Source organism: Providencia rettgeri (genome assembly GCF_001874625.1).
Classification (GTDB): Bacteria; Pseudomonadota; Gammaproteobacteria; order Enterobacterales; family Enterobacteriaceae; genus Providencia; species Providencia huashanensis.
The window spans coordinates 2,939,866-3,055,208 of sequence record NZ_CP017671.1 but is presented as its reverse complement, the minus strand read 5'-3'; the positions used below and the strand labels follow the sequence as shown (position 1 = coordinate 3,055,208).

At 40.1% G+C, this 115,343-nt stretch carries 98 protein-coding genes, 9 tRNA genes and 1 pseudogene (1 of these 108 running past the window's edge); 73 read left to right on the top strand and 35 right to left on the bottom strand.

What is annotated here, in order from left to right; all coding sequences use genetic code 11:
* Nucleotides 1-18 precede the first annotated feature (18 nt).
* The 4 genes from qseG to glnB all read left to right on the top strand — a co-directional run bounded on the left by qseG (nt 19) and on the right by glnB (nt 4,163).
* Entirely contained in the window at nt 19-774 is a 756-nt protein-coding gene (gene qseG / locus RB151_RS14030) for a two-component system QseEF-associated lipoprotein QseG (protein ID WP_071548855.1), read from the top strand.
* A complete protein-coding gene (gene glrR, locus RB151_RS14025) occupies nt 761-2,101 on the top strand; it encodes a two-component system response regulator GlrR (RefSeq protein WP_042844663.1) in 1,341 nt (446 codons plus the stop codon). The genes qseG and glrR overlap by 14 nt, the downstream gene beginning before the upstream one ends.
* Nucleotides 2,102-2,189: 88 nt before the next feature.
* Nucleotides 2,190-3,812 carry an NAD+ synthase gene (locus tag RB151_RS14020; protein ID WP_071548212.1) on the top strand — a complete coding sequence of 541 codons (1,623 nt, stop codon included), beginning with the start codon at nt 2,190-2,192 and terminating at the stop codon, nt 3,810-3,812.
* Between the two features lie 12 nt (nt 3,813-3,824).
* Nucleotides 3,825-4,163, top strand: coding sequence for a nitrogen regulatory protein P-II (gene glnB, locus RB151_RS14015; RefSeq protein ID WP_004912721.1), 339 nt, complete (start codon nt 3,825-3,827; stop codon nt 4,161-4,163).
* A 194-nt stretch (nt 4,164-4,357) separates the two neighbouring features.
* On the opposite strand, the gene hmpA is transcribed toward glnB, so the two are convergent.
* Nucleotides 4,358-5,557, bottom strand: coding sequence for an NO-inducible flavohemoprotein (hmpA, locus tag RB151_RS14010; RefSeq protein ID WP_071548211.1), 1,200 nt, complete (start codon nt 5,555-5,557; stop codon nt 4,358-4,360).
* 463 nt (nt 5,558-6,020) lie between these two features.
* On the opposite strand from hmpA, the pseudogene glyA reads away from it, so the two are divergent.
* Together glyA and RB151_RS14000 are read left to right on the top strand one after the other, a co-directional pair.
* Nucleotides 6,021-7,273, top strand: a pseudogene (gene glyA, locus RB151_RS14005) (serine hydroxymethyltransferase).
* A gap of 81 nt (nt 7,274-7,354) precedes the next feature.
* Entirely contained in the window at nt 7,355-8,506 is a 1,152-nt protein-coding gene (locus tag RB151_RS14000) for a 3-phenylpropionate MFS transporter (protein WP_071548210.1), read from the top strand.
* Nucleotides 8,507-8,659: 153 nt separating this feature from the next.
* Here the strand turns inward: RB151_RS14000 and RB151_RS13995 are convergent, their stop codons facing one another.
* The 6 genes from RB151_RS13995 to RB151_RS13975 form a co-directional block, all read right to left on the bottom strand.
* Nucleotides 8,660-9,718: a TRAP transporter large permease gene (locus RB151_RS13995; protein WP_423810737.1), complete on the bottom strand. Its 1,059-nt coding sequence runs from the start codon at nt 9,716-9,718 to the stop codon at nt 8,660-8,662.
* Nucleotides 9,719-9,741: 23 nt separating this feature from the next.
* Nucleotides 9,742-9,936, bottom strand: coding sequence for a hypothetical protein (locus RB151_RS24625; protein WP_423810730.1), 195 nt, complete (start codon nt 9,934-9,936; stop codon nt 9,742-9,744).
* Nucleotides 9,927-10,406, bottom strand: coding sequence for a TRAP transporter small permease (locus tag RB151_RS13990; protein WP_048607855.1), 480 nt, complete (start codon nt 10,404-10,406; stop codon nt 9,927-9,929). The genes RB151_RS24625 and RB151_RS13990 overlap by 10 nt, the downstream gene beginning before the upstream one ends.
* 76 nt (nt 10,407-10,482) lie before the next feature.
* Complete coding sequence (locus RB151_RS13985) at nt 10,483-11,487, bottom strand: C4-dicarboxylate TRAP transporter substrate-binding protein (RefSeq protein WP_071548209.1); 1,005 nt, start codon at nt 11,485-11,487, stop codon at nt 10,483-10,485.
* Between the two features lie 31 nt (nt 11,488-11,518).
* Nucleotides 11,519-12,973, bottom strand: coding sequence for a tagaturonate reductase (locus RB151_RS13980; protein ID WP_048607853.1), 1,455 nt, complete (start codon nt 12,971-12,973; stop codon nt 11,519-11,521).
* Between the two features lie 368 nt (nt 12,974-13,341).
* Complete coding sequence (locus RB151_RS13975; RefSeq protein WP_042844651.1) at nt 13,342-14,247, bottom strand: GntR family transcriptional regulator; 906 nt, start codon at nt 14,245-14,247, stop codon at nt 13,342-13,344.
* Between the two features lie 143 nt (nt 14,248-14,390).
* On the opposite strand from RB151_RS13975, the gene RB151_RS13970 reads away from it, so the two are divergent.
* A complete protein-coding gene (locus RB151_RS13970; protein ID WP_048607851.1) occupies nt 14,391-15,407 on the top strand; it encodes a zinc-binding alcohol dehydrogenase family protein in 1,017 nt (338 codons plus the stop codon).
* A gap of 90 nt (nt 15,408-15,497) precedes the next feature.
* Here RB151_RS13970 and suhB read toward each other — a convergent pair whose 3' ends face one another.
* Nucleotides 15,498-16,301: an inositol-1-monophosphatase gene (gene suhB, locus RB151_RS13965; RefSeq protein WP_042844648.1), complete on the bottom strand. Its 804-nt coding sequence runs from the start codon at nt 16,299-16,301 to the stop codon at nt 15,498-15,500.
* 123 nt (nt 16,302-16,424) lie between these two features.
* On the opposite strand from suhB, the gene trmJ reads away from it, so the two are divergent.
* The 22 genes from trmJ to rluF all read left to right on the top strand — a co-directional run bounded on the left by trmJ (nt 16,425) and on the right by rluF (nt 43,568).
* Nucleotides 16,425-17,156 (top strand): tRNA (cytosine(32)/uridine(32)-2'-O)-methyltransferase TrmJ, encoded by a 732-nt coding sequence (trmJ, locus tag RB151_RS13960; protein WP_042844647.1) that lies wholly within the window; start codon nt 16,425-16,427, stop codon nt 17,154-17,156.
* Between the two features lie 119 nt (nt 17,157-17,275).
* Nucleotides 17,276-17,773, top strand: a complete 498-nt coding sequence (gene iscR, locus RB151_RS13955; RefSeq protein ID WP_004264917.1) for a Fe-S cluster assembly transcriptional regulator IscR — start codon at nt 17,276-17,278, stop codon at nt 17,771-17,773.
* Between the two features lie 122 nt (nt 17,774-17,895).
* Complete coding sequence (locus RB151_RS13950) at nt 17,896-19,110, top strand: IscS subfamily cysteine desulfurase (RefSeq protein WP_042844645.1); 1,215 nt, start codon at nt 17,896-17,898, stop codon at nt 19,108-19,110.
* A gap of 25 nt (nt 19,111-19,135) precedes the next feature.
* Nucleotides 19,136-19,522, top strand: a complete 387-nt coding sequence (gene iscU / locus RB151_RS13945; RefSeq protein ID WP_004264914.1) for a Fe-S cluster assembly scaffold IscU — start codon at nt 19,136-19,138, stop codon at nt 19,520-19,522.
* Nucleotides 19,523-19,733: 211 nt separating this feature from the next.
* Entirely contained in the window at nt 19,734-20,057 is a 324-nt protein-coding gene (gene iscA, locus RB151_RS13940) for an iron-sulfur cluster assembly protein IscA (RefSeq protein ID WP_004264913.1), read from the top strand.
* A gap of 80 nt (nt 20,058-20,137) precedes the next feature.
* On the top strand, nt 20,138-20,659 hold the full coding sequence (gene hscB / locus RB151_RS13935; protein WP_071548208.1) for a co-chaperone HscB: 522 nt from the start codon (nt 20,138-20,140) through the stop codon (nt 20,657-20,659).
* 12 nt (nt 20,660-20,671) lie between these two features.
* On the top strand, nt 20,672-22,522 hold the full coding sequence (gene hscA, locus RB151_RS13930) for a Fe-S protein assembly chaperone HscA (RefSeq protein ID WP_042844638.1): 1,851 nt from the start codon (nt 20,672-20,674) through the stop codon (nt 22,520-22,522).
* A 2-nt stretch (nt 22,523-22,524) separates the two neighbouring features.
* Nucleotides 22,525-22,860 carry an ISC system 2Fe-2S type ferredoxin gene (gene fdx / locus RB151_RS13925; RefSeq protein ID WP_042844637.1) on the top strand — a complete coding sequence of 112 codons (336 nt, stop codon included), beginning with the start codon at nt 22,525-22,527 and terminating at the stop codon, nt 22,858-22,860.
* A 251-nt stretch (nt 22,861-23,111) separates the two neighbouring features.
* Complete coding sequence (gene iscX, locus RB151_RS13920; protein WP_004912658.1) at nt 23,112-23,312, top strand: Fe-S cluster assembly protein IscX; 201 nt, start codon at nt 23,112-23,114, stop codon at nt 23,310-23,312.
* Nucleotides 23,313-23,485: 173 nt separating this feature from the next.
* The gene (gene pepB / locus RB151_RS13915; RefSeq protein WP_042844635.1) at nt 23,486-24,781 is read left to right on the top strand and encodes an aminopeptidase PepB; all 1,296 of its coding nucleotides are present in this window, start codon (nt 23,486-23,488) and stop codon (nt 24,779-24,781) included.
* Nucleotides 24,782-24,905: 124 nt separating this feature from the next.
* Nucleotides 24,906-25,358, top strand: coding sequence for an enhanced serine sensitivity protein SseB C-terminal domain-containing protein (locus RB151_RS13910; protein WP_042844633.1), 453 nt, complete (start codon nt 24,906-24,908; stop codon nt 25,356-25,358).
* A 310-nt stretch (nt 25,359-25,668) separates the two neighbouring features.
* Nucleotides 25,669-30,708, top strand: coding sequence for an alpha-2-macroglobulin family protein (locus RB151_RS13905; RefSeq protein WP_071548207.1), 5,040 nt, complete (start codon nt 25,669-25,671; stop codon nt 30,706-30,708).
* A gap of 74 nt (nt 30,709-30,782) precedes the next feature.
* A complete protein-coding gene (gene pbpC / locus RB151_RS13900) occupies nt 30,783-33,104 on the top strand; it encodes a peptidoglycan glycosyltransferase PbpC (RefSeq protein WP_071548206.1) in 2,322 nt (773 codons plus the stop codon).
* A gap of 279 nt (nt 33,105-33,383) precedes the next feature.
* Nucleotides 33,384-33,809 carry a nucleoside-diphosphate kinase gene (ndk, locus tag RB151_RS13895; protein ID WP_042844627.1) on the top strand — a complete coding sequence of 142 codons (426 nt, stop codon included), beginning with the start codon at nt 33,384-33,386 and terminating at the stop codon, nt 33,807-33,809.
* 159 nt (nt 33,810-33,968) lie between these two features.
* Nucleotides 33,969-35,150, top strand: a complete 1,182-nt coding sequence (locus RB151_RS13890; protein ID WP_042844625.1) for a bifunctional tRNA (adenosine(37)-C2)-methyltransferase TrmG/ribosomal RNA large subunit methyltransferase RlmN — start codon at nt 33,969-33,971, stop codon at nt 35,148-35,150.
* Nucleotides 35,151-35,351: 201 nt separating this feature from the next.
* Nucleotides 35,352-36,308: a cytoskeleton protein RodZ gene (rodZ, locus tag RB151_RS13885; RefSeq protein ID WP_042844624.1), complete on the top strand. Its 957-nt coding sequence runs from the start codon at nt 35,352-35,354 to the stop codon at nt 36,306-36,308.
* 157 nt (nt 36,309-36,465) lie between these two features.
* Complete coding sequence (gene ispG / locus RB151_RS13880) at nt 36,466-37,584, top strand: flavodoxin-dependent (E)-4-hydroxy-3-methylbut-2-enyl-diphosphate synthase (RefSeq protein ID WP_042844622.1); 1,119 nt, start codon at nt 36,466-36,468, stop codon at nt 37,582-37,584.
* A gap of 216 nt (nt 37,585-37,800) precedes the next feature.
* Nucleotides 37,801-39,078, top strand: a complete 1,278-nt coding sequence (gene hisS / locus RB151_RS13875) for a histidine--tRNA ligase (protein WP_042844621.1) — start codon at nt 37,801-37,803, stop codon at nt 39,076-39,078.
* A 10-nt stretch (nt 39,079-39,088) separates the two neighbouring features.
* Nucleotides 39,089-39,712: a YfgM family protein gene (locus RB151_RS13870; RefSeq protein WP_042844619.1), complete on the top strand. Its 624-nt coding sequence runs from the start codon at nt 39,089-39,091 to the stop codon at nt 39,710-39,712.
* A 20-nt stretch (nt 39,713-39,732) separates the two neighbouring features.
* On the top strand, nt 39,733-40,905 hold the full coding sequence (bamB, locus tag RB151_RS13865) for an outer membrane protein assembly factor BamB (RefSeq protein WP_042844617.1): 1,173 nt from the start codon (nt 39,733-39,735) through the stop codon (nt 40,903-40,905).
* A gap of 128 nt (nt 40,906-41,033) precedes the next feature.
* Nucleotides 41,034-42,512, top strand: coding sequence for a ribosome biogenesis GTPase Der (gene der, locus RB151_RS13860; protein WP_042844616.1), 1,479 nt, complete (start codon nt 41,034-41,036; stop codon nt 42,510-42,512).
* A 180-nt stretch (nt 42,513-42,692) separates the two neighbouring features.
* Nucleotides 42,693-43,568, top strand: a complete 876-nt coding sequence (gene rluF, locus RB151_RS13855) for a 23S rRNA pseudouridine(2604) synthase RluF (RefSeq protein WP_048607837.1) — start codon at nt 42,693-42,695, stop codon at nt 43,566-43,568.
* Nucleotides 43,569-43,711: 143 nt separating this feature from the next.
* Here rluF and RB151_RS13850 read toward each other — a convergent pair whose 3' ends face one another.
* On the bottom strand, nt 43,712-44,848 hold the full coding sequence (locus tag RB151_RS13850; RefSeq protein WP_071548205.1) for a M4 family metallopeptidase: 1,137 nt from the start codon (nt 44,846-44,848) through the stop codon (nt 43,712-43,714).
* A gap of 158 nt (nt 44,849-45,006) precedes the next feature.
* Complete coding sequence (gene hemF / locus RB151_RS13845; RefSeq protein ID WP_042844613.1) at nt 45,007-45,924, bottom strand: oxygen-dependent coproporphyrinogen oxidase; 918 nt, start codon at nt 45,922-45,924, stop codon at nt 45,007-45,009.
* A gap of 136 nt (nt 45,925-46,060) precedes the next feature.
* Here hemF and RB151_RS13840 point away from each other — a divergent pair, with 136 nt between their 5' ends.
* From RB151_RS13840 to cysM, 8 genes are all read left to right on the top strand, one after another.
* Nucleotides 46,061-46,492, top strand: a complete 432-nt coding sequence (locus RB151_RS13840) for a GNAT family acetyltransferase (protein WP_042844611.1) — start codon at nt 46,061-46,063, stop codon at nt 46,490-46,492.
* A 91-nt stretch (nt 46,493-46,583) separates the two neighbouring features.
* On the top strand, nt 46,584-47,189 hold the full coding sequence (locus RB151_RS13835; RefSeq protein ID WP_042844609.1) for an RpoE-regulated lipoprotein: 606 nt from the start codon (nt 46,584-46,586) through the stop codon (nt 47,187-47,189).
* 240 nt (nt 47,190-47,429) lie between these two features.
* A complete protein-coding gene (locus RB151_RS13830; protein WP_042844608.1) occupies nt 47,430-48,329 on the top strand; it encodes a Dyp-type peroxidase in 900 nt (299 codons plus the stop codon).
* Nucleotides 48,330-48,663: 334 nt separating this feature from the next.
* On the top strand, nt 48,664-49,686 hold the full coding sequence (locus tag RB151_RS13825) for a sulfate ABC transporter substrate-binding protein (RefSeq protein WP_042844607.1): 1,023 nt from the start codon (nt 48,664-48,666) through the stop codon (nt 49,684-49,686).
* Entirely contained in the window at nt 49,686-50,516 is an 831-nt protein-coding gene (gene cysT, locus RB151_RS13820) for a sulfate/thiosulfate ABC transporter permease CysT (protein ID WP_042844606.1), read from the top strand. The genes RB151_RS13825 and cysT overlap by 1 nt, the downstream gene beginning before the upstream one ends.
* Nucleotides 50,516-51,376: a sulfate/thiosulfate ABC transporter permease CysW gene (gene cysW / locus RB151_RS13815; protein ID WP_042844605.1), complete on the top strand. Its 861-nt coding sequence runs from the start codon at nt 50,516-50,518 to the stop codon at nt 51,374-51,376. Before cysT ends, cysW begins: the two co-directional genes overlap by 1 nt.
* A 2-nt stretch (nt 51,377-51,378) precedes the next feature.
* On the top strand, nt 51,379-52,467 hold the full coding sequence (gene cysA, locus RB151_RS13810) for a sulfate/thiosulfate ABC transporter ATP-binding protein CysA (RefSeq protein ID WP_071548204.1): 1,089 nt from the start codon (nt 51,379-51,381) through the stop codon (nt 52,465-52,467).
* 375 nt (nt 52,468-52,842) lie between these two features.
* Nucleotides 52,843-53,727, top strand: coding sequence for a cysteine synthase CysM (gene cysM, locus RB151_RS13805; RefSeq protein WP_042844602.1), 885 nt, complete (start codon nt 52,843-52,845; stop codon nt 53,725-53,727).
* Nucleotides 53,728-53,808: 81 nt separating this feature from the next.
* Here cysM and crr read toward each other — a convergent pair whose 3' ends face one another.
* From crr to cysZ, 5 genes are all read right to left on the bottom strand, one after another.
* Nucleotides 53,809-54,318 (bottom strand): PTS glucose transporter subunit IIA, encoded by a 510-nt coding sequence (crr, locus tag RB151_RS13800; protein ID WP_004264878.1) that lies wholly within the window; start codon nt 54,316-54,318, stop codon nt 53,809-53,811.
* 48 nt (nt 54,319-54,366) lie between these two features.
* Complete coding sequence (gene ptsI, locus RB151_RS13795; RefSeq protein ID WP_042844601.1) at nt 54,367-56,094, bottom strand: phosphoenolpyruvate-protein phosphotransferase PtsI; 1,728 nt, start codon at nt 56,092-56,094, stop codon at nt 54,367-54,369.
* Between the two features lie 142 nt (nt 56,095-56,236).
* The gene (ptsH, locus tag RB151_RS13790; protein WP_004264876.1) at nt 56,237-56,494 is read right to left on the bottom strand and encodes a phosphocarrier protein Hpr; all 258 of its coding nucleotides are present in this window, start codon (nt 56,492-56,494) and stop codon (nt 56,237-56,239) included.
* Nucleotides 56,495-56,847: 353 nt separating this feature from the next.
* A complete protein-coding gene (gene cysK, locus RB151_RS13785; protein WP_048607831.1) occupies nt 56,848-57,801 on the bottom strand; it encodes a cysteine synthase A in 954 nt (317 codons plus the stop codon).
* Between the two features lie 244 nt (nt 57,802-58,045).
* Nucleotides 58,046-58,810 carry a sulfate transporter CysZ gene (cysZ, locus tag RB151_RS13780; RefSeq protein ID WP_042844599.1) on the bottom strand — a complete coding sequence of 255 codons (765 nt, stop codon included), beginning with the start codon at nt 58,808-58,810 and terminating at the stop codon, nt 58,046-58,048.
* Between the two features lie 218 nt (nt 58,811-59,028).
* Here cysZ and zipA point away from each other — a divergent pair, with 218 nt between their 5' ends.
* From zipA to RB151_RS13760, 4 genes are all read left to right on the top strand, one after another.
* Nucleotides 59,029-60,024 (top strand): cell division protein ZipA, encoded by a 996-nt coding sequence (gene zipA, locus RB151_RS13775; protein WP_042844598.1) that lies wholly within the window; start codon nt 59,029-59,031, stop codon nt 60,022-60,024.
* 59 nt (nt 60,025-60,083) lie between these two features.
* Nucleotides 60,084-62,099, top strand: coding sequence for an NAD-dependent DNA ligase LigA (gene ligA / locus RB151_RS13770; protein WP_048607826.1), 2,016 nt, complete (start codon nt 60,084-60,086; stop codon nt 62,097-62,099).
* A gap of 278 nt (nt 62,100-62,377) precedes the next feature.
* Nucleotides 62,378-63,562: a NupC/NupG family nucleoside CNT transporter gene (locus RB151_RS13765; protein ID WP_042844596.1), complete on the top strand. Its 1,185-nt coding sequence runs from the start codon at nt 62,378-62,380 to the stop codon at nt 63,560-63,562.
* Nucleotides 63,563-63,695: 133 nt separating this feature from the next.
* Nucleotides 63,696-63,911 (top strand): DUF3820 family protein, encoded by a 216-nt coding sequence (locus tag RB151_RS13760; protein WP_042844595.1) that lies wholly within the window; start codon nt 63,696-63,698, stop codon nt 63,909-63,911.
* A 10-nt stretch (nt 63,912-63,921) separates the two neighbouring features.
* Here the strand turns inward: RB151_RS13760 and RB151_RS13755 are convergent, their stop codons facing one another.
* Nucleotides 63,922-64,338: a MarR family winged helix-turn-helix transcriptional regulator gene (locus tag RB151_RS13755; RefSeq protein ID WP_042844593.1), complete on the bottom strand. Its 417-nt coding sequence runs from the start codon at nt 64,336-64,338 to the stop codon at nt 63,922-63,924.
* A gap of 123 nt (nt 64,339-64,461) precedes the next feature.
* On the opposite strand from RB151_RS13755, the gene RB151_RS13750 reads away from it, so the two are divergent.
* The gene (locus RB151_RS13750) at nt 64,462-65,214 is read left to right on the top strand and encodes an SDR family NAD(P)-dependent oxidoreductase (protein ID WP_071548203.1); all 753 of its coding nucleotides are present in this window, start codon (nt 64,462-64,464) and stop codon (nt 65,212-65,214) included.
* A gap of 119 nt (nt 65,215-65,333) precedes the next feature.
* On the opposite strand, the gene RB151_RS13745 is transcribed toward RB151_RS13750, so the two are convergent.
* The 3 genes from RB151_RS13745 to gltX all read right to left on the bottom strand — a co-directional run bounded on the left by RB151_RS13745 (nt 65,334) and on the right by gltX (nt 67,320).
* Nucleotides 65,334-65,409: transfer RNA gene (locus RB151_RS13745), tRNA-Ala, on the bottom strand.
* 49 nt (nt 65,410-65,458) lie between these two features.
* Nucleotides 65,459-65,534, bottom strand: a tRNA-Ala gene (locus RB151_RS13740).
* 364 nt (nt 65,535-65,898) lie between these two features.
* Nucleotides 65,899-67,320, bottom strand: a complete 1,422-nt coding sequence (gene gltX / locus RB151_RS13735; protein ID WP_042844589.1) for a glutamate--tRNA ligase — start codon at nt 67,318-67,320, stop codon at nt 65,899-65,901.
* Nucleotides 67,321-67,748: 428 nt separating this feature from the next.
* Between gltX and RB151_RS13730 the strand changes: the two genes are divergently transcribed.
* From RB151_RS13730 to RB151_RS13700, 7 genes are all read left to right on the top strand, one after another.
* Nucleotides 67,749-67,824, top strand: a tRNA-Val gene (locus RB151_RS13730).
* 25 nt (nt 67,825-67,849) lie between these two features.
* Nucleotides 67,850-67,925: transfer RNA gene (locus tag RB151_RS13725), tRNA-Val, on the top strand.
* 34 nt (nt 67,926-67,959) lie between these two features.
* Nucleotides 67,960-68,035 (top strand) — tRNA-Val (locus RB151_RS13720).
* Between the two features lie 38 nt (nt 68,036-68,073).
* Nucleotides 68,074-68,149 (top strand) — tRNA-Lys (locus RB151_RS13715).
* A 34-nt stretch (nt 68,150-68,183) separates the two neighbouring features.
* Nucleotides 68,184-68,259: transfer RNA gene (locus tag RB151_RS13710), tRNA-Lys, on the top strand.
* Nucleotides 68,260-68,292: 33 nt separating this feature from the next.
* Nucleotides 68,293-68,368: transfer RNA gene (locus RB151_RS13705), tRNA-Lys, on the top strand.
* A gap of 1,944 nt (nt 68,369-70,312) precedes the next feature.
* Nucleotides 70,313-70,606, top strand: a complete 294-nt coding sequence (locus RB151_RS13700) for a helix-turn-helix domain-containing protein (RefSeq protein WP_042844586.1) — start codon at nt 70,313-70,315, stop codon at nt 70,604-70,606.
* Nucleotides 70,607-70,930: 324 nt separating this feature from the next.
* Here RB151_RS13700 and RB151_RS13695 read toward each other — a convergent pair whose 3' ends face one another.
* Genes RB151_RS13695 through RB151_RS13680 form a run of 4 tightly spaced genes read right to left on the bottom strand, consistent with a single transcriptional unit; the run spans nt 70,931 to nt 75,202 of the window.
* The gene (locus tag RB151_RS13695) at nt 70,931-71,599 is read right to left on the bottom strand and encodes a methionine ABC transporter permease (protein WP_042844584.1); all 669 of its coding nucleotides are present in this window, start codon (nt 71,597-71,599) and stop codon (nt 70,931-70,933) included.
* The gene (locus RB151_RS13690) at nt 71,596-72,609 is read right to left on the bottom strand and encodes a methionine ABC transporter ATP-binding protein (protein WP_048607576.1); all 1,014 of its coding nucleotides are present in this window, start codon (nt 72,607-72,609) and stop codon (nt 71,596-71,598) included. The genes RB151_RS13695 and RB151_RS13690 overlap by 4 nt, the downstream gene beginning before the upstream one ends.
* 3 nt (nt 72,610-72,612) lie before the next feature.
* The gene (locus tag RB151_RS13685) at nt 72,613-74,073 is read right to left on the bottom strand and encodes an FAD/NAD(P)-binding protein (RefSeq protein WP_071548202.1); all 1,461 of its coding nucleotides are present in this window, start codon (nt 74,071-74,073) and stop codon (nt 72,613-72,615) included.
* A 4-nt stretch (nt 74,074-74,077) separates the two neighbouring features.
* Complete coding sequence (locus RB151_RS13680) at nt 74,078-75,202, bottom strand: alkylhydroperoxidase domain protein (RefSeq protein ID WP_048607573.1); 1,125 nt, start codon at nt 75,200-75,202, stop codon at nt 74,078-74,080.
* A gap of 214 nt (nt 75,203-75,416) precedes the next feature.
* Between RB151_RS13680 and RB151_RS13675 the strand changes: the two genes are divergently transcribed.
* Nucleotides 75,417-76,259, top strand: coding sequence for a MetQ/NlpA family ABC transporter substrate-binding protein (locus RB151_RS13675; protein ID WP_048607571.1), 843 nt, complete (start codon nt 75,417-75,419; stop codon nt 76,257-76,259).
* Between the two features lie 208 nt (nt 76,260-76,467).
* Nucleotides 76,468-77,205 carry a cyclase family protein gene (locus tag RB151_RS13670; protein ID WP_042844570.1) on the top strand — a complete coding sequence of 246 codons (738 nt, stop codon included), beginning with the start codon at nt 76,468-76,470 and terminating at the stop codon, nt 77,203-77,205.
* 453 nt (nt 77,206-77,658) lie between these two features.
* Here RB151_RS13670 and RB151_RS13665 read toward each other — a convergent pair whose 3' ends face one another.
* The 8 genes from RB151_RS13665 to RB151_RS13630 all read right to left on the bottom strand — a co-directional run bounded on the left by RB151_RS13665 (nt 77,659) and on the right by RB151_RS13630 (nt 84,309).
* Complete coding sequence (locus RB151_RS13665; protein WP_042844568.1) at nt 77,659-78,195, bottom strand: carbapenem self-resistance protein CarG family protein; 537 nt, start codon at nt 78,193-78,195, stop codon at nt 77,659-77,661.
* Entirely contained in the window at nt 78,192-79,034 is an 843-nt protein-coding gene (locus tag RB151_RS13660) for a formylglycine-generating enzyme family protein (protein ID WP_071548201.1), read from the bottom strand. Before RB151_RS13660 ends, RB151_RS13665 begins: the two co-directional genes overlap by 4 nt.
* A gap of 122 nt (nt 79,035-79,156) precedes the next feature.
* Nucleotides 79,157-79,705 carry a hypothetical protein gene (locus tag RB151_RS13655; protein ID WP_042844565.1) on the bottom strand — a complete coding sequence of 183 codons (549 nt, stop codon included), beginning with the start codon at nt 79,703-79,705 and terminating at the stop codon, nt 79,157-79,159.
* A gap of 53 nt (nt 79,706-79,758) precedes the next feature.
* Nucleotides 79,759-80,019, bottom strand: a complete 261-nt coding sequence (locus tag RB151_RS13650) for a 2Fe-2S iron-sulfur cluster-binding protein (RefSeq protein ID WP_042844563.1) — start codon at nt 80,017-80,019, stop codon at nt 79,759-79,761.
* On the bottom strand, nt 80,012-81,169 hold the full coding sequence (locus tag RB151_RS13645; protein WP_052219293.1) for a proline dehydrogenase family protein: 1,158 nt from the start codon (nt 81,167-81,169) through the stop codon (nt 80,012-80,014). The genes RB151_RS13650 and RB151_RS13645 overlap by 8 nt, the downstream gene beginning before the upstream one ends.
* A gap of 42 nt (nt 81,170-81,211) precedes the next feature.
* Nucleotides 81,212-82,033 (bottom strand): TauD/TfdA dioxygenase family protein, encoded by an 822-nt coding sequence (locus RB151_RS13640; protein ID WP_048607560.1) that lies wholly within the window; start codon nt 82,031-82,033, stop codon nt 81,212-81,214.
* 15 nt (nt 82,034-82,048) lie between these two features.
* Complete coding sequence (locus tag RB151_RS13635; RefSeq protein WP_042844560.1) at nt 82,049-82,801, bottom strand: enoyl-CoA hydratase/isomerase family protein; 753 nt, start codon at nt 82,799-82,801, stop codon at nt 82,049-82,051.
* 2 nt (nt 82,802-82,803) lie between these two features.
* Nucleotides 82,804-84,309, bottom strand: coding sequence for an asparagine synthase family protein (locus tag RB151_RS13630; protein ID WP_071548200.1), 1,506 nt, complete (start codon nt 84,307-84,309; stop codon nt 82,804-82,806).
* A 757-nt stretch (nt 84,310-85,066) separates the two neighbouring features.
* Between RB151_RS13630 and RB151_RS13625 the strand changes: the two genes are divergently transcribed.
* From RB151_RS13625 to RB151_RS13610, 4 genes are all read left to right on the top strand, one after another.
* Nucleotides 85,067-87,016, top strand: a complete 1,950-nt coding sequence (locus RB151_RS13625) for a PTS mannitol transporter subunit IICBA (protein WP_048607555.1) — start codon at nt 85,067-85,069, stop codon at nt 87,014-87,016.
* 12 nt (nt 87,017-87,028) lie between these two features.
* Complete coding sequence (locus RB151_RS13620) at nt 87,029-88,189, top strand: mannitol-1-phosphate 5-dehydrogenase (protein WP_042844555.1); 1,161 nt, start codon at nt 87,029-87,031, stop codon at nt 88,187-88,189.
* Nucleotides 88,190-88,284: 95 nt separating this feature from the next.
* The gene (locus RB151_RS13615) at nt 88,285-88,818 is read left to right on the top strand and encodes an MltR family transcriptional regulator (protein ID WP_042844554.1); all 534 of its coding nucleotides are present in this window, start codon (nt 88,285-88,287) and stop codon (nt 88,816-88,818) included.
* A 117-nt stretch (nt 88,819-88,935) separates the two neighbouring features.
* Nucleotides 88,936-89,361 carry a GNAT family N-acetyltransferase gene (locus RB151_RS13610; RefSeq protein WP_042844552.1) on the top strand — a complete coding sequence of 142 codons (426 nt, stop codon included), beginning with the start codon at nt 88,936-88,938 and terminating at the stop codon, nt 89,359-89,361.
* 131 nt (nt 89,362-89,492) lie between these two features.
* On the opposite strand, the gene RB151_RS13605 is transcribed toward RB151_RS13610, so the two are convergent.
* A tRNA-Arg gene (locus tag RB151_RS13605) sits at nt 89,493-89,567 on the bottom strand.
* A 777-nt stretch (nt 89,568-90,344) separates the two neighbouring features.
* Here RB151_RS13605 and mlaA point away from each other — a divergent pair.
* On the top strand, nt 90,345-91,097 hold the full coding sequence (gene mlaA / locus RB151_RS13600) for a phospholipid-binding lipoprotein MlaA (protein WP_042844550.1): 753 nt from the start codon (nt 90,345-90,347) through the stop codon (nt 91,095-91,097).
* Between the two features lie 565 nt (nt 91,098-91,662).
* Here the strand turns inward: mlaA and fadL are convergent.
* Nucleotides 91,663-92,982 carry a long-chain fatty acid transporter FadL gene (fadL, locus tag RB151_RS13595; RefSeq protein ID WP_071548199.1) on the bottom strand — a complete coding sequence of 440 codons (1,320 nt, stop codon included), beginning with the start codon at nt 92,980-92,982 and terminating at the stop codon, nt 91,663-91,665.
* A gap of 352 nt (nt 92,983-93,334) precedes the next feature.
* On the opposite strand from fadL, the gene RB151_RS13590 reads away from it, so the two are divergent.
* The 4 genes from RB151_RS13590 (at nt 93,335) to sixA (ending at nt 98,359) form a co-directional block, all read left to right on the top strand.
* Nucleotides 93,335-93,631 carry a YfcZ/YiiS family protein gene (locus tag RB151_RS13590; RefSeq protein WP_080750863.1) on the top strand — a complete coding sequence of 99 codons (297 nt, stop codon included), beginning with the start codon at nt 93,335-93,337 and terminating at the stop codon, nt 93,629-93,631.
* A 267-nt stretch (nt 93,632-93,898) separates the two neighbouring features.
* A complete protein-coding gene (gene fadI / locus RB151_RS13585; RefSeq protein ID WP_042844547.1) occupies nt 93,899-95,218 on the top strand; it encodes an acetyl-CoA C-acyltransferase FadI in 1,320 nt (439 codons plus the stop codon).
* On the top strand, nt 95,218-97,407 hold the full coding sequence (gene fadJ / locus RB151_RS13580; RefSeq protein ID WP_071548198.1) for a fatty acid oxidation complex subunit alpha FadJ: 2,190 nt from the start codon (nt 95,218-95,220) through the stop codon (nt 97,405-97,407). Before fadI ends, fadJ begins: the two co-directional genes overlap by 1 nt.
* Nucleotides 97,408-97,876: 469 nt before the next feature.
* A complete protein-coding gene (gene sixA, locus RB151_RS13575) occupies nt 97,877-98,359 on the top strand; it encodes a phosphohistidine phosphatase SixA (protein WP_071548197.1) in 483 nt (160 codons plus the stop codon).
* Nucleotides 98,360-98,375: 16 nt separating this feature from the next.
* Here the strand turns inward: sixA and smrB are convergent, their stop codons facing one another.
* The gene (gene smrB, locus RB151_RS13570) at nt 98,376-98,918 is read right to left on the bottom strand and encodes an endonuclease SmrB (protein WP_048607547.1); all 543 of its coding nucleotides are present in this window, start codon (nt 98,916-98,918) and stop codon (nt 98,376-98,378) included.
* Between the two features lie 224 nt (nt 98,919-99,142).
* On the opposite strand from smrB, the gene hutI reads away from it, so the two are divergent.
* From hutI to RB151_RS13515, 11 genes are all read left to right on the top strand, one after another.
* The gene (hutI, locus tag RB151_RS13565; RefSeq protein ID WP_042844541.1) at nt 99,143-100,381 is read left to right on the top strand and encodes an imidazolonepropionase; all 1,239 of its coding nucleotides are present in this window, start codon (nt 99,143-99,145) and stop codon (nt 100,379-100,381) included.
* 303 nt (nt 100,382-100,684) lie between these two features.
* The gene (gene hutC, locus RB151_RS13560; RefSeq protein WP_370661201.1) at nt 100,685-101,416 is read left to right on the top strand and encodes a histidine utilization repressor; all 732 of its coding nucleotides are present in this window, start codon (nt 100,685-100,687) and stop codon (nt 101,414-101,416) included.
* Between the two features lie 325 nt (nt 101,417-101,741).
* Nucleotides 101,742-103,421, top strand: coding sequence for a urocanate hydratase (gene hutU, locus RB151_RS13555; protein ID WP_042844536.1), 1,680 nt, complete (start codon nt 101,742-101,744; stop codon nt 103,419-103,421).
* A gap of 12 nt (nt 103,422-103,433) precedes the next feature.
* Nucleotides 103,434-104,966, top strand: a complete 1,533-nt coding sequence (gene hutH, locus RB151_RS13550; RefSeq protein WP_042844535.1) for a histidine ammonia-lyase — start codon at nt 103,434-103,436, stop codon at nt 104,964-104,966.
* 98 nt (nt 104,967-105,064) lie between these two features.
* Nucleotides 105,065-106,456 (top strand): amino acid permease, encoded by a 1,392-nt coding sequence (locus RB151_RS13545; RefSeq protein WP_042844533.1) that lies wholly within the window; start codon nt 105,065-105,067, stop codon nt 106,454-106,456.
* Nucleotides 106,457-106,667: 211 nt separating this feature from the next.
* Complete coding sequence (gene prmB / locus RB151_RS13540; protein ID WP_042844532.1) at nt 106,668-107,600, top strand: 50S ribosomal protein L3 N(5)-glutamine methyltransferase; 933 nt, start codon at nt 106,668-106,670, stop codon at nt 107,598-107,600.
* A gap of 113 nt (nt 107,601-107,713) precedes the next feature.
* Nucleotides 107,714-108,802 carry a chorismate synthase gene (gene aroC / locus RB151_RS13535; protein ID WP_042844529.1) on the top strand — a complete coding sequence of 363 codons (1,089 nt, stop codon included), beginning with the start codon at nt 107,714-107,716 and terminating at the stop codon, nt 108,800-108,802.
* Nucleotides 108,803-108,953: 151 nt separating this feature from the next.
* On the top strand, nt 108,954-109,757 hold the full coding sequence (locus RB151_RS13530; RefSeq protein ID WP_042844527.1) for a TSUP family transporter: 804 nt from the start codon (nt 108,954-108,956) through the stop codon (nt 109,755-109,757).
* Nucleotides 109,758-109,774: 17 nt separating this feature from the next.
* On the top strand, nt 109,775-110,323 hold the full coding sequence (locus RB151_RS13525; RefSeq protein ID WP_042844526.1) for an elongation factor P hydroxylase: 549 nt from the start codon (nt 109,775-109,777) through the stop codon (nt 110,321-110,323).
* A gap of 28 nt (nt 110,324-110,351) precedes the next feature.
* The gene (locus RB151_RS13520) at nt 110,352-110,624 is read left to right on the top strand and encodes a YfcL family protein (protein WP_042844523.1); all 273 of its coding nucleotides are present in this window, start codon (nt 110,352-110,354) and stop codon (nt 110,622-110,624) included.
* Between the two features lie 84 nt (nt 110,625-110,708).
* Nucleotides 110,709-111,233: a GNAT family N-acetyltransferase gene (locus RB151_RS13515; protein WP_225832957.1), complete on the top strand. Its 525-nt coding sequence runs from the start codon at nt 110,709-110,711 to the stop codon at nt 111,231-111,233.
* A gap of 27 nt (nt 111,234-111,260) precedes the next feature.
* Here the strand turns inward: RB151_RS13515 and mnmC are convergent, their stop codons facing one another.
* The gene (gene mnmC / locus RB151_RS13510) at nt 111,261-113,297 is read right to left on the bottom strand and encodes a bifunctional tRNA (5-methylaminomethyl-2-thiouridine)(34)-methyltransferase MnmD/FAD-dependent 5-carboxymethylaminomethyl-2-thiouridine(34) oxidoreductase MnmC (protein WP_071548196.1); all 2,037 of its coding nucleotides are present in this window, start codon (nt 113,295-113,297) and stop codon (nt 111,261-111,263) included.
* A 203-nt stretch (nt 113,298-113,500) separates the two neighbouring features.
* On the opposite strand from mnmC, the gene fabB reads away from it, so the two are divergent.
* Both fabB and RB151_RS13500 read left to right on the top strand, forming a co-directional pair.
* The gene (gene fabB, locus RB151_RS13505) at nt 113,501-114,715 is read left to right on the top strand and encodes a beta-ketoacyl-ACP synthase I (RefSeq protein ID WP_042844516.1); all 1,215 of its coding nucleotides are present in this window, start codon (nt 113,501-113,503) and stop codon (nt 114,713-114,715) included.
* 165 nt (nt 114,716-114,880) lie between these two features.
* On the top strand, nt 114,881-115,343 hold the 5' portion of the coding sequence (locus tag RB151_RS13500) for a hypothetical protein (RefSeq protein ID WP_071548195.1). It continues 338 nt past the right edge of the window; the window shows 463 of its 801 coding nt (coding positions 1-463); the start codon lies at nt 114,881-114,883; its stop codon lies off the right edge, out of view.

The window sequence follows — 115,343 nt, the reverse complement described above, 5'->3', positions numbered from 1 at the left end:
CAGGTGGTTAGTTACGTGATGAGACGTACAACTACACATATTGGGGTGGTTTTATTTGGCCTTTTTTTAACAGGTTGTGTTACGAAAGATGGGCAATCCCCCCTTGAAACACTGTCACAAGTTGTTGTACCTGAAGTTAAAGTGACTGACTATCGCTATGCATCTTGTGAAACTATTTGGGATAATGACCAGCTAGCAGCTCGTGAAAACGCCTTGTTTTGGTTACGTATGATGGATTGTGCTGATAGGGTTGATATGACTCAGGCTCGAACTGATGCTAATCAAATAACGGTGACGGATTGGTCGACGGCATTTCAACAAAATATCTTATTAAATTCAGCAGACCCCAGCATTGCTGAAAGGCGAAAAATGCTTGATAGCATTAATACCTATAGTTTGAGTTTTCCAACAGGGGTACGCCCCTTATTGCAGCTATGGCGTGAACAACAAGTGCAAATTATTAACCTTTCTGATGCAGGTTCGCGTTATAAGCGTTTGCAGCAAGAAATGGACAGTAAACTCGACCGCCTAAAGGAAGACAATGCCAAGCTGGCTTTTGAATTGAACACGACTGCGCGAAAATTAGAAAACTTAACGGATATTGAACGCCAACTTTCTTCACGCAAAAAAAGTACTAATGAAACAGAAAAAGAAGTCGAGAATGCAGTAGAAGGGGAAAAACCTACATCTTCAGAGAGCCAGCAGCCAAGTAACACATCGGGCTCATCTGTAGAACAGCCTTCATCGGAGAATGAACCTAATGACAAACCGTAAATCGGCAAATTTACTGTTAGTGGATGACGACCCAAGTCTACTTAAACTACTCGGAATGCGTTTAAGTAGTGAAGGTTTTAAAGTCATTACGGCAGAAAGCGGGCCTGAAGCACTAAAAATATTACAAAAAGAAAAATTAGATTTAGTGATCAGCGATTTACGAATGGATGAAATGGATGGCATGGCGTTATTTGATGAAATTCAAAAAGCCCATCCGAATATGCCCGTTATTATATTAACGGCACACGGCTCTATTCCTGATGCTGTTGCGGCTACACAACGAGGGGTATTTAGTTTCTTAACTAAACCTGTTGATAAAGATGCACTATATAAAGCCATCGACGAAGCTCTTGCGCTTTCATCAACCCCAATAAGTGATGAGGAATGGAGCTCTGGTATTGTGACTCGCAGCCCTTTAATGATCCGTTTACTAGAGCAAGCCCATATGGTTGCTCAGTCAGATGTAAGCGTATTAATTAATGGGCAAAGTGGTACAGGTAAAGAAGTATTGGCTCAAGCAATCCATAAAGCAAGCCCTCGTGCTCGTAAGCCATTTATTGCGATTAACTGTGGCGCATTACCTGAGCAATTATTAGAGTCTGAACTTTTTGGCCATGCTAAAGGTGCATTTACAGGCGCGGTGAGTAATCGTGAGGGGTTATTTTTCGCTGCTAGTGGTGGGACCTTATTTTTGGATGAAATTGGTGATATGCCAATGCCATTGCAAGTCAAATTATTGCGAGTGTTGCAAGAGCGCAAAGTACGCCCCTTAGGAAGTAACCGTGATTTAGATATTGATGTACGAATTTTATCTGCCACTCATCGTGACTTACCGAAAGCGATGGAAAAAAATGAGTTTAGAGAAGACCTTTATTACCGCTTGAATGTAGTTAATCTACGTATTCCTGCATTGAATGAACGCTCTGAAGATATCCCATTATTAGCTAATCATTTATTACGTGAGTCAGCATCTCGCCATAAACCGTTTGTACGCAGTTTTTCCAGTGATGCGATGAAATGCCTTATTACCGCGAGTTGGCCAGGAAATGTGCGTCAGCTAGTCAACGTCATTGAACAATGTGTTGCACTCACCACGTCTCCTGTTATTAGTGAAGCGCTTGTCAGTCAGGCTCTGCAAGGGGAAAATACGGCCCTCCCGACTTTTGTTGAAGCGCGTAATCAGTTTGAACTAAATTACTTGCGTAAGTTATTACAAATGACGAAGGGGAATGTGACTCAAGCTGCTAGAATGGCAGGGAGAAATCGTACAGAATTTTATAAATTACTTGGTCGTCATGATTTAGAAGCCAATGATTTTAAAGAATAAATGAAAATTATTGACCGCATGAATTTTATCGAACAAATTATGTGCAATAGAGCAATCCATATTCATGCTTCGGGAGAAAAAACACCTTATGAGCCGTAAGCTTAACATTTCGCTAGCACAACTTAACTGGCTAGTCGGTGATATTGAAGGCAATTGTGAACGCATGCTGCAAGTTGTAAAAGAACAAGCAGGTCACACTGATATCGTTATGTTTTCAGAGTTATCACTGACTGGGTATCCTCCGGAGGATTTGATTTTCCGTGGTGATTTTGAAGACCGTTGCCTCGTACAACTTGAACGCCTACAAAAAGCCAGTTCTGCTACAGCAATTATCGTCGGTCACCCATGGTATGAAAACGATGAAATCTATAATGCGTTATCATTTTTTTACCAAGGCAAATTACACGCACGTTATTTTAAACAAGAACTGCCAAATTATGGTGTATTTGATGAGCCTCGTTATTTCACGGCTGATGAAAAAACCTGCGTAGTCGAATTTAAAGGTTATCGCATTGGGTTATTGATTTGTGAAGATATTTGGTATGACGAGCCAGTGGATGCCGTTAAAGGCGCCGGTGCTGAGTTATTACTCACGATAAATGCTTCACCTTATGATATTCACAAAGAACATATTCGTAGTGACTTGCTGGTCGATCATTGCCAACGTACTAATATGCCTATCGTCTATCTCAACCAAGTCGGTGGTCAAGATGAACTAGTATTCGATGGCGGTTCTAAGGTATTGGCGAATAAAGGTAAACAAGTATACCAGTTGGCTGAGTTTGAAGAACAAGTAGCGACAGTCCATTTTGAAGATTTGGTATTGGTGACTGATGGTGGGGCTCAAGAAGAAACGAACTCAGTGGCTCAAGTTTACCAAGCGTTGGTATTGGCAACACGTGATTACATCACTAAAAATGGCTTCAACGGTGCCATTTTAGGGTTGTCTGGAGGAATAGACTCAGGGCTGACTGTTGCTATTGCCGTAGATGCAATAGGTAAAGAGCATGTACAGGCAGTGATGATGCCTTTCCGCTATACTTCTGAAATGAGCATCCATGATGCCAAAGAACAAGCTGAGCTGCTCGGAGTTGAATTTGATATTGTTTCTATTGAGCCAATGTTTGATGCATTCATGGCACAATTAGCACCTATGTTTGAAGGTACAGCAGCTGATACAACAGAAGAAAACCTACAAGCACGTTGCCGAGCTGTTATTCTAATGGCAATGTCTAATAAACGCCGTCGTTTAGTGTTGACCACAAGTAACAAAAGTGAATCGGCCGTGGGCTATTCAACATTATATGGCGATATGGCTGGGGGATTTGATGTATTAAAAGATGTGCCTAAAACCCTCGTCTTTGAGTTAGCTAAATATCGTAATACAATATCGCCAGCTATCCCTCAACGTGTCATTGATAGGCCTCCTTCTGCGGAACTTGCTCCAGGCCAGTTAGACCAAGACAGCCTACCGCCTTATGACGTTTTGGATGCGATACTTGAAGGTTATGTCGAAAAAGATCTCTCCGTTAATGATTTAATTAAGTTAGGTTTTGATAAAGACATGGTGCGTAAAGTTGTACGCCTTGTTGATATTAACGAATATAAACGCCGTCAAGCTCCTATTGGGCCGCGTATTACCATGCGTAATTTTGGGAAAGATCGCCGTTATCCGATCACCTCAGGTTTTGGCCGTAAAAACTGGTCATAACAGGGACTATTTATGAAAAAAATTGATGCAATTATAAAGCCATTTAAACTTGATGATGTTCGTGAAGCTCTGGCTGAAGTAGGAATAACTGGGATGACTGTTACTGAAGTGAAAGGCTTTGGTCGCCAAAAAGGGCATACCGAGCTGTATCGCGGTGCAGAATATATGGTCGATTTCCTCCCTAAAGTAAAAATTGAAATTGTAGTTCCGGACGATATAGTCGAAAACTGCGTCGAAACCATTATGCAAACCGCGCAAACCGGTAAAATTGGTGATGGTAAAATCTTTGTTTATGACGTTGCCCGGGTGATCCGCATCCGTACGGGTGAACAGGACGAAGAAGCGATTTAAACATAGAAGGAAAAAGCGGTAACGGAAAATACACAGGAATGGGATTAAAACAGTGTATTTGTTAGATGAACCCGTTACCGCTAAATTGCGAGAAAACTAAGCCGCTTGAGCTTTAAAACGTGATTAAAGCAATTTTAATGCGTTAATGCATCTCAAGAAATGCTCTTCTCACGAGAAGAGCATTTTTTTATCAATTAGTTGAGTGGCAGAACCTTATGTGGGCCAAAACATTCATAGTGAATAGCATTGGCATCAATCCCCATTGAAACCAACTGTTTACCAACATGTTGCATAAAACCGACTGGGCCGCAGAAGTAAAACTGCATGTTTGGTTGCTCAATCCATTCACGAACTTGCTCTAAGTCCATTAAACCTTGGAATTGATAATCAAAGCCAGCCCGATCAGTTGTACGAGGTTGATTAAACCAAATGGCAGATTGCCCCGCTTTTTGTTTTGCCATCAGTTGTTGTATTTCATGGCTAAAAGCATGAACAGCCCCATTTTCAGCCGCATGTAACCAATTAACTTGTGCATCGTGCCCTTGTTCTGTGAGGTGGTTAAGCATACTTAACATCGGGGTTAAACCTACACCTGCAGAAATTAACGTGACAGGGGTTTGGTTATCAACATCGATAAAGAAATCACCACAAGGAGGGGCCAATAATACGCTATCACCTTCATTTAATTGCTGGTGTAAGAAATTAGAAACAGCGCCTTGGTCTTCGCGTTTTACGGCGATACGATAGCTATGACCATTAGGTGCAGTAGTTAATGAATATTGGCGAATTTCTTGGTTTTCAAAATCATCACTATTTACATAGATTGTAATATATTGCCCTGCGCGGTAATTTGCGACGGGTTTGCCATCGACAGGGACAAATTCAAAACTGGTGATGACATCACTTTGTGGCTGTTTTTGTTTTAGTTTAAATTCCCGTAGGCCTTCCCATCCCCCCGTTTTATCTGAGTTTTCTTGGTAAATTGCGGCTTCACGACCAATGAAAATATCCGCTAATACACCATAAGCTCTTCCCCATGCATCAAGCACTTCTTGACCTGGGTTAAGTAATTCATCGATAGCTGCCAGTAAGTTTTCCCCAACAATTGGGTAGTGCTCCGGTTTGATATTTAAACTCACGTGTTTTTGTGCGATTTTTTCCACGGCAGAAACCAGTGCTTCAGGTGTTTCAATATGGACGGCATAAGCGCAAATAGCATTGAATAGGGCTTCGCGTTGGTCACCATTCATTTGGTGAGTCATATTGAAAATATCTTTTAGTTCAGGATGTTGTTTAAACATTCTGTCATAAAAATGGGCGGTAAGTTTGGGGCCTGTCTCAGCAATGGCAGGGATAGTTGATTTGACAATGGCAATGGTTTGGCTATCTAACATACAGGTGCTCCTGAATTATTTTCATGTTCCCTTAGTGTTCATCGCGATGATGTATTTTTCAGCTACTTGAAAATATATTGCATATTTTCATTTAGATAGCGTTATTTCACCGTAATAAACGTACTTTTATTTGAGAGACACAAAGTTTATTTATAAACATGTATTTTAAATACAACTTATAATATTTAAGGTAACAAGTAAATACTCAAACGTGGAAAATATGACTGAAATAAACACATAATGAGAAGGGGCTTGCAAATTCAGCGATCTCTGCGTCAAAAAATAAAATTTGGGCTATTTTATAGTGAAGCCTTAAGAAGCAAATGAAGTGAAAAAAATTAATGCAATCGTTTGCGTATATTTTTTCTTTAGGGCTATCTCAACAGAGAAAAAGAGTTTACACTGTGTGTTATTGCGATGAATCGATTTTCAACCTATTGAATTGCTGAGGCAGGAGAAGCGAATGTTAAAGCGTGAAATGAATATTGCAGACTATGATCCAAAACTATGGGAAGCAATGGAGCAAGAAGTACAACGTCAAGAAGAACACATTGAATTAATTGCTTCTGAAAACTATACCAGTCCACGAGTCATGCAGGCTCAAGGTTCTCAGCTAACCAATAAATATGCAGAAGGCTACCCAGGTAAACGCTATTACGGCGGTTGTGAGTACGTTGACGTCGTTGAGCAATTAGCGATTGACCGTGCAAAAGAATTATTTGGCGCTGATTACGCAAACGTACAGCCGCATTCTGGTTCACAAGCAAACGCTGCTGTTTACATGGCTTTATTACAACCGGGCGATACAGTGTTAGGTATGAACCTTGCACACGGTGGGCATTTGACGCATGGTTCGCCAGTTAATTTCTCGGGTAAGTTATATAATATCGTTCCTTATGGTATTGATGAGAGCGGTAAAATTGACTACGACGATATCAAAGCGCAAGCAGTAAAACATCAACCTAAAATGATTATCGGTGGTTTCTCTGCATATTCAGGTGTGGTTGATTGGGCTAAAATGCGTGAAATTGCAGATAGCATTGGTGCTTATCTGTTTGTTGATATGGCTCACGTTGCAGGTCTTATTGCAGCTGGTGTTTATCCAAACCCAGTTCCTCACGCTCATGTTGTCACAACAACGACCCATAAAACTTTAGCAGGCCCTCGCGGTGGTTTGATCCTTGCTAAAGGTGGCGACGAAGAGATGTACAAAAAATCAACTCTGCGGTATTCCCAGGTTCTCAAGGTGGCCCTTTAATGCATGTGATTGCAGGTAAAGCGGTTGCGTTGAAAGAAGCTATGGAGCCAGAGTTCAAAGTTTACCAGCAGCAAGTGGCGAAAAATGCGAAAGCCATGGTCGACGTTTTCCAAAAACGTGGCTATAAAGTTGTGTCTGGTGGAACTGAAAACCACTTATTCTTAGTTGATTTAGTTGATAAAGGTATTACTGGTAAAGATGCTGATGCAGCTCTTGGCCGCGCTAATATCACTGTTAACAAAAACAGCGTACCAAACGACCCGAAAAGCCCATTCGTAACGTCTGGTGTACGTATTGGTTCTCCAGCAATTACACGTCGTGGTTTTAAAGAAGCGGAAGCAGGTGAGCTAGCTGGCTGGATGTGTGATATTCTAGACAACCTCAATGACGAAGCGACCATTGAAAGCGTGAAACAAAAAGTATTAACAATCTGCAAAAAATACCCAGTTTACGCATAATATAAACAATATTTAATTACCTAAACCCGCTTCTACATGTTTGTATGAGCGGGTTTTTTGCATTGAAAAAAGGGAGGGGTGATGGTCATTCCATCAACACGTTGGTTAGCTATTGACTATTTTACCTATTTTTTTGCGTATAGTATTTTTTTACCATTTTGGTCTGTGTGGCTACAGGGCGAGGGTATTGATGCAGAAATGATAGGGGTTTTACTCGGTGTCGGGCTAACAGCTCGCTTCCTAGGTGCAATGTTTATTACTCCTTCCGTTAAAGAGCCCTCAAAACTCATCATGGCACTACGACTGCTAGCAGGTCTCTCATTAATTTTCTCTGTTGGTTTTGCTTTTGGTTCCCATTGGGCATGGTTATTATTTGTGATGATAGGGTTTAACTTGTTCTTTGCACCAATGGTTCCATTAGGGGATTCGTTGGCTGGCACTTGGCAAAAACAATTTTCATTCGATTATGGCAAAATCCGTGTTTGGGGCTCTATCGCATTTATTATCGGCTCATCTTTAATGGGCTATTTGGCGGGAGTCTGGGGTCATCAGTCCATTATGGTTGCTTTGATTATAAGTTGCTTAGCATTATTGCTAGGGTCAATGTTAAAACCCGCTATCATGCCGACTGGAGCTGTCAAAGTAGAGGGCGATGATAAGCTTTCCTTTAAGCAATTAATTGCAGATAAGAACATCGTGAAGTTTTTAGTTTGCGTAACGCTGCTGCAAGGTGCACATGCAGCTTATTATGGGTTTGCGTCCCTATTTTGGAAAGAAGCGGGCTATTCAGATTTAGTAATAGGTAATTTGTGGTCACTGGGTGTTGTCGCAGAAGTGATAGTTTTTATGTTGAGCCACCGTTTATTTAGGCGTTGGAGTGCTCGTAATCTATTACTCTTATCTGCATTTTGTGGGGTGATTCGCTGGGGCTTAATGGGGGCATTTACCAGTTTACCAGTATTAATCATTATACAAATACTGCACAGTGGTACCTTTACGGTTTGCCATTTAGCCGCGATGCGTTTTATTAGTGCGCGTAAAGAAAATGAAATCATTCCGTTACAAGGGGTGTATTCTGCCCTAGCCACCGGTGGTGGGTTAGCTGTGCTTACCATTATTGTTGGTTATATTTATGAGCGCGTTCCAGCCCATCATGGTGTGGTTTTCTATTTAATGGCTCTTCTTGCTATTCCTGCCATATTTATTCGACCCAAAATTGTTGCTCAGCCGTAATGGTGAATTGTTACGAGGGAGTCTGTTGTCAAGTAGTGAAGTGAATATGCGTATTCTTGCTGCATTTCATTTATATTAATTTAAATAAAAACACTTAGTTAAAATGGGCAAGTAGCTTTCTGAGCTACTTGCCATCTAAAGTTAGTATTATTTTTATAAGCTTGGTAAGAATGTTGTAAATACAGGCATAAATGTCACTAGTAATAAAACAACAATTAATGCGAAGAATAACGGTAATACTTCACGAATAAAGTCAGCAATACGCACACCTGTGATAGACGTCGCGACAAACATCACTGTTCCCATTGGTGGCGTTAAACAACCAATAGCCAAATTCAATATCATCACAATACCAAAGTGGATTGGGTCGATACCGAGTAATTTCACCGTTGGCATTAATAGAGGAACGAGCACAATAATCGCGGCATTACCTTCAATGAACATGCCTAGAATTAACAGAACCGCATTGACTATCATTAAAAATACATAAGGATTGTCAGAAAAATTGGTCATCATTCGCGCGACATCTTGTGCCACTTGCTCATTCGTCAATACCCATGCTAATGCGGAACATGTCATGATGATTAGCATAATACTCGCGGTTGAACGAGCTGTTTCGAGAAACGAAGCGGCGATATCTTTTAACTTCATTTCGCGATAAAAGAAGGTACCAATAACGATGACATAAAGTACAGCAATTGCACCAGCTTCTGTTGGGGTAAAAATACCAAACCTAATTCCACCAATGATCACAAGAACCAACAAGAAAGCTGACATTGCGCCTTTACCGGTTTGGTATACCTCTGACCAAGTCGGTCCTTTTTCTCTCGCTGGTTTATAGCCACGTCTCTTGGCAATCAAATAAATAGTAACCATTAAGGCAAGGCAGCACATAAGGCCAGGAATAATTGCAGCCATAAACATTTTGCCAATGGAAACGTCAGCAACAAACCCATAAATAATAAGGGCTATCCCAGGGGGAATAATTGGGGTTATGAGTGAACCAGCGGCTGTCACAGCAGCTGAAAAACTCCTTCCATAGCCTAATTTCGTCATTTCAGGCACTAGCATTTTAGACAGCATTGCACAGTCTGCAAGGTTAGATGCTGAGAGCCCACCCATCATGGTGCTTAACAATACGTTTGATTGAGCAAGACCTCCAGGGTAGTGGCCGGATAAAGTGCCAGTGAATTTTAGCATTCGACTGGTTATTCCAGTGTAATTTAATAAATTTCCTAATAAAATAAAAAAGGAATAGCTAGTAAAGTTACGTTTTCCCCTGCACCAATAATTCTCTGTACGGCGATTAATGGAGAAATATCACCAACAGAAAAGAAATAAGTGAGTAAAGCGATTAATACACTTAAGAATATAGGGACGTTAATTAAAAAACAGAAAATTAATACAATACAGGCGATAACTACTGACATGGTTTATCCCCTTTAATTAATTTGCTCATATCTTCCAACAAATGTTGAATTGAAAATAACACCATGATGGATGCACCAATAGGAACAGAGAGGTCGATGTAATAATAAGAAACACCAATAATTGGGGTTATCTTATCTTCTGCAATAATAGACAGTTCGTATCCAAGGTAACCGAAAATTGATAAAGCAATGATAGCCATAATATGGGTGAATACTGCGATAACTAACTGTATTTTTTCAGGAAATAAAGAGGTGATGGCATCAATACTGACATGCATTCTTTTACCTGCGGCCGAAGCGGCACCGATCATGACAAGCCAGATGTAGCAAATAATTAAAACTTCTTCACTCCACATTAAAGGGTCATTAAGAAGCCAACGCATGAACACAGCAAGAATAGTGATCATCACAATCGCTGCGACGGCGAGTGATGATACAATATCACTTAATTTCCCCAGAAATTTAAACATAGAAGATCCTTGCAAGAATAATAGCTAACCTTATTATTGTGAAAAGACTGGCGGAATATACCGCCAATCATGATGGTTAATTATTAATAATATCTTGTGTTTGCTGGTATAAATTTGCAGACCACTCTGGGAATTCATTATAGAATGGCTTAGATTTTTCTTTGAAAAGCTCACGGTCAACTTCAACGACGGTAACCCCTTCATTCTTCATTTTTTCAATAATTTCTTTTTCTTCTTTTAGAACTAATTCAGTTAAATATTGGCCTGCTTCATTTCCTGATTCAACCAAAGCTTGTTGAATATTTTCAGGTAATTTACTGTAGGTTTTGCTTCCCATGACTAAGTTAGTGACGTTTTCTACATGGCCCGTTAGGATAAGAAATTTCGCTGCTTCATGGTGTTTTTGGCCATATAAAACAGGAATTGGGTTTTCTGCGCCGTCAATAATTTTAAGGTTAAGTGCGGTATAAACTTCAGCTAAAGGTAATGGTGTTGGAGTTGCTCCCATCGCTTCTAAGCCTTTAATTTGGATCTTATTATTTGGTACACGGATTTTTAAACCTTTTAAGTCATCCGGCGTTTTTATCATTTTATTCGCGAGAATATGACGTGACCCATATAACCAATCTTTAGATACAACATGCAGGCCTTTTTTATCCAACTGCTGTTCTAAATTGCCATACCAAGGTGAAGCATTTAATTTAAAAATATCCTGATAGGAAAGGCCTAAATAAGGACCAAACATAATGCCGTAGTCAGGGACATAGTCAGAGAAGAAAGCGCCATCAGCGAGAGTAATTAATGGGCTACCTAATTTCATTTGTTCTATGACATCTTTCTTAGAACCTAATTGTGAACTTGGGTAAGGGATTAATTCACCTTCACCGTTTGTTTTTTCATTGAATTTTTTTGCCCATTCATGGATTGCTAAGTCAAAAGGTTCGCCTGGATTATTTTCGTAGGCAACTTTTAATTTATATTTAGCATCAGCAAAAGCTGAACCAGCCATACTGCCCATTAAAATCATAGTGCTGAGTGTTAAGCTAAGAATTTTCTTCCCGTTCAATGTGCTCAGTTTCATAAAAGTATCTCCTGTAGGGGGATTTATTGTTTTAAATAGTTTTTTTATATCTTTCACGTAAAGTGGATTCAGTGCCATTATGCAGAATAGCATTTATTTTTTGGCAAACATCTTCCTGTAATTGTGGAATTTCATTGAGATTTAAGCCCCATAAATCAGACATTGCTAAGACATTTTGGGTTAACTGCCTTGTATCCGAATCATAGAGGCTATCCCATTCTTTAAAACGTTTGAGCAAATAATCATCATCATTCAATGGGATTGATAATTGATTAAACTGCCCGCGATAAAAAACAATCAATGCCGCGAGTGAGAATGCAATGCAATAAGGGATTTGATTGTATTGGTTAGAATAAGAGATTAATTGAGGTAATAGCCGAGTTTTAAACTTGGTTAATGAATTAAGAGCGATAGAGAGTAATTCATGCTCTATAAATGGGTTGTTAAAACGGTCGATAACTGCGGATGCGAAAGCATTTAACTCCGTAGGGTCTTGAGATAACACAGGGATCACTTCGTTACCGATTAAATCCTTAGTGAAGGATAATAAAATGGGGTTAGATGTGGCCTCACGTACAGTTTTAATTCCTGCTAAATAAGCGACAGGTACCATTGAGGTATGTGCGCCATTCAAGATAGCGACTTTACGCTCTTTGTAAGGTTTAATGTCATCGACAATCTTTATGTTTAATGGCAATTCATTTAATTTCAGTTTTTTCTCTAATTCTTTTGGTCCTTGAATAACAAATAGATAAAAATATTCAGCGGTAACTAAAAACTTATCTTTATAACCTAACTCTTTTTCTAATTTACCGATTTCATTTTTAGGATAACCTGTCACTATTCTATCAACTAACGTAGAGCAAAAGGTATTGTGGTTATTCAGCCACATGATGAAATCATTAGGTAGATTCCAGTCCTCTGCGTGTTTATTGATAAATTCTTTTAATTTTTCACCATTATAATCGATTAATTCACAAGGGATGATTATCAATCCTTTGCTTTTATCACCATTGAAATGCTGATAACGGTGGAAAAGAAATTGAGTCAATTTTGCAGGAAAACTACTTGCAGGCCTATCGTCCAAGCAAACATCTTGTTTATAAACAATACCCGCTTCGGTCGTATTGGAAAAAACCCACTGTAAGTCTGGGTTTTCCGCACAACTTAAAAATTTATCATATTCAGAATAAATAAGAATTTCGCGATTAACGGAATTGATGATCCTGACATTTGAAACACTTTGTTGTTGTTCGTTGATTCCCCTGGTGATGGCGGTATATAAACCATCTTGCTCATTGATTGACGGGTGTGTTGAATCAATCGGCCTGACAATTGTTATGCCGCTATTAAAGTCTGTTTTTTCATTCAGTTGATCAACCATCCAGTCAATAAATGCTCGTAAAAAGTTACCTTCCCCAAACTGAAGAATTTTTTCTGGGTACTGCTTATTAGCCATTGATTGCCGATTCAGGTAATTATCCATGACTATTCCTCGAGTTATTATGTGTATTATTCATCTGGTGTGGGTTCAGACTAGAAGTATTTTTTTTTACGGACTATTAATTGCATCAATTTTGTGGGGTCAATGGCTTTTTGGTGTTTTTAATGTGTTTTTTATCAATTAAAAACATGGTTTTTATCTTTGTTAAAATGGTGGTTATTATTATTTTTTATATAATTATATGATAATTAAGAAATATATTATTTTTTGGGTAAGTGAGGATGATTGGTTTTTTATGATTCTATTGTTTTTTTAGTGAAAAATTCAGGTTAAACGTGGAGGAGGGAATAATAATAGTAAGTCATAGGGCGCTCAATTAGTTTTTAATCAAGCGCTTGGATTGAATAGGGTTATTCATATGTCTGTTGTATCGAATTGATCATAGTCCGTTTAGCAGTATCTAAATGGTGACGAAGTTCATTCATCGCGACAATATCATTACGGCTAATTAAAGCACTTAAAATAGTCATGTGTTCTTCGATAGCAAGGACGTTTCTTTCTTTTAAGTCTGACTCATCCCACTGGTATTGGAAGTGGAATATAACAGTAATAATTTCAAGTGATTGGTTAAAAAAGGGATTGTTGGCTCCCGATAAAATAAGGCTATGTAATTCATAGTCTAACTGGGAAAAATCACGATAATTAATCGTGACTGTTTCGCGCAATGCCCTATGTTTAAGTAATAATTCTTTGGCTAAAATCCAACGGTGGTCATCCGCGGGTAAATTTAAAAAATGCGTAAGTGCATTTGTTTCAAGCAACTCCCTAAATTCAAAGAGTTTCTCTGCATATTCGCGAGAAAATTTCATCATGTGCCAGTTGCCTCTATGGGTATTTTTAATTAACCCATATCGAGAAAATTCAACCAAAAATTCCCTAACCACACTGGAGTTAACATGGCTTTTCTTGGCGAGTTGTAACTCTGTAAAAGTATCCCCAGGCATCAGTTCTTTGCGTTTAATCATTTGGTAAAACGCTTTTTCGAATAACACAATTTGCTGATCTGGCAGGCTTGATTCAACTGGGAAGAAATCAGTTTTGTTTGGGTATCGAATAACGTGATATTCATTACCTTGTTTTTCAACAATTTTTTTCTCTAGTAAATATTCAATCGTGTGCCTGACAGTTGTACGACTGATATTAAACATTTCCGCTAAGGAAGATTGAGAAGGAAAAGGCGAAGTTAACAAATTTTTATGAATAGCATCTAAAAATTCATTAATAGAAGCGTAGCGCAAATTTTTACTTCTCACCATTTTGAGGTCCCTCTAATTGATTTTTATTCTTAAAAAACCGATTTAAAACCGATTTTAAAACATTTAATCACAAAATCTGCTTGTTTAATATCTAGATTATGTTTTTTAAATTAAAAAAGACAGATAAATTGATGGAGGATGATATGAAGCAATTGATTTGTCAGGAACCTAAAAAGCTAGTCTATCAGCAAGTTGAAGAGCCAGTGGTCAAAGCCGGTCAGGTAAAAATTAAAATCCATGCTATTGGAATTTGTGGCACAGATATTCATGCATGGGGAGGAAATCAACCTTTTTTCCAATATCCTCGCGTATTAGGGCATGAGATTTCGGGGACCATTTGTGAAGTCGCTTCTGATGTAACTCAGTGGAAAGTAGGGCAACGTGTTGCGGTAATGCCTTATGTTGCTTGCTACGAATGTGGAGCTTGTAAAAGTGGTAAAACGAATTGCTGCGAAAAAATCTCAGTTATAGGTGTACATGAAGATGGGGGGTTTTGTGAGTATTTAAATGTCCCAGAGAATAATGTATTGGCAATCGCCGATACTGTTAGTGATATTGATGGGGCGTTAATTGAGCCATTTTCTATTAGTGCTCACGCGGTAAGGCGTGCGCAAGTGAAATCTCAAGATACGGTTTTGGTCGTGGGCGCAGGGCCAATTGGTTTAGGTGTTGCTGCTATTGCTAAAGCAGATGGTGCTAACGTGTTAGTTGCAGATACCAGTGCAGCAAGGCGCCAGCACGTAGAAAAGGTGCTGGGAGTCACAACCTGTGACCCAGCGGATGAAATGTATTTATCTGTCATTGAAGAAAATTTCCAAGGGCAGTTAGCGGAAAAAGTCATTGATGCGACGGGGAACCCGCATGCGATGAATAGCGCCGTTAATTTAATTCGCCACGGTGGGATAGTGGTATTTGTTGGCTTGTTTAAAGGCAATTTATCTTTTTCAGATCCCGATTTTCATAAGAAAGAAACCACAATGATGGGAAGCCGTAATGCAACGCTTGAAGATTTCAATAAAGTAGCGAAGTTGATGTCGGAAGGTAAGCTAACAAGTGAGATGATGTTAACTCATCAATTTGATTTTAATACCATTGGTGAGCGCTATGAGAAAGATGTTATTAATAATCGTGAGTTAATTAAAGGGGTTATTTTATTTTAAGTCGCATTCGTTAAATTACATGCAAAAAAATGCCCACTTAAGACAGCTTGAACTGTAACTTGTTGTGGGCTTTTTTCAAACGGGGGGTAATTAGCGTTTAAGGGCTTCTGATAATTCGTCTTTCATAACGGATAATATATCTTTAACCACTCGTGGGCTACCAGCAACCAAGTTACCTGAAGCTAAATAGTTATGGCCACCGACAAAATCAGTCACAATACCGCCTGCTTCACGCATGATCAGCTTGCCACCTAAGAAATCCCAAGGTTTTAAACCAATTTCGAAGAATGCATCAACACGGCCTGATGCGACATAGCATAAATCTAACGCTGCGGAGCCTGTGCGGCGAAAATCAGCACATTTATCAAACATAGCCGTCATAATTTTCATATAGGCAGGAGCATGTTGCTTTTGTTTGAAAGGGAAGCCAGTTGCGACAATAGCTCCGTCAAGGCCACGTTTTTCATCGATACGAATGCGGTAACCATTAAGTTGCGCGCCTTGACCACGAACTGCGCTGAACAGTTCATTACGCATTGGGTCATAAACAACGGCAACCTCAGTACGGCCTTTAACGCGCACAGCGATAGAAACAGAAAAATGGGGAAGGCGTTTTGTGAAGTTAGTCGTGCCATCCAGTGGATCGATTACCCATTGAATATCGTTATCTTTACCTAATAACTCACCGCTTTCTTCAGTGATAATAGTATGATCAGGATATGACTTACGGATGATTTCAATAATCAACTGCTCAGATTCTTGATCAACGTTAGTGACAAAATCGTTAGCGCCTTTTTGAGTCACTTTGATATTACTAGGCATTTCATAGTTTTTAGCTATGTGATTACCGGCCTTACGTGCGGCACGTATGGCGATGTTAAGCATCGGATGCATGGGCTTTTTCCACTGGAATGTTAAAGAACGAAAAACAAGAGAGCCGAATTATATAGATGTTCGTCACAATAAGCAATTTTGTGTTAAACTGTGCCGATAATTTTTTCATTAAACGTATAAACCATGTTAGATAATATCCGTATTGTTCTTGTTGAGACCTCACACACTGGTAATATGGGCTCGACTGCCCGTGCAATGAAAACCATGGGGCTTTCAAATCTTTATCTTGTTAATCCTCTTGTTGAGCCTGATTCACACTCAATCGCACTTTCCGCAGGGGCAAGTGATGTTATCGGTAATGCCACGATCGTCAAAACGCTCGATGAAGCCTTAGAAGGGTGTAAATTAGTCATTGGTACTAGTGCTCGCTCTCGTACATTGTCGTGGCCCATGGTTGAGCCTCGTGAGTGTGGTGTAAAATCAGTAAACCAATCAAAAGAGTCGCCAGTGGCGATTGTTTTTGGTCGTGAACGTGTTGGCTTGACTAACGAAGAGTTACAAAAATGCCAATATCACTTATATATTCCCACCAATCCTGAATATGGGTCATTAAATTTAGCGATGGCTGTTCAGTTGGTGAGTTATGAAATTCGTATGGCTTATCTGGCTATGGATGAAAAAAATGCGGTAATATCGCCGGATGATGAGGTAGAATACCCGCCATCAGAAGATGTTGAGCGTTTTTATGTCCATCTTGAGAGTGTTCTACATGAGTCAGGTTTTATTCGTAAGGCACATCCAGGCTTAATTATGAATAAATTACGTCGCTTGTTCACCCGTGCGCACATTGAAACTCAAGAGTTACATATCTTAAGGGGTATCCTAACGTCGATGGAAAAATGGGCGAAAAAGTGAGGCTAAACTCGTGGTAAAAGTAGGTGAATAATACTTGAGTAAAATAGTCAGGTAAATAGTTGACTAAATTAGTCAGGAATGTCACAATCTTGCTATAATTTACCACGGAGTAATATGTTATGAGACTCACTTCCAAAGGGCGTTACGCGGTAACAGCGATGTTAGATGTCGCGTTACATTCTCAGTCAGGTCCAGTACCTTTAGCTGATATCTCTGAACGTCAGGGAATTTCCCTCTCTTATCTTGAGCAACTTTTCTCTCGTTTACGCAAAAACGAGCTAGTTTCCAGCGTCCGCGGTCCGGGTGGTGGTTATTTGCTTGGCAGAGACGCAGACCAAATTTTTGTTGCTGAAGTCATTGCTGCGGTTGATGAATCTGTTGACGCGACTCGTTGTCAAGGTAATAAAGAAGGTTGCCAAAATGGTGACCGCTGCTTAACCCACGCATTGTGGCGTGACTTAAGCGATAGAATCACAAGTTTCCTTAGCAGCATTAGTCTTGACGAATTGGTTAAAAACCAAGAAGTCATGGTTGTTGCTGATAGACAAGATAATGAACAGCGTAAAACCATGCCAAATGGAATAACACCTGAATCTATTATCAATGTACGCGCTTAAAAAATATATTAAAAATTGCAGTCGGTACATTTTGGTGAGGTTTTAGACGAAGAGCTAGCACCCGCTATTTGTACCTTTAAAAATTAAAGGCAAGCTATATTGACCTTTGGAGTATGTGAGCAATGAAATTACCAATTTATCTTGACTATTCAGCAACAACACCCGTCGATCCACGTGTTGCTGAAAAAATGATGCAATGTTTAACAATGGATGGGAACTTCGGTAATCCAGCATCCCGTTCTCACCGTTTTGGCTGGCAAGCCGAGGAAGCGGTTGATATTGCTCGTAACCAAATAGCTGAATTAGTGGGTGCTGACCCACGTGAAATCGTCTTTACATCAGGTGCAACAGAGTCTGATAACTTAGCGATTAAAGGCGCTGCCAATTTCTATAAAAAGAAAGGTAATCACATTATTACGTGTAAAACGGAACACAAAGCCGTTTTAGACACTTGCCGTCAATTAGAACGCGAAGGTTTTGAAGTGACTTATTTGTCACCACAAAGCAACGGTTTAATTGCCATGCAAGATCTCAAAGATGCTATCCGTGAAGACACAATTTTAATTTCAATTATGCATGTTAATAATGAAATTGGTGTTATTCAGGATATCGAAGCAATCGGTGAATTATGCCGTAGCAAAGGGATTATCTTCCACGTTGATGCGACTCAAAGTGTAGGTAAATTACCTATCGACTTGAACGCATTAAAAGTCGATTTAATGTCATTCTCTGCTCACAAACTGTATGGCCCAATGGGCATCGGTGCACTATACGTTCGTCGTAAACCGCGTGTGCGTCTTGAGGCACAACAACACGGTGGCGGTCATGAGCGTGGTATGCGTTCTGGTACATTAGCGGTTCACCAAATTGTCGGTATGGGTGAAGCGTATCGTATTGCAAAAGAAGAGATGGCATCTGAGTCCGAGCGTTTACGCGGGTTACGCTTACGTTTATGGAATGGCATTAAAGATATCGAAGAAGTTTACCTCAACGGTGATTTAGAACACGGTGCGCCGCACATTCTGAACGTCAGCTTCAACTATGTTGAAGGTGAATCACTGATGATGTCCTTGAAAGATTTGGCTGTTTCTTCAGGTTCTGCATGTACATCTGCAAGCCTAGAACCTTCTTATGTACTACGTGCTTTAGGGATGAATGATGAGCTAGCACACAGCTCAATCCGTTTCTCTTTAGGTCGTTTCACGACAGAAGAAGAAATTGACTATGCAATCAAAATGATTCATGGCGCAATTGGCCACTTACGCGAGCTGTCTCCTTTATGGGAAATGTTTAAAGACGGCGTAGATCTTAACAGCATCGAATGGTCTCACCATTAATCAGACGGTTTCAGGAGTATAAAAAATGGCTTACAGTGAAAAAGTTATCGATCATTATGAAAATCCACGCAACGTTGGTTCGTTTGACAACAGCGACCCAAGCGTAGGCAGTGGTATGGTAGGTGCACCTGCATGTGGTGATGTCATGAAATTACAGATTAAAGTAAATGATGACGGCATTATTGAAGATGCACGCTTTAAAACGTATGGTTGCGGTTCAGCTATTGCTTCAAGTTCATTGGTTACAGAGTGGATGAAAGGCAAAAGCTTGGATGAAGCTGAGTCAATCAAAAATACAGCAATCGCAGAAGAGTTAGAATTACCGCCAGTGAAAATTCACTGCTCAATTCTAGCTGAAGATGCCATTAAAGCTGCTATTGCTGATTACAAAAGCAAACGCCAAAGCAAATAGGTATAAATGTTAGTGTATAGGGCAACCAATATTAATAAATAACAAAAGTTATCGTCCTATATCTGACAGATTATCCGTAATCATTTGGGGTGAATATCGCTGAGGGAAGTTAACACTCATCAGCTCAATGATGACGGATATAAAATAATTTGAAGGCGGATGCGACTAATCGGTAGCATCTGCCTTATTTGTTTCTAAAGTGAGGTTTGCAATGTCTATTTCTCTTACAGAAAGTGCGGCGCAGCGAATTCAATCTTTCCTACAAAACCGAGGGAAAGGTGAAGGCTTGCGTTTAGGTGTAAGAACTTCTGGTTGTTCAGGAATGGCTTATGTCCTTGAGTTTGCTGATATAATCAATGAAGAAGACACGGTTTTTGAAGACAAAGGTGTTAAAGTTATCGTCGATGGTAAAAGCATTGTTTATCTTGATGGTACCGAGCTGGATTTTGTAAAAGAAGGCTTAAACGAAGGGTTTAAATTTAATAACCCTAACGTCAACAGTGAATGCGGATGCGGTGAAAGTTTTCACGTATAATTCCTTCATATAAGCATGATTTTCGACCGATGTTGCTAATACTGGCGGCATTGGTTACCGGTTCGAGAAACTGAGCACTTATGGATTATTTTACTCTTTTCGGGTTAACTCCCGTTTACGCTATTGATAGCGAACAGCTAACGCAGCGCTTTCAAGATTTACAGCGTCAATACCATCCTGACCGTTTTGCAACTTGTTCCGAACAGGAAAAGATGCAAGCACTTCAAAAGGCTGCAACGATTAATGCGGCTTATCAAGCCCTTCATCACCCGCTTAAGCGCGCGGAATATATGCTTTCATTGCATGGTTTCGATATTAATAATGAACAACATACCATGCATGACACTGCATTTTTGATGGAGCAGCTTGAATTACGTGAAGAATTAGACAATATCGAAAATAATGCTGATGCACTTGAACTACTGAGCACGTTTATGAAAAACGTCAAGCAAATGCAACAAACAAGAAGTGTGTTGATGGTAACCGAACTGGATGCCATGCAGTGGGAAAAAGCCGCTGATACCGTACGTAAATTGCGTTTTCTCGATAAGCTACAGCAACAGGCTGAGCAACTCGAAGAACGGTTACTAGGCGAATTTTAAGAGAAAACGACTATGGCTTTATTACAAATCAGTGAACCGGGAATGACTGCTGCTCCACACCAACGTAAATTAGCAGCGGGGATTGACCTAGGAACCACTCACTCTTTAATTGCAACGGTACGAAGTGGTGAAGCCGCCGCATTACCTGACAACCAAGGGCGTTTTTTATTGCCTTCTATTGTGAATTATCAAGCAAATAGCAAACAAGTTGGTTGGGAAGCTAAACAACTAGCTGAGCAGGACCCGGTGAATACGGTTATTTCAGTAAAACGTATGATGGGGCGGTCATTAGCAGATATTCAAAAACGCTATCCTGATTTACCTTATCAATTGAGTGCCAGTGAAAATGGTTTACCATTCATTCAAACTGCTGCGGGCCAAGTTGACCCAATCCAAGTTTCTGCTGATATTTTAAAAACACTCGCTAAACGCGCACAAGAAACTCTCGGTGGTGAAATGGATGGCGTCGTGATCACCGTTCCTGCCTATTTCGATGATGCACAGCGTCAAGGTACCAAAGATGCCGCACGTCTTGCTGGTTTACATGTGCTACGTTTACTCAATGAGCCGACGGCTGCGGCGATTGCTTATGGGTTAGACTCTGGGCAAGAAGGGGTAATAGCGGTTTATGACCTCGGCGGTGGTACATTTGATGTGTCTATCTTGCGCTTAAGTCGTGGTGTGTTTGAAGTATTAGCGACTGGCGGTGATACAGCGCTCGGCGGTGATGATTTTGACCAACTTCTTGCCGAGTGGATTGCCAATCAAGCTGGCGTTTCACTGCAAGGTGATCATCATTTAAATCGTCAATTATTGAATATTGCGACCAAAACAAAAATTGCGTTGAGTGATGCAAATACTGCGACCATTGATGTTGCTAATTGGCATGGTGAAATTCACCGTGAGCAATTTAATGCATTGATTGAAAATCATGTTAAACGGACATTGTTAGCCTGCCGTCGAGCATTGAAAGATGCGGGAGTTGAGGCAGAAGAAGTGTTGAATGTGGTGATGGTCGGGGGCTCAACGCGTGTGCCATTAGTTCGCCAGAAAGTGGGTGATTTTTTTGGAAAAGAACCACTGACCTCAATCGACCCTGACAAGGTTGTGGCCATTGGCGCAGCTATCCAAGCCGATATTCTAGTTGGGAATAAGCCTGACAGTGATATGTTATTGCTAGATGTTATTCCCCTGTCCCTTGGTTTAGAAACCATGGGGGGGCTTGTAGAAAAAGTGATTCCGCGCAATACCACTATCCCAGTCGCTCGTGCCCAAGAATTTACTACATTTAAAGATGGCCAAACGGCAATGAGCGTGCACGTAGTACAAGGTGAGCGTGAAATGGTTGCCGATTGCCGTTCATTAGCGCGTTTTACCTTGCGTGATATCCCGGCAATGGCTGCGGGGGGCGCACATATTCGGGTAACTTTCCAAGTTGACGCGGATGGGTTATTAAGTGTCAGTGCGATGGAAAAATCCACGGGTGTAGAAGCTTCTATTCAAGTTAAGCCATCTTATGGGTTAACGGATAATGAAATTTCAAGCATGATTAAAGATTCAATGTCAAACGCGCAAGATGATCTTAATGCGCGCCGCTTAGCGGAGCAAAAAGTTGAAGCGGCAAGAGTGCTTGAAAGTTTAACGAGTGCATTAGCGCAAGATGCCAATTTACTGACGCCAACAGAAGAGTCGGAAATTGATAATGCAGTCAATGAGTTAATTAAAGCGGTCGAGGGGACTGACCCGGCCGTAATTGAAAATGCCATTAAACAACTGGATAAGCAATCGCAGGATTTTGCTGCGCGTCGTATGGATAGCTCTATACGCCAAGCGCTGTCAGGCCATTCTGTGGATGAGATATAATTATGCCTAAAATAGTTTTTTTACCTCATAGTGATTTATGCCCAGACGGTGCGGTTGTTGAAGCACAAGAAGGCGAGTCTATTTTAAATGTTGCATTACGCAGTGGTATCGAACTCGAACATGCCTGTGAGAAATCCTGTGCTTGTACGACTTGCCATTGTATTGTTCGTGAAGGTTTTGATTCATTGGAAGAAAGCAGTGAGTTAGAAGACGATATGCTAGATAAAGCATGGGGCTTAGAACCTGAGAGCCGACTGAGTTGTCAGGCGCTGGTGACTGATGAAGATTTAGTGGTCGAGATCCCAAAATATACGATCAACCACGCCCGTGAACACTAATGCTCGTCATATTTCGCGCTGTCACGGTATTGGCTTCTTTCAAGTATTCGGGTCACATACTTGTGTATGCTCCCCGAGATACTTTCAATTGCCGCCTAGCGACAACGCGAACTATTTAGAGCATTGAACTATTTGTTAATATTTCATGCTGTCGCGGTATTGATGCTTTCAATCACAGGTAGCAGAGCGAGCGAATTATTTTGCACACTGAAGTGTAGATGAAAGCTTGATAATCAAATTAGTGAGGGAGTATGAGCTTAAAATGGTCAAATAGCCGTGAAATCGGTGAAGCATTATATGATGCATTTCCTGACGTTGATCCGAAAACCGTGCGCTTTACGGATATGCACCAGTGGATTTGCGACTTAGAAGAGTTTGATGATGACCCGCAAAAATCGAATGAGAAAATTTTAGAAGCGATCTTGTTAGTTTGGCTGGATGAATTCGAATAAGTGGTTTTTTCATCTAAAAACCGAGTGGCTATTAAGAATAGTGCTCGGTTTTTTTATTTTGCATCAGCACTATAATGATATCCCTAGTATTATTTATCAGTTAAGGTAACAGCAAGTGCGGGCAATCTATTGGGCTTTTGCTGTCCGCAAAAATAGACAAAGTGAGAAAAACGATGACAAAACAAATTATGCCAGTAATGATTTCTTGTGAGCCAGCAGCACCATGTTGGGGTGAAGGCGCATTGTTAAGCTCTAGCGATAACGGCATGACAATCCACCTGAAACACGCTGGGAAATTATGTGCTGTGCAAAGTGCTGGCCGTAAATTAGATGGGCAAGGTATTCGCAATGTTGCCTTAACCGGTGAGGGCTGGGACTTAGAAAAAAGTTGGGCATTTTGGCAAGGTTTTCGTGCACCGAAAGGGGCTAGAACTATTGAATGGCCTGTGTTACCAGAAGAAGACCGTAAAGAATTAGAAAACCGTATTCGTACTGTTGATTGGGTACGTGACGTCATTAATGCTCCGGCTGAAGAATTAGGGCCAGAGCAATTAGCAAAACGCGCTATTGACCTACTTTGCACCGTGGGCGCTCAAGATATTAGCTATCGCATTATCAAAGGTGATGACTTATTAGCTCAAGGTTATACGGGTATTCATACTGTTGGTCGTGGCTCAAGTCGCCCACCAGTATTCTTAGCTTTAGATTACAACCCAGGTGCAAACCCTAACGCGCCAGTTTTTGCAGCTCTAGTTGGTAAGGGTATTACCTTCGATTCGGGGGGCTATAGTATCAAGCCATCTGCTTCGATGAACTCAATGAAAGCGGACATGGGCGGGGCTGCCACTTTAGCAGGTTCATTGGCTCTAGCGATTTCACGCGGTTTGCAAAAACGTGTGAAAATGTTCCTGTGTATTGCAGATAACATGGTGAGTGGCAACGCATTTAAGTTAGGCGATATTATCCGTTACCGTAATGGCAAATCCGTAGAAATCATGAATACAGATGCTGAAGGGCGTTTAGTGTTAGCTGATGGCTTAATTGATGCGAGCAAAGAAAACCCGACACTGATTATTGATGCAGCAACCTTAACTGGTGCAGCGAAAATGGCAGTAGGTGGGGATTACCATTCAGTTTTAAGTTTCGATGACAAGTTAGTCGCTGATTTAATGAGTGCTTCAAATGAGGAATTTGAATTATTTTGGCGTTTACCATTAGCTGAATTTCATCGTCAGCAGCTACCGTCAGGTTTTGCTGATCTCAACAATATTGCTGCGCCATCTCATACTGCTGGGGCAAGTACAGCGGCGGCATTTTTATCCCATTTTGTTGAAAACTATCGCCAAAACTGGGTACATATTGATTGCTCGGCAACTTACCGTAAGTCTCCTGTTAGTTTATGGGCAGAAGGCGCAACAGGTATTGGTGTGAGAACACTGGCAAACTTGTTAATCAGTAAATCAAAATAACCCCCACGGGTTGACAATGGGCACGAGAAGAATACTTTTCGTGCCTATTTTTTACCTAAGCGATTTTTACCTCAATGAAAGTGCGAGTATAATCAGCAATTATTTTTAATAGCAGGGGATGGCAATGTCGCAGCAATCGAATAATAACAGTTCTATCCAAGAAACTGAGATCCAATATACTGAGTTAACCGTACCAAAAGGCTCATCACTTAAGCTAAGTGCTTTAGAAGAACAGCCACAAGCAATTGTCGATGCACTATCTGAGTTTTTTAAACAACACAAAGTCGTAAGACGTGGGTTTATAGTATCGGCAGTTGAGGATGAAGCTAGCGAAGAAAACCCAATTTTGTTGGTTGCATTGGAATTTACCGCGGGTGCTGAAAATATTGATGCAATTATTCATGATGCTGGGACATTAGCGTGTGATTTCTTAGCAGATAATGAATCGATTGATTTTTGTATCGTTAATGAACATGAAAAAGGGGTTAGTCATTTTATTACGCAGCATGTCCAGCCATTTTATCAACGCCGTTTAGGCAGTTTTCTACGAGATACTATCCCTGTCAAAAATACCTGATAAATAATATCTGAGTGGGAAAGTAGTTTTTTCTCACTCATAAATAAAAAATAGTCTTGAATAAACTTTTTTCTGCTTTCTATTGATAAACATTCCACATTCTTACGGTATTTTTTCCTAATGGTTTTTTCCGTTTTGTCTGATAGGTGTTTTTATAACACTCTGTTAAATTATATTGATGAAAGAAATAATTATTGGAAAACATCACTAATACATAAATTTAGTCATTTCCTAGTATCTAGTGGGTTTTAACTTCCTGTTAAAACCATAAAAAAATAGAAAAAATTAACTTATTAAAGGGCGGGCGGTAATGAAACAACAATCAGGTTGGGCTTCATTGGCGGGTCTAAAAACGAAAAAACGTTATCTTGCAATAGCATTAGCATCAGTCATTGCGTTAGTGGGGTGCGATAATACAGAAGACACCACTAAAAATGAGCAAAATGTGTCATCTACGGCACCAGAAAACCAAACCAAAACAGCACCTGTTGCAGAACAAAAAAAGTCAGCACCAAAGCTTTCTACTGAAGAAATGGTAAAAAAATACGCAGGGAAAGACTTAACAGTGTTGGATGCATCTGAATTACAGCTTGATGGTGCTAGCGCCATGGTGGTGACTTTTTCTGTACCATTACAAGCAGACCAAGACTTTGGTCAGTATTTAAACTTAATTGATGTGAAAACAGGTAAGCTGGATGGTGCTTGGGAACTATCTGATAACCAGATGGAATTACGTTTTCGCCATCTTCCACCTTCAAAAGAATTAAATTTATCGATTAACCCAGGTATTAAAGCGGTTAACGAACGCACACTCTCTGAGAGTTTTAATAAAAAGCTGACAACTGCCCAGATCATTCCAACCGTTGGCTTTGCGAGCAAAGGTTCTTTATTGCCAAGTAAGGTTGCTCAAGGCTTGCCAGTTATTGCATTGAATGTTGATAAAGTTGATGTGAATTTTTTCCGTGTAGACGAAAAACAACTACCGCAATTTTTGGCGAAGTGGCAATACCGCAGTAATTATGAATATTGGTATTCAGAAGAGTTTCTTGACAAAGTTGAACTGGCTTACACCGGTCGGTTTGATTTAAACCCGGATAAAAATACACGACAAACGATTTTATTGCCGTTAAAAGACATCAAAGAACTACAGCAAGATGGCGTTTATTTAGCCATCATGCAAAAAGCGGGGAGCTACAGTTACCAATTCCCAGCTACGGTATTCACATTAAGTGATATTGGAGTGTCATTACACAGCTACCAAGACCGTGTCGATATCTTCACTCAATCATTAGCGAAAGGCTCTGCAATTAAAGGCGTAGAGTTACGTATTTTGGATGACAAAGGCCAGTTAGTCACAAAAGGGACAACGGATGGAGATGGTCATGCGCAATTAGACAAATTGGCGGGTGGAAAATTATTACTGGCAACCCATGATGGGCAAACCAGCATGATTGATTTAACACAACCTGCGCTTGATTTATCGGAATTCGACATTTCAGGGCCAGAGGGCTACGCAAAGCAATTTTTCACCTTTGGACCTCGTGATTTATACCGCCCAGGCGAACTATTATTAGTCAATGGGTTATTACGTGATGGGGATGGTAATCCCGTTAAAAGCCAACCCGTCAAGGTGGACGTATTAAAAACGGATGGGCAAGTTGTAAGAAGCTTTGTTTGGCAACCGGATGAAAAGCAAAATGGCTTATATCAGTACCAATTTGAAATCCCTAAAAATGCAGAAACAGGTGGTTGGTCATTACGCTTTGATTTAGGAGATGGTTCACCGCAACGCTATTATAAATTCAATGTTGAAGATTTTATGCCTGAACGGATGGCATTAGAAATCGAAGGTAGTGATGTTCCTCGTTTAACGGATCAGTCAGTAGATTTTGATATTCAAGGGCGTTATTTATACGGTGCGCCAGCAGCAGATAACCAACTGCAAGGGCAAATTGTATTAAAAGCGGATCGCGAAGCTGTAGCTAAACTCCCCGGTTTTGAATTTGGTGCCGTCAATGAGGAAGGTTTACCGCGTAAACTGGATGAGTTTGACCTGACACTCGATAGCAATGGGGAAACGGTCATCTCAATTCCAAACAGTAATTGGAGTTCAATTCGTTCACCGATTTCAGCTGTTTTACAAGCCAGCTTATTAGAAGCGGGTGGCCGCCCAGTAACGCGCCGCGCTGAGCAGGCTATTTGGCCAGCAGACAAGCTGGTGGGTATACGCCCATTATTTGCTAAAAAAGAAATTTACGATTACCGCACTGACCGCTATGTAAAACGCCATAATGTGGATGAAAACTCATTAGCAGAATTCGAATTAGTCATGGCAGATGCGGCGGGTAATAAATTGGCTGCAGAAAACTTAACAGCTCGTTTAGTGTATGAGCGCCGTGATTATTATTGGAGTTGGTCTGAAAGTGGTGGCTGGTCATCAAATTATGATCAAAAAGATTTAGTGATGGCGAATGAAAACATCACGATAGCTAAAGATGGTACTGCAAAAGTATCATTTCCAGTGGATTGGGGTGCTTTCCGTTTAGAAGTCGTTAACCCAGAAAATAAATTGGTCACTAGCCTTCAGTTTTGGGCCGGTTACTCATGGCAAGATAACACTGGCGGCAGTGGTTCCGTTCGACCTGACCAAGTGAAGCTAAGCCTGAATAAACCAGCTTATTTACCGGGTGAAAAGGCGAAAGTGCGCATCGAATCACCAAAAGCCGGGAAAGGCTATGTATTGTTGGAGTCGAGCAACGGCCCATTATGGTGGCAAGAAATTGACGTGCCTGAAAAAGGTTTAGATATTGAAATTCCAGTCAATAAAGAGTGGGCTCGCCATGATTTATATGTCTCCGCGGTTGTCGTGCGCCCTGGGGATGATTCTAAAGAAGCAACCGTGAAACGTGCGGTAGGCGTGCTTCATCTCCCTATTGCAGATGAAAACCGTAAGATTGCATTGGCACTAAGTGCACCAAATAAAATGCGCCCAAATCAAGATTTAACGGTAAAAATCAAAGCGACAGCACAAGACGGCAAGCCATTACCTGAAAAAGTGAATGTGTTGCTATCTGCGGTTGATACGGGTGTATTAAATATCACTGATTTTAAAACGCCAGACCCATACGATGCTTTTTTTGGTCGTAAACGTTATAGCGTGGACCAATACGATGTTTATGGCCACTTGATTGAAGGGCAAGGTAAAATTGCCAACCTACGTTTTGGTGGGGATAGCGAAGACGCTGCGATAGAGCGCGGTGGGATGAAGCCACTAACCGAAGTACAAATCATTGCTGAGCAAGCAACACCTGTGACCCTAGATAAAAACGGAGAAGGGGAAGTGAGTTTGGCTATCCCTGATTTTAACGGTGAATTACGTGTGATGGCGCAAGCGTGGAATGAAAAGGATTTCGGGCACGCAGATAGTAAAGTCACGGTTGCAGCGCCTTTAGTGACACAGATGTCGATGCCACGCTTTATGGCCGGAGGCGATAAGTCTTACTTTGCCCTTGATTTGACGAATATGACTGACAACACGCAAAACGTGACGGTCAATTTCAAGGCATCAGGAATGGTGAAACTTGATGGTGCTAGTAGCCGTGAATTGCAACTTCCTAAAGGGAAACGTACAACACTAACGTTACCAGTAAAAGCTGACTATGGTTTTGGTGAGGGTGAGGTTTCTATGACCATCAATGGCATGACGATTGATGGTGAAGCCAATAAAGAATATAGCAATAGTTGGAAAGTGGGGGTACGTCCAGCACAGCCAGCTGAAACTATTTCCTTCGCGACATCGATTGAACCGGGAAATGTATGGTCGTTACCGACTAACCAAATCGCAGGCCTACAGCCGGATACGATTGAAGGGCAAGTCTTGTTAACCAGCCGTCCTCCATTAGATATTTCCCGCTATATCAGGGAATTATTTGCTTATCCATACGGCTGTTTGGAACAAACGATTAGTGGGTTATATCCATCGTTGTTCTCAACTCAAGCTGAATTGAATAAGTTAGGGATCAAAACACAAACCGATGCCGACCGCCATAAAGCGATTGAAATTGGTATTCCACACTTATTGAGTATGCAACGTAATGACGGCGGTTTCTCACTGTGGGATAGAAATGGGCGTGAAGAGTATTGGTTGACGGCCTATGCTGCAGATTTCTTAAATAAAGCCAATCAGCGCGGGTTTACCGTACCTCAAGAAGCATTAAGTAATGCTAATACGCGTTTGTTAAGTTATTTGCAAGATGGTAATCAAATCAATTACCCATATACAGAGAATCAAGCGGGAGCTCGTTTTGCGACCCAGGCCTACGCAGGTTTAGTGTTGGCATCGCAACAAAAAGCACCTTTAGGCGCATTACGTCAGCTTTATAACCAAAGTAGCCATGCTGCAAGTGGTTTACCGTTAGTTCAGCTTGGTGTTGCTTTGAATCTAATGGGCGATAAAGCACGAGGCGAAAGCGCTGTTATTGATGGGTTGAAAAAACAGCGTAGCCGTTATAGTTATGTTGGTGATTATGGTTCGGTGATCCGCGATGATGCGATGATTGTTGCGTTATTAAATGAATATAATTTAATGCCAAAATCACGCGATCAAAAATTGCAGGTTTTATCTAATAATCTGATATCTCAGCGTTACTTCTCAACTCAAGAAAGCAATGCATTGTATTTAGCAGGGCGTTTCTACTTAAATGAAAGCGAATCTCCGTGGAAAGCGACGGTCAATGGTCAGGAACCACCAATGGTTTCAGATAAACCCGTAAGTGAGTTCTTGAGCAAAGATCAGCTACAGACTGGTTATAGCATTGAAAATAGTGGCACTAACACCCTATATACGCGTTTAAATGTAGTGGGTTATCCGCAGCAGTCACCAAAACCAAGCTCAAATGTGTTAGGTATCTCTCGCAGTTACTACGACATGAAAGGTAACCGTATTTCATTAGATAGACTCAGAAGTGGTGAAATGGTGGTGGTTAAACTTGAAGTTCAAGCGTCACAAAGTGTGCCTGATGCGTTGGTGGTTGACTTACTGCCAGCAGGCTTAGAATTGGAAAACCAAAACTTAGCAAACAGCAGCGCTAACTTAAGTGAATCAGCACCAAATCTTCAAGAATTAATTGATGATATGCAACAATCACAAATCCGCCATATGGAATACCGTGATGATCGCTTTGTTGCTGCCGTTGAAGTTCAGAAATATCGGCCGACAACATTGGTGTATTTAGCGCGCGCAGTGACACCGGGTGTGTATAGCATCCCTGTGCCACAGGTTGAATCAATGTATGTACCTGAATGGCGTGCGACAGGTTATTCTGATGGCCAACTAGAAATCGTTCGTTAATTGTCACCTAAAGCCCTTATATTGGAGTTAAGATATAAGGGCTTTTTTATTTCATCATCTTGGTACATCCATCAATGAAAAAATGGTTACGTCGCACCACCTTTACACTGTTACTGTTAGTTATTTTTCTGCCATTACTATTTTTTATTGCAGACAAGATTTGGCCTTTGCCAATTAAAAAAATAGAAATGGCACGAACAGTCGTGGCGGCGGACGGAACGCCTTTATGGCGCTTTGCGGATAAAGAAGGGATTTGGCGTTTTCCTGTCCAGTTGGAAGAGGTTTCGCCAGATTTTATCGAAGCATTGTTAACCTATGAAGACCGTTATTTTTATCGTCACCCTGGGGTAAACCCGTTTTCATTAGTAAGAGCTGCGGGGCAGTTGGTGAGTTCAGGTCGTATCGTGTCCGGTGGGAGTACTATCTCCATGCAGGTTGCTAGGCTAATCGACCCTCACGAAAGAACGCTTGGCGGAAAATTAAAACAACTCTGGCGTACCGCTCAACTTGAATATCATTATTCTAAAGACGAAATTCTTGAGATGTATTTAAATCGCGCACCATACGGTGGGACGATAGAAGGTATTGGGGCTGCTAGCTGGGTCTATTTAAACAAAGCCCCTGCCAAATTAACGGCAAGTGAAGCTGCATTATTTGCGGTTTTACCTCAGGCTCCAAGCCGTTTACGACCAGACAGATACCCAGAAAGAGCGCAAGCTGCTCGTGATAAAGTGCTGGATAGGCTAGAAGAATACCAAGTGTGGAGTGCGGAAAAAGTTGCTGATATTAAACAAGAACAAATTTGGTTAGCACCGCGGAAAAATCCGCATTTGGCTCCTCTATTGGCTCGACGAGTCACTAAAGACACCCAAGAACCAATTATTGAAACTACCATTGATGCCAGTTTGCAAAGGCAATTGGAAGATATGGCTATGAATTGGAAAAACCAATTGCCCAAGCAAACTTCGCTGGGGATTTTGGTGGTTGATCATACTGATATGAGTGTAAAAGCCTATATTGGGTCAATCGATTTCTTAGATGATAGCCGTTTTGGTCACGTCGATATGATTAGTGCATGGCGTTCACCGGGGTCTACGCTGAAACCTTTTTTATATGGGTTAGCGATGGACGAAGGCTTAATTCACGCAGAATCACTCTTACAAGATGTTCCAAGGCGGTTTAATGATTATCGACCGGGAAATTTTGACAGTGGTTTTAATGGCCCAGTCAGTGTGAGTGATGCGCTGGTTCGTTCCTTAAATTTACCGGTAGTCCAGTTATTGGATATCTACGGTAGTAAACGTTTTACAGCGCAATTACGTAATGTTGGAACTGAGTTACGTTTCCCATTGGGAAGCGAACCTAACTTATCGTTGATCTTAGGCGGAACTGCAACTCGCATGGAAGATTTAGTCTCTGCATATAGTGCATTTGCCCGCAAAGGTCATGTCTCACCTTTGCGGTTTAAACCGTCAGATCAAATCCGAGATAGGGTACTAATGTCACCGGGGGCGGCATGGATAGTGCGACGCATTATGGGGGGAGAAGCACGCCCAGTGCCTGATGAGAATTTATCAGGGCAATTGAATTTAGCTTGGAAAACAGGGACTAGCTATGGCTATCGTGATGCATGGGCGATAGGGGTTAATCCACGTTATACTATCGGTGTTTGGGTTGGGCGTCCTGATGCGACACCCGTGGCGGGGCAGTTGGGTTTTGCGACCGCGATTCCGATAATGAACCAAGTAAATGCCATGTTGCTGAGTAAAATATATTCATCCCATCAACCGTTGCCAAAAGATATTAAACCCGCCAGTGTCAGCCAAGCTGTGATTTGTTGGCCGGGAGGGACATCATTATTGAAAGACGACAGTAATTGCCGTCAACGGCGGTTAAGTTGGATTTTGGATAATACCATCCCGCCAACCTTGATGGCGAGGGACCAAGAATCGTTATTAGGTTTAAGACAAAAAGTCTGGGTTAATGACAAAGGGTTACAAGTCGCAGCCGATTGCCCGAATGCGCAAGAAAAAGAAGTCCACTTATGGCCCATTACGGTAGAGTCATGGTTACCAGCAAGTGAGAAACGAGTTAATCGTTTACCAAAAGTAGACCTAACTTGCCCACCCCTCAAATTGGAAATGCCACCCTTGTTAATTTCAGGCGTGCGAGATAGCGAAGTTTTACAACGTTTACCCGGAAAAACGAGCTTGGATTTACGTCTCGTCACTCAAGGTGGGCAGGGTGAAAAATGGTGGTTCCTAAATGGCGAGCAAGTTAACACGACAGAGCAAAATGGTTCAATTTTGCTGACACTTGATAAAGCAGGGAGCTACCAAGTTTCTGTATTAGATCTAAGCGGTCAAGTGGCGGCAATTAACTTTAGAGTTCGATAATAGTTGAAAAACGTGACTTACCCGAAAAAATAGTGTTTTTTGCTATAAAAAGTTTAACAAAATGTTGATGTGACTGTAGGAAATTGTAATCAGAGCCCCTATAATCATCGCCTTATTTTTCTTTTTCCTAGGTGTGCTTAATTTTAAAGCCTAAAAACCTAATATCAGAAATAGAAATAATATAAAAAACTACAACATGCCCCTATTTCACGTTCTTGAATCCTAACTTACAGGGAAGAGCAAAGAATAAAGGCCTAATAAATCGCTAAGAGGTTATTTATGACTGTTCAACGTACATTTTCTATTATTAAACCAAACGCTGTGAAGAAAAACGTCATCGGTGCTATCTACAACCGTTTCGAAAGCGCAGGTTTTTCTATCGTTGCTGCTAAAATGATGCATTTAACTCGTGAGCAAGCTGAAGGCTTCTACGCTGAACACAAAGGTCGTCCTTTCTTTGAAGGTCTGGTTGAATTTATGACTTCAGGCCCAATCATGCTGCAAGTGTTAGAAGGCGAAAATGCAATTCAACGTCACCGTGACCTGATGGGCGCAACTAACCCAGATAACGCATTAGCGGGGACTTTACGTGCAGACTACGCTGACAGCTTCACTGAAAACGCAACTCACGGTTCAGACTCTGAAGAATCTGCTGCACGTGAAATCGCGTATTTCTTCACTGCTGACGAAATTTGCCCACGCTAATACACTTTACATAATGCATTAGCATTATTGTTGTAAAGTTTGTACAATGCGACGCCCTGCTATTATTAGCGGGGCGATTATCTTTTTAAGACTGCAAAATTACGTCGTGCTATAATAAATGTTAGCACTGCCGAAAGTGTAATAACGAGGCAATACATCATGTCTGATATGACGACAGCTGCACAATGTGCAACTTCTTCCGCTATTTCTGTCACACCAGAAAAAACGAACCCAAAAACGAATTTACTTGATTTAAATCGCAAGCAGATGCGTGAATTTTTTGCACAGATGGGTGAGAAACCTTTCCGTGCGGATCAGGTCATGAAGTGGATTTATCACTATTGCTATGATGATTTCGATCAAATGACCGATATTAATAAAGTCCTGAGAGCAAAACTGAAAGAAGTCGCGGAAATCCGCGCTCCTGAAGTATCTGAGGAACAACGTTCATCTGATGGCACCATTAAATGGGCGATAAAAGTAGGAGATCAGTTGGTTGAGACGGTTTATATCCCAGAAGCAGACCGTGCAACGTTGTGTGTTTCTTCACAAGTTGGTTGTGCGCTGGAATGTAAATTTTGTTCTACGGCACAGCAAGGGTTCAACCGTAACTTGCGTGTTTCAGAAATCATTGGTCAAGTATGGCGAGCGGCGAAAATTATTGGTTCGTTGAAATCCAGTGGTCGTCGTCCAATCACTAACGTTGTTATGATGGGAATGGGCGAGCCATTACTGAATCTGAACAATGTGGTCCCAGCCATGGAAATTATGTTAGATGATTTCGGTTTTGGTTTATCTAAGCGCCGAGTTACGATTTCAACATCGGGTGTTGTACCTGCTTTGGATAAACTAGGCGATATGATAGATGTTGCTTTAGCCATCTCATTACATGCTCCGACAGACGATATTCGTGATGATATTGTTCCAATTAATAAGAAATATAACATTGAAACATTCCTCAACAGTGTAAACCGTTATTTAACAAAATCGAATGCAAATGCTGGGCGGGTTACGGTTGAGTATGTGATGTTAGATCACGTTAATGACAGTGTTGAACAAGCACATCAACTGGCGGAATGTTTAAAAAACACACCAAGTAAAATCAACTTGATCCCATGGAACCCATTCCCTGGTGCACCATATGGTCGCAGCTCAAATAGCCGGATAGACCGTTTCTCTAAGGTGCTGATGGAATATGGCTTTACAACGATAGTCCGTAAGACTCGTGGTGATGATATTGACGCAGCATGTGGCCAGTTAGCGGGTGATGTGATCGATAGGACAAAAAGGACTTTGAAAAAACGTATAGCAGGGGAACCTATCAAGGTAAAAACAGTCTGATTTATAGATATTATCTAATCAGTGAGTTAGGTTATGTTTCGAGGCGTTTTACAGTTAGGCAAAACGTCTTTGTTCACCTACAATAGTTGAAGCAATATGATAAATTTAACTGTTGTTTCAAAACTATGATAAATTCTGACGAATAAAGCTACTGAATAGTTGCTTTATATTTTTTTAACTTGGAAATAGTGTTGCCAGCAAATGACTATCGAAAATAATACCGAACAAACCACTGTGACTGTAGGACAATTATTGGTGCAAGCTCGTGAGCGCATGGGGTTAACACAAGATATTGTCGCAGAACGATTATGTCTCAAAGTAAGTACGGTAAATGAGATAGAACAAGATATTCCCCCCGCTGGCGTGGAACCTACATTTTTACGCGGTTATATTCGTCTATACGCACGTATGGTGGGTGTGGCTGAAAGCGAAATTAAAGACTTAATGAAAACGGAAGAGCCTGTTCCGTTAGCAAAAGTTTCTCCAATGCAAAGCTACTCACTAGGCAAACGACGTAAAAAACGTGAAGGCTGGTTAATGAAACTGACTTGGTTAATCGTAATTGTACTGATTGCGATGGTCGGTATCTGGTGGTGGCAAGATCACAACGCGCAAAAAGACGAGTTAGTCTCGATGGCGAGTCAGAACGATTTGATATTGTCTCAGCAAGATAACAATACAACCCCTGTTGACTTACCAAGTCCTACAGGTGAAGCACCTATCGGGGCTGCAATATTAGAAAATACCCCAGAAACATTGGCTCAGCAACCGTCGACGGCGGCTCCTTCATCGGTTAATCCAGTGGAAGAAAATGCGCCAGTGAAGACTATTCCACTACCGAATGCGGCCCAAACAACGAATGCGTTAGACCGAACGCATTCGGCTGAAAATACAGAAATTGCACCTGTTAGCAGTAGTGCGCTAGTGTTAAATTTCACGGGGCAGTGCTGGTTAGAAATTCGTGATGCGAATAATAAAATCTTATTTAGTGGTACTAAAAATAATGGTGATAAGCTCGAACTCGATGGCGCACAGCCTTATCGCTTAAATATTGGTGCCCCTGCGAATGTCACAGTACAATTCCAAGGTAATGCGGTGGATTTAAGCCGTTTCATCAAAGCGAAACGCCCTGCTAAATTGAAATTACCTGAAGCTTAAAGTATGACGAATAAAAAGAGGCAAACTATATCCGAAAACATCTTTTATGATAGTTTATAGTTTGCTTTCTTGTGTATAGTGAAACCAGTAAGACGAAATTGTTAACACTATAACACGGTATAAAAGAGCACATGGACGTTCGGAGAATTAAAGAAAAATGCATAATGAATCACCGATAAAAAGACGTAAATCCACTCGAATTAACGTAGGCAATGTGCCTATAGGCGATGGCGCACCCATCGCAGTTCAATCAATGACGAATACCCGCACAACGGATGTTGATGCAACGGTACAGCAAATTAAATCCCTTGAACGCGTTGGCGTAGATATTGTTCGTGTTTCAGTCCCCACTATGGATGCAGCTGAAGCATTTAAATTGATTAAGCAGCAGGTCAATGTGCCATTAGTGGCAGATATTCATTTTGATTATCGCATTGCCCTTAAAGTTGCAGAATACGGCGTTGATTGCTTGCGCATTAATCCAGGTAATATTGGTAGCGAAGAAAGAATACGCCAAGTTGTTGATTGTGCACGTCACTACAATATCCCCATTCGAATCGGTGTTAATGGTGGTTCCCTTGAGAAAGACATTCAAGAAAAATACGGCGAGCCTACACCAGAAGCGCTAGTCGAATCAGCGATGCGCCATGTGGATATTTTGGATAGACTGAACTTTGATCAGTTCAAAATCAGCGTGAAAGCCTCTGATGTCTTTTTAGCCGTGGGGTCTTATCGCTTATTGGCAAATAAAATTGATCAACCCTTACATTTGGGGATCACCGAAGCTGGTGGCGCACGTTCAGGCTCGGTTAAATCTGCAATTGGCTTAGGTATGTTATTGTCGGAAGGTATTGGTGATACCTTGCGAATTTCATTAGCCGCAGACCCAATTGAAGAAGTAAAAGTCGGTTTTGATATTCTAAAATCATTACGAATTCGCTCTCGCGGTATCAACTTTATTGCTTGCCCAACCTGTTCACGTCAAGAGTTTGACGTCATTGGGACCGTTAATGCTTTAGAACAACGTCTAGAAGACATTATTACGCCAATGGATGTCTCGATCATCGGTTGTGTGGTTAATGGCCCAGGTGAAGCCGAAGTTTCAACACTTGGTGTTGCAGGGGCGAAAACTAAAAGCGGTTTCTATGAAGATGGTAAGCGGCAAAAAGAACGCTTTGATAATGATAATATTATTGACCAACTTGAAGCGAAAATCCGTGCTAAAGCGGCGATGATGGATGAGAGTAACCGGATCGAAATTAACCTAAAAAATTAATTAGGTAAATAAACTGGCTCGTATAGAGCCAGTTTTTACATTTATCAGGCTATTAATGGTGTTAATTATCCGTGTTTTTTTCTAAAATCGAACACTCATCGGGCAAATAAACAGATAATTCCCGATTCGTATCAGTAATTGGTGTTTGTTGATTGAACCTGATGATATTTCGCTCTTATAATCAAACTTATGTAATTCTGAAAATAGAGAAATAAAGTGGGAAAAAATATCCAAGCCATTCGCGGCATGAATGATTACTTACCAGCTGACACGCGTGTATGGCAAAAAATCGAAGCAACATTGAAAAATATTTTACAGGGTTATGGTTTTAGTGAAATACGTACCCCGATTGTAGAGCAGACCCCGCTATTTCGTAGAGCGATTGGTGAAGTGACGGATGTCGTTGAAAAAGAAATGTATACCTTCAATGACCGTAATGAAGAAAGTCTGACATTACGCCCAGAAAATACCGCAGGCTGTGTCCGCGCAGGTATTGAGCATGGTTTGCTGTACAATCAGGAACAACGTTTGTGGTATTTAGGGCCAATGTTTCGCTATGAGCGCCCTCAAAAAGGGCGTTACCGCCAGTTTCACCAATTAGGTGCAGAGGTATTTGGTTTGAGTGGGCCAGACATCGATGCCGAAATGATCCTAATGACAGCGCGCTGGTGGAAAGCATTAGGTATAAGCGAACATGTGACGCTAGAACTAAACTCAATTGGTTCGTTAGACGCGCGTGCAAATTATCGTGAGGCTTTGGTTGCATTTTTAGAGCAACATAAAGATAAGCTGGATGAGGATTGTAAACGCCGGATGTACACTAACCCACTTCGCGTTTTGGACTCTAAAAATCAAGGGGTGCAAACGTTATTGAATGATGCACCTGAACTGTTTGATTACCTTGATGTCGAATCACGTGAACACTTCGATGGTTTGTGTAAACTATTAGATACTGCGGGTATCAAATATCGTGTTAATCAGCGTTTAGTTCGTGGTCTTGATTACTATAACCGTACTGTATTTGAATGGGTTACAACGGCACTAGGCTCTCAAGGTACAGTCTGTGCCGGTGGCCGCTACGATGGCCTTGTCGAGCAATTAGGCGGCAGAGCTACCCCAGCTGTTGGTTTTGCCATGGGTATGGAACGCATGGTGTTGCTAGTCCAAGAAGTGAATCCAGCATTTACCGCAGACACTTCAGTGGCTGACGTGTATTTAGCGTCTTTTGGTGAAAATTGCCAACAAGCTGCCTTATTGGTGGCTGAAAAAGTACGTGATGAACTACCTACTTTGAGATTAATGGCTAACCACGGCGGTGGGAACTTCAAGAAACAGTTAGCAAGAGCAGATAAACAAGGCGCTAAAATTGCTTTGATCTTGGGGGAAGACGAAATGACTAATGGTCAAGTAACCTTGAAAGATTTGCGCACAGGCGCACAAGAAACTATTTCACAGCAACTAATGGCATCTCGCATCGCTGAGCTATTAGGTTAAGGAGAGACAAGTGGAAGTCTATACAAACGAAAATGATCAAGTTGATGCGATCAAACGCTTTTTTGCTAACAACGGTGTTGCATTAGTTGTTGGCCTTGTTATTGGTGTTGGTGGTGTATTTGGTTGGAATTACTGGCAGTCACATAAAACCAATATATTGCAAGAAAGCGCCCAAAAATTTGAAACAGTGAGTACCCAACTGCGTTCAGGCTCAGAACAAAGTATCGTTGCCGCGCAAAAATTTGCTGCTGAAACTGATGATGTTTACAGCGCAATGATGGGGCTAGAGTTAGCGCAAATCGCCGTTGATAAAGGCGACTTAGCGAATGCACAAACTGCGCTAACTAATGCATTAGCTAAAGCGAAAACGGTTGATATGCAAGATTTAATCAACTTGCGTTTGGCTCGTGTACAATTGGCTCAAGGTAATGCTGATGGTGCGATAGCATCTATTACGAATATCAAAGGTAAGTCATGGCAAGCGACGGCACAGGATGTCCGTGGTGATGCTTTACTCCATAAGGGTGATAAAGCTGGTGCAAAAGCCGCATACACTCAGGGGCTAGAAAGTGAAGGTTCTCAATCTCTTAGAGGTATTTTAACTCTGAAATTGAACAACGTATCTAATTCATAAGAAGAAAGGAAACGACAAACATGCAGTTGCGCAAAACTCTTTTGGTTGGCCTAGTCGCTTCAGCTTTACTTGCCGGTTGTTCCAGCGAAACTGATTCTATCATTATGGCGCCACTTCCGCAGGTTGAGAATCAATTTACTCCATCAATTGTTTGGGATAAATCTGTTGGTAATGGCGTTGAACAATTTTACTCCGAGTTATCGCCTGCTTGGGATGGCTCAGCTGTTTATGCGGCAGACCGTAAAGGTTTAGTGAAAGCATTTGAGCTAGACAGTGGTAAAGAGATTTGGTCTGTTGACTTGTCCAAGCGTACCGGTTTCCTTTCTGCGAATTTATCCGCGTTATTATCAGGTGGTTTAACTGTTGATGGCGATAAAATCTTTATTGGTACTGAGCGTGGTACCGTTATTGCCTTAAACAAAGAAGATGGTCAAGTTATTTGGGATGTTGAAGTTGCTGGTGAAGCCCTTTCTAAACCGGTTGTTAGTAACGATTTAGTCGTTATTCATACTAGCAATGGCCAATTGCAAGCGTTAGATGTAAATAGTGGTGAAATCAAGTGGACTGTTAACATGGACACGCCATCACTGTCTTTACGTGGTGAATCTGCACCAGCGGTCGCATTTGGGGCTGCAATTGTTGGTGGTGATAACGGGCGTGTAAACGCCGTTTTATTATCACAAGGGCAACTGATTTGGCAACAACGCATTTCTCAAGTCACTAGTTCAACTGAGATCGGCCGTTTGAATGATGTCGATATGACACCGATTATTGATGACGGCAAAGTCTATGCGATTGCTTATAATGGCACATTAGCATCACTTGATATGCGCTCAGGCCAAATTTTATGGAAACGCGAACTAGGTTCAATTAATGATATGGTGATGTCAGGTGAAAACCTGTATCTCGTTGACCAAAATGACCGCGTGTTGTCCGTCCGTAAAAGTGATGGTGTGACATTGTGGACACAAGAAGACTTACTAAACCGTGGTTTGTCAGCACCTGAAATGTTTAATGGTTATATTGTTGTCGGTGACAAAGAAGGCTACTTACATTGGTTAGATATGAATACGGGTGAGTTTGTTGCTCAAAATAAATTAAACAGCTCCGGTATTCACAGTCGCCCTGTTGTTGCAAGTGATAAACTAATGGTTCAGACGAAAAACGGAACAGTTTATCTGTTAACGCGTTAATTTTCTGACAAACCGACAATTTATCGATAAAATCAACGGTTCCTGATGACAGGAGCCGTTCGTTTTTTGTTTTCTGAGTGAAAGCTTCAGAATTCCTTTAGTTAATAAAAGTTGTGAGGCATCTAAGAATGATACCCGTCGTAGCGCTGGTAGGGCGTCCAAACGTAGGAAAATCCACGTTATTTAACCGTTTAACCCGTACCCGTGACGCATTAGTAGCGGACTTTCCCGGTCTGACTCGTGATCGCAAATATGGTCGTGCCGAAGTGGAAGGGCATGAGTTTATTATTATTGACACGGGTGGTATCGATGGGACTGAGGAAGGCGTAGAAACGCATATGGCCGCACAGTCCTTACAAGCCATTGAAGAAGCTGACATTGTATTGTTCATGGTCGATGCGAGAGCCGGGTTGATGCCAGCAGATGAAGGAATTGCCAAACATCTTCGTAGCCGCAAGAAAAAAACTTACTTAGTGGCAAATAAAACTGATGGTATTGATGTAAATACCGCAGTTGGTGATTTTTATTCGCTTGGGTTAGGGGAAATACACCCCATTGCTGCCTCCCACGGTCGTGGTGTAACACAATTAATTGAACAATCTTTGAAACCGTTTATTGGTGAAGAAGAAGAGCAAGTTGAGTTAACGGAAGAAGAAGCAAATGCGGCTTACTGGGCTGAGTTAGAAGCAGAAGGCCAACTTGCTGAAGATGAAGAAGACGATTTTGACCCAACCACATTACCCATCAAATTAGCGATTGTGGGTCGCCCAAATGTGGGTAAATCAACACTCACAAATCGTATCCTAGGTGAAGATCGCGTTGTTGTGTTTGATATGCCGGGTACAACCCGCGACAGTATTTATATTCCAATGGAACGCGATGACCGTGAGTACATTCTGATTGATACTGCGGGCGTGCGTAAACGTGGGAAAGTAACGGAAACAGTAGAAAAATTCTCTGTAATTAAAACACTGCAAGCAATTGAAGATGCAAACGTTGTGTTGCTAGTGATTGACGCAAGAGAAGGTATCTCAGACCAAGATTTATCGTTACTTGGCTTTATTTTAAATGCTGGGCGTTCACTGGTGATTGCGGTTAACAAATGGGATGGCATGAAACCAGAAGACCGTGAACATGTAAAAGACATGCTAGAGTTACGTCTTGGTTTTGTTGACTTTGCACGTATTCACTTTATTTCAGCGTTGCATGGTAGCGGTGTAGGTAATTTATTTGAATCGGTGCAAGAGGCTTATGAATCCGCTACGCGTCGTGTGGGAACGGCATTGTTAACTCGAATTATGAATATGGCGGAAGACGAACACCAGCCGCCGTTGATTCGTGGCCGTCGAGTTAAAATGAAATATGCACACGCAGGGGGGCATAACCCACCGATAGTGGTGATCCATGGTAACCAAGTGTCGGATTTGCCTGATAGCTATAAACGCTACCTAATGAATTATTTCCGTCGCTCACTGCAAGTGATGGGGACGCCAATTCGTATTCTGTTTAAAGAGGGTGAAAACCCATATGCAGATAAGAAAAATAAACTAACTGCAACCCAATTACGTAAACGTAAGCGTTTGATGCAACATCTTAAAAAACGTTAGTGGGTCAAAGTATCAGCTAAGGGTTTACTAACCTTAGTGAATAAAAAGCCGTAACAAAATTATTGTGTTACGGCTTTTTATTATATTATCGATTTAAATAGTTTAATAATTAAACGTTGCTTTCACACAACCAAAACTAACAACGATGGCGCGGTGGGGCACAAATGATTGAGGTAAATTATGGACACTCGTTCTTCTACACGTCTAAACAAATATATTAGTGAAAGTGGTATTTGTTCACGACGTGAAGCTGATCGTTATATTGAGCAAGGTAATGTCTTTATTAATGGTAAACGTGCAGCCATCGGTGACCAAGTTTTTGCAGGTGATGTGGTTAAAGTTAATGGTCAATTGATTGAACCGCGTAATGAAGATGATTTAGTATTAATTGCGTTGAATAAACCAGTGGGGATTGTCAGTACCACGGAAAGCGGCGAAAAAGACAATATTGTTGACTATGTTAACCATAGCACGCGGATTTTCCCTATTGGGCGTCTAGATAAAGACTCTCAAGGGCTGATTTTTTTGACTAATCACGGCGATCTGGTTAATAAAATTTTACGTGCCGGGAATTCTCACGAGAAAGAATATTTAGTTACGGTGAATAAACCCGTTACAGATGATTTTATTCGAGGCATGGGAGCCGGAGTCCCCATCTTAGGTACGATGACTAAGAAATGTAAGGTGAAAAAAGAAGCGCCTTTTGTGTTCCGTATTACCTTGGTGCAAGGTCTGAATCGTCAAATTAGGCGGATGTGTGAGCACTTTGGTTTTGAAGTGACTAAGCTTGAACGTATTCGTATTATGAATGTTCGGTTAACAGGGCTTCCAGTTGGAGAGTGGCGTGACTTAACAGCAGACGAACTGATTGAATTATTTGATATGATGGAAAAATCAGAATCGGATATTAAACCGAAAAAACAGGCAAAGACCCAAGCAACCAGTAAAAATGGTGGTGGAGCCAAACAAAATACAGGGAATAAGCCAAAGGCGAAACCTGAAAACCCTACACGTAAAAAATTTACCCAACCGGGTCGTAAAAAGAAAAAACGTTAACGTGCGGGTTTAGTTAAAAATCCTTTGCTTATAAGGCTGAATGATTAGGCATTTGAATTGCTTAACATCGGCCTTTATAGATGAAAATGACTAACTACTAAGAACAGCTATTTGGCATGGTGATGTCGCCATATGATAAAAGATTAGTGTTTATCGAATACTAATCCAACTTTTTCCCAGCTTTTTTGTGTTTGTGATGCGATTTGTTCACCAAATAATTTTTGGGCGTTACTCACAGTTGCTGTGGCAAATTGCTTGAAATCCGCCATTGAGGTAACAATAGGGTCTGATACTGCCGCTATCCATATTTTACCAGCAACATCCCATGTATATCCTCCTAGGCTAGTTGCTAATAAATGAAAGGCTTTATTCGGGATACCTGAATTAATATGGACACCACCATTATCAATCCGCATAGGTAAATCTCGATATTGAGACATATGACCAACTTGTGGGTCAACATTTTTGTTATTCAATGCATAAGCAGTGCCTGGGGCACTCATGGAACGTAAGGCTGGGGCATTAATTTGGTCGATAAATAAATTTTCACCAATAAGCCAATTGGATTCACAAGCTGTCTCATTTTGTACAAATTGTTTGACCATAATGCCTAAAACATCAGCAACGGATTCATTTAGCGCACCAGATTGAAATGCATATCTAAAGTTAGCTTTTGAACTAATGAAACCATGGGCTAATTCATGGGCAATTATGTCAATGTCATTGTAAAAGGGGCCAAAGACTTTACCATCTCCGTCACCAAAGAAAATAGCCTGAGAATTCCAAAAGGCATTAGCGTAGTTTGTTCCATAATGAATAACCGCATTGATGTCTGCAGAACAGCCAAACATCTGGTCAATATCTAATTTTTCCTTAAAGAAAGCACGTACTTTCCCAATATAATCGAAGACATAGCCTGCCGGTGCTGAAGGGGCTTTATCATCACCTTCACTCATGATCACAGTATAATCATCATGTGGCATATGCTCATTAAGGGAAAGTTGGTCACGCTGGCAAATCGGTAAATCTGAGTGTCGATGGATCTTATAGGGAACAGGGCGCTGAGCATCTCGAATAAAGCGGCTGTAATTTTTAACAGGATCAATAGAACAAGCAGATAGGCTATTACGATGTAATTGTGCATCTTCATCTGAATAGATTCTGCTCATGACATCATTGATATGAATGAGTGTAGGGTTGAGTTTAGTCACTCCAGTTTCGGAGATTAAACTTGATATTAGACAAGGCGATAATAAGGAACGACCTAAAATTTGACTCATATTATAACTCCATTCTATTGGATGAAATGGAATCATAATTGTTTTCTTGTTTTATGTAACCTATTGATATTTAATGAATTTAGTTAGGTTTTGTTATATTTTATTAGAAAGGTAGAAATGGAATGTTTCTACCTTAATGAATAAGTTTGTAACAGTAATTATTGGGTTAACCAGTCTTTACCGGGGATTAAAAATTCACTATAGAGAGTCGCTTCTGGACTATTAGGCTCAGGATGATAGTCATATTCCCAACGCACCAGTGGTGGCATTGACATTAAAATAGACTCAGTTCGTCCACCGCTTTGTAAACCAAATAAGGTGCCTCTATCCCAAACTAAGTTAAACTCGACATAGCGACCACGACGATATAATTGAAACTGTCGTTCGCGTTCTCCCCACGAATGGCCACAGCGTTTTTCAACAATGGGTACATAAGCGTGTAAAAAACCATGTCCAACGGCTTGTGTGAAGTTAAAACAGTTATCGAAACCCCATTGATTGAGGTCATCAAAGAACAGGCCACCGACACCCCGAGGCTCATTACGATGTTTTAAAAAGAAGTATTCGTCACACCAATGTTTATATTTAGGATAAACATCATCGCCATAAGGTAAGCATAAATCGCGAGCTACAGTATGCCAGTGAATGACGTCTTCGTTAAAGGCATAAAAGGGGGTTAGATCAAACCCACCACCAAACCACCAAACAGGGGCTTCTCCCTCTTTTTCGGCGATAAAAAAGCGCACATTCGCGTGGGTAGTTGGGATATATGGGTTGAGTGGATGGATAACCAGAGAGACGCCCATTGCTTGGTAGCTACGACCTGCGAGTTCAGGGCGGTGTGCTGTGGCAGATGCAGGTAATTTTTCCCCCTGAATATGGGAGAAGTTGACCCCTGCTTGTTCGAATATAGCCCCATTAGTTAATACTCGGCTACGGCCCCCACCACCTTCAGAACGTTCCCATGTTTGTTCTAGAAAAGTTTCCTTACCATCTAGCTCAGTGATTTTTTGACAAATAGTATCTTGTAAGCTTTGCAAGAAAGCTTTTACACGACCGATATCTGGGTAATTCATTGTTTTCTAATAGAACCATAGATGAAAAATAATAACCAAAGTATACCCTTTTGTCGTAAAAAAGGCATATTGAATATTGATTGTGTGGCAAAAGCAGTGATAATGACAGAAAGATTAGTTTAAACGGGCAAATGTTATGGAAATACGCATCTTTCGCCAAAGTGATTATGAAGATGTACTGACGTTATGGGAACGTTGTTCTCTCAATGAGTTTTCGGGGGACCCTGAACTCGACATCGAACGTAAATTACAATGCGGTGCAGACTTATTCTTAGTCGCTGAGGTCGCAGGTGAGGTTGTTGGTACCATTATGGGCGGGTACGATGGTATCCGCGGCACAGCCGTTTACCTTGCTGTACATCCTGAATATCGTGCGCGCGGTATAGCAAATGCTTTAGTCAGCCGGCTAGAGAAAAAACTAATTGCCAGAGGGTGTGGCAGAATTGAACTTTTAGTGAGCGAAGAATCAGATGCCGCTATTTGTATGTTTGAAAAAATGCTTTATGAAGAAGAACAGTCTGAACGTTTGATTTATTCGAAAAAATTAACTCACGAAACGGATTTTTAGGTTAATTGACTATTTGTTTAATCATTCATGTGAATGTTTTGGCAAATAGGTTGTCACAATATGCATTATGCGACGGATTAAAGAGGATGATATGTCCCAACATGCAACTTTTAATAACAATAGCGGCTTAACGCCATTGTTGAAAATTACTCTGCTATGCGGAATAACACTATTGTCAGGTTGTGCTGGCACGAAAATTTTTTCGCCATCGACTTGGTTTAGTAGCCCACTAGTGATCTCTAGCTCAGGGGTTGGTCAAGTAACCAATTTTACCCGGATGCAAGCTGATACTATTAAAACGCAGCTTAATGACCGTTATAACATCCGTAGCGGAATGCAAATGGACAATGGTGATGTGGTCGCTATTTTCCAAGGCATTAATGATGACGAGGTAAAATTAGAGATAATGGGGCCTGAGCATGGCTATGTGTCGCGCATTACAGTCAATGACCCTGATATTGTTACCGAGTGGGGGCCAAAAGTTGGCACTGAATTTAGTGAAATATACCAAAAAGCATTTGGTGTATGTAGCCTTGGTGAGCGAATCAATGATGTACCAAGCATTGAATGTAATTCGCCACAATCAACAAAAGTTATTTACCGTTTTACGGGTAAATGGCAAGGGCCAGAAGGGATGATGCCTTCGGATAATGACCTTCAATCATGGACAATATCGCAGATAATTTGGCATAAGTAAGCTGATTTTAAGGTATATCGTCAGGTTTAGTTATACTGGCGATCCCCTCTTTTATCGAACCTCGTTATTGTACACAAATAAATTTCCCCTTTCTTAAATTTTCTTTCCTATAATAGGCATCGAAACCTATAAACCCTTGCGTTAAAACAAGGTGAAAAACATCACGATAAGATAGGATAATCATATCGTTTTATATAAAAAATAGGTTATATAACATACTCATTTTACGAGGTTTACCGTATGTCTCATTCTCAAAGTGGTATTTTGAAAGAACATAGCCGTTTTGGTATTTTTATTGAAGCACAAGTGCAAGAAGGATCTCTGGATGAAGTTAAATCTGGATGTAAAGGCTTTGTCGATGCTTTGACCAAATTACAGGCGCAATATCCTGATGACCGTCTTGGTGCAGTAATTGCGTTTGGCTCTGATATTTGGCAGCAATTGGGGCATGCTCAGTGCGCACCTGAATTGAAACCATTCCATACATTAGGTAAGGGGCTTGCGCCTGCCACACAAAGAGATATGTTTATTCATATTCAATCTCTTCGCCACGATATTAATTTCTCTTTAGCGCAAGCGGCACTAAAAGTGTTTGGTAAATCTATTCATGTTGTTGAGGAAATTCATGGTTTCCGCTGGGTAGATGATAGGGACTTAAGCGGTTTTATTGATGGTACAGAAAATCCGCAAGGTGAAGAAATTGCGGAAGTGACATTAGTCGAACAAGGCGATGACAAGGGTGGTAGTTATGTTTTAGTTCAACGCTATGAACACGACTTAAGGAAATGGGATCGTTTTACTGAACATGAACAGGAAAAAATGATTGGCCGTACTAAACATGATAGCGTTGAGCTTGATGAAGATGTGCGTAATGTGACTTCGCATGTTTCACGAGTCGTGGTAGAAGAAGAGGGTGAAGAGCTATCCATCATGCGTCACAGCCTGCCGTATGGCACAGCAAGTGGTAAACATGGTTTATTCTTTGTCGCCTATTGTGCAAGGCTACACAATATTGAACAACAATTGCTTAGTATGTTTGGTGAAAAAGACGGTAAATACGATGATTTACTGCGTATGACGAAAGCCGTTTCAGGTAGTTATTACTATGCGCCTTCTCTTGAGAAACTACTCGCATTATAAATGACTGTTTGCCGCATGGATGCGGCGCTCTTTTGTTATCATGAATATGCTGATGCCCTGCCTAAGTGAATATCAATCTTTTCTCACCCCAAACGAATTAAGCCATCAACAACCGTAAATACGGTATATAGATTTGTCGATTTGGTTTATTCATGAAAACTATTCATTTCTTAACTCATTAAAATAAAACAGTATTTTTACTCTTATGTCGATATTTTCTTTGTTATTCTAATTTGATATATCAAAAGGTGATTGATAGCTACACAGTTATAACCAAAACAGATACAGTGTTTTTAATCTTAGTCGTTTTGGTTTAGTTATGAATGGGTGTGGAATGAAAAAATCATTTTTGAAAAAAACAGCATTAGCAAGCTTGGCGACGGCATCGTTATTCGGCAGCACGCCATTAATTGCCGCAGAACTCCTTAATAGCTCTTATGACATTGCCCGTGAGTTATTTGTGGCATTAAACCCTTCATTTGAAAAACAGTGGAATGAAGCACATCCAGACGACAAATTAACGATTAAACAATCCCACGCGGGCTCATCGAAGCAAGCGCTAGCAATATTGCAGGGGTTGAAAGCCGATGTTGTCACTTATAATCAAGTTACAGATGTGCAAATTTTGCACGATAAAGGCAAATTGATCCCTGCTGACTGGCAAGCTCGATTACCAAATAATAGTTCACCTTATTACTCCACAATGGCGTTTTTAGTGCGTAAAGGAAACCCTAAGGGAATTAAGACGTGGGATGATTTGGTACGTGAAGACGTAAAATTAATATTTCCAAACCCAAAAACATCTGGAAATGGCCGCTATACCTATCTTGCTGCATGGGGGGCTTTTAACCAAGAAAACAATGGTGACCAAGCAAAAACACGTGAGCAAATGAAGCAATTCCTAAAAAATGTCGAAGTATTCGACACTGGTGGCCGTGGTGCAACTACCTCTTTTATTGAAAGAGAGCTAGGTGATGTATTGATTAGCTTCGAATCAGAAGTGAACAACATTCGTAGTCAATATGGTGAGTCTGATTATGAAGTGATTGTACCACCAGTTGATATTTTGGCTGAATTTCCAGTGACTTGGGTTGATAAAAATGTACAAAAAAATGGTTCAGAAGATGTCGCTAAAGCTTATTTGAATTATTTATATAGCCCTCAAGCCCAAGAAATTATTACTAGCTTTAATTATCGCGTGAATGATAAAGCCGTAATGGAAGCGAATAAGGCTAAATTCCCAGAGACAAAACTTTTTACAGTTGAGTCTCAATTTGAAAGCTGGCCAAAAGTGATGGATGTGCATTTTGCAACAGGTGGCGAGTTTGACGAACTAATGGCTCAAGGGCGCCGTTAATGAGCCGTTCAGGAAAGCGCTTTCTACCAGGCTTTGGGCTGACATTAGGGAGCAGCTTATTTTATACCTGTTTGATTTTGCTGCTACCCATGAGTGCATTGGTAATACAACTGTCAGATATGACATGGCAGCAATATTGGGCGGTGATTAGTTACCCGCAAGTGGTTGCCGCCTACAAAGTAACTTTGTTGTCAGCGCTGGTTGCCAGTCTATTTAATGCCGTCTTTGGCCTATTATTAGCTTGGATTTTGACTCGCTATCGCTTTCCTGGACGTCTGTTTTTAGATGGTTTAGTTGATTTGCCTTTTGCATTACCTACCGCCGTCGCTGGTTTGACACTCGCGACATTGTTTGCAACTTCTGGTTGGTATGGTCAATACCTTCACCAGTTCGACATTAAAGTTGTGAATACATGGTTAGGAATTGCGGTAGCAATGGCGTTTACCAGTATCCCATTTGTAGTGCGTACCGTGCAGCCTGTTTTAGAAGAGTTAGGGCCTGAATATGAAGAAGCGGCGCAAACGCTCGGTGCTAGCCGCTGGCAAACATTTAGACGAGTCGTATTACCTGAACTTTCCCCAGCTCTTTTAGCGGGTACAGTGTTGTCTTTTACTCGTAGTTTGGGGGAATTTGGTGCCATTATCTTTATTGCAGGTAACATTGCTTGGCAAACAGAAGTAGTTTCATTAATGATTTTCAGTCAATTACAGCAATTTGATTACCCTGCGGCGAGTGCTGTCGCATCCGTTATTTTGGCGGTTTCATTGCTGCTTTTATTTAGTGTTAACTTAGTACAAAGCCGTTTTGGTAAACGATTAGGGGGCAAGTAATGGCACAAGTTACACCTATTCATGCTGCTAATCGTTCCCAAATCAACTGGGGGAAATGGTTATTAATAGCCATTGGTATTCTGTTCTCAGTTTTGCTATTGGTTATCCCAATTATTTGGATTTTTATTACAGCATTTCAAAAAGGCTTAGATACCGTTTTACTGAATTTAGCAGACCCTGACATGTTACATGCGATTGGGCTAACTGTGTTAATTGCCTTAATTACCGTACCTGTAAATTTGGTTTTTGGCACAATGATGGCATGGCTCGTCACGCGTTTTCATTTTCCAGGTCGGCAGTTACTGCTTACATTAGTTGATATCCCATTTGCGGTTTCCCCCGTCGTCGCAGGTTTATTGTATTTGTTGTTTTATGGTTCTAATAGCTGGTTTGGTGGTTGGCTTGAAGGGTTTGATATTCAAGTTATGTTTTCATGGCCTGGAATGGCTTTAGTGACGATTTTTGTGACTTGCCCATTTGTTGTGCGTGAATTGGTACCATTGATGTTAAGCCAAGGCAGCCAAGAAGATGAAGCCGCGGTATTGCTGGGGGCTTCAGGGTGGAAAATGTTTTGGCGAGTGACATTACCGAATATCCGTTGGGCGTTGCTATACGGTGTTGTACTGACCAATGCTCGGGCGATTGGGGAATTTGGTGCGGTATCCGTGGTTTCCGGTGCTATTCGTGGTGAGACCTATACCTTACCGTTACAAGTTGAATTATTACATCAGGATTATAACACTGTCGGTGCATTTACTGCCGCAGGGGTCCTCGCTGTAATGGCCATCATTACATTAATCCTTAAAAGCGCATTGCAATGGCATTTAAATCGTCAGCAGTCTGAATCAGGAGTCCATTGATCATGAGTATTGAAATTGAAAAAATCGGTAAGTTATTTGGGAAAACCCAAGTACTCAACGGTATTTCACTGGATATTGCATCGGGTGAGATGGTGGCGCTATTGGGGCCTTCTGGTTCAGGTAAAACAACGCTATTAAGGATAATCGCAGGGCTTGAGCAACAAAGTTACGGTACTTTGCGTTTCCACGGCCAAGATGTCAGTAAAATACATGCAAAGGATAGGCATGTAGGTTTTGTTTTTCAGCATTATGCATTATTTCGTCATATGACGGTATTTGATAATGTCGCTTTTGGCTTAACAGTTCTACCGCGTAAGCAGCGACCATCCACACAAGCTATCAAACAAAAAGCCATGCAACTATTGGAGATGGTGCAATTATCTCACTTGGCTTCCCGTTATCCTGCACAGCTCTCTGGTGGGCAAAAGCAACGTGTAGCTTTAGCACGTGCACTGGCGGTTGACCCGCAAATTTTATTGCTTGATGAGCCTTTTGGAGCTCTTGATGCGCAAGTTCGTGTTGAGCTACGCCGCTGGCTACGTCAATTACATGACGAGTTAAAATTTACTAGTGTGTTTGTCACTCATGATCAGGAAGAAGCCATGGAAGTGGCAGATAGGGTCGTCGTTATGAGTGAAGGGCATATTGAGCAGGTTGGGACGCCAAGTGCTATTTGGCAGAGCCCTGAGACTCGCTTTGTTCTTGAGTTTATGGGGGAAGTTAACCAAATCTCAGCACAAATCAGGGGGGCAATGCTCAATATCGGCGGTTATGAATTTTCGCTTAATCATAGCAGTGCTCATCAAGGAGAGGTCGATGTATTTCTTAGGCCTTGGGAAATATCATTACAACCTGAAGTGGATGAACAACACCGTTTACCTGTTAGGGTAACAGAATCTGGTCCAAGAGGTCATTTTTGGCAATTAACAGTTCAACCATTAGGGTGGGGAAATGACCCAATATCTGTTGTTTGGCAGTCCGCAGCAACAATACCGACACGGGGTGAACGTTACTTTTTAGGTAGCAAGCAGGTTAAAATTTACCAAGGAAACACGGAGTTATTATTTCCTCAATTAGCGGAAAGTGCATGAATATAAATTGTTATTGTTGATAGCATTTATATAAATAGATAATAAATGCTATTTATTTTTATGACATCTTAAGTATCTCTCTTTTCTGTTGTTGGGCTATTTATGAATAGTATTTAGCCCAACAATCACGTCGATTTTCTTGTAATTCATTGATATTTATATGTATTATTTTGTTTTTTCTGTTAAATATAACTGGTAATCATATAAACTTATAGTAATATATTATATCAATTAGCTATATCAATAATGGTAATAAAGATAATCTATTTTTCTAATATTAATGTGAATAGATTTCATTTTTCACGCGCTAATATTGGAGTAATATCTTATTTCTATTTGCTCCTATCTATAAATAAAAATTATAAGGATGGTAAAGTGTCAACTCTGGAACAGTTTATCGGTAATACACCTTTAGTAAAACTTCAGCGCTTGGTTCAAGGGGTTAATGCTGAAATTTGGGTTAAGCTAGAAGGTAATAACCCTGCGGGTTCAGTGAAAGATAGGGCTGCCTATTCGATGATCAAAGAAGCTGAAGAACGAGGGGAAATTAAACCTGGGGATACGCTTATTGAAGCGACGAGCGGCAATACAGGGATAGCACTAGCGATGATAGCTGCACTAAAAGGCTATAAACTAAAATTACTGATGCCAGATAACATGAGTAAAGAGCGCCAAGCATCTATGCAAGCGTATGGTGCGGAGCTTATTTTAGTGAGTACCGCAGTGGGAATGGAAGGTGCTCGAGATCTCGCTAAAGAAATGGCGCTCAGGGGGGAAGGGACTGTATTAGACCAATTTAATAACCCAGATAACCCATTAGCTCATTTTAAAACAACCGGCCCAGAAATTTGGCGGCAGACACAGGGGAGGGTCACCCATTTTGTCTCTAGCATGGGAACAACAGGGACTATCACAGGGGTCAGCCGTTATTTAAAATCCCAATCAACCGATGTACAGATTGTTGGGTTGCAGCCCGCAGAAAAAAGCCAAATCCCAGGGATCAGACGTTGGTCGCCGGGGTATCTTCCCGGTATTTTTGATGATTCATTAGTTGACAGTGTATTAGATATCAACCAACAAGAAGCCGAAGAAACCATGAGGGCTTTGGCAAAAATTGAGGGGATATTCTGTGGTGTCAGTTCTGGTGGAGCAGTAGCAGGGGCTTTAAAAGTAGCAAAAGAGAACCCAGGTGCGGTGATTGTTGCGGTAATTTGTGACCGAGGAGACCGTTATTTATCGACTGGGGTATTTAACCAGTAAGGTTAACTCAGGCTAAGAACGAGTAAAGCCATCAGGCAAGGGCCTGACGGCTTTGTCTAGCGAATAGAGCGGATAGCTAGGCTATTTCTTTATACGCATGATAACTGTTTCACCAACGGTCACTGAACCCGTTAGTTTATTCAGTTCTTTAATTTCATCCATGTTAGAAATAACAACAGGAGTGAGAACCGATTTGGCTTTTTCTTCTAGCAGTGCTAAATCGAATTCGATGATTAAATCACCTTTCTTGACGGTTTGGCCTTCTTCAGCGATACGTTTGAAACCTTCGCCTTTGAGTTCAACTGTATCAATTCCGAAGTGAACAAATAGCTCTATACCATCATCTGATTCAATAGAAAATGCATGGTTAGTTTCAAAGATTTTACCAATTGTACCATCTACAGGAGCGACAATTTTATTCCCTGCTGGTTTAATCGCAATACCATCACCAACAATCTTTTCTGCGAATACAACATCTGGAACATCTTCAATATTGACAATCTCACCAGATAAAGGGGCGATAATTTCAATACTACCACTGCTACTTTTGTCTTCCGAAACGAGTGATTTCAGTTTGTCAAACAGACCCATGGACCTTCTCCTAATCGTTTTATATGGGACCGAACTAATGTGCTGTTCCTAGCATAACGTTTTTTCTTGGATAAAGGTATCTACAAGTTTCATCAATTCATCTGCTGTTGGTTGAGCAAGTGCTTGTTCAGCCAGAGCCTGAGTATCAACAAAGTTCGCATTGCGAATTAATTTTTTGATACGTGGAATTGATATTGCGCTCATACTAAATTCATCCAGCCCCATGCCAAGTAGCAATAAGGTTGCACGCTCATCTCCTGCGAGTTCCCCGCACATCCCTGTCCATTTACCTTCTGCATGTGATGCATCAATCACTTGCTTAATTAAGTTTAGGACAGCTGGTGACATTGGGTTGTAAAGATGAGAAATCAGTTCATTACCACGGTCAACCGCTAAAGTGTATTGAGTTAGATCGTTCGTCCCAATACTAAAGAAATCAACTTCTTTTGCCAAATGACGAGCAATAACTGCTGCTGCTGGTGTTTCCACCATAACACCAACTTCAATTGCTTCATCAAAGGCTTTGCCTTCTTCGCGTAATTGAGCTTTTAGTATCTCAAGTTCTGCTTTTAGTTCACGAACTTCTTCAACGGAAATGACCATTGGGAACATAATACGCAGTTTACCAAATTTAGACGCTCTTAAAATAGCTCTTAATTGTGAGTGTAGAATTTCTTTGCGGTCAAGACAAATACGAATTGCACGCCAACCAAGGAAAGGGTTTTCTTCTTTTGGCAAATTCATATACGGCAGGTCTTTATCACCACCAATATCCATTGTACGAACAATAACAGCTTGGCTGCCCATTGACTCTGCAACGGCTTTATATGCTTGGAATTGTTCTTCTTCGCTTGGGAATGAATCCCTATCCATAAATAAAAATTCGGTACGATAGAGGCCAACACCTTCTGCACCATTACGTTCAGCCCCTGCGACATCACGTACAGTACCAATATTTGCACAGACTTCAACTTGATGTCCATCAAGTGTGATTGCTGGCAAATCTTTTAATTTTGCGAGCTCTTCTTTTTCTTGCAGATATTCATCACGGAAAGCTTTTAACTTATCAACTTCAGCTTCTGATGGGTTTAAGTAGATAGTGTTATTTACACCATCTAATACGATAAAATCACCATTTTTAATTTTACTGGTTGCATCACTCGTGCCGACAATAGCAGGCAACTCAAGAGAACGAGCCATAATTGAGGTGTGTGATGTACGACCACCTAAATCGGTGATAAAACCCAGAACTTTATCTAAGTTCAGTTGTGCGGTTTCGGAAGGCGTTAAATCAGCAGCAACCAAAATCACTTCTTTGTCGATAGCGCTTAAATCAACAATTGGAATATTTAAAATATTTTTTAGTAGGCGCTTACCGATATCGCGTACATCGGCAGCACGTTCTTTCAGATACTCATCATCTAGGGACTCAAGTGCTTGGGCTTGGTCTTCAATAACGGAATAGGCGGCAGCATCAGCCGTTTTTTTGTCGCCTTTAATCAAAGAGATTATTTCTTGTTCAAGCTCTTCATCTTCTAGCAGCATAATATGACCTTCAAAAATCTCAGCTTTTTCGGCTCCAAGATTTTTTTCGGCTTTCTCTTTAATTAAAGTGAGTTGTTCGGCTGATTTGTTACGACCCTCAATAAAGCGTGCAATTTCTTTGTCTGCCTGATCGTCAGCAATCTTTTTTGTGCTAACAACGATAGGATCTTCTTTGAGGATTAAAGCCTGACCAAAAGCAAAACCCGGGGATACTAAAATTCCTGAAATCATAATATTACCTTACTGCTGCTAGTGCTAGGAGTTCTGATATTGCAGAGACCGCTATGGTTATACCGATTATATAAATATCCCCGAATGATATCATTCAGGGACAGCGAATGAGATCGGTAAGACGTTTCTCTTGCGTGCGAAATTATTCTAATTCGCCCATCAGTTTAACTAAATGTTCAACGGCTTCTTTCTCATCTTCACCTTCAGCGGAAATGGTGACCACTGTACCTTGAGTTAAACCCAAAGTTTGTAATTTGAACAGGCTTTTTGCGCTAGCGGATTTGCCGCCAGAAATCAAAGAAATATCAGAAGAGAATGCTTTTGCTTCTTTCACAAATTGAGCTGCAGGACGAGTATGTAGACCATTTGGTGCCGTAATAGTGACTTCTTGCTGGAACATAGTATTTCCTCAATAACTTTAGTTTTTTTAATTACCCAGCCTATTGTAGATGAAATAGACTAGGTTTGCGTATAGTTAGATTATTAACTTGCAAAAAGGTTTCCTACTTTGTGCGGTATCAACCCTTTTTCAGTTTTTGCCTCTGAAGTTATGTTTTTTTAGCCACTTTGCAACTACCAGATGTTTGCGGTGGAGGTGACTAAAAAGTGATTAATTTCGAGGTGCAAAATAATTACTATGTTTAATACTAAACCCCGAATTAGAAATCATCTCCATCCGTGCTAAACTTTGATCTGCACCACAAAAAAAGCACCTTTAAGGTGCTTTTTTAACGAATTTGCAACGAAATTATGTTAGTCAGCAGAAATGTCAGCAAACAGAACAGTTGATAAATAACGCTCACCTGATGAAGGTAAAATTACGACTATATTTTTGCCTTTATATGCAGGGTCTGCAGCAATTTTTGTTGCGGCTGCGATGGCAGCGCCTGATGAAATACCCGCAAGGATACCTTCTTTTTCCATTAATTCACGGGCTGTTTTAACTGCCTCATCATCACTGATTTGAATGACTTTATCGAGTAGTTTTAGGTCTAAGTTACCGGGGATGAAACCAGCACCAATACCTTGAATTTTATGAGGCCCTGGCTTAATTTCTTCACCTGCCAATGCTTGGGTGATAACTGGGGAAGTTTCAGGCTCAACAGCAACGATGGTAACTTCTTTGCCTTTGGTATTTTTTAGATACTTTGCAATCCCTGTGATAGTACCGCCTGTTCCGACGCCCGCAACGACGACATCAACATTACCGTCGGTATCTTCCCAAATTTCAGGGCCGGTTGTTTTTTCGTGAATTTCAGGGTTGGCAGGATTGTTAAATTGCTGAAGTAAAAGGTACTTTTTAGGGTTACTATTGACAATTTCTTCAGCTTTAGCAATGGCGCCTTTCATGCCTTTTGCACCCTCAGTAAGGACAAGGTTAGCCCCTAAGGCTTTGAGCAATTTACGGCGCTCGATACTCATGGTTTCTGGCATTGTAAGGGTCAATTTATACCCCCTAGCCGCGGCAACATAAGCAAGAGCAATCCCAGTATTACCACTCGTTGGTTCCACTAACTCTTTATCTTTATTTAGGATACCTTTTTTCTCCGCATCCCAAATCATGTTAGCGCCAATACGGCACTTTACACTGAAACTTGGGTTGCGTGATTCCACTTTTGCTAAAATATTACCATTACCAAAATGCTTTAAACGCACAAGAGGAGTGTGTCCAATGGTCAACGAATTATCTTCATAGATTTTGCTCATGGGATATCCTTAAAAATCGGTTAGCGAGTAAAATTGTGTCACTCAGTCAAGACAAAAAATAATATGAATTCAACATACGTGAACAACAAATTAATGCAAATATGATTTGAATATAAGCTTATAACAAAATGCTATTTTAGATCTAATTGTTCTAAGAATGAAATTAAAGCAAAAAATTGATGGTGTGAATGTGTGTGTTGGCATGCGCAGGCGATGAAGCCTGCGCTTATCGGTTAGAAAATACTTAGTAACGGGCGTAACGTCCGCGATACCTATCAACCCACATGAGTGTCGCGCCGCAGACAGCAACAGGCATGATGACTAAATTTACGAAAGGTAGCATCATGAGTAAACTGATGACGCCACCAAATTGAATATTTCTCATGCGTTCTTTCGCAAGCGCTTGTTTCATTTCACTAAAGCCAACGCGATGGTTATCAAATGGGTAATCACAATATTGAATTGACATCATCCAAGCCCCAAATAGGAACCACAAAACAGGTGCTATGGTTTGGCCAATACCCGGAATAAAAAATAAAATCAATAAACCAAGTGCGCGGGGTAAATAATAACCAATACGCACAAACTCACGTTTTATCATGCGTGGAACATCTTTTAGTAGTTCCGCCATTCCTGTGTCAGGAGCGGGTTTCCCTGTCAGTTCGGCTTCTAGTTTTTCAGATAACCAACCATTAAATGGGGCTGCAATAATATTTGCAATGGTACTGAAAAAATAGGTAAAAACTAATAAGATAGAAATCACCGCTAATGGAAAAAACACATAATCAAGCCATTGTAGCCAACTCGGAATATAACTCATCACTTGGTCTATCCAGCCGCCAAGCTTAGTGTATAACCACCAAAAAGCACCTCCTAAGAAAATAATATTTGCTAATAAGGGCAAAATGACAAAGCGTTTAATACCAGGACGTGTAACTAGTCGCCACCCTTGTGTAAAATAATAAAAGCCAGAATGGTCTTTTTGTGGCGAAAATGTCGATTGGGTCATACTTCTTGTTCTCTCCTTTTCGGTTGACTATGTATCATATAGGTATGAAACTAGGCTGACTAGCCATTATTTGCTTAAAAAAGCAGCAAACGAAAGCGGAATATTCTCTTTCTTGTAAGAAAATCGTTCTGAGGGTTGCACTTAGAGCAATTGAGAAATAATCTTAAGGTAGTTTCCGCCGTGTTGGCATAATCATTCATCAACTAGAGATAACAGCGATGCAGGATTTGCGTCTGATATTAGTGGTCGTAGGTGCGATAGCCATTGTCGCTTTATTACTGCATGGTTTATGGACCAGCCGTAAAGAGCGGTCAACGTTATTTCGCGACAGACCGGTAAAACGTCGAAAAAGCGAAACGCAGGATAAATCATCTGAGTATGATGATTCTGTATTATTTACTGAGGACAAACCCACTCAGCAGGGGGCGATTCAACCCGCAGTAGCAGACCCACTTGATTCAGCAAAAAATGAATCTCAAGTTGAGCCAAACATACGGCCAGTAGCTCCGGTTGAGCCTGAACCTAAATTGGCGGCGGCTTCTGAACATCTGGCTAATGAAGAACCTGTGGTGACTGTACGCACTGAACCCTCTCATGCTCCAGAGCAATTGACTATCAATATGAATGATGAGTCAGTTACTGAGCCACAAGTTAGCACCCAACCTGTGCGGCCTACTGCGATTGAGCCACACATTGATTCAAATAACCTGAAAGAAGAGCCACAGTCGATACAACATGAACAAACAACGGCGAACACTGAAACGAAAGCTGAGCCGCAGGAAGATTCTGCTACAACAAATAGCAAGGAGACAGTTTTGGTACTTCATGTAGCAGCTCATCATGGGCAAGAGCTACAAGGTGAAGTATTATTGCAAAGCATCCTTCAAGCAGGGTTCCAGTTTGGTGAAATGAAAATATTCCACCGTCATGTCAACCCGTCGGGTACTGGGCCTGTATTATTTAGTTTAGCCAATATGGTTAAACCAGGTTCCTTTGATCCTGAAACGATGTCTGATTTCACAACTCCGGGTGTTTCCATGTTTATGATGGTGCCATCTTATGGTGATGCAGGGCAGAATTTCAAATTGATGTTACAAGCCGCTCAGCGTATCGCATCCGATGCGGGTGGTGTTGTGCTTGATGATGAGCGCAAGATGCTCACACCTCAAAAAATAGAGGTGTACCACGCGCGGATCAGAAGCACGTTAAACTAAATAATCGTTTTATAAAGGCCCCCTTAACTGGGGGTTTTTTATCTTTAATGAGTGTGATCATGACTACCAAGCAAGAAATAGACCAATTAAAAAAACAGTTACGTCATCATGAATATCAGTACCATGTATTAGACGCACCCGAAATTCCAGATGTTGAATACGATAAACTTATGCAACGTCTGAAAAGTATAGAAGAGGCGCATCCAGAGCTTATTACGAGTGATTCGCCAACTCAGCGGGTTGGTGCTGCGCCTTTATCGGCGTTTGAAACGGTTCGCCATGAAATTCCAATGCTGTCATTAGATAATGTTTTTGATGAAGCGAGTTATTTAGCTTTTGATAAACGTGTTAGAGACCGCTTAAAAAACCATGAAGAGCTTACATTCTGTTGCGAATTAAAGCTTGATGGGCTAGCAGTTAGTTTATTGTATGAAAATGGTGAGCTAGTACAGGCTGCGACGCGTGGAGATGGGACGGTTGGTGAAAATATTACTGCCAACGTACGGACCATTCGAGCTATCCCCTTGCGTTTGACTGGGGATAATATCCCAGATCGAGTGGAGATCCGTGGTGAAGTCTTTATGCCACAAAAAGGGTTTGAAGCATTGAATGAAGAAGCGCGTAGGACAGATGGCAAAGTATTCGCAAATCCGCGTAATGCCGCAGCGGGCTCTTTACGTCAACTTGACCCACGCATTACAGCGAAAAGGCCATTAACTTTCTATTGCTATGGTGTTGGGGTTGTTGAGGGAGAAACATTACCTGATACTCATTATGGGCGTTTGATGCAGTTTAAAGCGTGGGGTTTGCCTGTTAGTGACTATGTTCAATTGTGTGTTGGCTCGCAAGCTGTATTAGATTTTTATCGCGAAATAGAACAAGCTCGACCAAGTCTTGGTTTTGACATCGATGGCGTCGTTATCAAGGTCAACTCAATTGCTATTCAAGAGGAATTAGGCTTTGTTTCACGAGCGCCACGTTGGGCTACGGCATTTAAATTTCCAGCTCAGGAACAAATAACTCAATTGAAAGACGTTGAGTTCCAAGTCGGGCGTACTGGGGCTATTACGCCCGTTGCGCGTCTTGAACCTGTGCAAGTTGCCGGGGTGATCGTGAGCAATGCGACGCTACATAATGCCGATGAAATTGAACGTCTTGGGGTTCACATTGGTGATACCGTTATTATCCGCCGTGCAGGGGATGTGATCCCGCAAATTGTCAGTGTCGTGGTTGAAAAACGTCCTGTTAATAGCCGTGAAATCGTGTTTCCAACCCATTGCCCTGTTTGTGGCTCTGATATTGAACGCATTGAAGGCGAAGCCGTAGCGCGTTGTACTGGGGGGTTGATTTGTGGCGCACAGCGCAAAGAGGCTTTAAAACACTTTGTTTCTCGTCGTGCCATGGATGTTGATGGCATGGGGGATAAAATTATCGATCAACTGGTTGAAAAAGAATATGTCAAAACGCCAGCTGACCTTTATCAATTGAGTGCAGGTATTTTAACTGGTTTAGACCGTATGGGGCCTAAATCAGCTCAAAACTTAGTCACTGCACTAGAAAAATCGAAACAAACAACACTGGCACGTTTTATTTATGCATTAGGTATTCGCGAAGTTGGAGAAGCTACTGCGGCTAATCTTGCAGCGCATTATGCAACATTAGAAGCGGTAATGTGTGCAGACGAAGAGTCACTGAAAACTGTTCAAGATATCGGTCATGTGGTGGCGAAACATGTCGTGAATTTCTTCCGCGAAGAACATAACCAAGCCGTTATTAACGACCTGATTACTAAGGCTAATATTCACTGGCCAGAAGTGAAGGTCGTGAACAGTGCTGAAATTGATAGTCCATTTGCTGGCAAAACAGTGGTATTAACTGGGTCAATGAGTGTATTAACCCGCGATGAAGCAAAAGACAAGCTGGTCGCTTTAGGTGCAAAGGTGGCTGGAAGTGTTTCTAAGAAAACGGATATGGTGATTGCAGGGGAAGCGGCAGGTTCTAAATTAGTGAAAGCGAATGAGTTGGGTATTCAGGTTATAGATGAAAATGAGTTAATACGTTTGCTGAATATTTAATGGTGAACTATATTCAATCTAATTTTGTTGCTTACAAGGTGGTAAGCAACAAAATAATACTTAGGTCGTTGTAAGCCTTAACTTAAATTTTCATTAAGATTTCTGTGCAAAAAAAAGTGATTACAGGGTTTTGTCATAGTTGAAACGTGACCGCCTTCTTCTTTTTGCAAAATACACCTAGTAAGCTTTCATATTAATGTGACCACCGTCTCATTTAAATGTTGTCTATTACATAGAATATGCACATAGACTGATTCTTAAATTTGTTGGAGTCGCATATGACCTCGATCCTGCATTTCGTTTTATCCTTAGTAGTAATTGCTGCTCTTGCAATTTTAGCAAGTAGTAACCGTAGCGCGATCCGCCCCCGCTATGTTATTCAACTCCTTGTTATTCAAATTGCGTTGGCTTACCTTTTCTTAAAATCTAATATCGGCGAATCTTTTGTAATGGGTGTAGCAGGGGTGTTTACTCACTTGCTAGGCTATGCAGCGGAAGGGACGAAATTTATTTTTGGCGGCATGATTGAGGGCAATTTAGCGTTCTTTTTCTTACAAGTCTTGTGTCCAATCATCTTTATTTCTGCATTAATTGGTATTTTACAACACGTCAAAATTTTACCTATCGTGATCCGCATTATCGGTACTGTATTATCGAAAGTGAACGGTATGGGGAAATTAGAGTCATTTAACGCAGTAAGCTCATTATTGTTAGGGCAGTCAGAGAACTTTATCGCGTATAAAGACCAACTCAATAGAATGTCAGAGCGCAGAATGTACACCATGGCGGCAACCGCAATGTCTACTGTATCAATGTCTATCGTTGGTGCTTATATGACCATGTTGGAACCTCGCTTTGTGGTCGCGGCATTAGTGCTTAATATGTTTGGTACTTTCGTTGTTTTATCATTAATTAACCCGTACCCACCAGAAGGTGAAGAAGACATCCAAATGAGCAATTTGCATGAAGGGCAAAGCTTTTTTGAAATGTTAGGCGAATATATCCTTGCTGGGTTTAAAGTCGCAATTATAGTATCAGCTATGTTGATTGGTTTTATTGCCCTAATTGCGATGGTTAATGGTATTTTCTCTGCAGTATTCGGCGTTGATTTCCAAACGATGTTAGGTTACGTGTTTTATCCATTTGCTTGGGTCCTTGGTATTCCTGCGGATGAAGCTTTACAAGTTGGCGGCATCATGGCAGTTAAGATGGTCACGAATGAGTTTGTCGCAATGGATGGCTTACAAGCGATTGCTGGTGGCTTATCAGAACGTTCTGTCGGTATCTTATCGGTGTTCTTAGTCTCTTTTGCTAACTTTTCATCTATCGGTATTATTGCTGGTGCAATTAAAGGGTTAGATGAAAAACAAGGTAATACAGTAGCACGCTTTGGTTTGAAACTATTATACGGTTCAACATTAGTGAGCTTCCTATCGGCAGCTGTTGTTGGCTTAGTTTTGTAATCAATAAAAAAGTGTTAAATTGGCAAAACGGCGTTCAAATGAGCGCCGTTTTGCTTTCATATAAAAAAGAAAACTGTTAAAAGAACAGATAAAACGCAGTCAAAGACACAACACTAAAAATGTAAGAGAACAAATGGAAAAACAAGATCTCATCGACATAGCAAATACCTATATGCCGTTTGGTAAGTACAAGGGGCGTGTGCTAATAGATTTGCCAGAGGAATATTTACTTTGGTTCTATAAGAAAGGAGAGTTCCCTGCGGGGCGTTTAGGGCAATTAATGGAAATGACCTTAGGGTTAAAAATTGAAGGGCTTGAAGGCCTTGTGAAGCCACTTAAACGCAGTTAAGCAGCTAAGGCTATTTGTGGCTTAGGGAATCAGTAATTTTCTTACTCAAATTAATAAACAGTTCTTGCTCTTGTTGAGTTAATACTGTTTTAACCTTTAAGGCATTTTCAGCACGGCCAGTGGCTGCACGTTGTAAGAAATCATGCCCTTTTCTTGTTAAGTGGGTGATCAGTTCCCGCTTATCTTCTTCAGATTGATACTGTTCAACAAAATCATAGGATTTTAGGACTCGAAGAAATTTCGATAAATTTTGGCGGGAAAGTCCAAGGGATTGGCTTAATTGGCTCGGCGTCAAATCACCTTTAAGCCTTAATATTTCTAGTACATCATATTGGCCCCAAGTTATTTGCTCGGGGGTAAAGCTCGCTCTGCGAGCCACTAATGTACATTGTAATAATGAAAGCGCATCTTCAAGAGCATCTGACATAAAAAATGTTCCTTAATATTCAATCACTCAAGTATACATTGACTTTTTAGATAAAACGATACATTGATTAACTAAAGTTAATTGTTTATAGTTAACTTTAGTTAATCATAATTGAGGTACATCATGGGGAAATTTAACGACCGAATAGCGCTTATAACGGGCGCATCAACAGGCGTTGGCTTTGGTATTGCTCAGAAATTACATTCCCTCGGAGCGACTGTTGTTATAACAGGGCGCAATCAGCTTACATTAACACAAGCTGCGAAAGAAATAGATCCAACGGGTCAACGCATCAGCACTATCAAAATGGATGTTGCAAATGCGCAAGATTTCAAAGCAACGATTGAAAAAATTGAGCAGCAGTACGGTGCTTTGCATTATCTGGTGAATAATGCGGGTATCACTGGCCCACATGGTGTCAATGTAGAGGATTACCCATTAAAGGCTTGGCATGATGTGGTTGCAACAGATATCACGGGGACGTTCCATGGTTTAAAATATAGCATCCCTAGTATTTTGCGTAGTGGAGGCGGAGCGATTGTCAATTTATCTGCTTGTAATGGGGTGACAGGGATCGCAGGGATTGCACCTTATACGGCGGCAAAACATGCAGTGTTAGGGCTTACGCGCTCTGTGGCGTTAGAGAATGCGCAAAAAGATATTCGTATTAATGCTGTTGGCCCAGGTTATGTACAAACGCCTAATATTGAGAGGTTACCGCAAGCAACTCAGGAATGGATGTCTTCAACACACCCAATGGGCAGGATGGCGACAAGGGAAGAAATTGCTAATGTGGTCGCCTTTTTATTATCAGATGAAAGCAGCTTTATGACAGGCGCATTTATTCCTATTGATGGTGGTTATACAGCACAATAATGTAGTAAGTATTAAATATAATGGAGTGCAAATGAGGTAAAAGTAAATTGATGTTTTACGACATTAATGAAAAAACAAGCGATGTTAGTAAGAAGAAACGAGTAATCAGAGGAAATTATTGGTGGAGCTAAGCGGGATCGAACCGCTGACCTCTTGCATGCCATGCAAGCGCTCTCCCAGCTGAGCTATAGCCCCAATAGAATAATTTTGATGTTGTATTAATGCCACCTAACAGGGAATTAGATGGTGGAGCTAAGCGGGATCGAACCGCTGACCTCTTGCATGCCATGCAAGCGCTCTCCCAGCTGAGCTATAGCCCCAAATACAATTCTTTTGGACGTTGGGATGATATTCAAGGCTAGGGGGAGTGTCAATCAAATAATGGTGTTTTGACACTGACTGCTTAAATATAAAGCAAACATCAGTTAATTCAAATGATTGAAGTGGCTAATTGGCACGGTTAGGTTGCAGTTATGATTTAAAGCGCTTGATGAGATAGGCTGCTTTTCCTTATTTCCGCTAGGCTAATTTTTTATTTAAGAGCTTTGAGCGTAATGGTAGAGCACCTAGATTAAATTGATTGGTATGGGTGGGTTAAGTCATTTTTTATATGGCATGAATACATATCTAAATAAAAGCCCCATGCCTAATAAATAACATGGAGCTTTTAAACTTTAGTTTTTATTATTGTGCGCTTGCTTCGCGTTCACTAATAAAGGAGAGTGCTTTGTCAATACGAGCGATAGAGCGTGCTTGGCCAATTGCATGAACAGTAACATCAAGGCCTGGTGATTGGCCTGCACCTGTTACAGCGACACGTAAAGGCATTCCCACTTTCCCCATACCGACTTCAAGTTGCTCAGCGGTAGCTTCAATCGCTTTATGGACATTTTCAGCATTCCAGTCTGTGATTGCAGCCAGTTTGTCTTTAACTACTTCTAATGGTTGACGAGCGACAGGGCGTAGGTGTTTTTTCGCCGCATCGGCATCAAACTCTTCAAAATCTTGATAGAAATAATGACAAGATTCGGCCATTTCTTTTAGGGTCTTGCAACGTTCACCCAATAGCTTAATTAAATCAACTAACTGAGGACCTGTACTCGTGTCGATATTTTGCTGTTCAATATGCCATGCAAGGTAAGTCGCTACTTCTTCAGCAGGTAGTGTGTTGATATAGTGATGGTTTAACCACAGCAGTTTATCTGTATTAAACGCACTTGCTGATTTGCTGATCGCATCTAGAGTAAAATACTCTTTCATTTCATCAACAGTAAAAATTTCTTGATCCCCATGGGACCAACCTAGGCGAACTAAGTAATTTAATAGTGCTTGAGGTAAATAACCATCATCACGATATTGCATAACACTTACTGCACCATGGCGTTTTGATAATTTTTTACCGTCATCACCTAAAATCATTGAAACGTGTGCATATTCTGGAACTGGTGCACCTAATGCTTTTAGGATGTTAATTTGGCGAGGCGTGTTATTGATATGGTCTTCACCGCGGATCACGTGAGTGATTTCCATATCCCAGTCATCAATAACTACACAGAAGTTATAAGTTGGTGAACCATCTGTACGGCGAATGATTAAATCATCGAGTTCTTGGTTGCTAAATTCAATTGGCCCACGAATCCTATCATCAAAAATTACAGAACCCTCTTGTGGGTTTCGGAAACGAACAACGTGAGGTTCATCAGGAGTGTGGTTATGAGCGTGATCACGGCAGCAACCGTCATAGCGAGGTTTTTCATTGTTTGCCATTTGCTGTTCACGTAACGCTTCTAAACGCTCTTTTGAGCAGTAACAGCGATATGCAGTACCTGCATCTAACATTTGGTCAATGACAGCATTGTATCGGTCGAAACGCTTAGTTTGATAATAAGGACCCTCATCCCAATTTAAATTCAACCAGTTCATACCGTCCATAATGGCATCGATAGCTTCCTGAGTTGAGCGTTCTAAGTCGGTGTCTTCAATACGCAGGACAAATTCGCCCTGATTGTGGCGACTAAATAACCAGGAATACAGAGCAGTACGAGCACCACCAACGTGTAAATAGCCAGTTGGGCTAGGTGCAAAACGGGTTTTGATTTTACTCATCGAGATTGCCTTAATTGCAAAACATTGTTTTTGAATTGCTTATTTGCTCGCTAGCCAATCGAAGAACTGAAACAAGACATCATTAAATAGGGTTTGTGCAGGACGTTCTGGCTAGTGATATTTATAAGCATTGCTAAAATGTGACTCTATTCTATCATCCTGTAGTGATTCCTCAATCAAGTTATCAAAATAGAAGGAAAGAAAATGATTATTTTGCCGATAAAAATAAAAATAAATGTGGAGGAAAACAATTTTCACTTTTTTGAGCGATAAAATAAGGGTGAAATATATAGGTAATTGATTAAAAAGGCAGCTTTTATGGCGAATATTGAAACATCTTGATTATTTTTGCAACGAACGAAAAAAATCTATTGAAAAATCGTTGACTCAGAACTCAGTATCCCTATAATGCACCTCCATCGACGACGGGGCGATTAGCTCAGTTGGTAGAGCACCTCCCTTACAAGGAGGGGGTCAGTGGTTCGAGCCCGCTATCGCCCACCACCGTTGACGATGAAAATAAATAATTGGGCGATTAGCTCAGTTGGTAGAGCACCTCCCTTACAAGGAGGGGGTCAGTGGTTCGAGCCCGCTATCGCCCACCAATTATTTATGAAAATGTGGAATAAGTCATGAAGTGGGCGATTAGCTCAGTTGGTAGAGCACCTCCCTTACAAGGAGGGGGTCAGTGGTTCGAGCCCGCTATCGCCCACCACTTCATTTGTTACTCGCATTAAAAATACGAAATTAGATGGGTCGTTAGCTCAGTCGGTAGAGCAGTTGACTTTTAATCAATTGGTCGCAGGTTCGAATCCTGCACGACCCACCATCTAAAAGAAACAAACAATTCAAGCAGTTCAGATGGGTCGTTAGCTCAGTCGGTAGAGCAGTTGACTTTTAATCAATTGGTCGCAGGTTCGAATCCTGCACGACCCACCATCTAAAGAAACAAACAATTCAAGCAATTCAGATGGGTCGTTAGCTCAGTCGGTAGAGCAGTTGACTTTTAATCAATTGGTCGCAGGTTCGAATCCTGCACGACCCACCATCTCAACAGCAATTCAAGCCAATTCACTACCCCGTAAACGCTCAGTCGCCATCCATACCTCGGCAAGCTGGTTGCAGGTTCAGGCCGCAGGCTAAATTCGTAGAATTTAAATCCTGCACGACCCACCATCTCAACAGCAGTTCAAGCCAATTCACTACCCCGTAAATACTCAGTCACCAATTCATACCTCGGCAAGCTGGTTGCAGGTTCAGGCCGCAGGCTAAATTCGTAGAATTTAAATCCTGCACGACCCACCATCTCAACAGCAATTCAAGCCAATTCACTACCCCGTAAACGCTCAGTCGCCATCCATACCTCGGCAAGCTGGTTGCAGGTTCAGGCCGCAGGCTAAATTCGTAGAATTTAAATCCTGCACGACCCACCATCTCAACAGCAGTTCAAGCCAATTCACTACCCCGTAAATACTCAGTCACCAATTCATACCTCGGCAAGCTGGTTGCAGGTTCAGGCCGCAGGCTAAATTCGTAGAATTTAAATCCTGCACGACCCACCATCTCAACAGCAATTCAAGCCAATTCACTACCCCGTAAATACTCAGTCACCAATCCATACCTCGGCAAGCTGGTTGCAGGTTCAGGCCGCAGGCTAAATTCGTAGAATTTAAATCCTGCACGACCCACCATCTCAACAGCAATTCAAGCCAATTCACCGCCCCGTAAACGCTCAGTCGCCATCCATACCTCGGCAAGCTGGTTGCAGGTTCAGGCCGCAGGCTAAATTCGTAGAATTTAAATCCTGCACGACCCACCATCTCAACAGCAATTCAAGCCAATTCACCGTCCCGTAAATGCTCAGTCGCTAAGCAGTACTTTGATCTTGAAGATAGCGGTTATGGAATAAAACCGGCATCTGCAATGTTTATTCACCATACATAAGATAAACTTGTTGAAATGTAGGTGAACATTGAAACAGTATTTTTGCATGGTTAGAGACAATATCTTAAAAATTACATAACCATTTGATGTAAAGTCATAATTGTATTTTTTATCTGGAGAGGTTGGCAATAATGATAGATAATCTGATAGGCTTAAATAAGCATTGGTTAATTAAAATAATAGTATTGTAGTAACATAAGGTGGGATATCGAGTTTCACTATCTGTCTTAATTATGCAATAATGCAATGATATTATCATCTGAAGTTAAACTCTGTTTGAGTGTTATTTTTTGATATTTAATTCCAACCATGCTCTTGGGACGATAAAAATAACAATATTAAATTTAGATTATCAATTAGCATTATTTATTCATAATTTTGTGATGTTCATCAAGTAAAGTGAATAATAAACTTTTTTAACGTTAATGTTTTGTTATCTTGATAGTTATGATTTGGTAGGTATTTACCTTGCTGCTTTAAAAATTTAGCATTTTGGTTAATTGTAACAGAATGGTGCTTTTTGTAACTCATTGATGTTTAATATTACCAAATAGTTTTAGAGGTAAAATTTATTGTTTTTACTATTTTTTACATAAAACTAGCAAATATGCTCATATTTTCACTTCCAAGTGCCTGTACTACTTTAATATCATTAATAATGTTACAGTGTTAAATTATTCTGTTTATTTCCTTTATTTTCAGGTTATACATCGGTGTGAAGGTTTTTTTTTAGATTAATATTCTGATATCAGCCAAGTGACTGAAGGGGATAGGCATAAACCGACGAGTCCTAATCATTATAATTGATTGATATTACAATATTTTATTGTTACTTTAAGAGTGTGAAATGATTTGTTACATAGTTGCAATGTCATTTTAAGACTAGTTGAAAGTAATTAGAAGGCTAGTATATCATTCTTTCCGATATTGGCTGAGTCGTCTTTAGCTTTATCAAAGTTACACAAATTAAATAAAGATAAAAATAAAAAATGCAGTTAACTATCTGCAGACTTTTATTTCATTAATATAAATTGAAGCGAGAATGTTTATGAATACAAAATATCCTGTCGCTTGTGCAGTTGGACAAAAAATTAAAGCACTAAGAAAAGCTCAAGGTTATACGGTTTTTCAGTTAGCCAAAGAGATAGATATCAGTGAGCAGCAATTATTTCGTTACGAGCGTGGCGTTAATCGTATTGACATAGATTGTCTTGTTCGCGTACTAAAAATATTAGACGTCAATATGGGTGAATTCTTTAGTGAAATACTACAAGATGACGAACATATAGATGAGAGAAGGGACACAAAAGGATTTGATGATTCAATCTATACTCTTGTATGATACAAATAATTATTTTGTCTCAAAATGAAACTTAATTTAATTTTTATTCTTAATTGTTTCAATTAAGAACATAAATTAATGCACTGATGTGCGTATTTCAAAAAGAGTATAATTATATTATTTATCTCTCATATCGAATGATATTAAAAATAAAAGCCCGAGTTGGGCTTTTATTTTATTATTATATAAATACGGAACTAAACTATTTAACTTAATAATAGATAAATAATAAATAACACTGATTCATAGATAATGCTGGATGAGTTAATTACTAACTGACCGGTAATATATACTTGCTTCCAGTGTTATCTGTATTATCTATAGTTAATGATATCGTGCTTTTTTAGCTAAATAATCACCAATAAATTGCATACTTTGTACAATGATTATCAATGTAACAACCGTTATGGCCATTGCTACATTATCAAATCTTTGATAACCATAATTTAGCGCTAAGTCACCCACACCACCGCCACCGACGGCCCCTGCCATTGCAGTTGCTCCAACTAAAGTAATGCTTGCAGCTGTTAGACTAAGGATCAGTGATGATTTTGCTTCAGGTAAAATAAAATGCCAAACAATTTGCCAATTAGTTGCTCCCATAGAGTCTGCTGCTTCAATAATTCCTGAATGTACACTTAGCAATGAATTTTCGACTAAGCGAGCGGTATAGGGGGCGATAAAAATGACTAAAGGCACTATTGCTGCTGTTGTCCCTATTGATGTGCCTACCATAAAACGCGTTAATGGGATCATTGCGACCAATAAAATAATAAAAGGTAATGAGCGAATGACATTGATAATTGGGTTTACAATCCGATAAATGGATTTATTTTCCCAAATACCTCCAGGCCGAGTCACTACGAGCAATATTCCTAACAAAATACCGAATACGGCTCCTAAAATGAGGGCAACACTGACCATAGTAAATGTTTCGGACATGGCGAGTAGAAACTGTTTACTTGTTAAAGCTGTTTCGAATAATGGTGTCATAATGCCCCCTTATTGACTGCGACCCCTCGATGACGAAGAAACAAAATTGCGTCATTGATTTTTTCTTTGTCACCAATAATTTGTACAAACATACTCCCTAGTACTACACCGCTGATTTCTTTCATGTTGGCAAACAGGATATTGATTTTGACGATATTTTTCAGTATCAACTCATTCACAACAGGCTCTTGAGCGGAAGCCCCTAAAAACTCTAATCGGTAGACATCTTGTTGATGTTCTAAATTATGGAGAACACGTTCGGGGATCTCCTGATTCAAAACGGTTCCAACAAATTTTTGTGTTGTCAGATGTTGTGGGTTTGCAAAAATATCGAGCACTGTACCTTCTTCGACAATTTTGCCTGATTCCATAACTGCAACACGGTTACAAACTTGTTCGATAACCTCCATTTCATGGGTGACAAGCAAAATTGTAATATTTTGCTCTTGGTTAATTTTCTTTAGTAATTGAAGAATTGAACGGGTTGTTTGTGGGTCGAGTGCTGAGGTCGCTTCATCACATAATAAGATTTGTGGGTTATTGATGAGTGCTCGGGCAATACCAACGCGTTGTTTTTGCCCGCCAGATAACTGCCCCGGGTATTGGTTTTTCTTATCGCTAAGCTCTACAAATTCAAGAATATTATCAATTCGACGATTGATTTCTTGTTTATCGACGCCTGAGAGTAACAGAGGCATAGCAATATTTTGTGCGACAGTTTTAGTTTCTAATAAATTGAAATGCTGAAAAATCATACCAATACTTTTTTTATGCGCACGTATCTCAGCAGGGGTATGGTGCGCAATATTTTGCTCATTAATAATGATGGCGCCATTAGTAGGTTTTTCTAATTGATTAACTAAGCGGATAAGGGAGCTTTTACCTGCGCCGCTATAACCAATAAAACCAAAGATGTCCCCTTGATTGATATGCAAATTAATACCTTGCAATGCAACTAAAGATTGCCCATCTTTTTCATATATCTTCTGTACATCTTGAAAGGTAATCATAATTTACTCCACATTATCAGTTAGTTGTATACGCTCTGATTGAGGAGAGGCAGCTCGCCATTCATCACCTAATAATTCAGCCTCTTGGCTCGTTTTGACTAATTCAAGATGTTGTTCGCGATGCGCAAGATATAATTTTGCGGCAATATGCCCAGCCAATCGCTCAGCGCCGACATTAGTACCAGGAATTAAACCAATAACAGGTCCCATACTGAGTGACGCTGATAAATTAAAGCAATATAACTGATTGATTTTATGGTTATCATTACTATTTTTAGCGACTAATTCAAAGTGATTGCCTAAATAAGGGTGTGATGCTAACTCTGAATTTTGCTCATTAGCAGGGGGAATGAAAACATCTCCCCATGTTTTAATCAGAGGAGTGAGTCGGTTGAAAGCGCTATTTTTAGACCAATTTATACGATAGCCAGTTGCTAAAATTAGATAATCTACGGTGTATTTGCCACTCGTTGTGGTGATATCTAATTTTTTATTATTCAACTCAACAAAGTTAACTTCAGTATTAAAGTTGAAATAAGCATTTTTATGGCGCGATACGCGTAGTGTACTACCATGTGGAGCGGGCGTTTTTGCTTTAGCGACATAGTCAGCATAGTGCCATTTTTGTGCATCGGTAAAATAGCTATAGGCGTTAGTAAAACCTGGGCTACCAGCTACTTTACCTCGGTTTACGCGTGGCATATCACTTGCTCGAATTAAAATCTCGACCGAGTTAGCGCCATTTTCCAATGCGGTCGCAGAGCTGTCCATTGCGCCTGCGCTATAGCCGACAACACCAATATCTAGCCCCTTAAAACGGCGATAATCGGAGCCTGCGTATGAATGCTCCCAATAAGCGGTAGGAATATTATCCATAAAACTTGGGATATTAGCTTCGCTAAATGATTCCATTCCTGTCGCCAAGATGACATGTAACGCTTGATAAGTGACTTTGCCCTCAGGCGTATCAAATATTAATTCGCGGTAATCATTAGTTGGTAAAATATCAATTAATTGATACTGATTTAGGACATAAGGTTCTGTCATGGTTCTAAACCATTGTAGATATTCCCCCCATTGTAAACGAGGGATCTTATCGAGTTCTTCCCATTTTTGGACACCGAATTGCGCTTTAAACCAAGCTTGAAAGGTTAAAGATGGAGAAGCTAAGGCTGGGCCAACAACATGTTTTGGAGAGCGTAGTGTTTCCATCAACGCAGGTGTTTGCCATGGGCCTTCTTTTCTAATGGGAGCCTGATCAAAAACGATAGCTTCAATACCCTGTAACTTAAGTGCAAACGCCGCGGTAATCCCTGACATACCAGCACCAATAATAGCCACATCAACTTGTGTTTTATGTTTATTATTTCCTGATAACGACCAGGAGCTAATAGGTAAATTTAGATATTGCAGATCTTGTTTTACTTGTGCCTCTAATGCATCTAAGCCGATAGGTAATGCCATTTAATTACTCCTTATCTTCTGTAATTTCAAATGGTTCACCTAAGGACAGCATGAGACGGTTTGCCCACGAAAAGAAAGCACTAGATTGAATCAGATCAAGCAATTCAAGTTCGGATAAACCGAGTTTTCGTAGGGTTTCAATTTGCTGCGTATCTGCTTGAATTGGTGTTGCAGACAAAGATGCGGCTAAATCCGTGATCGCGGTTAATCTTTCATCAAAACCTTCGGCAAGTATTGAGCCTGGCGCTGTCGATAATAGTTTTTCAACGTCGGGACGGCGTGCCTTAGCATATTGGCTTGCTTTTCGTGCATGAACGGAAGCACAGTAAATGCAGCCATTGACTTTACTCACAACAGCGGCAGCAAATTCCCGCTCCCAACGAGGAAGGCCATCCGTTGTGTAAAATACTCCGCGGTCAACTAATGTGCGTAATTCTAAAATTTTGCTTTGGTGAGCAAGTAGTAAAAAATATTCTGAATTTAATTGGCCGAATTTTTTCATGGTTTGTGCTTCTTCGGCGGATAAAGAGTCTGGCAGCCTTGCCGATAGCCATGGTTCCCAACCTAAATTGTCTTGAGTAAAAGCTGTTGGTGATGGCCGGCCTTGCTGAGTTATTGGTTGTTGATTCCATTTACCAGCCACAACTTTATTTGGGTGAGTTGTACTATCGCTATTACCAGAAAGTAACAATATGCCCTCAATGAGGCGGGCTTGGTAAGTGACATAAGTCACTAACTGCGCCAGTAAAATAATGTCATGCTCGCCCCAACCATGTTCAATTAATGGTTCAATTAAATGGTAATTTGTCTCTTTAGGTGATTGAGTTAATATTTGTAGATATTCTTTAGCGGCCTGAAAAGGGAGGGAATGAGTTATTTCTGGCACAGACCCAGCTAACTTAAAATAGAATTTCGCAAGGCGTGGGCTGCCCGTTAGTTCAGCGACTTGATAAGCAAAATAATATTTCACATCATTTGAAAGCAAAGTAGATGGCACAGAAAAAATAGCATTGAAACAAGCTTGAGTATTATCTGTTGCTGCTGCGCGCTCTTCGCGAATTTTAGCTAAATTGGAGTCTGGTGTTAAATCAGTCAGGTAATTAATTAAATCATCATTGAAAACAGTCATAAAGTAACTCACTTTTTTTAAACGTTTTTTTATCTCCTTTATTACATATCAAGCTCATCATTAACCGAACGATCTATTTGTTATATCCTTATAGCAAAAAAGAATTAAAATAGATTGTTATATTACTTTTGTATTAAGGTATAACGATATGATCTAAGTAGAACTTACAAATTATGATTATACTGCCCAAAATATCTTTACAGGGTTGTTATCTATGTTAAAACAAAAAATAATAAATTTATCGTTAATGGCTACAGCGGTAATCGTACTTGCTGGGTGTGGCGATAATAATGAAAAAAATAATCCAAATAAAAAACACATTACGATAGGCTTTGGCGTGGGAAATTATATTGACCAAGTTGAGAAAGGTATTGTCCCTATTCTAGAAAAGAAAGGCTATACCGTTAATTTGCGTCAGTTTTCACAAAATAGGCAAATAAACCCTGCTTTTGAAGAGGGATCAATAGATGCATCTGTTAACCAAAGTCGCGCTTATATGGATGCTTATAATAAAAAAAATAATATTAATATGGTAGCGCTGACCGACTCTCCTAGTGCACCACAAAGTTTGCGGTCAAATAAACATAAATCACTCGATGAAGTCAGAGATGGCATGATTGTTGCGTTATCGAACGACCCTGTTAATGCAGAACGAGGGGCTAGGATTTTAGAGCAACTGGGCTGGGTTAAAATTAAACCTGATGTTAGTACGTTAAGTTTTAGTGTGAATGATATTTCACCAGCGAAATATCAGCTTGATATTAGAGAAACAGATGCAGCACAAGGTTTACGTTTATTAGATGATGTTGATTTTGTTGTGGTAAATGGAAATTATGTTGCGAGTGCAGGGCAGAGAATAGCGGATGGATTGGTGGTAGAAGATTCACCTTTGGAACACCGTGTTATTGTTACTGTGATGCAGGAAAACCTTGATTCTCAATGGGCTAAAGATTTAAAAGATGCTTTTGAATCAAAAGAATATGCAGATTATATTCGCTCACAGCGTATTTATGATGGTTTTATTGAACCAGAAAGCTGGAGTAAGTATCCAAAATAAAAACCTAGTCTATTTTATTTATTGTTCAACATCTTTTAGCCACTTATTAGTGGCTTTTTTATATTATTTTACTGATTTAGTATGAAAATTATTCGTGTTGAATTGCTAGACAACGTTATGTTTTTTAGATATTTAATAGGAAACAAAAGTACGATAAGAACCGCGTAGAGTAAACTCAGTTTAAAAAGTTAATCAGGCAGGGGAACATATGAATAATGAATTAATAAATGCATTTAATGTGATAAAGGCAAAAAAATGGGTTGATTTGACTCATAGCTTTGATAAGGATTCACCCCATTTTTTTATGTTTGATTCAGCTGAATTTAAAACATTATTTGGCTACCCTGAGGGTTTTTTTGCACAGCAATTTACTTTCCCTGGGCAATATGGAACACATATTGATGCTCCATGTCACTTTGTAGAAGGAAAGCGCTACTTACACGAATTAGAATTGAAAGAGCTTGTTTTACCTTTAATCGTAATTGATCAGTCACAAAGAGCAAAGAAAGACCCAAATTTTGCATTTAATCTTGATGATGTTTTAGCGTTTGAACAACAACACGGTCAAATTGAGTCAGGCAGCTTTGTTGCATTACGTACAGATTGGAGCAAACGATGGCCCTCGCAAGAACTTATGGATAACAAAGACGAAGAAGGTAATAACCAAATACCTGGCTGGGGAATGGATGCACTTAAGTTTTTATTTGAAGTGAGAGGCATTAAAGCGATTGGTCATGAAACCTTTGACACTGACGCAGCGAAAGATTTTCGGAAAAATAATGCATTATTGGGGGAATATTACGTATTAGAACAGGATACTTACCAAGTTGAGTTACTGGCTAACCTAGACCAAGTGCCTACTCGGGGCGCTGTTATTTTTAATATCGTAGCTAAACCAAACAATGCAAGCGGTTTTCCGGTACGCTCTTTTGCAATTCTACCCTAGAATATGTTGATAACATTCCCCATCTATAGCCATTTAGTTTGATGGGGAGCGTTAAATGGCAAATAGTTATAAAATAATTAAAAAACCTATACTTTAAACTCGGAGAGTTTCCTAAAGCCGATGGCAATATAAATAAAAAATTATTGTTAAAGTCATTGCATTTATATTTTAATTAATTTAGAAATGTTTTTCCACGGAAACCCCTTGTAGTAAATCAAAATAGTGTCTTAATAATAAAGTGAGTTAAATACCATTTTTGATAATCGCAATAATATTTGACGGGTTTTATAGAGAGGGGTAGTAAGGATTAGGGGACTTTAACCAGTAAGTAATAATAAAATGATTGATATCGTGAAATTATGATACTCACGATATGCGTTAAGCTAAGCTTACAGCCTAAAACTATTACGACGCAGAAAATAATTAATTTAAGTACGCCGTAATATGATGATCTTATTTAAATAGCGCCATATCTAAAAATTTGAAAGCATCATCTACATTAAGGTATTTCTCAATTGTAATGTAGCTGCCAGTTGGTTGCCAATATAAATTAGAGACTCCAGGGTCTACCTCATTATTTGCTATTTTATAACGAATGAATTTTATTTGAGTATTATCACTTAAATCTCCACTGTTGTTATTATCTATAAATTTTGTTCCTTTAACCATATAATAATGGTTTTTATACTGATGTAATTCAAAATCAGAGATTTTAACCATAGATGCAGATAGGCTAAAATCGCTCCAAATAAACCCATTATCATCTGGAGTGGGAATGATTGACCATTTTTTGTTATCTTTCATAAAAATAGTCGCAGTGCGATTAGGGTGTGATGTATTATTGTCAAAGCTAGCTAAAAAAATGATGTCAGTAATACCATTATTATTAAGGTCTATATTATTTTGCCCATCTTTTAACATGACTAATGTGCTACTGTTGCTCATAAAGCTAGCTAATAATAATAAATAGATGAGTTTCTTAAGTTTCATTTGGTCGCACTCCGAACTAGTCTAAAACCAATGTCGGGCATAACAAAACCCGCGCTGTGAATATCACAACTTGATAAGCCTGCTGGTTGTAAATAGCTTCCACCACAGAAATAATACATTTCTGTGCCTAACACGGTTTCGCTATCATAGACCCATTCATATACGTTACCACTCATATCATAAATTCCTAGAGCATTCGCTTTTAATTTACCAACAGGACTGGTGCCGAATAGCTCTGTATTAGGTTCGGGAAACCAGGCAACTTCCTTTGCATTATTACTTCCGGAATAATAATGCCCATATGTACCATCAATTAGGCCATTATTTCCTCCTCTCGCTGCGACCATCCACTCTGCAATTGTTGGTAATCTATAACCATTGGCATTATTATTTATTGAAAAACTATATTGTGAGCTATCTCGCAAAATAGAATTATCTGCAATTATATAGGCAGGTTCTAGCCCCATTTTTTCACTCAATGCATTAGCAAACACAATCGCATCAGACCATTCAATATTAGTAATTGGATGGTCTTTATTATTTAAGTCAGATGTACGGCAGTCATCATAAAAGGAACCATTACAACCCTCATTTATCTTATAACCTTGTCCGTGTGCCCAATTAATAATCTCATCGTAAAGTTTGTAGGTTACTTCAGTATTCATAATAAAATAGCCATTAAGCTTGACATTTGAATTTGATTTATAATCATGATCACCAAAAACAGCACCTACGTAATAATCCCCTTGGTCAATATATACTTCTTGGAATAAAGAGGAGGATGCATGGGTACTCCAGATTGGTAAGATAAATAGAATTAGTGAAGCCAAGTATTTCATACTGTATTAAAATCCTATATGTTTAATTTAAGGGGCACTCTATTGAGAGATATTTAAACTAAAAAGTGAATACTTTTACGAAATTAGCTATTTTTGAAAACTTTAGAATAGTATGAGTAGATCTAATAAAATAGATCTAATTGATAAGGCTCACCTATAACTTTTATTGAACCTGCTGGGGTAGTCATAAAGTCTGCTTGATAACGTGCGTTATTAACCCCGGTAACAAGGTTGTCTAAATCTGTATGTGCCACTCTGATAGATTTATGTTTAGCCCATAGAGGAAGTTTGTCTATATAATAGTAAAAAATGACAGAAGTGTTACCGTTACCATCATCAATGATATTCTCAATTTTGTTAATGCGTACACGACCATAGCAGAAATCTCCATGCTTATTAAATTCAGTTTGTCCTTTCGTGGTTAGCTGCCAAATTTTTTGATTTGATATCCATTGCGATTTAGCTAGGCCTGCATCAACGAGTGCTTCCATTTGCGCATTTACCCACATCGACCCTCCTTTATTCATAGATACTGGCCATTGAGTTTCCCCTAAACATAAAGGTGGTTGCTTATCTAAAGCTTGCTGAATTAACATCATATATTTATCTGTGCTAGCAGCTTGGCTGAAGGTTGAAAAAATTAGACAACAGGCAAGCAAAAAATATTTCATGTTTAAATTCCTATCTTTAAAGTTTAATAAAAAATACTTAATAGCAAGCGCGGTTAAATCTGAATATCACCTTTTGCAAAGGAGCAACAAGTTAAAATAAAGCCGTTGGCAATATCTTCTTTGGATATACCACCAGAATGATCAAGCTTTACTTCACCTGAAATTAATTTAACTTTACATTTACCACAATGCCCAGCAGCACAATGATATTTTATTTTTACTCCATTTTTATAAGCACATTCTAGAATGGTTTCATTAGGCATAATAGTAAAGTTATTATTACCAATAATTAAGTGATAAGGTGCTTTACTCATGGTTTTTACCTACAATTCTGGATATTATTTCTTTTCGAATAAGTTTATTCTCATGACGAAAAGTCGTTATAGACACGGCATTTTCTTCTATTCGTCTAAGTAAGTAAGGTAAAGATTTTTCAAATGGCCCATATGGCAAATACTTACATACTCTAGCGCCATGTTTAACGGCATTGAGTGAAATGTGATCGCCTACGCCATACAATTGCCCTAACCAGTAATGGTGGTTTGTTAGCCGCGTATTCTCTAATATTTTGGAGATACTTGCTTTGTTATGGGTTGCAAAGAAGGGGGTGAAATTTTCAATATTAATCGCAATAAACTCAATGATAGCATTGTAGTTGTCGTCTGTAGCCGGTTTTGAGGTGAAGAAATGGTTGCTTGCAGAATCGTTTCGTTGGAGTTCTTCTTCTAAATAGGCGCCACGGACCAATTTTATACCTATTTTTATGTTGTGTTTTATTGCCAACTTATTCATTAGTTGGATGAACTCATAAGATGATTTTTTATAGCATTGTAATGTTAGTGTAATAACAGCTTTTTCCTTATTGTATTTGAGCATATTTTCTATAGCGATTTTATCGATAATAGGTTGGAACCATGATTGCTCAGCATCAATCATGACACATACTGACATTTGTTTTGCATAAGCAAAAATTTGGTTGTATCTGCTGAGTACTTTTTCCCAAGCAGGTTGATATATTAGAAAATCATGGTCGTTTTTAATTTTAGCCTGATATACGGTGATTGACCCCAGCGATGATGGTTTTACTACAACGTAGGGCATATGGTTTGTACTACTGGCGAGTTCGATTAACCTAAGTGTAGAATTGACGGCCTCATCAAAAAATGAAGCATCCTCTTCACCTTCGACAGCATAGTCTAGGACACTTGATATATTGTTTTTTGCTAACATACCAGTGACATCCTTGGCTTGCTCGAGTGTTTCACCACAAAAATAGATCCCATTTAATTTATTGGTAATTATTTTTATATTTCTTTTGACCATTAGCTTTAGTATATAGATAGAAAGGCGTTTAGTTATTTTGTAGGTTAAAAGTAGTGTTACTATATATTTTATGCAAAGTGTCGTAGTGGTATAGCGAAAATAAATTGATAATGTCTTTGAGTTCATTTCATTAATTTCCATATTGGCTAGCCAGTTATTCACCTAGCTAGCGTTTAAATAAACTTAAAGATCTGCCGTTTGTCCACGGTAGAGGCGGCGAATAATTTTATCGTCATTAAATTCTTCACGTTCATGAATAACTCTTCGGTTATCCATAATGAGCAAATCACCATTTTCCCAATAGTGCTTGTAGTAGTAACGTGGTAACTTCATAAATGCGCTTAACTCAGTAAAAAACCTTTGAGTTTCATCCTTAGTAAACCCAACGATTCGGGGTTCCCAGCTAGCGGGTTGGTCGGTATCAAATGGGAAGTAAATTAGCATTTTTCTCACCCATCCCAAATCGGTAAAGACAGGGACTTTAAACCATCCCGCAGGTGAAACATCAACATAGTAGCCATGTTCCAATACTCTGACTTCGAAAGTTTCATTTTCGAGTACTTGACGTAAATGGTTCGGCATTTCATTGCAGGCAAGGACGTGATCACAAATTGTTGTTGAGCCACGAAACTTCATATTTTTAATTTCTACCGCATATAAGAATACTTGATCTACTTGTGAGAGTAACAAGCCTCCGTCAGCGTGGAAGGGTAACTGCCCACGACCGGTAACTATTTTTCCTTTTTCACCATCTAGTTTTAGGGTATCGCGGTAGCCAAATCCGACATCTATTTTTTCATCTGCATACTCAACAATCGTGCCATATTTGCTGTATATATCACGAAATTCATTAGCATCGATATTCAGTTTATTTACAATTAAGAAGCCTTGGCGCATTAACAGATGTTTAATACTGTTGGTATCCGAATTAATAAAATGACTTGCCGACATTTTTGCACCGAAGCCAGTTGGCATAGCAGGTAACCATTGCAGATTATTATTCATAAAATCCCTTATAAATTAATAGTTTTTACCGAGTATTTTTTGGAAATGTTCTTGAGCATCTTTCGCAGCGAAGGCGTTTTTATGTACTAACTTAGATTGCTCTCTGGTTTTTTCTAATACTTTAATAAAGCTCTTATTCATCAATTTCTTAGTATTACCGAAAGCTGCTGATGGGTATTTCGATAATGCATTAGCCTGCAATAAGGCAGTTTTTAAAAGATGCGAGCTTGGTGTTACTTGATTGGCAATGTGATATTGATGACATTGGGTCGCGGAAAGTTTTTCGCATTCAAAAACAATTTTTTTCATCAAAGAGTGACCATGTGTAAACTCAAGTATTGCTGCACCAACAGAACAGCCAATACCATGTTTTAACTCCGGCATGATAAATTGCGCTTGGTCAGACATAACACGATAGTCAAACATCATTGCGAACTGGAACCCCATACCGATGGCATAACCATCAATAGCTGCAATAGTTGGTTTGCTAACATTTAAAACAGCTTGATACAGATCGATTACGCGGTCTATCCAGCGTTCGACTTCAACTCCTCCAGAAAGTGCTTTGACTTCATTGAAGTCACCTCCTGATGAGAATGAGCGACCTACACCACCGTAGACGACAATAGATTTAATGCGGCTATCTTCTTCGGCTTTAACCAGCGCATGTTTAATTGCATTTTCTAGCTCTTCACTGAATGGATTATGTTTATTTGTATGATCCAATGTTAATAAACGAGTCGATTCAAAATCTTGCTCAATAATCATCTTTAAATCCTCTTCATTATTTCACGTAGTTTCGTTGGCGTGGCTTCATCAATGGTGAGTCTCCCAGTCAAAAACTCCTTATAAACCGCATAGCTAAATCGAGTTTTTGCTTGGTAGTTGGTGGCGCTGGTACCAATGATATTGGCAAAGGATTGGTTGACAGAGGAGCCCTCGTGAATACCTATTTTTTTACGCCAAACAATTTCTTTTGGAATAAGATGCAGATTATCGGTATATTCGCGGAGGATATTTTTAACCTCCTGATCTCTGATTTTAAAATCAGGGTTTAAATTTTTACATAGGGATATTAGGCCATTATTCCAAAATGGATGATATACGTTTAGCCCATAACTATTGGCTCCATGAGTAGAGAATTCCCCCGTCCATTTGGTTCTATAAACTTGTTCAGCAAGGATATTATTGGGGTTTTGATAATCTTTTAATGGGTTTAATATTCCCCCAAAAAGTAAATCGGAGCCATATCCAGTTAAGAGTGAGTTAACTTTACCTTGTGCCAATTTATAAACGTTAAATAACCCTGATTGGATTTCTGATGATAAACCATCAAAAATTTCATTATGATAAATAGCGTTAATTACACCATTAATTATCTCATCGTCACTCAATATTTTAACTTCATGTTCCGTTCCTAAGGCGTTAGAAACAATTTGAGCAAATTCAAACTCATTACTTAATTCGCTACCAATAGACCAAGTTTTTACTTTTTTAAAGTATTGGCAGGCTAAAGCAGTGACAAGACTAGAATCTAGCCCGCCAGATAGTGGAATACCAATAGATTCATTATTATCAACAAGTCTAGAGATGGAATACCTCATTTCCATATCAATTAAATGGTATAGAACATCTTTTTTCAGTGTTATGATATTTTTATTTGTTGGGGTAGCAAGTTGTCTACTTTCAATATAAGGGTAATTTTGTTCATCATGGGTGATTGTGTTTATCGTTCCTGGTTTTAACCGAATAACATTTCTAATTGGCGAGAATGTATCTGTTTTGAATGTATTTTCGATGATTTCATGTTCAGGAGAAAAATCAAAAATTTTTTCTCCTTCTAAGTTACCTACAATTTTTAAGCAATTAGTAATCCAAAATTGTTCAGCTTTTACTACATTAATAAGGTTTAAGCCGCGTGATTCGGTAATCACTTCAATCGTATCGTTATGATATTCGATAAATAAACAAAAATCTCCTTCAGCTAGATAAATAGCGGTATCCCCTAGCTTTTCTCTTAATAAGCAAAGTATTTCAATTTCGTTAAGTGCCCAAGTACTTCCTTCTATTTTACCGAGAATTGATTTTAGCACTGATATATTATAAATATTACCGAACAAATATGCAGTGTAATAAGCTGTCTCATATTGAATGATGGTAGTGTTATTTTTAGATATTAAAATGCCAGTTGATATATTTGTAATATGGAATTCATTACTTAAACGACTTAATTTATTTTCTGAATAGGTGCGGGTAAAGCAAAACTCAGTGCTCAAAGTCTAATCCCTCATAATGTATTATTATCAGAAAAAACAAAATTGATATATTTTTGACCATATAAACCTGATTAATAAATGGCGTTAAGATTTTTAACAAACAAAAAATAAATTTGCAATGATAAATAGTGGTTTCATTAATTTAAGTTAGTGTTAACTCACATTTTTTTTACTTAATTTAATATTTTATATGTTTCATATATGTATTTTTTCGATAGAATTTTAAATAATTTGATAATTGAAATTTACGGGTTAAATAATGGAAATATATTTGTGGTAAGAGTTATTGTTAGAGTTTATGGTGAGATAATAAACTTTGATAGAAAATGAGTTTTAGTACCTATTAGCTCATTGCTAATTTTTAGCCTAAGGAATAAGGACAGTAGTTTGTAATTTTATTACAAACTGGAGAGTTATCAGATTGAAAAAATGATGGGTGTACCACAATCTAGTTATATTTAGTGATAGTGATCACTAATTTAAAATAAACACGCTTTCTTATTGCGTGATGTGAGTCACAAATTTCTGGTTTTTAGCGTTAAAAATAGCCAGTGTAATTAAGCTACATGTGATTTGCGTGATCAATATCACTATAAAGGTGGGGGAGGTGGGGGTATAAGCGTGATCGGGGTCACAGAGAGCCCGCGTGGTACGCATCTGATAAACGGCATGCTAGAGTGAAAGTGTTGAAAAAATCACTGACGTTATTTGGCGATAACGTTATGACCTTATCATTCTCGTACCACGGGGTTCTATCATGGTAACATCAAATATCAAATTAAAGGTACAGAATTTTGGGCGTTTCCTGAGTAATATGGTTATGCCTAATATTGGTGCTTTTATCGCTTGGGGTTTAATTACAGCGTTATTTATCCCTACAGGCTGGTGGCCTAATGAAACACTAGCTCAACTTGTTGGCCCAATGATCACTTATTTATTGCCACTTTTAATCGGTTATACCGGGGGGCGTTTAGTGGGTGGTGAGCGGGGTGGGATTGTCGGTGCAATCACTACCATGGGAGTGGTGGTTGGGGCGGATATGCCAATGTTCATGGGGGCAATGATTGCGGGGCCATTAGGTGGTTTCGCAATTAAGCGTTTTGACCGCTGGGTTGATGGAAAAGTCAAAACAGGTTTTGAAATGCTGGTGAATAACTTTTCCTCTGGCATCATCGGTATGTTGCTAGCTATATTAGCCTATCTTGCTATTGGCCCATTAGTGGCTGGCTTGTCTAAAATATTAGCTGCGGGTGTGAATGTAATGGTAGAAAACAATTTACTACCACTTACGTCAATATTTGTTGAGCCTGCAAAAATATTGTTTCTAAACAATGCAATCAACCATGGTATTTTCTCTCCGCTCGGTATCCAACAAGCGGCCGAAACGGGCTCATCGATTTTCTTTTTAATTGAAGCAAACCCAGGGCCCGGGCTAGGTGTTTTATTAGCTTACATGTTTTTTGGTAAGGGAAATGCCAAACAATCAGCACCTGGGGCAGCAATAATCCACTTTTTTGGTGGAATTCATGAGATCTACTTCCCATATGTATTAATGAATCCTCGGTTAATTCTTGCTGTTATTCTAGGTGGAATGACAGGGGTATTTGTTATGAACCTTTTTAATGCTGGTTTAGTTTCTCCTGCTTCACCAGGGTCTATATTTGCAGTTCTACTGATGACACCGAAATCATCATTAGTTGGGGTTATTCTCTCGGTTACAAGTGCTACGGTAGTTTCTTTCCTAGTTTCAGCCATTTTATTGAAAAGAACCCGAGTTGGTGATGAAGATGAGCTTGATAACGCAACCAAAAAGATGCGTGATATGAAAACGCAATCAAAATCACCAGTAAAGGTTTCTAGTCACCAAAACGCACCACTTAATTTTATGGGAGTGCGTAATATCGTCGTAGCATGTGATGCAGGGATGGGGTCCAGTGCTATGGGAGCTGGTGTATTAGCTAAAAAAGTACAGGATGCAGGTTTATTGGATATCTCAGTCACGAATATGGCTATTAATGATTTACCCGATAATGTTGATATTGTTGTGACTCATAAAGACTTAACAGAAAGGGCTAAATTATTTGCACCCAATGCGATGCACATTTCTTTAACAAACTTTTTAGATAGCCAAACATATAATAATTTAGTCACGAATTTAATTGCTAAAAAAAATCCTAAGGCAGCCAATGATGGGCGTTTAATTAAACAGACTATTATGGCAGCAAATGATGAATCTTATGAAATTGCTGAACATGAAGATGCTTTATTTACTTTAAGTGCTAAACATATTCATTTAAACCTAACAGCAGAAAATAAAACGCAAGCCATTCGCTTTGCGGGGCAAAAGTTAGTTGAAGGTGGATATGTTGAGCCTGATTATATTGATGCCATGTTAGCAAGGGAGAAATTAACTTCAACGTACCTTGGTGAATCTATTGCGGTGCCACATGGCACTATAGAAGCTAAAGATCGTGTTTTAAAAACCGGTATTGTGATTTGCCAATACCCTGAAGGGGTGCAATTTGGTGAAGAACCTGATGAGATTGCTCGTTTAGTCATTGGTATTGCCGCGCAAAATAATGAGCATATTGAAGTGATCACGCGAATCACTTCCGCACTTGATGAAGAGGGTGTTATTGAACGTTTATGTGAAACGCAAGATGTTCAAGAAGTGCTCGAAATTTTAGCATCTCAAAGTGCAGCGTAAGGGGGAATAGCAATGAAAGTCATTCATTTTGGAGCAGGAAATATAGGTCGTGGCTTTATAGGCAAACTACTAGCGGATGCGAATTCACAAGTGACTTTTACCGATGTTAACCAGCCGCTAATTGACCAATTGGCCCACAGACAATCTTATCAAGTTCATATTGTTGGGCAAGAAAATCGTATTGAAAAAGTTCAACATGTCCATGCTGTTAATAGTAATGATCCAAAAACCATTGAATTTATTGCTATGGCTGACATGGTGACAACGGCAGTAGGCCCCCAAGTTCTTGAAAAAATAGCCTCGACATTAGCGAAAGGTATTATTTATCGTGAAGAATTAGGGAACACCCAACCACTCAACATTATTGCTTGTGAAAATATGGTTAGGGGAAGTAGTCAATTAAAACAGCATGTGTTGGCACAATTACCAGAGAAACTACACCAATGGGTTGAACGACATATTGGTTTTGTGGATTCAGCTGTTGACCGTATTGTGCCACCCATGGAGGCGGCTAATGATGACCCCCTTGATGTTACTGTTGAGTCTTTTAGTGAGTGGATTGTCGATCAAACTCAGTTTATTGGCGAGATCCCTACCATTAATGGAATGGAGCTAACTGATAATTTGATGGCGTTTATCGAACGTAAGTTATTTACATTAAATACAGGGCACGCCATTACCGCATATTTGGGGCAGTTATATGGTTGTCAAACAATTAGCGATGCGATTGCTGAACCAAAGATTTATACTGTGGTTAAATCTGCGATGGAAGAAAGTGGGCAAGTATTAATTCAACGTTATGGCTTTAATGAAGAAACCCATTGCCAATATATTGATAAAATATTAACTCGTTTCGCAAACCCTTATTTAAAAGATGATGTTAACCGTGTGGGGCGTCAACCAATACGTAAGCTGAGTCCAAATGATAGGCTAGTTAAGCCACTATTAGGTACACTTGAGTACCAATTACCTAATAAAAATCTGATTATAGGTATTGCTGCTGCATTACATTTTAGGTGTGATAGTGACCCGCAAGCGAATGAGATGGCAAAACGTATCAATGAAAACGGGGTTTACCAAGCAGTTATTGAATTTTGTGCATTAGCGCAATATCCACAGGTTGTTGAAAAAATTTGTTCTCAATACCAATTAATGATGTTGAGTAACCAGTAATATTACGGATAATAAATTAATTATTGAGGTTCGTTCACTTTATAGCTATCAGTAAATTAGTAACGAGCTGTATAGCTGTAAAGTGACAAAAAATTATTATGGAAAATAAACAAAACATTGAAAATCAAATTCTTGAGCGATTAAATGGGCGCCCTGAAGTACATCTTTTTTTTCAAGAGGTTGTTTCGTTAATTACACAAGCTATTGATAAATTAATGTTAAAAGTGTTTAGAAAGGATGATTATGCAGTAAAATATGCAGTTGAGCCTCTTTTAACAGGGAGTGGGCCATTAGGTGAACTATCTGTTCGTTTAAAGTTATTATTTGCTTTAGGCGCAATTACTCGAGAAACCTATGAGGATATTGAGTTATTTCTTGCTTTAAATCAGTCATTATTATCAAGTGATTTAAATTTAGATTATATTGATGATGAAATTTTAGGCAGTATTAAAATGCTTCATTGCATGGGGCCTTTACCTGAAATGATGCGCTTTGATCAACCAGAAGATATGGTTGATACACAGCTTATAGAATTACAAAAGCAACGTTTTCAGCAAATGATTAAATCATCACTTGTATTATCAGTGACGGCACTTATTACTCAAATAATAGAAACGGATGTATTTTAAGCTAATGAATCAATATCCGCATATTTATTTAGTTACTATGCTACATTTTATTATTTATCAATTGAAATTAATATGATTATATAATCCTTTTATTAAATGGTTATTAGGATGTATTAAATGAATATTGTTGTTACGCATGACGTCACTCCTGCAGATAAAGATGAACTTCTTAATGGTCTACGCAGCTTTAATGTCCAATTTTTAAACCCAGAACGTTTTAGTTCATTAGGCGTTTTTTTTAAAGATAATGATGGTGTAATGGTTGGCGGTTTGCTTGCTGAGGTTAAAGCTAACTGGCTTTGTATAGATTTTTTATGGGTTAGTGAAAAGGCAAGAAATGAAGGGTTAGGCCGAAAGTTGATGTGCGCTGCTGAGCAAGAGGCTGTAAAAGTAGGTTGCCTTCATGGTTTAGTTGATACATTCAGTTTCCAAGCCTTGCCATTTTACGAAAAACTTGGCTATGTAAAACAAATGTCACTCCCCGATTTCCCAGAAGCAGGTATGCAGAGGCATTATCTTACTAAAGCTAAATTGAGTAGTTAGTGCCCTTATAATGGCTATCTGATGTAACTATGCAAACTCACTTTACCCTTTCTATATTTCACTGAGGTTAGTGTTAACTTGCTGTAAATATAGATTTTTTATGGTTGCGGTAAGGAGGGATCTCTTGTTTATGGTGCCCCCTGCAGGAATCGAACCTGCAACTAGCCCTTAGGAGGGGCTCGTTATATCCATTTAACTAAGGGGACTTTCGACGTGTCACTGGATGAGTTTGGCATTTTACTGTTCACTTCTAATTGAATCAAGTCGTTACGTATAATAAATTGAATTAATTGCACACAATGGCGTTTTTGTACAATTTTCATGCTAAATTTTATCTGTTTATGATTACGGATTAGCCTTTTCTATATATCAGCATACAAGCAAAATTTCTTTCGATGCTTCTAATGAATTAATTGAATGTTTTTCAATAAAGATACAAGCTCTAATATCGTGGCTATGGTTAGTGTTCAACATAGATTGAATGTATTGTAGTTAGTTATAATCGCGGTCTTATAAATCAAGATGATATGGTTTAACTCAAATAGTTATTGTCTGAATAAAAAATGCACTAATCACTGTCCCATTGGTATAATATTGATATAGTAATTGTCTTAGGTGCATTAATTATACTAATGAATATTGGTTTGGTTGGTCGTAAAAAGACGATTAAATATAATGGGGGCAGAAGCTAAATATTGAGTATGTTTTTTAACTTATAATGCGATTGATAGGCGTAATAAATCGTATTTCTATATATAATAATTTGATTACCCTATAAAATATAATAATGCTTATCTGTAGTTTGGACTAATTGTTCAATATTCTTATAATAACAAGATGATTAAATAAGGTATAATTTATATTTAAGTAATCAAATCACTCAAAAAGGTTAACAAAATCCCTTTTTTAGCCTTACTATAATCGTATTCATTATTACAGTGGAAAGTGCCGTAGCAGGACGGTGCAGGGAATGGAGAAGTGTTATGAAGTTTCGCATGACGGGCGTCTTTCTGGCTGGAGTGTTAATTGCAGGTTGTGCAAGTAACATTGATCCAGAAACTCATGAGCGTTCAGACCCATTAGAAGGTTTTAACCGAGCGATGTTTAATTTCAACTATAACGTCTTAGACCCTTATGTCTTAAGGCCGGTTGCTGTTGCTTGGAATGATTATGTACCAATGCCTGCTCGTAATGGATTAACTAACTTTTTTGTCAACCTTGAAGAACCCGCAAGTATGTTGAATAGTTTCTTGCGTGGTGAAGTCACCCAAGGTTTTAAACATTTTAACCGGTTTTTCCTTAACACCGTGTTTGGGATGGGGGGCTTAATTGACGTCGCGTCGATGGCTAACCCGCAATTAGCAAAAGAAGAGCCTAAACGCTTTGGTAATACATTAGGTTATTATGATGTAGGTTATGGGCCATATGTAGTTCTGCCTGGCTATGGTAGTGCTACACCGAGAGAACAAGGTGGTGACCTTGCTGATAGTTTATACCCAATGTTAAGTTATCTGACATTTTGGATGTCGGCGGGTAAGTGGGCACTTGAAGGTATTGAAACTCGAGCGAGATTGTTGGATTCTGATGGGCTGTTGAAAAATTCTTCAGACCCGTACTTGATGTTACGTGAAGCGTATTTCCAACGGAACGATTTCTTATCGAGTGGTGGGGCATTGAATGCGACAGAAAACCCAAATGCAGCCGCAATTGAGGACCAGCTCGATTCTATAGACTAATAGATTGATATGGTCATGGAAGGTTTATCACTCTCTTGTATCCGTTTGATACTAGAGAGTGATAAATAAAAAACTAATCATTGTCTTGCTTTCCTCGTTGAGAGACGGTGTCAATCAAGGCGATTACCCCTAATACACCAATAAAGCCTATAGTAAATAGTGTTCCCATAAAAACCCCCTACGTTTTTGTCATTGTTGCCTCTTTGTATTTTCACAGCTATTACTAGCGTTAAGATATAGCATTATTAATACAGTTTGATGAAACAGCTCATATTTTGTGTGTATGAGTAAGTATAAGATACATACTTAAGTTGTGCTTGCAAATAAGAACATTCAGAGAGTAACTGTTAATTTTATGATATATAAAGCGATTTATCTTAAACTTGTAAAGTTTTGAAAGCTAATTGTAGATGACGAAATGAATAGAATGAAACTAACCTATTTAACAATTAATTTACATGTAATGACAGCTGAGGTCAAGATGAAATTTTAATTAGGGAGTGAAGGTGTGGGAGGTAAGTGAGTATCAGGGATGTTTCCGCTGATACTCACTAAAATTAATAAATTAGAAAGCGTAGTTAAAGTTTACACCATATAACCAAGCGGAACCTTCAGATTTGAAGTTATAAACAGGGGAACCAGGTCGTTCCAGCAATTTTTCACTGATATTGACTTTCTTACCATGCATATAAGAAATCCCCACATCGACAGAGGCATTTTCATTGAATGCATAAGTTGTACCAGCACTTAACCAGTAGCGGTCTTGGTCTGGGATAGAAATTGAACGGTATTCTGAACGTACAGGTGTCTGGTCATAGGCGATACCGGTACGGAATGTCCAGTTATCATCATAGAAATAAGTAGTACCTAATGCTAAACGCCATGCATCTTTAAAATGCTCTGGTTTATGGAATAACTCTCTACCATCACTTTTTTGGTAGGCGGTTAATTCTTTAAATTCACTCCAGCCTGTATAAGCTACACTATAGTGTAGAGCCCATTTAGGTGCGACTTTGTGGTAACCTGAGAATTCCCAAACGTCAGGTAGATTAAGGTCTAATTTACCTTTAACTTTTTCGCCGCCCGTACCGTATAGGTCTGGTATTCCTTTAGGAATATCATTTGAGAATTTTCCATCTTCAAACTTAACTTTAACTTTAGAACGGTAGCTTAAACTTAAGCGGTTATCATCATTAATTTCGTATAAGATACCCGCATTCCAACCATAACCCCAATCATCACCTGTTAATTTTGCCATAGTGGTGCTGCCAGGAAAGGCCGGTAATTTCCCTTTACTAATAATTGGTGCTAGAGCACCTAAATCACCCGCATGCCGAGTGATTTCTGCATCAGCATAGACTGCATTAACACCTAAGCCAAAACTGAAATTGTTATTAACACGGTATGCGCCACTTAAATTTAAGTTAACAGTTTTTAGATCTGTTTTACCGCCAATAGGGCCCGCAGCATAGTTTTTATTAAAATCAGTTGCTAAACCAAAGTTAGTGGTCATTGAAGTCCCAACTGCCCATTTATCATTAACTGGAAAAATAAAGTGAGCATTCGGTACAACAGCACTCGGTGCGATATCATTTGCTGTCGTATTGCTACCCAATGGTGAGCCGCCTTTACCTTTAATATCAACACTTGGGTCAATATATACAGCACCGACAGACAGAGAAGGGCGATCAAACAACATCATGGCTGCAGGGTTACGGCTTCCCTCACTTGCGTTGTCGCCCATTGCACCAGCCCCAGAAAACGCGCGCCCCAGTGCAGATGTGGAATATTCATTAAGCAAAAAACCAGCTGCACCTGCGTTGGAGGAGACGATTGCCACTGCTATTGCTAAAGCTGATCTAGAAAACAGGTTTTTCTGGCTCATGACCAAAACCCTCTTATGTTTTATTTGAATAAAGCGACTTCTATCGCAAGAAGCGCAGAATTGTAGGGTCCCTTGCCGCTATGACAAATCAGACCAGTTACTAGAGTATAGGTCTGACCACCTGATATGTTGCAAGCTTGTTTTGTGTTTATTTCGATTCCGTTTGCAAAAATGCGACACATTTAACAAAATGGCAACATAAAATGACCAATTAAGAGTAATAAACAAGCAAGCGCGGGGTAAGATCAAACTTATGTTTAATTTTTAGTGATATATTTTGATACACACTAGTTTTTAGCACTTTTTAAGCGTTATGATAGCAATTTAACAGTTTGTTTATTTGGAGAGTAAAATGACTGATGCGATTAACCGTTGTAGCGCGGATGAGACAGCAGCATGCTGTTGTGTGGATGTAGGAACAGTGTTAGATAACAAAGACTGTACCGCATCGTATCAGCATGTTTTCGCCACACAGGGAGAAGCGGAGTCCATGTTGAAAACACTCACAGACAAAGCAAAATCTGTTGAGTCAGACCCTTGTGTTATTACCCATTCTATCAATGCGGTAGAGGGTGGCGTTGAATTGAATGCTGAATTTACTTTTAGTTGCGAAGCAGAAAGTCTGATTTTTCAGTTAGGCCTTCGTTAATCAAACGTTTGAATCTATCCTAATTGACCTTTTATCACCAAGAATATAGCCTTTAGGCAGATTCAGTGTGGTAAAAGGTTTATCTTGTCTTTTTTATCACATCTTTTCCATCCTATTTTTACTCTAAGTTGCGTGTTTGCTCGCATTTTTTATCAATAGCCATTGATAAATGTGAATATTATGTTAACAATTATTACAGGTCAGACCTCTTTGGGTCGGTAGTGAATAATCTAACTATATTTCATTTTGCTTTTAGCAGGAGCGACCATGAATCAACATTCCCACCATGGTGAAAAAACATATCCAACAAAAGAAAGGATCGCCATTGTGAGTGGTTTACGCTTACCATTTGCAAAGCAGTCTACCGCATATCAAGGGATTGCAGCTGTTGACTTAGGCAAAGCGGTTGTTGCCGAGTTATTAGCGCGTAGTGACTTAGATAAAAACCTAATTGAACAACTTGTTTTTGGGCAAGTTGTTCAAATGCCAGAAGCCCCTAATATTGCGAGGGAAATAGTCCTTGGAACGGGAATGAGTGTCTCAACAGATGCTTATAGTGTATCTCGTGCCTGCGCAACAAGCTTTCAAGCGATCGTTAATGTAGCTCAAAGTATGATGGTAGGGGATATCTCTGTTGGGGTTGCTGGTGGTGCTGACTCATCCTCTGTTCTTCCTATCGGGGTATCGAAAAAATTAGCAGCGACCTTATTAGCATTAAGCAAAGCTAAATCTGTTGGGCAAAAACTGTCACTAATAGCAAAATTACGCTTAAAAGACCTACTGCCTGTTGCGCCGGGGGTTGCAGAGTACTCCACAGGGCTTCGCATGGGGGATACTGCTGAACAAATGGCTAAAAGCTATCATATCAGTCGGGAACAACAGGATGAACTCGCGCATCGTTCGCATTTATTAGCGGCAAAAGCATGGGAAAATGGTGCTTTAAATGATGAGGTTATGACGGCATATATGCCGCCTTTTAAACAAGCCTACTCACAAGATAATAATGTTCGCGCTAATTCAGTTCTATCATCATACGCTAAGCTAAAACCTGCGTTTGACCGTAAGCATGGCAGTGTCACTGCGGCTAATAGTACACCACTGACTGATGGCGCAGCAGCAGTATTAATGATGACAGAGTCACGAGCAAAAGCACTAGGTTACACCCCTTTAGGTTACATTCGCAGTTATGCCTTTGCTGCAATTGATGTATGGGAAGACATGCTATTAGGCCCATCTTATGCCACACCCATTGCATTGAAACGGGCAGGGCTGTCTTTACAAGATTTATCTTTGATTGATATGCATGAAGCTTTTGCTGCACAAACGCTGGCGAATATACAAATGTTTGGTAGCCGTAAGTTTGCACAAGAAAAACTAGCAATGAGCAATGCAATTGGTGAAATTGATATGGATAAATTTAATGTGTTGGGCGGCTCTATTGCTTATGGGCATCCTTTTGCGGCAACAGGGGCGCGGATGGTTACGCAAACTTTAAATGAGCTGCGTAGACGGGGTGGTGGTTTTGGGTTGACCACTGCATGTGCGGCTGGTGGTTTAGGTACTGCAATGATCTTAGAGGTGGAATAATGACACAAAATTCTACTACTGAATTGGCGATAGGGGCTATTCAACCCGCGTTTAAATTAGAAATTTACAATGAAAATGTTGGGGTTATTTTCATTGATGTGCCCGAAGAAAAGGTCAATACATTAAAAGCTGAATTTGCTGAACAATTCCTTGCCATTTTACAAAAAGCACAATCCACTTCGGGGTTAAAAGGTTTAGTCATTACCTCAGGGAAAAAAGACAATTTTATTGCTGGTGCGGACATCAGCATGATTGCGAATTGTGAAACTAAAGCGCAAGCAAGCGAGTTGTCAAAGGAAGGCCATACATTATTTGATAAAATTGATAATTACCCTTTACCTATTATTGCCGCTATTCATGGTGCATGTTTAGGTGGTGGGTTAGAGCTTGCATTGGCTTGCCATGCTAGGGTTTGTTCGAATGATAGTAAAACCAAGCTAGGGGTGCCTGAAGTACAATTAGGGCTATTGCCTGGCTCAGGTGGAACCCAACGATTACCTCGGTTAATCGGTATCCCACATGCTTTGGATTTAATGCTAACAGGTCGGCAATTAGGTGCAAAACAAGCACTAAAAATGGGGTTAGTGGATGACGTTGTGCCGCAATCCATATTGTTAGATGTCGCGGTTAACATGGTTAAAAAAGGGGGCATTAAACGTCCTGCTATTCATTGGCAACAACGGTTATTAAGCAGCCGATTACTGCGTAATAAAGTGTTTCAAAATGCCAAGCAAAAAGTATTAAGTAAAACAAAAGGCCATTATCCTGCACCTGAAAAAATAATTCATGTTGTGAAAACAGGGATGAATAAAGGCTTGAAAGCTGGGTATGCAGAAGAGGCGAAAGCTTTCGGCGAACTGGTGATGACACCAGAGTCGGCTGCATTGCGTAGTTTATTTTTTGCCGTCACTTCATTGAAAAATGAATCCGGTGCACAAGCCAACCCATTGCCAATTAATAAAGTGGGGGTATTGGGTGGTGGCCTCATGGGGGGAGGGATAGCTTACGTTAGTGCATTTCAGGGGAAATTACCTGTCCGTATTAAAGATATTTCAGAGAAAGGTGTTGCCCAAGCACTACGTTATAGCTGGGATCTACTCACTCAGAGGGTAGTTAAGCGGCGGTTATTAGCACGAGAACGAGCGGCTGTAATGGCTAAAATATCAGGGACGTTAAGTTATCAAGGGCTTGAAAACTCAGATATCATTATTGAAGCTGTTTTCGAAGATTTAGCATTAAAGCGAAAAATGGTTACTGATGTTGAAAAAATGTCGGCCAAACAAACAATTTTTGCATCTAATACATCATCATTACCTATTCATCAGATTGCGGCTAATGCAGCACACCCTGAAAAGGTTATTGGTTTACATTATTTTAGCCCAGTCGATAAAATGCCGCTGGTGGAAGTGATCCCTCACCAGCAGACGGATGAAACAACCATAGCGACAGTGGTTGCCTTTGCGAAACGCCAAGGTAAAACAGCGATTGTTGTCGGGGACGATGCCGGTTTTTATGTGAACCGGATTTTAGCGCCTTATTTATGTGAGGCAGCTCAATGTCTTGTTGAAGGTGAGTCTATTGAACAAATCGACCGCGCTTTGGTTGAGTTCGGTTTCCCTTTGGGGCCTTTTAATTTGCTGGATGAGGTCGGTATTGATGTCGGAACCAAAATTTTACCTATTTTAGTCGAGCGCTTTGGTGAGCGTTTTAATGCACCTGATTTACTTGATAAAGTTGTCAAAGACGGGCGTAAAGGTAAGAAAAACAGCAAAGGGTTTTATGAATACGGTCATTCTTCAAGCAAACTGTTGTTTTGGAAAAAAAACAGCAAACGGCAAGTGGATAAAACCATTTATTCACTAATAGGGGTAACGCCAAACAGCCGATTGAGTAAAGCGGATATTGCACAGCGTTGTGTTATGATGATGCTCAATGAGGCGGCCCGTTGCTTAGATGAAAATATCATTCGAAATGCACGTGACGGTGATGTAGGGGCTGTATTTGGTATTGGTTTCCCACCTTTTTTTGGTGGCCCATTTAGGTATATGGATAGCTTAGGTATCGCTAAAACGGTAGAAACATTACGTTCTCTCGCCGCGCGTCATGGTGAGAAGTTTCAACCTTGTGAGCTATTGTGTGAAATGGCTGAAAAAAACCATACTTTTTTCTCAGTTAACACTGACAAGTAGCTTCGCTTACATGATGGGATAACGATTACTGAATTATGGTTTTCCCCGTGGTGTAAAAATATTTTAAAAATTAATAAGATAATAATATAAACCTGATACTAATACGTTTTGCTTGGTGTCAGGTTTTTTATTATGCGTGTCATACCCTTTATTTTCCAATGGGCTTTATCGCAAAAGTTAGGCTAAAAGAGGCAAGTTTATTTTTGGGGCATAAGGTGAGAGGTGTTAATTACCTAATGGGTGGTAGAGATAGTATAAGGTGATTTATAACCGATTGTTTTTAAGATATAACTTTTTTTTATGCATATTTTTCAGATAAAACATCAACAAAAATCTACCCAAATCATTTTCTTTGCTGGCCATTTCATGCAGAATCACACTTTACCCCAACTGATGGTTATTTTTACAACAATTACCTTAACAAAAAGAATAGTCACTTTAATTAAGTAGGCTACTCAGATGGTGGATTATGCAAGTTTATATTATGCGTCATGGCGATGCAGCGATACAGGCAGCAAGCGACGCTGCTCGCCCATTAACACAAAAGGGAAAAGATGAGTCAGTTTTAATGGCTCAGTGGTTACAAAATCAAGGGGTCAAAATTGATTGTGTATTGGTGAGCCCTTATTTAAGGGCTGAGCAAACACGTGAAGTGGTTAGCCAATATCTTAACATACCAAGCAAATTTGAAGTGTTAGAGCAATTGACACCAGGAGGGAATGCCGTTTTTGTTGCTGATCATATCCGTGACCTTGCGGTGCTCGGTGCCAATGCTATATTAGTTGTTTCTCACTTGCCATTGGTGGGTTATTTGGTGTCTGAATTGTGCCCACACAAAGAACCACCAATGTTTACCACATCAACTATTGCTTGTATTGAAATTGATGTGGCACACCAGAAAAGCCACGTTGAATGGATGTTGAGCCCATCGCAATTATTATTTGCAAAGTAAAATATAATATGAGCGCTTAACGACGAGCGCTCTCCATCGTTTCTATAAGTAATAATAGAGCAGCATTTCCCCCCCATTCTTTAGGGGCTTGGTGAAAAGCAATAATATCAGGGTGCTGTGCAAGCCATAATGGTGTTTGTTGTTTTAAAACGTGTTTCCCATGACCATGCATGATACAAGCACAATAAACATTTTCACGTTTACAGGCGGCAATCAAAGCGCCAATTTCTTGTTTCGCTTCCATTTGTGTTAGGCCATGCAAGTCTAAAAATAATTCAGGGACGTAGTCACCACGCCGCAATTTTTTTAGTTCATAAGGGTTAGAATCTGGCCTTAAATAACGGGTTGGGCCTTCCTCTTGTAGCTGAGGCTGAAATTCATCCGAAAAATAAAATGAAGCATCAACTTGCTCTTGGATAACCTTCTTACTTGAGGGTTGGGTTACTTTTGCTCGAATAGGCGCGTGTAGGACTTGGTCCTGACGAATTTTTTTTGCGCCATTAATGGCTTCTTTAAAGAGACGAATATCTTCATCTTCAAGTCCAAATTTGTTTTTCATAATTTTAATAACATTTTGGCGATTAATCTTTCTGGTCGTTAGTGTAACCCATTTTTTCGGTCAATGGAGACAATTGCAAATTATTGGTGTTATGTAACAAATTTATAACCTTTTATCGAGTAAGCATTGACAACAGGGGGGTAGCTAGTCTAATTGTATATACATATCTATACTTTCATTAATGAAATGAATAAAACCGACGTTGGCAACAATAGGAAAAGCTAATGGTATTTAAAACTCTCCCGCAAGATATAGTTTGGCGTAATGGCCGCATTGCAACAATGAGTACAGGATCAGCAGCACCGTATGGGCTAGTCGAAAATCATGATTTAATTGTTCGTGATAAGCAAATTATTGCCATTGTCCCTACTAAAGATACTGAAATTAACGACTGCCAAATTATTGATGTTAAGGGTAGGTTAATTACCCCTGGTTTAATTGATTGCCACACTCATTTAGTTTTTGGTGGTGACCGTGCCGCGGAATGGGAACAAAGAATGAATGGCGTTTCCTATGAAACCATTAGTGCTCAAGGAGGTGGAATAAACTCCACTGTCCGTGAGACACGAAAAATGAGTGAGGACGCGTTGTTTTGCCGTGCTAAACCGAGGCTCGAAGCATTAATTCGCGAGGGTGTGACGGCAATTGAAATGAAGTCAGGCTATGGCCTTGATTATGAAAATGAAGAGAAACAATTAAAAGTTGCTAAGCGCTTAGCCGCGGAATATCCAATTTCAGTGAGTTCAACATTGTTATCTGCGCATACTGTGCCTGAAGAATACAAAGGCCAGTCTGATCAATACATTGAATTAATTTGTCAAAAAATCATGCCCGAGCTGTGGAAAAAAGGTCTATTTGATGCCGTTGATGTATTCTGTGAAAGCGTTGGTTTTTCTCTTAAGCAAAGTGAAAAGTTATTTGCCGCCGCTCAGCAGTTGGGTATCCCAGTAAAAGGCCATGTTGAACAACTATCAAATTTAGGTGGCAGCGAATTGGTTGCTCGCTACCATGGTCTATCTGTTGATCATATTGAATATTTAGATCTTGAAGGAATACGTGCGCTAAAAGCGAGCGGGACAGTTGCAGTATTATTGCCAGGTGCTTTTTATTTTCTAAGAGAAACTAAACTGCCACCTATTGAATTATTACGCGAACACCAAGTTCCGATGGCTGTTTCAACCGATTTTAACCCAGGAACAAGCCCATTTGCATCATTACGTATGATTATGAATATGGCGGCTGTGTTATTTAAGTTAACACCAGAAGAAATTTGGGCAGGCGTGACCCGCCATGCTGCAAAAGCGTTAGGGCGAGAAGATACTCATGGGCAATTAGCGCCGGGGTTTATTGCCAATTTTGTGGTGTGGAATGCGCAAGAACCTGTGGAAATGATATATGAGCAAGGCAGTAACCCCTTGTATTTACGAGTATATGAAGGGGAAATTACCCACCGTAATCCATAATCTTGGTCAGTATTAATATAAAAAATCATTTAAATTGAGCTAATAATAGCCATAATTAATAATATATTGGTTGCTGTATGTAATGTATGTATTCATTATGTATAGCAACTCTATGATTATTTTTGTTTGTTGTTATTAAAATCTCATCGCGTATTTATACCGTTAATGGGGTATTAAATGTGATGCTTTTATTCACGACTGTCAGGATAAAAAATGCCCGATAGTACTAAGCTAAAGTTACATTTTGTGACGTAAAATAGCCTATACATCCTTCAGATTTTAATGATTAAATTGGAAAACACTGTGACAGCCAATAAAAAAGATAAATCAGGAACGCCAGTTCCCTTATATTTGCAAGTTAAGCAGTCTATTATTGAGAAAATTCACACTGCACAATGGCAGGCAAATGACCGTATTCCATCTGAAGCTGAGCTAGTCTCCCAATTTCAATGTAGCCGAATGACAGCAAACCGTGCTGTCCGTGAATTAACAGCTGAAGGGTTATTAGTTCGCTTGCAAGGCGTTGGGACTTTTGTTGCAGAGCCTAAGGGGCAATCCGCATTATTCGAAATACACAGCATAGAAGCGGAGATCCTTGCGAGGGATCATAAATATAGTTGCCGTATAATTAAGCTTGAAGAAATACAAGCGTCATCAGCATTGGCGAGTGAACTTAATATTAGTCTAGGAGCCCCTGTTTTTCATTCTATCATTGTACATTTAGAAAATGATGTCCCTGTTCAAATCGAAGATAGGTATGTTAATGCTCTAGCGGCGCCTGATTACTTACAGCAAAACTTTTTATCTATTACTCCCCATGATTATTTATCTCAGGTCGCACCATTGACCCAAGGTGAGCACATTGTGGAAGCGATCGAGGCAGATGAGCGGGCTGCAAGGTTATTGCAAATTAATGTAGGTGCATCCTGCTTGCTGATTACTCGTCGTACTTGGTCTCAGTCATTTATAGTCACCAGTACAAAATTATTGTTCCCCGGTCATCGTTATAAACTCAAAGGCAGTTTTTCCTCTTAGTTTTTATTAAAAAATAGGCGGGGTTGTATTAATACAAATTTCCGCTTTGCGCCTTACACACTCTCTCCATCACGTTTTTTTGTTTTTTCATGTAAAATTATTGTGAATTTAATGTGATCTCACAGGCAAATTTAGAATAAAAAAGTATAGAACAATAAATACATAAGATAATTATCTTGTTGTTTTTTAATGAAAACCCTCTTTTTTATATAAAAATAATTTAATTTTTATGTTAAAAAATTGATTGATCGTACATGTATATACAACTATATCTATAGAAAGATAGAGTGAGTATCCAATGAATCGATAAATAGAGGGTATACAAGTGACAGCACTTAATAATAAATATAGAAATATCGAAATTAGGGCGCCGCGTGGTAATTCATTGAGTGCAAAAAGCTGGCTGACGGAAGCGCCACTACGTATGTTAATGAATAACCTTGACCCCGATGTTGCAGAAAATCCCCATGAATTAGTTGTATATGGTGGTATTGGTCGTGCGGCACGTAATTGGCAATGTTATGACCAAATCATTGAATCTTTGAAACAACTCGAAAACGATGAAACTTTACTTGTTCAGTCCGGTAAACCTGTCGGGGTGTTTAAAACTCACGCTAATGCTCCACGCGTTTTAATTGCTAATTCGAATCTTGTGCCTCATTGGGCCAATTGGGAGCATTTCAACGAACTGGATGCCAAAGGTTTGGCGATGTATGGGCAAATGACCGCAGGAAGTTGGATTTATATCGGCAGCCAAGGGATTGTCCAAGGTACTTATGAAACATTCGTTGAAGCCGCTCGTCAGCATTTTAATGGTGACTTAACTGGTCGTTGGGTATTAACGGCGGGGTTAGGTGGAATGGGGGGCGCTCAGCCATTAGCCGCAACACTTGCAGGGGCTTGTTCACTGAATATTGAATGTCAACAAAGCCGCATTGATTTTCGCCTAAGAACGCATTATGTCGACGAACAAGCCACTGATCTCGATGATGCATTAGCACGTCTTAAAAAATACACCTCAGAAGGCAAAGCCATTTCTATTGCACTGTGTGCAAATGCTGCTGAAATTTTACCTGAATTAGTTAAACGTGGTGTGAAGCCAGACATGGTTACCGACCAAACCAGTGCCCATGACCCACTCAATGGTTATTTACCCATTGGCATGAGTTGGGAAAAATACCGAGAACTCAGTGTCAAAGAGCCACAAGCCACTGCCTTAGCGGCAAAGAAATCCATGGCAGAACACGTTAAAGCCATGTTGGCATTCAAGAAACAAGGTATACCCACATTTGATTATGGCAATAATATTCGCCAAATGGCGCTGGAAATGGGGGTGAAAGATGCCTTTGATTTCCCTGGTTTTGTTCCTGCCTATATTCGCCCTCTATTTTGTCGTGGCGTTGGCCCATTCCGTTGGGTTGCGTTATCAGGAGATCCCGAAGATATCTACAAAACTGATGCTAAAGTTAAACAATTATTACCTGATGATAAGCACTTACATCGTTGGTTGGATATGGCACGTGAGCGGATCAGCTTTCAAGGGTTACCGGCGCGTATTTGTTGGGTTGGTTTAGGGGACAGAGCTAAATTAGGCTTAGCCTTTAATGAGATGGTCAGAAGTGGTGAGGTTTCCGCCCCAATTGTTATTGGTCGTGATCATTTAGATTCTGGCTCAGTTGCTAGCCCAAACCGTGAAACAGAAGCGATGAAAGACGGCTCTGATGCGGTATCAGATTGGCCGCTACTCAATGCTTTATTAAATACAGCCAGTGGCGCGACATGGGTTTCTTTGCATCATGGCGGTGGTGTGGGAATGGGGTTCTCACAACATTCGGGAGTGGTGATTGTTTGTGATGGAACCGACGAAGCGGCTGAGCGTATTGCTCGAGTACTGCACAATGACCCCGCAACAGGGGTGATGCGCCATGCTGACGCAGGGTATGACATCGCGATTGCTTGTGCAGAAGAAAAAAATCTCAATTTACCTATGATTAAAACACGTTAAGGAGTGCCATTAATGACTAAACTAACTATCCACCCAGGAAAAATGACACTCGAAGATTTGCGCATCGTTTTTGAACAGCCAGTGACTGTCACATTAGATAAACGTGCTCATGCCGTGATTGAAAAAAGTGTAGCAACAGTTAATAAAATTATTGCTGAAGATAGAACTGCTTATGGTATTAACACTGGGTTTGGTTTGCTAGCCAATACGCGTATTGCTACGCAGGACTTGCAGTCATTACAGCGTTCTATCGTGATGTCACATGCGGCTGGTGTGGGTGACCCTTTAGATGACGAACTAGTACGTTTGATCATGGTGTTAAAAATTAATAGCTTAGCGCGTGGCTTTTCAGGAATTCGCCTCGAAGTAATCAATGCTTTAATTGCCTTAGTCAACGCACAGGTTTACCCGTTTATTCCTGCTAAAGGTTCAGTCGGTGCATCAGGTGATTTGGCACCTTTAGCCCATATGAGCTTGATTTTACTCGGTGAAGGAAAGGCTCGTTTTGAAGGTAAATGGATATCAGCCAAAAAAGCGTTAGAAAAAGCAGGGCTGAAGCCTTTAACGCTTGAAGCAAAAGAAGGCTTGGCTTTATTAAACGGAACCCAAACCTCCACTGCTTTTGCCCTTAAAGGGTTATTTGAAGCTGAAAAACTACTACTTTCAGGGATTATTTGTGGGGCATTGAGTGTAGAAGCGACATTAGGTTCGCGTAAACCTTTTGATGCTCGAGTACAAGAAGTGCGAGGGCAAAAAGGGCAAATTGATGTCGCAGCCATGTTCCGAGAGGTATTATCATCAAGCAGTGAGTTGGCAAAGTCGCATGAAAACTGCGTGAAAGTACAAGACCCTTATTCACTGCGTTGCCAGCCACAAGTTATGGGAGCTTGCTTAACTCAAATTCGCCAAGCGGCTGAGGTGATTTTAATCGAATCAAATGCGGTATCAGATAACCCTCTGGTGTTTACGGATAACGGCGATATCATTTCTGGGGGCAATTTCCACGCTGAGCCAGTTGCGATGGCGTCAGACAACCTTGCTTTGGCATTAGCCGAAATCGGGGCTCTATCCGAGCGTCGTATAGCGTTATTAATGGATACCCATATGTCACAGCTTCCTCCATTCCTCGTGAATAATGGCGGCGTGAATTCTGGCTTTATGATTGCTCAAGTCACTGCAGCTGCATTGGCAAGTGAAAATAAAGCGTTAGCACACCCTTCGAGTGTCGATAGCTTACCGACTTCAGCAAACCAAGAGGACCATGTTTCTATGGCACCTGCTGCGGGGCGTCGTTTGTGGGAGATGGCGAAAAACGTCACTGGTATTCTTGCGATAGAATGGCTTTCTGCATGCCAAGGGATAGATTTTCGTGAAGGGTTAAAATCTAGCGAAGCACTCGAAAAAGCGCGTAAAACGTTACGTGAACAGGTCGCTTATTATGATAAAGACCGTTATTTTGCACCGGATATTGAAGCTGCCATTGATTTAATTAATCAACATAAACTTTCAAAATTATTTACGAAAGGTGCTGTTTTCCCTAAATAGCACTGGTAGTACATCAAGCCAATAAAGGTGGCCGGCAACGTATCGGCCGCCTGAAGTATTTATCTACACGACTAATAAAATAATACGAAGGATAAATCATGCAAAGCACATCACAACTTGCGCGAGGGCTTTCTGCGCGTCACATCCGATTTATGGCTTTAGGTTCAGCGATTGGTACAGGTTTATTTTATGGTTCAGCAAAAGCAATAGAAACAGCAGGCCCGGCGGTACTGCTCGCTTATATAATAGGGGGCGCCGCGGTGTTTATGGTCATGCGCGCATTGGGCGAGATGGCGGTACATCGTCCGCTTGCGGGGTCGTTCTCACAATATGCTAGCCATTATTTAGGTGCTCGAGCTGGCTTTTTTGCTGGATGGACATATATATTTGAAATGATTATTGTTTGTCTGGCTGATGTCACCGCATTTGGCGTATATATGAAACTCTGGTTTCCTGATGTCGCTCAATGGATATGGGTGCTAAGTATCATATTCTTTATTGGTGCTATTAATTTGTGTCACGTGAAAACGTTTGGTGAAATGGAGTTTTGGCTTTCCATCATTAAAGTGGTCGCCATTATTGCGATGATAGTGGGTGGGGCTGCCATCATGATGTTTGGTTTTGGCCAAGCGGCTGACCATGCGGTTGGGGTGTCTAATTTATTTATCCATGATGGGTTTATGCCTAATGGGGTTGGAGGGGTGATAGCCTCTTTTGCGGTAGTGATGTTTGCATTCGGTGGAATTGAAGTGATTGGGATCACCGCCAGTGAAGCAAAAAACCCTGAAGTGACTATTCCACGCGCCATCAATGCTGTTCCTATCCGTATTTTGTTATTCTATGTTTTAACGCTCTTCGTTTTAATGTGTATTTATCCGTGGAATCAAATTGGCCAGCAAGGTAGTCCATTTGTACAAATATTTGACAGTTTAGGTATCCAATCTGCTGCCAATATCTTAAATGTTGTGGTGATCACCGCAGCGATTTCTGCGATCAACAGTGATATTTTCGGCGCAGGGCGCATGATGTATGGTATGGCACATGAGGGACAAGCACCGAAAGCCTTTACCAAACTGACAAAAAACGGTGTGCCTTGGATGACGGTATTAGTCATGGTGCTGGTATTATTGGTCGGAGTTGTATTGAATTATGTTATTCCTGAGGATGTTTTTGTTATCATTGCATCAATAGCAACGTTTGCAACCATCTGGGTGTGGCTAATGATTTTACTAGCTCAGTTTGCGATGCGTAAAAAAATGACGCCAGAAGAAGTGAGTAAATTAAAATTCCCTGTTCCTATGTGGCCTGTGGCGCCTATTTTGGCGATAGCTTTCATGGTCTTTATTTTTGGTGTGCTCGGGTATTTTGAATCCACGCGTATTGCCTTATATGTAGGGGTTGTGTGGTTGGCACTTTTGGCTATTGCTTATGCGGTTTGGGTAAAGAAACCAGCTAAGGACGTTGAGAAGCTTGTGCAAAATGAAGGCTAGAGATATCACTTTTCTCATCTAAAAGACTAGGTTACTTAACGCCCTTTAATTAAAAAGGGCGTTTTTATTTTTAATTTATAGCGAAAATGGTGTGCTAGCTAAAGGTTGTTGGTGATTTTATTGCATTAATCTGCTGATTTGTCTTTCACTTCGTGGCAAACTTTAGTTATTCAAATATTCCCTTTCAAAAAACAGGCTGGAGAAACCCTTCTTGGAAAAGATCTTCGTTGATGAAGCTGTTGCAGAACTTCATACCATTCAGGATATTTTACGTTGGACGATGAGTCGTTTTAATGCTGCCAATGTGTATTATGGTCACGGTACAGATAATCCGTGGGATGAGGCGTTGCAATTAGTGTTACCGACACTTTATTTGCCTCTAGACCTACCAGATGAACTCCTGACATCTCGCCTGACACCAACAGAACGCCATCGGATTATTGAGCGTGTTCTGCGCCGTATTAATGAACGCATTCCTGTTGCCTATTTAACTAACCGTTCGTGGTTCTGTGGGCACGAATTTTATGTTGATGAGCGGGTATTGATCCCTCGTTCACCTATTGGGGAGCTTATCAATAACCATTTTGTTGGCCTATTAACTGATGAACCTCAAGCGATATTAGACTTATGTACGGGTAGTGGCTGTATTGCAATTGCTTGTGCATATGAATTCCCCGAAGCAGAAATTGATGCCGTTGATATTTCGGCGGATGTGCTCGCGGTCACTGAGCAAAATATCGCTAGCCATGGTTTGGAGCATCAGGTTGTGCCTATTCGCTCCGATTTATTCCGCGATATGCCTGAAGTTAAGTATGATTTGATTGTTACTAATCCACCTTATGTGGATGCAGAAGATATGGATGACCTACCTGAAGAGTTTCGTGTAGAGCCGGAACTTGCCTTAGCAGCTGGCAGTGATGGGCTAAAGTTAGTGCGCCGTATTTTAGCTAATGCCCCACGGTTCTTAACGAAAGAAGGGGTATTAGTGTGTGAGGTTGGCAACAGTATGGTGCATTTAATTGAACAGTACCCTGATATTCCATTTATTTGGCTGGACTTTGAATACGGTGGTGACGGGGTGTTTATGTTAACGCGTGAACAGCTTGTTGAGCATCATGAGCACTTTGCGCTTTATATTGATTAATCAAGGGTTGCGTGATTTCTCATAATCATGTAATCAATAACAATTACATAACGATTAACAGCAAACAACACACGTCTTGGTAATACAAGAGCGGCTTAGAATAGGAAACTTCGATGGCAGGAAATTCAATTGGGCAACTGTTTCGCGTAACGACCTTTGGTGAGTCACACGGGGTGGCATTAGGTTGTATTATCGATGGTGTTCCCCCTGGTTTAGCTCTAACGGAAGCTGATTTACAAAAAGATTTAGACCGGCGTCGTCCTGGGACATCTCGTTATACAACGGCACGTCGTGAACCTGACCAAGTGAAAATTTTATCAGGTGTATTTAATGGGGTAACGACGGGGACAAGTATTGGTTTATTGATTGAAAATACGGATCAACGTTCCCAAGATTATGGGGCAATTAAAGATGTTTTTCGACCCGGCCATGCGGATTACACCTATGAGCAAAAATATGGCCAACGCGATTACCGCGGTGGTGGTCGCTCGTCTGCAAGGGAAACGGCAATGCGCGTTGCTGCGGGGGCTATTGCTAAAAAGTATCTACAAGAAAAGCTAGGGGTTCAAATTCGTGGTTGTTTAACACAAATGGGCCCGATTGCATGTGAAATTAAAGATTGGTCCATCGTTGAGGAAAACCCGTTCTTTTGCCCTGATCCAAACCAGTTAGATTCACTTGATGAATTATTGCGTGGTTTAAAGAAAGAGGGGGATTCAATCGGCGCTAAAGTGACTGTGGTTGCTGAACATGTTCCTGCGGGGTTGGGGGAACCGGTATTCGACCGTTTAGATGCAGATTTAGCCCATGCTCTCATGAGTATTAATGCGGTTAAAGGCGTAGAAATTGGTGACGGTTTTGGTGTTATTGCGTTAAAAGGCAGTGAAAATCGCGATGAAATTACCCGTAATGGTTTTACCTCTAATCATGCTGGCGGTATTTTAGGCGGCATCAGCAGTAGCCAACCGATTGTTGCCCATATTGCGATGAAACCAACATCGAGCATCACGGTATCAGGTAAGACGTTGAACCGTTCTGGTGAAGAAGTTGAAATGATCACCAAAGGGCGTCATGACCCTTGTGTCGGTATCCGTGCTGTACCTATTGCAGAAGCGATGATGGCCATTGTTTTAATGGATCACTACTTACGTCATCGTGGGCAATGTGCTGATGTTACTCCTACGATGCAAGCATTTGATTAATTAGTAAAGGTTGATGCTATAACCCGTGAGCGGGGCGGTCTAGTCGCTTACGGGTGAGAAAGGTTTGGATGAAGCCTACTTAAAATACCTCATCTGGGTTGTGATATACTACATATCAACATCATGATATTTCTCATCTTTGGATTGTAAAATGGATTGGCTAACCGCCGTTGCGCCTGAAGTTTATGCGTTACTCTTCTTTGTTGCACTTTTCGCTGGTTTTATTGATTCAATAGCAGGGGGCGGGGGCTTGTTAACCATTCCAGCCCTGTTATCTGTCGGGATCACTCCTGTTGAAGCATTAGCAACCAACAAATTACAAGCCGTTGGTGGGTCATTCTCTTCAACCCTTTATTTTGTTAGACGTAAAGCGATAGATTTACGAGAGCAAATATTTCCGTTCATTATGACGATGATTGGTGCGATGTTAGGCGCCATCGTTATTCAAATGATTGATACTGCGTTTTTAAAGCAACTGCTACCGGTTCTTGTCATTTGTGTCGGTTTATACTTCTTATTAACGCCATCGATTGGGGTACAAGACCGTCAACAGCGTATTAGTATGCCTTTTTTTGGTGTTGCCATCGGTATGACGCTAGGTTTTTATGATGGTGCATTTGGGCCCGGTACGGGGTCATTTTTAGCATTGGGTTACGTGTTATTACTTGGTTATAACCTCGCTAAAGCAACGGCTCATGCTAAGTTACTGAACTTTGCTTCCAACTTTGGGTCTTTAGTCTTCTTTATTATCGGAGGTCATGTTCTTTGGGTACTCGGCTTTGTTATGCTTATTGGCCAAATGGTGGGTGCACGCTTAGGTGCACGGTTAGTATTGACCAAAGGACAAAAACTGATCAGGCCAATGATTGTGGTTATTTCGTTATTAATGAGTATTAAGTTACTCCATGATAGCCATGGCGATGTGATAAAAGCTTGGTTTCTCTCATTATTTTAAGATGATTTAAATTATTCATGAGTAAATATAACTATCAAGATCTAATTGATATTTTTGATAAATGTTTTGGTGAAAGTTATAACACCAAATTGGTAAAAGGGGATGATGAACCCATTTACTTACCTGCGGATGAGTCTGTTCCTTATCATCGTATTGTTTTTGCGCATGGTTTCTTTACTAGTGGGTTACATGAAATTTCACACTGGTGCATCGCAGGGGAAGCCAGACGCCAGCAAGTCGATTATGGCTACTGGTATTGCCCAGATGGACGAGATGAAAAAACGCAGAGTGAGTTTGAAGTGGTTGAAATTAAACCCCAAGCTTTAGATTGGTTATTCTGTGTTGCGGTTGGTATTCCATTTAATGTCAGTTGCGATAACTTGGAAGGGGATTTTGAGCCCGATCGTATTGCCTTTATGCGTAAAGTGCATGCACAAGTGATGGTTTATTTAGAAAATGGTATCCCTGAACGACCATTATGCTTTATTAATGCGTTACAATCGTTTTACAATACGCCACCTATTTGTGCAGAAGACTTCCCTTATCCGGAAGATATTTTTGCCTAATGAAAATACATTACAGTAAGGATTAAGCATGCTTGCGGATTTAGAAACACGCATACTGACAAAAATTGATGATATGGTTGAACACGCTAACGATGATGAATTGTTCGCTGGTGGTTATTTGCGTGGTCACTTAACCCTTGCTGTGGCAGAGCTGGAGGAAGAAAACCAAACTGGCTCTGACGCTTTATTCCAACGCGTTGAAGAAAGTATTCACACTGCAATCAAAGCGGGTGAATTGACACCACCGGACCAAGTGCTGGTCTTGGACATGTGGAAAAAATTACTGAATAACGCAATATAACCCATCGATTTATGATCACAAGCGGGGGAACCCGCTTTTGGTTCACACTTTAATACTATCACTTTCCTCATTTATAATATGTATATGACCCGCTTAGCTGTACCAGACGATGCCAAATATCTCCCCGCAGTGGAATTATCCGCAGGGCAAACATTCGCTAACCATGAAAAATACCGTTGGGTTGCTGAGGGGGAAGGGCAAACGGAACAAGAACACCTTGCTTTTATTCATCAGCAGCTTGAATGGGTTGCTGTCAATAACGATGGTGAAGTAGTGGGGTTTATCAATGCAGAAAAGCACAGAAATAGTTTACATATTTGTGAGTTATCTGTTTGCCAAAACTGGCAAGGTCAGGGAATTGGTCGGCAATTAATCAAACGGGTATTTGAAGCCACATTGTCTTTACAGCTACAGTTTGTGACATTGACAACCTTTCGTGACGTACCTTGGAATGCCCCTTATTATCAACGCTTAGGTTTTGATATCATTGATAATGACAAGCTAACCATTGAGTTGAAAGCGATTTTACAGAGTGAAGTTGATATGGGGTTTGCACGGGAAGATCGCTGTGCAATGGTTATCTCATTAAATGAACTTGCAGCTAGCTAATGAATGGCAGGCTGCAAGGTATTGGTTTCAATAAGGGGTTTTTACTTTACGCCCTAATAATAACTTTCTAACCCAAAAACGGTTCGGATGAAGCTCTGCGAGGGTTTCGTCATCCAAAGGTAGAGGTTCAGCAAAAATTTGTGCGGCGAGAAGTTCAGCACAAAGTGGGGCAGTTGATAAGCCTCGGGAGCCTAGGGCACCAAAAATAAATAAATTTGGGTGCATAGGTGCAGGGCAAATAGTCTGATTTTTGGCTATCTGAGAGGGTAAATCTTGGTAGACTTCCATATGTTTTTCAAAATCAGGCACATTCCCTAATAGCGGGAAGTGGTCACGGATAACACAACGTACCCCTTGACGTGAATGTTTGTGTGAAATATTAATATCGTTAGGCCAAGTAACATCCGGCAGGTTATCAATCAGTTTTTGGCGGTTCCCCTGTTGTTCTTCTTCGCTATAGTTTAAATCCAGATGCTCCCTTTGGTAACTTGCACCTAAACAATGTTGCTGGCCAGAAGCATCAGCAGGGGTTAAATAACCTTCAAAACACAACACATTTTTTAATTGTTGTAGTGTTTCATTGGTTGGGATGTGGCTAACTTGCCCTCTAACAGGGGAAATAGGTAAATTAACAGTTTGCGAAAATTGGCGCAGTTTGTGCCCATTGGCAATAATAACGGTGGAATGAGTAGATATTAACGTCTGTTGGGGGGTGTTTATCAGCAACTGCCAGTTATCACCATCAGGCTTAAGTTCGTTAACATCGTGTTCAAAATGGAATGTGACACCCTGTTGGTGTAAATATTGTTGTAAGCTTTCACAGAGTTGAGCAGGGCACAACCAACCACCGGTAGCATAGTGAATTCCACCATGGTTGACATCAATACCACAAAGGTCACTCAGTTGCTGGCGGTTTCTACCAATAGCAAAATCGGTGGGCCAGTCGGTTTCTAGCATGCCCGCTATTTTATTAGCAACTTTATCGTTATAAGCTAATTGGCTGACTCCACACCATTGCCCGTCAAACTTAACTCCCTGTTTTGCCAATTGGTGATAAAAGCGTGAAGCAAAAGGAAAGGCACTAATAAAAAAACGCTCAAGTGGGTCATTATTACCTGTTAGTAATGGGTAAATTGCGCCTTGGCGGTTGCCTGAAGCATTTTGTGCGACTTGCGAGTCTTTACAGTATAAGGTGACTTTTGCGCCACGTTTTAGCAAGGTGTAAGCTGCGGTGAGGCTTGCAAGGCCACCACCAATGATTGCAATGTCTGTTGGGTTATTGGCTTTTTCTCTTGCAAACCAAGGTGTTAAGTTTTCAGTTTCTTTTTCTATCATTATGCCAGTTAGCATTTCACGTTTTTTACCAAAGCCTTTGACTTTTTGAAGAGTAAAACCTGCTTGCTGTAACCCTCTTTTGACAAAACCTGCGACGGTAAAGGTCGCAAATGTACCATTAATACGGGCTAGTTTAGCCATTGTAGCGAACAAGTGTTCGCTCCACATTTGTGGGTTTTTTGAGGGGGCAAAACCATCTAAAAACCATGCATCTATCTTATTGTTTAGATTGTTTTTTAGCTTAGATATTTGCTCATTAATATCACCAAACCATAAGTCCAGTACAACATCGCTATTTTGTAAGGTCAGACGGTGGTTTCCGGGTAATGCTTGAGGCCAGTTGTCACACAGTGATTGTGATAGGTCGTTAAGTTCAGGCCAGCATTGGTGAGCTGTGATTAAATCGGGCTTTGATAAGGGGTACTTTTCAAAGCTAATAAAGTGTAAACGCTGCAATTTTGCGTGTGGATGCTCGGCTTTAAATTGGTTAAAGGATTGCCATAATGCTAAAAAATTCAACCCTGTACCAAAGCCTGTTTCGGCAATAACACAGGTTTTGAATGGGTGAGTATTGAAACGTTCAGGAAAAAGATTTCCTTGCAAAAAGACATGACGAGATTCTTCTAAGCCATCTTGGTTAGAAAAATAGATGTCTTCAAATTGTTCGGACATCGGTGTGCCTTCTTCATTCCAGCTAAGGCGAGCAGTTTGTACAGCACGTTTGTTCACGATAAAGCCTACTATGACCTAATAATCAGTAAATTTTAACGCTGTTATGAGTGTAAGGCTACCTTCATAAAAAAGTCTTATTACAGTCACAAAGAAAAAAAATACAAATATTTACCCTGATCGGACTTGTTCAGCGTACAAGTGTAAGCTAAAGTGACAACCTGTAATCCCGCAATCATATAATTATAGACATGAGGTAACGAATGAAGCGTGCAGTCATCACTGGTCTAGGTATTGTTTCCAGCCTTGGTAATAACCAGGAAGAAGTACTGGCTTCTCTGAAGGAAGGTCGTTCCGGGATCACTTTCTCAGAAGAATTCAAAGAGGCAGGGCTACGTAGCCATGTCTGGGGTAATGTCAAAAACTTAGAGCTGAAAGACCTGATTGACCGTAAAATCTTTCGTTTTATGAGTGATTGCTCTGCGTATGCTTATTTATCTATGGAACAAGCAATTGCTGATTCGGGTTTAGCAGAAGAACAAGTTTCAAATTTACGTACGGGTATTGTGGTCGGTTCTGGCGGTGGTTCTCCGCGTAACCAAGTTGCTGGATCTGATGGTATGCGTGCGAAAGGTTTACGTGGTGTTGGTCCTTATATGGTGACCCGTGCAATGGCATCAGGTATTTCAGCTTGCTTAGCCACACCATTTAAAATTAAAGGTGTTAACTATTCAATTAGTTCAGCGTGCTCAACATCTGCACATTGTATTGGTCATGCAGTTGAATTGATCCAACTAGGCAAACAAGATGTAGTTTTTGCTGGTGGTGGTGAAGAGCTGAGCTGGGAAATGACCTGTGAATTCGATGCAATGGGCGCATTGTCAACTAAGTTCAATGAAACGCCAGACAAAGCATCAAGAACTTACGACCAAGACCGCGATGGTTTTGTTATTGCCGGCGGCGGCGGTATTGTAGTAGTTGAAGAACTCGAGCACGCTTTAGCGCGTGGTGCACATATCTATGCTGAAATTGTCGGTTATGGTGCAACATCTGATGGTGCAGACATGGTAGCACCTTCAGGTGAAGGCGCGGTACGTTGTATGCAAATGGCGATGCAGGGTGTCGATAAAATTGATTACATCAATACACACGGTACATCGACACCAGTCGGCGACACCAAAGAGCTGGAAGCTATCCAAGAAGTTTTTGGTAGTAATTCCCCTGCGATTTCTGCGACAAAAGCGATGAGTGGCCACTCATTAGGGGCGGCAGGTGTTCACGAAGCAATTTACAGTTTATTAATGCTAGAGCATGGCTTTATTGCACCAAGCATCAATGTCGAAAATTTAGATGAAAAAGCCCATGGCCTGAATATCGTCACGAAACCAACAGAACAAGTGTTGGATACAGTGATGTCAAACAGTTTCGGCTTTGGTGGTACTAATGCCACATTGGTGATGAGCAAATACAAAGCGTAATTTGTTTTAGGCTAAACAATTAGAAAAAAGCGAGAACTCTGGTTCTCGCTTTTTTTATAAATATAAAAAGGAGAATAGCTGTGTCATTTTATTAAATTATAGAAATGATTAACATGAGATACTCTAGCCAATTTCTGAAAACAAATAGCCTAGAGGTGTGTAAATATGAATGTTAAATCTTTTTTCTTAACGTTAAGTAATAGCTCGACTAAAATAAGTAAGGAGTATGAAAAAAACAACAGTGATGCAAATAAGAAACTTTTATTAAAGACAGTAATTTCAAAAGTGAAAAATGTTTATAAGAAATGTGCTTTGGATGTCGAGATAAAAGATAAGTTAAAAATCAATAAACAGATTAATATATTGAATGATGTGCTTAATATAGGGCCTGTTAAATCTAAAATAAGCGGTAATAATATTATTAACTCTATGGAAGTTAAGTCTCATAGTATGTCGGATAGTATAGCATTACATTATGACTCTTCAGATTGTCAATTGGAGAAAACAGATATAAATAATATTATTTTTAATTGGGAGGACAAAAAAACCTTCAAACCTAGCAGTATTAACGCAGACTTTTCTAACTCTACATTATCAGACATGAGAATTGCATCAAGTGAACAAACTC

Coding starts and splice junctions, on each gene's coding strand:
- qseG (WP_071548855.1), top strand. CDS start 19: ATGAGACGTACAACTACACATATTGGGGTGGTTTTATTTGGCCTTTTT.
- glrR (WP_042844663.1), top strand. CDS start 761: ATGACAAACCGTAAATCGGCAAATTTACTGTTAGTGGATGACGACCCA.
- RB151_RS14020 (WP_071548212.1), top strand. CDS start 2,190: ATGAGCCGTAAGCTTAACATTTCGCTAGCACAACTTAACTGGCTAGTC.
- glnB (WP_004912721.1), top strand. CDS start 3,825: ATGAAAAAAATTGATGCAATTATAAAGCCATTTAAACTTGATGATGTT.
- hmpA (WP_071548211.1), bottom strand. CDS start 5,557: ATGTTAGATAGCCAAACCATTGCCATTGTCAAATCAACTATCCCTGCC.
- RB151_RS14000 (WP_071548210.1), top strand. CDS start 7,355: ATGGTCATTCCATCAACACGTTGGTTAGCTATTGACTATTTTACCTAT.
- RB151_RS24625 (WP_423810730.1), bottom strand. CDS start 9,936: ATGTCAGTAGTTATCGCCTGTATTGTATTAATTTTCTGTTTTTTAATT.
- RB151_RS13990 (WP_048607855.1), bottom strand. CDS start 10,406: ATGTTTAAATTTCTGGGGAAATTAAGTGATATTGTATCATCACTCGCC.
- RB151_RS13985 (WP_071548209.1), bottom strand. CDS start 11,487: ATGAAACTGAGCACATTGAACGGGAAGAAAATTCTTAGCTTAACACTC.
- RB151_RS13980 (WP_048607853.1), bottom strand. CDS start 12,973: ATGGATAATTACCTGAATCGGCAATCAATGGCTAATAAGCAGTACCCA.
- RB151_RS13975 (WP_042844651.1), bottom strand. CDS start 14,247: ATGGTGAGAAGTAAAAATTTGCGCTACGCTTCTATTAATGAATTTTTA.
- RB151_RS13970 (WP_048607851.1), top strand. CDS start 14,391: ATGAAGCAATTGATTTGTCAGGAACCTAAAAAGCTAGTCTATCAGCAA.
- suhB (WP_042844648.1), bottom strand. CDS start 16,301: ATGCATCCGATGCTTAACATCGCCATACGTGCCGCACGTAAGGCCGGT.
- trmJ (WP_042844647.1), top strand. CDS start 16,425: ATGTTAGATAATATCCGTATTGTTCTTGTTGAGACCTCACACACTGGT.
- iscR (WP_004264917.1), top strand. CDS start 17,276: ATGAGACTCACTTCCAAAGGGCGTTACGCGGTAACAGCGATGTTAGAT.
- RB151_RS13950 (WP_042844645.1), top strand. CDS start 17,896: ATGAAATTACCAATTTATCTTGACTATTCAGCAACAACACCCGTCGAT.
- iscU (WP_004264914.1), top strand. CDS start 19,136: ATGGCTTACAGTGAAAAAGTTATCGATCATTATGAAAATCCACGCAAC.
- iscA (WP_004264913.1), top strand. CDS start 19,734: ATGTCTATTTCTCTTACAGAAAGTGCGGCGCAGCGAATTCAATCTTTC.
- hscB (WP_071548208.1), top strand. CDS start 20,138: ATGGATTATTTTACTCTTTTCGGGTTAACTCCCGTTTACGCTATTGAT.
- hscA (WP_042844638.1), top strand. CDS start 20,672: ATGGCTTTATTACAAATCAGTGAACCGGGAATGACTGCTGCTCCACAC.
- fdx (WP_042844637.1), top strand. CDS start 22,525: ATGCCTAAAATAGTTTTTTTACCTCATAGTGATTTATGCCCAGACGGT.
- iscX (WP_004912658.1), top strand. CDS start 23,112: ATGAGCTTAAAATGGTCAAATAGCCGTGAAATCGGTGAAGCATTATAT.
- pepB (WP_042844635.1), top strand. CDS start 23,486: ATGACAAAACAAATTATGCCAGTAATGATTTCTTGTGAGCCAGCAGCA.
- RB151_RS13910 (WP_042844633.1), top strand. CDS start 24,906: ATGTCGCAGCAATCGAATAATAACAGTTCTATCCAAGAAACTGAGATC.
- RB151_RS13905 (WP_071548207.1), top strand. CDS start 25,669: ATGAAACAACAATCAGGTTGGGCTTCATTGGCGGGTCTAAAAACGAAA.
- pbpC (WP_071548206.1), top strand. CDS start 30,783: ATGAAAAAATGGTTACGTCGCACCACCTTTACACTGTTACTGTTAGTT.
- ndk (WP_042844627.1), top strand. CDS start 33,384: ATGACTGTTCAACGTACATTTTCTATTATTAAACCAAACGCTGTGAAG.
- RB151_RS13890 (WP_042844625.1), top strand. CDS start 33,969: ATGTCTGATATGACGACAGCTGCACAATGTGCAACTTCTTCCGCTATT.
- rodZ (WP_042844624.1), top strand. CDS start 35,352: ATGACTATCGAAAATAATACCGAACAAACCACTGTGACTGTAGGACAA.
- ispG (WP_042844622.1), top strand. CDS start 36,466: ATGCATAATGAATCACCGATAAAAAGACGTAAATCCACTCGAATTAAC.
- bamB (WP_042844617.1), top strand. CDS start 39,733: ATGCAGTTGCGCAAAACTCTTTTGGTTGGCCTAGTCGCTTCAGCTTTA.
- der (WP_042844616.1), top strand. CDS start 41,034: ATGATACCCGTCGTAGCGCTGGTAGGGCGTCCAAACGTAGGAAAATCC.
- rluF (WP_048607837.1), top strand. CDS start 42,693: ATGGACACTCGTTCTTCTACACGTCTAAACAAATATATTAGTGAAAGT.
- RB151_RS13850 (WP_071548205.1), bottom strand. CDS start 44,848: ATGAGTCAAATTTTAGGTCGTTCCTTATTATCGCCTTGTCTAATATCA.
- hemF (WP_042844613.1), bottom strand. CDS start 45,924: ATGAATTACCCAGATATCGGTCGTGTAAAAGCTTTCTTGCAAAGCTTA.
- RB151_RS13840 (WP_042844611.1), top strand. CDS start 46,061: ATGGAAATACGCATCTTTCGCCAAAGTGATTATGAAGATGTACTGACG.
- RB151_RS13835 (WP_042844609.1), top strand. CDS start 46,584: ATGTCCCAACATGCAACTTTTAATAACAATAGCGGCTTAACGCCATTG.
- RB151_RS13830 (WP_042844608.1), top strand. CDS start 47,430: ATGTCTCATTCTCAAAGTGGTATTTTGAAAGAACATAGCCGTTTTGGT.
- RB151_RS13825 (WP_042844607.1), top strand. CDS start 48,664: ATGAAAAAATCATTTTTGAAAAAAACAGCATTAGCAAGCTTGGCGACG.
- cysT (WP_042844606.1), top strand. CDS start 49,686: ATGAGCCGTTCAGGAAAGCGCTTTCTACCAGGCTTTGGGCTGACATTA.
- cysW (WP_042844605.1), top strand. CDS start 50,516: ATGGCACAAGTTACACCTATTCATGCTGCTAATCGTTCCCAAATCAAC.
- cysA (WP_071548204.1), top strand. CDS start 51,379: ATGAGTATTGAAATTGAAAAAATCGGTAAGTTATTTGGGAAAACCCAA.
- crr (WP_004264878.1), bottom strand. CDS start 54,318: ATGGGTCTGTTTGACAAACTGAAATCACTCGTTTCGGAAGACAAAAGT.
- ptsI (WP_042844601.1), bottom strand. CDS start 56,094: ATGATTTCAGGAATTTTAGTATCCCCGGGTTTTGCTTTTGGTCAGGCT.
- ptsH (WP_004264876.1), bottom strand. CDS start 56,494: ATGTTCCAGCAAGAAGTCACTATTACGGCACCAAATGGTCTACATACT.
- cysK (WP_048607831.1), bottom strand. CDS start 57,801: ATGAGCAAAATCTATGAAGATAATTCGTTGACCATTGGACACACTCCT.
- cysZ (WP_042844599.1), bottom strand. CDS start 58,810: ATGACCCAATCGACATTTTCGCCACAAAAAGACCATTCTGGCTTTTAT.
- zipA (WP_042844598.1), top strand. CDS start 59,029: ATGCAGGATTTGCGTCTGATATTAGTGGTCGTAGGTGCGATAGCCATT.
- ligA (WP_048607826.1), top strand. CDS start 60,084: ATGACTACCAAGCAAGAAATAGACCAATTAAAAAAACAGTTACGTCAT.
- RB151_RS13765 (WP_042844596.1), top strand. CDS start 62,378: ATGACCTCGATCCTGCATTTCGTTTTATCCTTAGTAGTAATTGCTGCT.
- RB151_RS13760 (WP_042844595.1), top strand. CDS start 63,696: ATGGAAAAACAAGATCTCATCGACATAGCAAATACCTATATGCCGTTT.
- RB151_RS13755 (WP_042844593.1), bottom strand. CDS start 64,338: ATGTCAGATGCTCTTGAAGATGCGCTTTCATTATTACAATGTACATTA.
- RB151_RS13750 (WP_071548203.1), top strand. CDS start 64,462: ATGGGGAAATTTAACGACCGAATAGCGCTTATAACGGGCGCATCAACA.
- gltX (WP_042844589.1), bottom strand. CDS start 67,320: ATGAGTAAAATCAAAACCCGTTTTGCACCTAGCCCAACTGGCTATTTA.
- RB151_RS13700 (WP_042844586.1), top strand. CDS start 70,313: ATGAATACAAAATATCCTGTCGCTTGTGCAGTTGGACAAAAAATTAAA.
- RB151_RS13695 (WP_042844584.1), bottom strand. CDS start 71,599: ATGACACCATTATTCGAAACAGCTTTAACAAGTAAACAGTTTCTACTC.
- RB151_RS13690 (WP_048607576.1), bottom strand. CDS start 72,609: ATGATTACCTTTCAAGATGTACAGAAGATATATGAAAAAGATGGGCAA.
- RB151_RS13685 (WP_071548202.1), bottom strand. CDS start 74,073: ATGGCATTACCTATCGGCTTAGATGCATTAGAGGCACAAGTAAAACAA.
- RB151_RS13680 (WP_048607573.1), bottom strand. CDS start 75,202: ATGACTGTTTTCAATGATGATTTAATTAATTACCTGACTGATTTAACA.
- RB151_RS13675 (WP_048607571.1), top strand. CDS start 75,417: ATGTTAAAACAAAAAATAATAAATTTATCGTTAATGGCTACAGCGGTA.
- RB151_RS13670 (WP_042844570.1), top strand. CDS start 76,468: ATGAATAATGAATTAATAAATGCATTTAATGTGATAAAGGCAAAAAAA.
- RB151_RS13665 (WP_042844568.1), bottom strand. CDS start 78,195: ATGAAACTTAAGAAACTCATCTATTTATTATTATTAGCTAGCTTTATG.
- RB151_RS13660 (WP_071548201.1), bottom strand. CDS start 79,034: ATGAAATACTTGGCTTCACTAATTCTATTTATCTTACCAATCTGGAGT.
- RB151_RS13655 (WP_042844565.1), bottom strand. CDS start 79,705: ATGAAATATTTTTTGCTTGCCTGTTGTCTAATTTTTTCAACCTTCAGC.
- RB151_RS13650 (WP_042844563.1), bottom strand. CDS start 80,019: ATGAGTAAAGCACCTTATCACTTAATTATTGGTAATAATAACTTTACT.
- RB151_RS13645 (WP_052219293.1), bottom strand. CDS start 81,169: ATGGAAATTAATGAAATGAACTCAAAGACATTATCAATTTATTTTCGC.
- RB151_RS13640 (WP_048607560.1), bottom strand. CDS start 82,033: ATGAATAATAATCTGCAATGGTTACCTGCTATGCCAACTGGCTTCGGT.
- RB151_RS13635 (WP_042844560.1), bottom strand. CDS start 82,801: ATGATTATTGAGCAAGATTTTGAATCGACTCGTTTATTAACATTGGAT.
- RB151_RS13625 (WP_048607555.1), top strand. CDS start 85,067: ATGGTAACATCAAATATCAAATTAAAGGTACAGAATTTTGGGCGTTTC.
- RB151_RS13620 (WP_042844555.1), top strand. CDS start 87,029: ATGAAAGTCATTCATTTTGGAGCAGGAAATATAGGTCGTGGCTTTATA.
- RB151_RS13610 (WP_042844552.1), top strand. CDS start 88,936: ATGAATATTGTTGTTACGCATGACGTCACTCCTGCAGATAAAGATGAA.
- mlaA (WP_042844550.1), top strand. CDS start 90,345: ATGAAGTTTCGCATGACGGGCGTCTTTCTGGCTGGAGTGTTAATTGCA.
- fadL (WP_071548199.1), bottom strand. CDS start 92,982: ATGAGCCAGAAAAACCTGTTTTCTAGATCAGCTTTAGCAATAGCAGTG.
- RB151_RS13590 (WP_080750863.1), top strand. CDS start 93,335: ATGACTGATGCGATTAACCGTTGTAGCGCGGATGAGACAGCAGCATGC.
- fadI (WP_042844547.1), top strand. CDS start 93,899: ATGAATCAACATTCCCACCATGGTGAAAAAACATATCCAACAAAAGAA.
- fadJ (WP_071548198.1), top strand. CDS start 95,218: ATGACACAAAATTCTACTACTGAATTGGCGATAGGGGCTATTCAACCC.
- sixA (WP_071548197.1), top strand. CDS start 97,877: ATGCAAGTTTATATTATGCGTCATGGCGATGCAGCGATACAGGCAGCA.
- smrB (WP_048607547.1), bottom strand. CDS start 98,918: ATGAAAAACAAATTTGGACTTGAAGATGAAGATATTCGTCTCTTTAAA.
- hutI (WP_042844541.1), top strand. CDS start 99,143: ATGGTATTTAAAACTCTCCCGCAAGATATAGTTTGGCGTAATGGCCGC.
- hutH (WP_042844535.1), top strand. CDS start 103,434: ATGACTAAACTAACTATCCACCCAGGAAAAATGACACTCGAAGATTTG.
- RB151_RS13545 (WP_042844533.1), top strand. CDS start 105,065: ATGCAAAGCACATCACAACTTGCGCGAGGGCTTTCTGCGCGTCACATC.
- aroC (WP_042844529.1), top strand. CDS start 107,714: ATGGCAGGAAATTCAATTGGGCAACTGTTTCGCGTAACGACCTTTGGT.
- RB151_RS13530 (WP_042844527.1), top strand. CDS start 108,954: ATGGATTGGCTAACCGCCGTTGCGCCTGAAGTTTATGCGTTACTCTTC.
- RB151_RS13525 (WP_042844526.1), top strand. CDS start 109,775: ATGAGTAAATATAACTATCAAGATCTAATTGATATTTTTGATAAATGT.
- RB151_RS13520 (WP_042844523.1), top strand. CDS start 110,352: ATGCTTGCGGATTTAGAAACACGCATACTGACAAAAATTGATGATATG.
- RB151_RS13515 (WP_225832957.1), top strand. CDS start 110,709: ATGACCCGCTTAGCTGTACCAGACGATGCCAAATATCTCCCCGCAGTG.
- fabB (WP_042844516.1), top strand. CDS start 113,501: ATGAAGCGTGCAGTCATCACTGGTCTAGGTATTGTTTCCAGCCTTGGT.